The following is a 115,343-nucleotide window of genomic DNA, read 5'->3' on the forward strand; positions in this document are numbered from 1 at the left end:
TCGGTACGAGAATTGGTTACAGACCAACTTGCACCATCATCACCAACCCATGTGTAAGGATTATAAGAACTTGATGCAGTAGGAATATTAGTAAACGATTCAGTATCACAATTACTTGAAGCTGAAACTGTCGTAAAACTCCATGTAGTAGAACCGCTAAATCCAGCAAAGAAATTACCAGACAAATCTTGTACGGCAGTGGCGGGTATTTCTACATAATAAGCTGTACTAGCGGCCAAATCCGAAGCAGGATTGATCGTAAGCGTGGCAGAAGAAACCGTAACGGCAGCAGAGGTTACATCAATCGTTTGCACTACGCTATTATCCGAAACTTTTTTAATCAAAATATTGCCCGTGCCTTTGGCTATGCTTTCGCTGAATGTTACAGCCAAATCCGAATTAACCGCTACACTCGTTGCACCATTGGTTGGCGAAAAAGAACTTGCTGTCGGAGCAGTAGCATCGGCAGCAGCAGTCGTAAAGTTCCAAGCAGTAGCCCCACTAATGCCTGCATAAAAATTACCAGCCAAATCTTGTACCGCAGTAGCAGGTATTTCTACATAATAAGCTGTACCAGCCGTCAAGTCTGAAGGCGGATTAATTGTAAGTGTAGCTGACGAAATGGTTACTGCCGCAGACGTTACGTCTATGGTTTGTACTACGCTGTTATCCGAAACTTTTTTAATCAAAATATTGCCTGTGCCTTTGGCAATGTTTTCGCTAAAAGTTACTCCCAAGTTAGTGCTAATCGCTACATTGGTTGCATTATCAAGTGGCGAAAATGTACTGGCTGTTGGTGGCGTTACGTCGGAAGCTGCAACTGTAATTGAAAAATCATCAAGGTATAATTGGTTACTTCCTCCCGAACGTCCATCTATTACCCTAACACATATATTGCTAAATGAAGACAAATCTGCGGTAAATGTTTGATAACTAGTGGTAAATGAAGTAATTGGGTTTGCTCCTGTAGTAACATTAGCCGATGGCAAATTCGTCCAAGGACCTGCCTGAGAAGTACTTGTTTGAACCGTAAATTTAGGGCTTGTAGGAGCCGTACCACTTCTTCTCCAATAAAATGTCAAAACATCAGGGCTGGCAACAATTGGCGTAATAATAGCATCGTTAGCAGCATCAAATGTAGCACATTTAGAACCATTTCTTGGATTATTTGTACCGTGAGCAACAGAAACATAAGACCAGCCCGCAGGAGGAGGAGTCGCACCTTCAAAGCCTTCCGTTATCTGCCCAAACACTGGTGCACCACTCATCATAACCAATAATATCAGCATCAGACTCAGTCGCTGCACACTATTTGTTATACAATTAATGTATATTTTTCTCATAAAAATTCAAAAGATTAACACAAAAAAATTAGAAGATAATTGAAGAATACATAAGAAATCGAATAAAAAGAAGTATTTTCAATGCGGTAGGAGTGGTTGTGCAAAGTTACATACATTTTAAAGTATGTATGTTATGTGTGTGTTAAAAAAACAGGTAATCATTTAACATAATTACCCCTACTCTTTAAGCCATTGTTAGGCCTTCCAAATATAGAGATATTTTATTTTTAAAAAAAACAAAAAACACGCTAATTCTTTGTAAATATGAAATCAAAACAAAACATTCATACGATCAATGCAAAAAAATAAGGGATAATAGATGGTTTATCTAAAATCCCTTATATAATTAGGTATATCGTCTTTTTATTTTTTCTCGCGCTTAAACAAATAACGTGTAATAAAAATACCTGTACTTTTTTCTGCGCCATAAACCCCCGTCGAAACGTTTTCAAGCGTCCAGTTTTCGGCGTACATTCCTTCTATCATGTTGGTAATGGTTTTATCATTTTCTTTGATGTTTCCGAAATTGATACCTACCAAGCTAAAGAAGTTTTCGAGTTTAATCTCGTTAAGATTACCGTCTTTGTCGGTGGTAAGCAAACGCGAACGGCCCAAACCGCCTGGCACAACCGACTCAATGGCCGTTACCTGACGAAATTCATATTTGGCTTGTGCAAAAGCACCCGAAACACCAGCAAGCACAAAGGCCGCTACAAACAATAGTTTTTTCATAAGTGTATTTGTGAATAATTTATTAAAAAATAAAACAAAAACATACACACAACAATCGTACCAAAACATATTAAATACGGTTTGCTTTTTTTATGCGTATCTTTGCGCCCAATTTATAAAAATAATCTAAGAATTGGCCATGACCAACGAACAATTAAAAGATTTGAGGGAACGCGTTTCCGCCCTGAGGAGGTATCTTTGACTACGATAATAAAGTAGCCCTCATTGCCGAAAAAGAAGAAGGTACGACTGCCGCCGACTTCTGGGACGATCCCAAAGCCGCCGAAGCCGTCATGAAAGAAATAAAACTGCTCAAATCGTGGGCGACAGATTTTGAAAAAGCACAAACCGCGCTTTCGGATTTGGAAACACTCCACGAGTTTGCGGAAGCAGGCGAAATAGACGACAAAGAATTAGAAGCCGAATACCAAAAATCGCAAGGCGTAATTGAAGCGTTGGAGTTTAAGAAAATGCTCAACAGCGAAGAAGACCAACTCAGCGCGATTCTGGAAATAAACCCAGGCGCAGGCGGCACAGAAAGCCAAGATTGGGCCGATATGCTGTTGCGTATGTACATCATGTGGGGCGAAAAACACGGCTACGCCGTCCGCGAAATCAATTACCAAGCAGGCGAAGGCGCGGGCATCAAATCGGCTACCATCGAAATTGATGGCGATTTTGCTTACGGCTATCTCAAAGCCGAAATCGGCGTACATCGTTTGGTGCGTATTTCGCCGTTCGACTCCAACGCACGCCGCCACACTTCGTTTGCCTCTGTGTTCGCGTACCCAGTCGTGGACGATAACATTAATATCGAAGTCAATTTGGCCGACATCGAATGGGATACATTCCGTTCGGGCGGTGCAGGTGGCCAAAATGTAAACAAAGTAGAAACCGCCGTGCGCCTCAAACACAAACCTTCGGGCATTATCATTGAGTGTCAGCAAGAACGCTCGCAAATCATGAACAAGGACAAGGCGATTAAAATGCTTAAATCCAGACTCTATCAAATAGAAGTGGACAAACGCAACGAAGAACGCGCCCGCATCGAAGGTTCTAAAAAACGTATTGATTTTGGTTCGCAAATCCGCAATTATGTGATGCACCCTTACAAACTCGTGAAAGATGTGCGTACAGGCGTGGAGCGTTCGGACGTGCAAAACGTCATGGACGGCGACATCGACGAATACATCAAGGCCTTCTTGATGCAGCAAGACTAAAAGTTTCTTATTATCAATAATTTAATATTCAATTTTGGCGGCGCAATGGTTCGATTCGGGCATTATTTTCCCTACCTTTGCCGCTCCCAAAACAAGCAAGCTAAAGTTTTTTCTTTCTTTTTTCTATGATTTCAGTTTCAAATCTGTCGTTGCGCTACGGCAAACGTGTATTGTTCGAAGACGTAAATGCTAAATTCACCGCAGGCAACTGCTACGGCGTAATCGGTGCAAACGGCGCAGGCAAATCTACTTTTCTTAAAATTTTATCGGGCGATATAGACCCCACAACGGGCAGTGTAAGCATCACGCCAGGCGAGCGTTTGGCCGTGTTGAAACAAAACCACTTTGAGTTTGACGAATGCCCTGTGTTGCAAACCGTGTTGATGGGTCACAAAAAATTGTGGGCTATCATGCAAGAGCGCGACGCGATTTATGCCAAAGCAGATTTTTCGGAAGAAGACGGCGTACGCGCCTCTGAACTGGAAGGCCAGTTTGCAGACATGGAAGGCTGGAATGCTGAAAGCGACGCGGCCAACTTGCTTAGCGGCTTGGGCATTCATGAAGAATTGCATTACTCACTAATGAACGAACTTAGTGGTAACCAAAAAGTTAGGGTTCTTTTGGCTCAAGCACTTTTTGGTAACCCAGACATTTTGTTATTGGACGAACCGACCAACGACTTGGACGTGGAAACTATCATGTGGTTGGAAGATTTCTTGGCCGAATTTAAAAATACGGTAATTGTGGTTTCCCACGACCGTCACTTCTTGGACACGGTGTGTACGCACATCGCCGACATTGATTTTAGCAAATTACAAATCTATACAGGTAACTACTCGTTCTGGTACGAGTCGAGCCAGTTGGCCGCCAAACAGCGTTCTGACCAAAACAAAAAAGTAGAAGACAAACGCAAGGAATTGCAAGAGTTCGTGGAACGCTTCAGTGCCAACGCTTCTAAGTCACGCCAAGCAACCAGCCGTAAAAAATTGTTGGAAAAATTGGTAATCGACGACATCAAACCTTCTACGCGCAAGTACCCAGCCATTATGTTCAAACAAGAACGTGAAGCTGGTAATCAGATTCTTACCGTAGAAAATTTGAGCAAAAAAATAGAAGGCAAAACCCTTTTCAGTGGCGTAAATTTCAGCGTGGACAAAGGCGACAAAATCGCGATTGTTTCCAAAGACAGCTTGGCCATTACCACGTTTTTCAAAACGTTGATGGACGAAGAGAAAGCCGACACGGGCGAATACAAATGGGGTGTAACCATTACCAAAACGTATTTGCCAAACGACAACTCCGAGTATTTCAACGTGGATTTGAACTTGGTGGACTGGTTGCGTCAATATTCCGTAGAAAAAGACGAATCGTTTGTACGTGGTTTCTTGGGCAGAATGTTGTTTTCGGGTGAAGAATCGCTCAAAAAAGCGGGTGTACTTTCGGGTGGTGAAAAAGTGCGTTGTATGCTTTCGCGCATGATGTTGCAAAACGGCAATATGTTGCTACTCGACGAGCCAACCAACCACTTGGATTTGGAATCAATTACGGCTTTCAACAACGCCCTGAAAGATTACAAAGGTTCGTTGATTATGACTTCGCATGACCACGAGTTTGTACAAACCGTAGCCAACCGCATCATTGAGCTTACGCCAAACGGCATTCTGGACAAACGCATTACTTACGATGAGTTTTTGGCCAGCGACGACGTAAAAGCGCAACGCGAAACGATGTACAAATAATTGATTTACAATGAAATAGAAACGCCTATTTGCTGCGGTACAAACTGCAACAAATAGGCGTTTTTGTTATTTAAAACAACCCAAAAACTTATTGAATCACGCCTAATTCTTTGCCCACTTCCGTGAAGGCGGCGATGGCTTTATCCAAATGCTCCATTTCGTGGCCAGCCGAAATTTGCACGCGAATACGCGCTTTTCCTTGTGGCACGACAGGATAATAAAAACCAATCACGTAAATGCCTTTGCTCAAAAGTTTTTCGGCAAACTGCTGCGCAAGCGTCGCCTCATACAACATAATCGGAACGATTGGGTGTTGGCCTTCTTTGATGTCAAAGCCTGCTTCTGTCATTTTTTGGCGGAAATACAGCGTATTACGTTCCAGTTTGTCGCGCAAAGCCGTCGTTTCGGTAAGCATATCCAACACGGCCACTGATGCACCCGCAATCGACGGAGCTAAGGTATTAGAAAACAAATAAGGGCGTGAGCGTTGGCGCAACATATCAATAATTTCTTTGCGACCCGACGTAAAACCACCCGAAGCACCGCCCAAAGCCTTGCCCAAAGTTCCCGTAATAATATCGACTCTGTCCATGACGTTTTTGAGCTCATGCACACCTCTACCCGTTTTGCCCATAAAGCCCGAAGAGTGCGACTCGTCGGTCATTACCAAGGCGTTATACTTGTCGGCGAGGTCACAAATTTTGTCTAATTGCGCAATCGTGCCGTCCATACTAAACACGCCGTCGGTTACGATAATGCGATGGCGGCAACCTTTGGCTTTTTCGAGTTGGGCTTCCAAATCGGCCATATCGTTGTGTTTGTAACGCATACGTTGCGCCTTGCACAAACGCACGCCGTCGATGATAGACGCGTGATTTAATTCATCCGAAATAATGGCATCTTGTTCGTTGAAAAGTGGCTCAAATACACCGCCGTTCGCATCGAAAGCTGCCGCGTACAGAATGGTGTCTTCTGTTCTCAAAAAGGCCGAAATTTTTTGTTCTAATTCTTTGTGTACGTCTTGCGTTCCGCAAATAAAACGCACCGACGACATACCGTAGCCGTGCGAATCAATGGCTTTTTTGGCAGCCTCCACCACGCGCGGATGCGAGGAAAGTCCTAAATAATTGTTGGCGCAAAAGTTCAGCACATGGCCGCCCTCAACTGTATCAATTTCAGCACCTTGCGGCGTGATAATGGTACGTTCGCGTTTGTAAAGCCCTGCGGCTTTGATGTCTTCTAATTCTTTGATTAAAACAGGCTGTAAGGTAGCGTACATATTTTAAAATGACAGGATAAAAGTGAATAAAACAGTAATCTGAAAGTGCGCGAAGTTATAGAATTTTGGCCAAGAGATATTCAAAAAAATATCATCTCATCATTTGGCACAGTGCTTGCTTTTGTCGTATAGAAAAAAATGGTAGCTTGCTACGAAATTTTTCATTTCTAAGTACATTTTCTTTAGATAAATTACAAACTATTGTTTGATATGAGAAAAAATTTATTTCATGCCGTACTCTTACTCTTTGCTAGTGCAACCTTCGCTTTAGCTCAGAAGATAGACAAAAAAGCATTGCGAGAAGGTGACTATAGTTATAGCCAAGGTGACTATAAAACGGCTTCCGAATACTATGAGCAAATCCTGCCTGCCGCGGCCAGTAATGCCGAAATTCAGTACAGAGCTGGGGTTTGTTATTTGGAAATGGGCTACGAAAAAAAGGCCATTACACACTTGGAAAAAGCAGGCCAACTAAAGCCCGACGTACATCAAGACTATTTGTACATGATGGCTCGCGCCTACCAAATCGCGCACCGCTTCGACGATGCCAAAGCTAAATTTAATGCGTTTATCAAAAGCTCTCAAAACACCGAAGACATTGCCGCAGCCGAAGAACGCATACGCCAATGTGATGTAGGTAAAGAACTGGTAGATAGCCCAGTACGTGCCAAAATTGACAATATCGGGGGCGTAATCAATGGCAAATATTCGGAATACGCGCCAGTAATTGCCGCCGACGAATCGGTAATGATGTTTACTTCTACCCGCGAAGGCTCTACGGGTGGTTTGCTTGCACCAAACGGCGAATTTTACGAAGATATTTACGAAAGCCGTCACGTAAACGGCCAATGGCTTGCCCCTCGCAATATGGGCGAACCCATTAACACCCAATACCATGATGCCTGTATCGCGCTTGCCCCAAATGGCGACGAGCTTTTTATTTATAAAGACAAAGACCAAGATATTTTTGTATCTAAAAAACGCGGCGATGGTTGGAGTAAACCCAAAAACATGGGCAGCAACATCAATACAAAATATAGCGAATTATCTATCTCTATTACCGCCGACGAAAAAACCGTATATTTCAGTAGCAACCGACCTGGTGGCTATGGAGGTTTTGATATTTACATGAGTAAACTGGACAAAGACGGAGACTGGGGACCAGCCGTAAACTTAGGGCCACTCATTAACACAGGGCGCGATGAAGATGCCCCATTCATTTCTTCGGACGGGCAAGTTTTGTACTTCAGTTCGCGCGGCCACGAAACAATGGGCGGTTATGATATTTTCATTTCTTTCTTTGAAGAAAACAAATGGAGCGAACCTGTAAACATTGGCTACCCAATTAACACAGCACAAGACGATATTTACTTTGTACTTTCTGCCGACGGAAAACACGGCTACTACGCTTCGGGCAAAGAAGGCGGCAGAGGCGGCAAAGATATTTATATCATTACCATGCCTAAAGCTGTGGACGAAGAGGCTGTAACCACCAAAGCCACTGATGAGGCAACAGCCGATCAGCAAATGAAGGTTGAAAAACAAAAAACCGAAAATTTGGCCGCAGGCAAAACCAAAAGTGCTGTAACCATTTTGCAAGGAAAAGTATTTGACGAAATTACACTCAAGCCCGTCAAAGCCATGTTTACACTCGTAGATAATGCCACTGGCGAGGTACTTTCCGAACAAAATTCTGATTCGCTGACAGGTAGTTATTTGGTTACACTTCCTTCTGGCAAAAACTACGGGATTGCCGTTTCCAAAGACGATTATTTATTCCATTCCGAAAACTTTGATTTGCCACCAAGCGATGATTATCAAGAAATTAACAAAGATATTGGCTTGAAAAAAATTGCGGTTGGTTCTCGTATTATCCTCAAAAATATCTTTTTTGATACGGATAAAGCCACACTTCGCCCCGAATCCAACACGGAACTTGACCGCCTTTATGATTTGATGGTAGAAGTACCAACACTCAAAATTGAGATTTCGGGACATACGGATAACGTAGGCTCAGCAGCGCACAACCAAAAACTTTCCGAAAATAGAGCTAGTGCTGTAACGGATTATTTGCTTAAGAAAGGCATTGGCGGAGGCCGCATGACATTTCAGGGTTATGGTTTTACGCGACCTATCGCACCTAACGATACCCCCGAAAATCGTCAGTTGAACCGCCGTACAGAATTCGAGATCAAAGAAAATTAAGCATAATACCAACGAAAAACCTCTGTTGTGCAACTGCGTACATCAGAGGTTTTTCGTTACTGTAATGCAAAACACTTCTTTGGATATAAACACAATGAACGCTCTTGCATATTTTAAGAAAAACCTATGCTATTAAAGTCTTACAAACAATTTATTGTCAGTACATTTAGACAACACTATGGTCGCTATGCTTACAATCGTGCCGAGTTTAAACGTACTGTAGTTTCCATACAAGTCATTTTTGTTGCCATTTTAGCTTCTTTTGGTTTTTTCGTGATAGATAGCTGGTTTGGCCTTTGGAATCATGCTATCTTGGATTTAAGTATGATAGTTATGTTTTCGGCAAGCCTTAAACTTTTTAATACGGGACGTTATGGGCTGGGCAAATTCATGGTAGCCTCCTATGGAAGCATTATTGTCTTGGTAAATGGTTCTTCACAAGGTCGCGAAGCAGGCAATCATTTCCTCTTTTTTGCCATTATCAGCGGAATGTTTATGTTATTTTCCGTCCGAAAAGAACGCAACTACCTGCTAGCCAGCCTTTTTATAACACTTTTTTGCCTGTCTTTTTTAGAATTAACTGACTATCATTTTTCTGGTTTCATTCCTTTCAACAATCAATACACGACCACTAATTATTACTTTTCCTTATTGGTATCTCTGTTTATGATTGCAATGTTTAGTTACAGCTATGTCAGCACACACCAATCTGCCGAATACAAACTCGAAAAACTCAATGAACGCTTACGCACACAAAATCTAAAATTACACAAAACAAATATGGAGCTAGACAGCTTCGTGTACAAAGCATCACACGATTTGCGCTCTCCACTTACATCACTTTTGGGCTTAATTGAAGTGATGAAACTCGAACCTGATACGAGCAAACTAAGCGAATACATCGAGCTACAAACCAAAATGATAAAAAAACTGGATTCTTATATTCAGGACATACTCAATATTTCTAAGAACTCGCGCGTTCCTTTGGATATTTCGGCTATCAATTTTGAGGGAATGGTCAATGACACACTCAACCAACTCAAATACGCCCAACATTACGAACTGATCAACAAGCATATTTACGTAAAACAAGAAACCACTTTTTATTCGGACAACAAACGCCTTAGCATTGTATTTAACAACCTGATTTCTAACGCCATACGTTATTGCGATTTAAGCAAACAATTCCCTACACTCAACGTCAGTATAGAAGTAGATTTAAGAGAAGCCCGCATTGAAATATACGACAATGGAATCGGAATTGGTCGCGAACACATCAATAAACTTTTTGCCATGTTCTACCGCGCCACATCTGAGCGAACAGGCTCAGGATTAGGGCTTTATATCGTAAAAGAAACAGTCGAGAAATTAGGGGGGCGCATCAAATTAACTTCAGAATTAGGCAAGTGGACAAAATTTGAAATATTTTTACCCAATCAAGAGCAAAGCAAACGCGCTATTAGCAACTATTAAATAAACCTTCATGACACAACCTTTTTCTATCCAAAAGTGGCTATCCAACACTTGGTCTTTTACCCTCCAACTCAAAGACGCATGGGACGAAGACAATTGTTTTCGGCTGGCGGCGGCACTCTCCTATTACACCATTTTTTCATTAGCCCCCATGATCATCATTGTGATTAGTACGGCTGGTTATTTTTTTGGGAAAGAAGCCGTTGCGGGACAAATTTTTACACAAGCCAAAGACATCATCGGCGAAGAAGGCGCACTCGGCCTTCAAAATATGGTACAAAATGCTTACTTACAACACGATAGCTTTATCACTAAAGTAATTGGCGGTGGGACGCTTATTTTTTCGGCTACGGCCACCTTCACGGTACTGCAAGATTCCCTCAACACCATTTGGGACGTAAAAGCCAAACCTTCCAAAGGTTGGCTTAAGTTTTTGATAAACAGGGTTTTATCATTTGCTTTGGTAATGGCTATCGGATTTTTACTGCTTGTTTCGCTAGTCATTCATACGATACTAATTGCCTTGCAAAGTTTCATCGAACAAATATTAGATAGCTTTTCGGTGTACTTGATTAGTACGGCACAATTTGCCGTTTCGTTTGGTATTATTACGCTCATGTTCGCCATGATGTTCAAGTTCCTACCCGACGTGCGCCTGCGTTGGCGAAACGTATGGCGTGCCTCTATTCTGACAGCCGCGCTGTTCAGCGTAGGGCGTTATCTTATCAGTTTATATCTGGGAAACACCAACTTAGCTTCTACTTACGGGGCGGCGGCTTCGGTCGTGATTATTATTATGTGGGTGAATTATTCGGCACTTATTTTCTTTTTGGGGGCGGAATATATACACGTTTATATGTTGCGCCGTGGCGAAAATATTTGGCCATCCAAGCAAGCCGTACGCATTATCCGCACCGAAGAGCCGCATCAGCCGCACTGATATTCATAATAACAATACATTAAGCCTTATAGATTTTAGAATTTATAAGGCTTAATTATTTACCTCCTACCTACACGAATCCACGAACACAATGGCGCGTAAATCTTCATCGTAATTTTTGCGATAAACCGCCCACTGCTCGCAGTCCACGTGTCCTGCTAACATTTGCAAAAGCGTGCGGCGTTTGAGCCAATCTTCTTCTTTCATAATCAACTTTTTAGCCCTTTGAATGATTAGTTTTTGCGTTTCGGGCGGCATTTGGGCATAATTTGTTTGCGCCAATGTAATTGTTTCTGTATATAAATAATTACTGGCCAAATGTTTATCAAAATACGTTTGCAACAAATTCACCTCATGCAAATCCAGTAAGTATGCAAAAGCTTCTTTTTGTAGCGAGCCATTCGAGTGCAAATTCTTGATGGCTTTCTCACGCATTTGCTTGCGAACGGATTCGGCCACCACCATTTCTGGCACTTTGGCGCGGCGTTCAAAATAAGTACTGGCTTCAAAATGATTGTCTGGATCAAACCAGCGTCCCAAATAAATTTGGTCGGCTTGCGCGTACAAATCGGCAGCATTCAGCGCAAACAAAATGCCTTGGGCTTCTGATGCGCTTTCATTTTTACGCAAGCAGCGCAGCATTTGCGAGACGGCTAAAGCACGCCATTTCGGGGAATTAGCAGCCGCTTCGCGTATTCTTTCGCTGCTCAACGCCTCAAAAAAGGTGGTTTTGGTCGCCATATTTTCCACCAAATAAAAATCGTATTCCGAAGGGGCCGTATAGCTACTCAACGCATTGACAAACAAATCATTGGCATTCTGACCTTTGCCATCTGTAATGCGTTCATTTTTGCGAAGCAAATCCCACGCGATTTGGGTTGCCGCTGGGATTTTGGACAAATCAACCGTTTCGGCGCGGGTGCGGTCTTCGGGCTGCGCGGCCTGCGGATTGTAAGCATATTCCGACAAAAACGGGCTTCCTTTCGGCAACAAATGATACACCGCAACGGCCAAGCCGCTATCCGTTGAAACCAAGAAATGTTGCTGATTGTCAGAGGCTTTAAACGAAATTTTTTGTGCAATGGATTTTAAACTCGTATCCTCAACCATTGTCGAATACGAAACGGGCAGCCTGTATATTTCGAGCAATTCGGGGCGATTGGGGAGCTGCAAACTATACGCAAAATCCTGATAATGACCTTGCACCGTATGCGAACAGCGGCATTGCATACCGATTCGTCCATTCCATTTGGTATTCACGACCGTGTGGTTTACTTTCTGCACTTTGAGTGTGGCGGCTTGCTGGCCTACTTGCACAGGAAAAGCCTTGGCCGCAAGTACCTCTTGTCGCTCCGAGTTGCAACCGCGTTCGCAACCAAATACCACGAACGGCAACCAAAAGTAACGTTTTAGCAAACCCGAAAAAGTCATTTTTTGCATGTAATTTTCTTTATAAGAACAACAAAATCAAACACTTAGCAAGTCATATTTATTTTATCCAATTCGGATAAAAATCTTTTGCCGTGTCATAATCCAACACTGCCACCGAATCCACCCGAAACAAGGCTTTTACATCTGTTAGTTTCTTGGCAATTTCTTTGTAAAGTGGCAAAATATCTTTGTTTGGGGCAATATTGAGAATAAATATCAACTTGATTTGGCATTTTTCAAAATCAATGGGCTGCCGCAAACCAGCCATACAGGTTTGGGTATTACTCCGATTCTGGGCAAGCATGGCCAACGAATGCCAAGCATTTTTATAAAAATTCGTTTTAAGGTCTTCAATTACAGCCTCTACCGAAATATCTTTGGGCATAAATTTGGGGTTGCTGGGGTCATAAAAACGCTTCAATTCTACCAAAAACAAGGTATTACCTTCCACGTAACACAAATCCATTTCCGTAACCGAAAACGCCTTTACGGACTGGTACGCCTGCGCCTCTTCAAACCTAAAGTACTGGCCTTGCGGTAAAACAAAAGTCATTCCGCTTTCTATGATAGTATCCGTCATAAGCCTAATTCTACTTTCATATCTTCCCGAAACATGGCTTGCGCTTCCTGAATAATGCTGTTGTCGGGCAAACCGTTTTTGAGGTCATGTATCTGATAATCAACAAATTTCTTGCCTGCTTCCTTCTCGATAGAAATACAATTAACCGTGCGTTGTTCGCGCCGCGCAATAATGGCCAACTGGCTTATCATAAAATAACTATGCGTGGACAAAAACACCTGCACGCCCTCAATGTTACTAATCGTGTAAAGCATTTCGGCAAATTTGCGCTGCGCCTGCGGATGCAATGCCGTTTCGGGTTCGTCCAGAAACAGCACCGTATTGCGGCTAAGTTCTCGGTTGCGAATGAGCGTTGTCAGAATCCCAATTTTTTTGATGCCTTCGGCGGTAAGCGGCATCGAAAAGGTCGCATTTCCTTTTTTGAACAAAAACGGATTGCGCGTGTCCTGAAGGTTTTGGATAATTTCGCCCTCAAACAAATCTTCTAACATATTGCTCGTGTGCCTGAGCGCAACCACTACTTTTCCTTTTTGGGCGGGAATGCTCAACGAGTCAATAATGTCGGTGTAAGTGTCGTCAAAATCCAAAAAACGGTCGTCGCGACGCGAATCTTTGATGGCTTGCGCGGCTGTAAGTACCTCTTTGGCAGGCAAAAACAAAGCGTTAAATCCTTCTGGCATCGGGTAAATTTCGGAAGAACAATGTCCCAGCATTTCTTTGGCCGAAGCCGAAAAACCATAATGCAAATTGAAACGGTGTTCGCCTGCAAAAGCCATGTTCAGGTCTAAAGCATTTTCTTCGCTTTTGCTGACCAACTCGCCTAAGCCACTGCGACGCGGCATAAAAGTATTGTATAGTTTTTCGCTGATAATTTGCTTGAGATTCACTTCTTTAGCCGTCCGATTGGCACGCACCAACGCTTTGGTATTGGCGTACAGCAACTTAAGCAAACTGGTTTTGCCTGTATCGTTTTTGCCAATAATCACCGTAAGCGGGCTGGGTTGCGCGTACTCGAATCGCTGAAAACCCATAAAATTTTCTACCTTAATATTAACTATCATACAGCAATTGCTTGGTTATCTATGCCCAAAAATACGTTTTTATCAACAAATACTTTTGTTTTTATTACAATGAGCGTTTACTTAATTTCAGGAAGCGAAATAAACTAAAAATACGGTTTGCTATGTAATAATCCTATGCAATAAACCAGCGTTAGTTCGTTTCTTGCTTAATAAATTTATTTTTGGCATACTGCTTGTGCCTTCAAAACAAAGCAATAGTGTGCCACTTTTTTTTATAAATTATAAATACTGACAACCAGACAATTAGCAAAGTTTTGAAACCTTAGGCCCAAAAGCATCGTTAAGGGAAAAGTAATTATGACAGCCCAAACCGACAAAGTGGCAGTTTTGGCGATTCAGAACATTAGGCACGCTATTTTACAACACCCGAAATTCAAGATTATGAGCAAAAGAAATAAAAAAAATTGGTCGAATCTGATGTTAGCAGAAAACATGGACGAGAACAATGGCGTAGATATGATTCCTATTCTTTCAGCAGAAGACGAAGCCAATATCGAAAAAGAGAATTTCCCCGAAATGCTACCGATTTTGCCCGTTAAAAATACGGTATTATTTCCTGGTGTCGTAATTCCGATCACAGTAGGAAGACAAAAATCTATTAAACTTGTAAAAAAAGCCTACAAAGGAGATCGCGTCGTGGGTGTAGTGGCCCAACGCAACAACTCCGAAGAACCAACCATAGACGACCTTTATAAAGTCGGGACGGTAGCCAAAATTTTGAAAATGCTCACCCTCCCAGACGGCAATATTACGATTATCATTCAGGGCAAACGCAAATTTGAACTGGCCGAAATTACGCAGCAAGACCCCTATCTTACCGCGCAAATCAGCTTGCTCAACGACTCGTTTCCCGACCCCAAGAAAAAGGAAATCAAAGCCCTGATTCAGTCGCTGAAGGAAACGGCTACGCGTATCGTGCAGCTCAACCCAGACATTCCGAACGAAGCACTTTTCGCACTCGAAAACATCGAAAGTCCAGCGTTCTTGACGCACTTTTTGTCGTCGAACATCAACGCAGATGTATCTGAAAAACAAATACTTCTGGAAACTACTGACGGAGAAGAACGCGCCAATGCCCTACTTTCGGCACTCATGCGCGATGTACAATTATTGGAACTGAAAAACGAAATTCAGAGCAAAGTAAATTCAGAAATCGACCAGCAGCAACGCGAGTATTTTATCCGCCAACAAATCAAAATGTTGCAGGAAGAACTCGGCCAAGACAGTCCCGAACAAGAAGTTGAGAAACTACGCGCACGCGGATTTGACAAAAAATGGCCTGAAGCCGTTGCCAAAGTTTTTAATAAAGAACTCGACAAGTTAGGCCGTACCAACCCGATGGCTGCCGAATATCCCGTTGCCATCAACTACGTGGAATGGCTCGCCGATTTGCCTTGGAACGAATACAGCAAAGACAATTTCAATTTGCAACGCGCCAAAAAAATATTAGATGCCGACCATTTCGGTTTGGAAAAAGTGAAAGAACGCATCATCGAATATTTGGCTGTGTTGAAGTTGCGCAACAACATGAAAGCTCCGATTTTGTGTTTGTATGGCCCTCCTGGTGTTGGTAAAACTTCGTTGGGGCGTTCTATTGCCAAAGCCTTAGGCCGCCAATATGTGCGTATGTCGTTGGGCGGCGTGCGCGACGAGGCCGAAATTAGAGGTCACCGCCGCACGTATGTAGGCGCAATGCCAGGCAGAGTGGTGCAACATCTGAAAAAATCGGGCACCTCCAACCCCGTTTTTATTTTGGATGAAATAGACAAATTGGCTTCGGACTTTAGAGGCGACCCCGCGTCTGCGCTTTTGGAAGTGCTTGACCCAGAGCAAAATCATACGTTTGCCGACAACTATTTGGAAGTGGATTATGACCTCTCGAAAGTGATGTTCATTGCCACGTCCAACTCACTGGACACCATACACCCAGCCTTGCGCGACCGTATGGAAATAATCGAGGTGTCGGGCTATACGCTGGAAGAAAAAGTACAGATTGCCAAACGCCATTTGATTGCCAAACAAAAAGAAGAAAACGGCATCGACATCAAGGAATTGACCATTGACACGAAAGCCATTGCCAAGATTATCGACGGCTATACGCGCGAGTCGGGTGTTCGGAATCTGGACAGACTCATCGGCAAGGTAATGCGCAAAGTGGCGCGTGCGATTGCGATGGACGAACCATTTAACAAAACCCTCAAAACTGACGACATCGTCAAGTATTTGGGTGCGGAAGTTTTTGAAAAAGAAAGCTACAACGACAACAAAGTTGCGGGTGTGGTAACGGGTTTGGCTTGGACACAAGTCGGCGGCGAAATTCTTTTTATCGAATCGAGCTTGAACAAAGGACGCGGCAAACTGACGCTTTCGGGACAATTGGGCGACGTGATGAAAGAATCCGCGATAACGGCTCTCTCCTACCTGAAAGCGCATTGCGACAGCCTAAACATTGATTACAAGCTGTTTGATAGCTACGACGTGCATTTGCACATTCCTGCGGGAGCTGTGCCCAAAGATGGCCCGTCGGCTGGTATCACGATGTTTACGTCGTTGGCTTCGCTTTTCACGCAACGCAAAGTGCGCGGACAGTTGGCCATGACGGGCGAAATCACGTTGAGCGGACGCGTGTTGCCTGTGGGCGGTATCAAAGAAAAAGTGTTGGCCGCCAAACGCGCAGGCATCGCCGAAATCATTATGAGCAACAAAAACCGCAAAGATGTGGAGGAAATCGGCGACGATTACATCAAAGGCCTGAAGTTTCATTATGTGGAACGTGTGTCGGAGGTGTTGGACATCGCGCTTTTGCAAGAGAAAGTAAAAGATGCGATTGAGCTTGTAGCCGTTGCGACGGAAAAAGAAAAAAGCCACTAAGCACCTGGTTTTTAGATAAATAAAAATCCCCGTTATCGGCGTACAAAGCAGATGACGGGGATTTTTTTATTAGAGTAAAATTCCACCCAAACAAATTACAAACGCCTGATAGACAAAATACTTACTGCCAAAATAAACCCACCGATAAGGCAAAAGAAAAAGCCCAAGCCGCTATCGTGGCGCAACCAACCATCAAACAATTCACGAGGAGGCGGGCTGGACGTAGCCGACTCCTTTTGCCAATAAAATGGCTTAATCCAAAACGGAGCAGCATTCCAAACACTGAGCGTATCGCCAACTTTTGCACCTATGTTTTCGGAAAAAACAAGCGTATCGGTTGTATTGTCGAACGGCACAACCCAAAGCACCTGACGAGTGTAGTTTCGTATTTTTTCCGTGCCTGTCCTGACCACTTTTACTTCTGTTTTGCTCTGCACGGCATTCCAAAAGCTCGCCAAACCTTGCAAGCCTATTCCAAACAAAAATAAACCAAGTGCTGCCGTGAAAACAAAAATACCTTTGGTAGATCGACGCTTTCTTTTCATAGAATAAAAACCTTGTTTGGCTAAAAGTACGCAAGCTCTCGGACAATAAAAAAACGTGACCACCCTAATGAGTAGCCACGCTTTTTATTATTTGATACAAGAAAACTACATTTATTCTTTTACGAACTGCGTGCGTTGCACTGCATCTTTCGAAACCACTGTAGCCACATACATACCTGCTGGCAAATCGGCTACATTCAATGTATTTTCTCCTTGATTTACAGCGGTTTGTATCATTTGTTTACCTTCTACCGAATAAATATTCAACACACCTTTTTCGATAGCCGAAACCGTAATGTTGCGTTGGCTTGGGCTTGGATACAAAGCCAATGCCTTATAAGAAGGCATATTATTTTTAATGCCTACTACTCCAAAATTACCATAGATTTGAGAAACTTCAGCCGCAGTAATGGCACGATTATACACCAATACTTCATCTATATTTCCTCTGAAATAGTGATTATCAATGCCATTTCCGCCAATATATATTTTTCGGTTATTATAAACCAAATTGCCAGTAGATGCTAATGAGTTATCTAAAACCCCATTGATATACAGTTTTCCTCCACTTGTTTGGTCATAAACCGCAGCAATATGTACCCAAGTACCAGCCTGAATAGAAGTATTACTTGTCAGAACAACATCATTTACAGTGGTATTGCTAAAGATAAATTGAACTTTACCTGAAGGTAGTGCCCCAACCCAAAAAGAGTTATAAGGTGTATTTTCACCATGACGCACATTAAAGATGGTAGGATATGCGTTAGGACTTTCAGAGGCCATTACTTTTATCCAGCCCGCAGTCGACATAGAAGTATTAGGCGGCAAGTTATTAGCTGATGTCAAATATGAAGAAGCATTAAAATAGGCAGCAGAACTATCCACACCACTCACGCCAGCGGCAGGTGTAGCACCTGTATTATTAAAATGAAAACCATTGCCTGTGCTATCGCCCCAGTTTGAACCATAACCATAATCTGCCAGACTCAAATAAGTGGCAAGGTCTGTGGTAGGAATCGTAGGACGTATTGCCACTCTTCCATATTTTTTGCAACTATCAGCATTGGTAACAGTATATTTATAAATAGCACCTTTTTTTAGGCTCGTCAATTGTGCCAATTTCAATGTATCGCCAGCAGTTTGGGTGTGAAATACAGCATTTGAACCTTTCGAGAATTTGAATTTAACAGGTGTTGTCTGGCTGCTTAAAACTAAGGCTTCTTTTCCAGCAAAGCCTTTATTGGCTAATTTCACGGTAATAGGACATTCATTATAAAGTTTGGCTACTTCCACGGCTGTCAAAGCTCTGCTATATACAAAAAGCTCGTCCATTCTTCCAACAAAGGAGTTTCCGCCAGCACCAACAACATTACCCACTACAAATTCAGGATTACCAACATTATACTTCAAAGCTCCCGTACCGTCAGTTCTTATTCCTTCTGATGTACCATTCACATATATAGTAGCGGTGTGCGAAGCAGAGTCATAAGTAGCAGCCACATGATACCATGTATTAGCACTTAAAGCAGTAATACTAGTAAGTGTAACATTCACACCGCCTGTATTATTATAAGAAAAAACAACTTTCTGGTTACTTTTCTGAACTGCAAGCAAATAAGAATTATAAGGAGAAGAAGTAGCATTATACCTAACTCCTGCAACAGTATGATAAGTAGAAGCTGTATTGAAATTGGGTATATAAACCCATGTCGCTAAGGAAACAGACCCTTTACGAAAAGAGGCACTTGGACTAAACTGAGAATTTAGATAAGAGCTAGTGCCTCCACCCAAAGCAACTGCCGAATTAGCAGTACCATTACGGTCTGCAATAGGCGTTACCCAAGCAGTCGAAGATACTTCCAAGTTAGACCCTACAGTTGCCGCACCTAAATTATTAGGATTCTCAAATTTATAATAACCTGTTAATCCAGTAGTTGAATACGTTTGAGCCATCATAGACACCGATAACAAGAGCGCAGAAATAAGTAAACTTAGTTTTTTCATTGTACAAGAAGATTATGTTTATAGAATAATTTCCTGCAAATCTCTGCATACACAACTCGTTAATCTATAAAGCCTTGAGCAAAACATATTATCAGTTTACCAAACCCTCATTTGAATTTACAAACCCTAAAATACAATAAAACATACCTAATATATAACAAAAAAGCAATTCCACTTAAGCGCATAACTTAAATGGAATTGCTTAACCAAAATTTAATCAATCGAACTAATTACTCTTTTACAAATTGCGTGCGTTGCACTGCACCTTCCGAGACCACTGTAGCCACATACATACCTGCTGGCAAAGCAGCTACATTCAATGTATTTTCGCCTTCATTTACAGACGTTTGCAACATTTGTTTGCCTTCAGCGGAATAGATAGTCAAAGCACCTTTAGCAGTAGCAGAAACCGTAATGTTGCGTTGGCTTGGATTCGGATACAAAGTCAATGCTTTGAACAATGATTTTTCTGCTTTTACAGACGTAGGAACAGCATTATAAAGTGAGGCTACTTCGGCAGCCGACAAACCTACTTTATATATATACAAATCATCTATCGCAAACCCAATATAATTGCCACTAAAAGCACTACGTCCGATTCTAAGTGTTGTATTATTATTGGTATAAGTAGCAGAAGCAGAAGGTTGTGCAACGTTATCATAATACATTGTCGTAGTTCCTCCGTTATGTGTAACAACCACGTGATGCCAAAGTGTGTCATAATTCAATGCTTTACTTGTAACAGGTGTCGAACCTTTATAATTAGCAATTAAATTATTGTCTATTACAATAGAAAATGAATTTTCTGCATCAGAATAGCCAAACAATGTATGTGTTATAGGAGATTTTCTTTTGAACCAAAGAGAAATACTTCTATCGGCATTGCCTTGCGGCATACCAACCACAGACGAACCTGCCACAACATGTGCAGTAGTAGCTAAATAATGCGCATGATCAGCATTGCCTGCTCGGTCAGATACAGCCTTCGGCGTTGCTTCTAATGTACTGCCATTTATGCCTACCAATGAGCCATTATTAAATTTGAAATGTTCCACTAATGTACTTTCAACCGATGAATTAATGACAGCGGTAATTTCAGTAGCCGATAATGCTCTATTATAAGTGAATAGCTCATCGATACGGCCAGTATAGTTACAGTTGCCTACTGCATCAACTTTTCCTACTTCAAATAATTCTCTACTGTATTGCAAATTACCAGTTCCAGAAGTACCTGTGGCTTCTAATACACCATTGACGTATATTTTAGCGGTATGTGTACCAGCATCGTAAGTAGCTGCCAAATGATACCACGTGTTAGGGGAAAGAACAGTAGTCGATGTTACTGTATTATCCGCCGACCCTACATTAGAATAACTAAATATCGCCTTTTTACTACCTTTTGGTATCATCAAAGCATAAGCGTTGTACGGAGAAGCAAATTGCAGGTGTCGAACACCAGCCACGTAACTCCAATCAGACATTTGCGCGAAGTTTGGCACATAGACCCATGCGGCAACAGAAACAGAGCCAGTACGAAAAGACTCACTGGCCGAATACAAACGTGAATCCATTGACATGGATACAGCCTTATTGGCCGTACCAAAACGATTATTAGCGGGTGTAATATACGTGATAGAACTCATGGTCAGCTGAGCTCCAGCAGTGGCCACACCCAAGTTGCCCGTATCTTCAAACTTATAATAGCCCGTAAGACCATCAGTAGGATGCTGTGCCATAACCGAAAACGATAGGGACAATGCAGAAATGAGTAAATTTAATTTTTTCATACTTTGTTAATTTTAGTTAGCGTTAAATTTGTAACAATACAGAATCAAGAAAACATTATTTTGTCATATATTTTACTTGATTGTTTTTACATACAACTATAACAAAGGTGGTAAAGAATATTACTAACCAACATACAATCACACAAAACCCCATTTTCAATTAACAAAATAGTATTTTCAATTAACCAAACATATATTCAAAAGCTACCAAAACTATGTTTTTATACAACCAAATAGCATTTTGAATTAACCAAATGCCATTTTTACCTAATAAAAATAATCCTATTTAACGAAAGCCTATTTTCAATTAACAAAAAAGGGATTTGATTACTCAAACCCCTTTCAATAAATCCATAACAAAACGCATACTACGGTGTAGAAATACTCACAGGTATTACTTTTCCATTCTGGAATTGATGCCCAAATTCGGCGAACCAAGCCAAATATTCGGCTATTTTCTGGCTACTCATATCAGCCTCATAATCAGGAAAAGCCTTAGAAAGCATATCCGTCTGTACAGCTCCCAAACACAAGCAATTCACGGCAATATTTCGGGTTTTGAACTCTTCGGCCATACATTCGGACACGTTGGCCAAAGCCGCTTTACTGGCACTGTACGCCGCCAAGCCTGCAAACTTGCTACTCCCCTGAAACCCGCCCATACTGCCAATATTCACCACGTGCGAAGCCTGCGCATTTTGCCCCAGCAGCGGCAACAAAGTACGCACCATGCGCACAGCTCCCAACACATTTATTTCATAGAGCGAAAGCCAATCTTCGTCAGTGAGTTGCTCAAAAGGTTTGTTAATCAGGTTGCCCGCATTATTGATCAGTACATCTACACCCGCTTTTTGAGTAGCTTCGGAAAGTTGCTCAAAAAAAGTAGTATAATTCCCCGCACGCATATCGAAAACAAAAGTTTCGATGTTCGCATGTGCGGCTTGGGCTTTTAGTTGTTGGAGTTTGTCGGCACTGCGGGCTATCGCCCAAATGCGGTGGTTCGGGTTTTGACTAAGGCGCAAGGCCGTATCGAAGCCGATACCAGCACTTGCGCCTGTGATAACAATATTCATCAGCAAATCAGATTATTACTTATAAAGCTCAAGCAAACGCGCTACGATTCTTTCGGCGGTTTTGCCATCCCAAAGTTCAGGAATCGCGCCTTTTTTCCACTCGCCTTTATGAATGCGCGTAAACGCTGGCGCAATGGCCGACGGATTTGTTCCGATCAGCTCGTTGCTGCCCACGGTTACCGTTTCGGGGCGTTCGGTATTGTCGCGCAGCGTCAGGCACGGAATGCCCATATAGGTTGTTTCTTCCTGAATACCACCCGAATCCGTTACGACAGCGTAAGCATTTTTTACCAAATAAATAAATTGCAAATAGCCCAACGGCTCTACGGTTTTGAGTTGCGGATATTCTACACCCAATTGCGCCAAAGTTTTCATGGTGCGCGGATGCACAGGGAAAATTACCGAAAAACCTTGCGTTACGGCCATTATTTCATCCAAATAGGCTTTGAGTTTGGCGGGGTCGTCCACGTTGGCAGGGCGGTGAAGCGTGAGCACCACATATTTTTTCGCGGCCAAAGCAAGGCTATTCCACCATTCGGGCTGTTCGATTTTGGGCAAATTGGCAATGAGTGTATCGATCATTGTATTGCCTACAAAATGAATTTGTTGTGGTTTTGTGCCTGTTTTAAGCAAATTTTGGTTGGCATAAACCGTCGTGGTAAAGAAATGATCGGCCAGCGCGTCGGTAACGATGCGGTTAATTTCTTCGGGCATGGTCATGTCAAACGAACGAATGCCCGCTTCCACGTGTACCACTTGCGTATTGAGTTTTTTGGCCACAATGCTACAAGCCATTGTAGAAGTAACATCGCCTACCACCAACACCACGTCCGTAGGATGAGCGAGCATTTCTTCTTCAAAACGCACCATAATTTGACCCGTTTGTACGGCTTGGCTACCCGAACCCGCTTCCAAATTGGCGTGTGGGTGCGGAATGTTAAGCTGTTCAAAAAACGTATCGCTCAAGCGTTTGTCGTAGTGCTGACCCGTGTGAATGAGTCGGTAAGAAATGTCCGCGCCTTTGGCTTGTGCGGCATGTATGGCATGAATGATAGGAGCTATCTTCATGAAGTTGGGGCGTGCGCCACCGACGATGGTAAGTTTCATATTATAATCAAAAATATAGGAAGTTAGCCTTCCAATTCAACATAAAAATGTTTGATTTTGCCAGATTTAGGGCGGTCTATGGCTTGCTTACGGGCAAAAGTAGCCGTAAGGCCAGGCTCTAAGTACATGTCCATTTTTTCTTGGACTTGTCGTTTTTCGTCTTCGTTTAGCTCTCTTTCTGCCACGTATTCAAACAAGAAAAGATTATGTTTTTTCTGTCTAATAACAAATTCTTTCATAATACCACCTTGTTCGAGCAAACTCTTAGACACATAATAAAACGTAAGACCAGGTACGCGTCTGCCGCTTGGCAATAGTGCCACATCATTCACGCGCCCAGAAAGTTGTTGCAAAACAGGATATTTGCCTTTGCGTTGCGGAGCGATAATGCCCATATCTCCGATTTGGTAACGAACGAACGGCATCGCTTTATTAAAATAAGAAGACACAATTACTTTTCCTTCTTGGCCATCAGGAAGAGGAATGTTATTATTGTCCACTATCTCAAAATGCAGGGTTTCATTGGTGATGAGCCAATCTCCTTGTCGGTCTGTAAATGCAATAAAGTCAAGCTCAGAAGCCCCATATTCATTGACCATTGGCACGCCAAAGGCTTTTTCAATCACAGCTCGGTCTTCGGGTGTACAGGCTTCGGAAGTAACAATACTACACTTCAACGAAGGGCAGACCTGATTAAGCGGCTGCGGCTTTTGCAACACATATTTAGCAAAAATAGCCACAGAACTCGTATAACCATAAATGTATTTAAACGGAATACGCGTAAAACGTTGGTAAAATTCTTCTAACACTTCATCCGACAAATTAAAAACAGGGAAGCGCAAGCGATTAGCTAAAAAGTCTTTTATTTTTTCTTTGTAGTATCCCTGAAAAGTAAGCGGAATACCGTAAAAACGAGCTTGTTTATCACCTGGGTTAAGATCATGCCAACGATACCTTTCCATAATTAAAGCCCACGTCATGGCGTGTGCAAATTTATCTTTGGCAAAGAAAAAAGGATGCCCTGATGAGCCTGAAGTATTATTTACATAGCAATTCTTCAAAGAAAAACCATCACTAATCAATTGCTCCAGCGGCTTTTGCAAATGTGCTTTTGTCAAGATTGGCACTTGCTCCCAAGAGGCAGGCATACGCCCGCCTAACAAATCACGATAATGTTTGTTGTGCTGATAATGGTGTTTGATTATATCCCATTTTTGCTGTTCTTGCCAAGTCGCAAAATCAGCCTCGCTCATCTGCTGAATAGATTTTAGTTTAGCTTTAGCCTCTTCTATGGGAATTCCTTTTAGCTTTAATGTTAGTTCAAATAAATTCATAGCTGTCTTTAATAATTAGCGTAAAAAAAACGTTGAACTTTGTTTTTAAGCTGCGCAGGCCAATCTTTATACATACACGGTTTCTCTACTGCTACAAAAAATAAAGCAGAAACAAGGAATAATATAGGCAGAATAATTATAGCCTGAATTAACACATTAACCGACAACGAATATTGTGTTAAAAAGAAAAACTTTGTGTTGGATACCAAGCCTATAATTAGTGCATAATGAATTAAATAAATAGTGTAACACATCCCACCAATTGTGGCAATCCAAGGACGTGTAAATATATAATTAAACAATACACCTTTAAAAACTGCAACAAAGAAAACGACAATGGCCAACGAAAAAATTACAGGAGCAATTAAGCTATCATTCACATGATAAGATAGAAATAAAATAATCACCGCCATTATCCCTAAACCATCAGCCCAATATACTTTTGAACCTGTGAAAAATTGCCGATATTGTACAAATAACTCTGTAAATAAAAAGCCTGCAAAAAAAGCATAAAAATAAACAAATATCGACTTTCTAAGATGAAAAAATTCTATTTGTTCTTTAAAAACAAGAGGAAGCACTGCTCCTATAACAATGAGCAACAAAATTACAATCCTTCTTAATTGGCGATTTTTGATAGCAAATAGCGTAGCTAACAAAGGAGCTAAAATATAAAATTGAACTTCTACCTCTAAGCTCCAAGCAACAGGATTTACAATACTCCACTTATTATAAATAATGCTATGTACATAAAAAAGGCTAGCAATTAAGTTGGGAAATATTTGACCAAAAGTATAAAAACCTAATATAATTTGAGCAACAAAAAACAACCCTAATATCAGTATATAGGGCGGTTCTAATCTTGTAAGTCTGCGCAAAAAATAATCTTTTATATTGACTTTTTTAGTTTTTATCAAATAATGTTGGGCAAATGGTAATGATAAAATAAAACCACTGATAGCAAAAAAAACACTAACACCCAAACTTCCTTTATGAATAATACTGGAAAAAAAATCTGTTTCAATAATATTTTTAGAAGCTCGATGAACAGCGGTATTAAGATGATAAATAACTACAGTAATTATAGCAAAAAAGCGAAGTCCATCTATTTCAGGAATAAACGCCTTATTAGCTGTAACCCTTGCCAATTTTTCTAAGCAAAATTTATTGATTTGTTGTAGTTTATTCATAATCAATCTAGTTCTTTATATTTTTGGCCAATTCTTCCACACAATCAACAAATGGTTTGGCAAAAATCTCAAGTGTTTGTTTCGTCCTAACCGTTTCCAAGCCATTTTTGGCCATTTGTAAACGTAGTTCAGGAGAATCTATTAGTTTGACCAACGCAGCCGTGAGTTGTTGATGATTTTCAGGGTCGAATAAGAGTCCATCAGAACCATCTGTTACACTTTGTGGCGTACCACCTACACGTGTAGCCACTACAGGGCAACCGAAAGCTCTTGCCTCAACCAACACGCGGGGTGTACCCTCTACGCGCGAAGCCAACACCAAGGCATGCGAGTTTTTATATAAGTTAAATAATTTCTCCCCAAAAGGAACTGTACCTAAAAAAGCAATATCTGCCTCATATTTTTGTACAATGCCCTTATACTCTGGGTTCATTTCAAAAAACAAATCCTTAGTTACGCCCGCAAAAGACAAACGTACATCTTTGCCCATCGCTTTGAGGTCAGCAAATGACTGCATGAGCAAGTCTATTCCTTTTTCAAGGCTCGGACGCCCAACAAAAAGAATAGAAAATGGGTTGGCTTTCAATTGAATTTCTTCTGGGCTAATGAGTTGATATTCGTGAATACAAGAAGAAATCACTTGAATTGGGTTGTATTCTTTATACACCTCAACAAGTTCCCCCCCATTAGCAATCACACGAACATTTGGCCTTGCAAATAAACGACGATGTACCCAATCGATCACATTAGCAAAAGCAACTGAAACCATTTTTTTAGCCCCAATATACTTTACAGGATTTTCAGCTGCGACTAATACATTAGTACAAAGTTGATATACAACAGGTTTACGCAAAGTAAGTAAAGCAAAAAAGGATACGAATGAGAGTTGTACAATCAATATATCGTGTTCTTCCTGCATTTTTTGCAACTGCTTACGAATTTTAAATGTATTCCGCAAACCAGCAGCAAAGCTCAATGGTCCTTCTAATTTATAGAGCTTATTAGGTTTAAACTCCATAATATGTTGTACTTTTTTGTCTTTATCTTCATATATAGCAATCCCCATATCTGGATACGTTTTGAGTAATTCAGCAATCAATGAGCCATCGTATCCATTAAATAAAAATGTTTTGTCGTCTGGGAAAAAAGCCCAGCGGCTTGAAACAAATCCAACTCTAGGTTTCTTGTTGTGTGTTACTGTATTGCTCATTTATTCTTGTTTTGAAATGAAAAATCATATACGAATATAACAATCCTAAACAACCCATAAAATTAGGGTTGTACAAAATTTCGCGGGTAAAGAGTGCCCTTATAAAAAATAAAACTAATCCACCTTGAATCAAAAGTAAGGCATTTTTATAATTATAATATCCAATGGACGGAGACTTTACAATCCCCCTAGGTGGCTTACCCATGCTTACAAAAAAGAGTATAAAAAAGATAAAAGTTAATAACCCTCCTCCCCCTGCAACAGCACCATATATGTTATGTGGATCTATTTCAGGACCTGATACATCTAATCTGTGAGCTAATTCTTCCCTTAAGCCATCTAACCCTAAACCCAATATAGGATGCTCCAAACCAAGCTGCATGGATGTCAATATTAAAAGTTCTCTTTTATTGTCTGATTCATAACCATCAGTTGTTTTATTTAGCTTATGCTCTACAATATCAGCCGCAAAATTTATAACAGCTATGTAGCCTATGATCATTAAAACACCTCCTATTATAATTGTTTTAATAGATATCCCCATTCGGACAACGGCCACAGCAAAGACAACCATTGCTCCAACCCACCCAGAGCGATTCGCAGACAATACCAAACCTATCAATAAAATAAAAACAACACTCAAAAAAATTGCAACCTTAATTATATTACGCTCTTCGTAACTATGTAAAAGCAATATGATAGATAAATATAAACCAGGCAATGTATATAGTGATTGAGCATTTTTATTGCCCAGACCTTCCAAAGCATTAGTACCAGCTAAACGAGACCCGCCCCCTGCATCTACTTTTCCCAATGTCGTATAAGCAATATACACCGCACAAAGAATAAAACCGTAGCTTATGTATTCAAAATCTTTCTCGGAATGAACCACTTGCGTAAAAAAAAGGAGTGTAACCAACCCTCCGCCTACTTTAAAAGCTTCGGAAAAAGGGCTATCATTCTGTAGATTAGCTATTGAATAAAAAGCATAAAACAATACCATATACTTATAAGAACTATTAGATATATTAGTTACATTAATATTCTTAATAAGTATTAGCAATGGCATCACTAGCAGATATGGGTGAACATATAGTCCTGCTATATTAATTCTATAGGCAGATGACGTAGAGGCTATAAATAGCAAGCTCACTATAATTCCCCCCCAAGCCTGTTTAGATAATTTATCTTCAAGTTTGGGGAGGACTTTTTGAGATAACTGTTCTTCGGAGTGTAAAAATAGTGGGTCTTCCATGTTATACCTGTGCTTCCATTTTCTTAATAACCTTGGCAGGAACACCTGCAATTACACTATTTTCTTCTGAAAAAGGTTTTGTACAAACAGAACCAGCCCCCCCACCACACATCCATTTGGTATATTTGTTCCCATCAATAAAGAACTATTGCCGCCTATCCAGCAACCACTTCCTATATGAATATGCCCTCGCTCAAAGCCTGTAAAATAATCTTTTCCATCAAAAGTATGATTACCAGCAGCAACTAACACCATTGGCCCAAACAAAACTCTATCGCCTATTGTAATATTGCCACCCATTAATTGACATCCCATATTAATATGCACTCCATAGCCAACACTTATCCACTGAGGATTTTTTAGCAGTACATCATGCCCTACTCTAAAGTCTCCTTTACAATCTTTGAGAACCCAACTATAAAGCCATCCCCTGAATAAATTAACTTTTTCTGTTTCTGGCAAGAAAAACAAGATGGTTCGTACTGACCATGTATAAAAACGAATTATTATATTTTTCATAGTTAATATTATTTTTTATACTGCCCCCTTACTAAATTTGTAATAGCAATACCTACAGGCCCTAACAATAACAACAATACATAAACAATAAAATATTTGTTAAAGGCCACTTTCGAGGGATATGTTGCCAAACCCATAAAAAGTATCCGTAAAGACTTAAGCCAAAAGCCCTTCGATAACTCTCCAATCCCATGTTTAAAGATTGTATTTTTCACAAAGGCCTCTTGTACTTGTGTAGTAGTCAAACCTGATTTCTGAAGCATACGCGCATCTATTTCCATAGACGTGCGATATTCATCCACCATATACTTCAAATGCCCAGAGCTTGCTTGTTGTGCCGTCTGATTATTAGGATGTATCCGATAATCAAACAACTTAACATCAAGTAAATATACATATTCTACTTCAGCCAATAACTTTAAATGAAACCACTTATCTGGATTGATGATACGACTGCTACCATACCCCCCTACCCCTTCATAGGCTTCACGAGAGAAACATGTAGCTAAAAAATCAAGTGGGTTAGCAGAATATAAAATACAGCGTTTTAACATCTCATCTGCACTTATTTTATATATTTTATACCCCATTGCGGCCGTTAAAGATTGGTCTATATCTGACTCTTTCCAAAGATTAGCATTGCGCCCTCCGTGCGTAGTGGATGTGGTTGGCTTATCATCAGGATCTATAATTCCGATTCTTGACGAAAAAGCAACAGGCTTATTACCAATTAATTGTATAAATTTTTTATATTCTGCCAATGCGTTTGAACGCATCAAATCATCCGAAGAAAGCATAATGCAATAAGGCTCTTTTGCCAATGCACCTGCTCTGTCCAGATTGCCTGCAAAGCCTACATTACACGAGTTTATTACATAGCGTAAATTCTTGCCTTGTTTAATAAAATCTTCCACAATAGCCACAGAACTATCAGTGCTTTTATTATCAGCAATAACTATTTCAAAATCTTGTTCTGTTTGACTCAGCACACTTTGAATAGTACGCCCCAAGTATTTTTCGTAATTATAATTAGGAATACAAATCGAAAACATATCTTATTTGTGTGAATGTGAATGAAGTATTTGCTCGTAAAGTGCTTTTATTCTTTTGCCCAAAATAGGCATATCAAAATCCTGCTCCACCGTAACTCTGCCAGCATTACCAAGCTGCTGACGCAAGGCAGAATCCTCAGTCAATAATTTAATTTTATCGCAAATATATGCTATGTCATTTTCTGGGACAAGAAAACCATTATAACCGTCGCGTACCATTTGCAAAGCACCGCCCTCATTAAGCCCTATGACAGGAATAGCCGCGGCCATCGCCTCCACAAATACGCGCCCGAAAGATTCAAATCTGTTGGGGTGAACCATGATGTCTATTTCTGCCCAAAAAACTTCAGGTTTTGTGCCATGCCCCATAAACTTAAATTGTTCGTCCGACAAACCTAAACTTTTTTTCAGCGCATTTAATTCAAGCCAATAGGCATCTGTGGTCGGCGGAATTTTCCCATAAATTCTAAACTCTACATTCGATAAAGTCTTGAGTTTTCCTGCTATTTTGACAAATAACGTATGGTTTTTCCAGCGAGCATCCAGCGAAGCAACCATCCCAACTACTATTTTTTTATCAATAGAATTAGTATGCGTCTTCGGTTTAAACTTTTGTACATCTATGGCATTGGGGATCGTACAAATCTTATTCGTATCAGCCATAAAAGGGGCAATGCAATCATAAGTTACATTGGAGTTAGCAACAATCATAGCAGACTGTTTCTCAATGGTTTGTACCCATTTCTGATGATTTCCAAACTGATAATGCTTATCATCGCCGACCAACTCGCGAATATGCCAAATGTGCGGCAATCCCATTTTTTGAGCCAAAATAGCCCCTTCCGTATTGACAGCCGTAGAGGTATGCACTATATCAATTTTTTCGTCTCTAACAATTTGGGCTAATTGAGCCTGAAACTTATGACCGCGTAACGTGCCTAAGCTCAATTTCATTTCCAAAAGCGGACGCTTCCAAAGTACCGTTCTGATTTTGTCATTTGCTCTATACAATGGCAAAAAGATGACTTTACCACCCAACATTTTTTTTATTTCATCGCGGCGAGCTTGTGTGCCGTTTTTTTCACAGACCAAATATGAGTCGATTCCTTGTTTTTTGAGTTGCTCGATGAGCTCGAATGTCGAATAGGCAGAACCACCCGATACGGCATTTAATACGTGCAAGACTTTCATTTTATAAAATATTGGTTTGCAAATAGGCTTCAAATTGGGCTTTAGCCTCAGGCGTACCCATATCCCACATTTCGTCGGCTTGCGAAATGCCCACCAATCCGCCTTGCGCTATAATTTTCTGATAAACAGGAATGACATAGTATTCTCCGCGTGTCGTTTCTTGATTGGCTATCATTTCTTTGGCCAAACTCACCAGTTGAGAGCCGTCCGAGAAATAATACAAACCCGTACTGGCATGGTCTGAAATACGGACTTTTTCGGCCACTTCTACCACTTTACCTTTTTCGTCGGTTCGGGCAAAACTCCACTGGCTGCCCGCCAAATTGGCCACAGAAATAAGTCCCTTACAATCAGATACTTTGTCGGCAATATGACTCGCCATTTCAGATTTAATATAAGTGTCTGAGGCAGCAATTAGTACATCTTCCGAAGAGTTAAGATATGCTTCCGCAGCCAACACCGTACACAATTGGCCTTGTGTTACGTCTTCCAAAAATACAAATTTAGCTTTATCGCCGATGGCCTGCGTAATAAGAGATACTACATCATAACGCTCCTGATGCTCGAGCAGCACCACAAAAATTATTTCTGAATAATCGAATTTCTCTAAACTCTTAATAGCCCACAAAACCATTGGTTTGCCAGCCACTTCTATCAAGGGTTTGGGCGTTTGGTAGCCTCTATCAGCAAAACGCGAGCCTCTGCCCGCCATCGGGACAATAATTTTCATAAGATATGTCTGTAGATAAGAGAGATTATTTGTTTCGTAGTGGCGTATTCTTGCAAGAACACTTGATTATTTTTCTTTACGCAAATCTTCCAAAAGTTCGTCTGTTACTTCTGCCCACGAATGAAAGCGCAAAGCACGGTCATCTATGTACAACTCGGCATTGGGTTTTCCGAAGAAAATTTCATCATACGGAATATCGTGTTTGTCGAGCCATTCCAGCGTAATTTTACCTACGTTTTTCATTACCTTTCCTACGTTAGCCTCGCAAGTAGCCATATTACGTGCCGTACTGATAATCAAATAATGGCCTTGTGCTTTTAGCTCTTTCATGCGCTCTACGGCGTGCGGCAATGGCGGCAATTCTGCATATTTTTCGTGTTTTTGGCGAATGGGGCAAAGTGTGCCGTCGAGGTCAATTACAATTCTCATAGTATATTTATAAATCAAAAAAATAATTACAAAACCTGATTAAGCAACTGAATGCCAGTTAAATACATCAATTTCTGACGCATCGGTTTGCCCTGATGATATGGCACCATCGAAACGAAAAGCAATCCTTCTATAAACTTAATCTCATGCAAATCGTAGTTGTTGGCCACTACCTGCTCATCAAAAGCGGCGGCGGCATCGGCATAACTATCATTGGCATAAATGCTATACTCAAAGTCAGTGTCCGAAAGCTGCGCAAAACTAAAAATATCCGCAATGATATAGTCATATAGCCCACAAATACTATGACGCAATTTTGCTACGTCATAACGCGGGTCGCCATAAATACCAGCCTTACCAAAGCTACCACGCGGGTCGATAAGCCTTACAATATGATTATTTATATCATACAAAATATTTGACAAACAATAGTCGCCATGTAAAACTGTAGCCTGCGCATTAGCCGCCAACGCATTGGCTTTCTGTTCAATACGCTCACGCAGCAAGTTGAAATTTTGGAATGTTTGGCCATTAATAGTGAGCGTATCTGCTTCTAGCCATGTGCGCCATTCGGGTTCTTGCTCTCTGAGCATATCCATACGCTCCAGCGTTTTAGCCCAATACATATCGGCAATCTCTTCGGGCATTAACTCGCCCTTATAGCTACTGATAAGTTTGTGAACCTTAAACAAGTTTTGCAACGCAGTATTCCAAATTTGTCCATCCAGATTGCCGTACAAATACAACTCGGCCATATTAGGATAGCCATAATATTCTTGCGTAATAATCACCTCATTATCAGATGTTTCTTGCTCAATAATGCGAGGTGTAAGCAATTTAAGTTGTTCGGGAAGAAGTTTATACCAATTCAGTTCGTCGGCTAACTTCGCACTTTTTTGGCTGCGTTTGGTAACCGTAGAAAGTACAGGGTCTATTTGCAACGAGTTGAAAAAACGAGATTGCAACAGGCTGCGTTTGGCTTGCACGAAATGATCTATATGCCCAAAATCAAACCAACGTTGAGCAGGTTGTATCTTGATTTTTCGCTGCTTGTTATAAAAATCAAGCATAACACTTAGCTCTTTTGCCCCGCTGTTAATGGCCTCTCTGGTTGCTTTTTTGGCCAACGTAATATCTGTCAAATGATAATAACCCGTCAGAGCAGTCAGGCCAGCTTTATGTATTTTTTCTTTGCTTTTATCATAAAACTGCTGAATAAGTCCCTGTTTATCAGCTTCTACCAAACACCAATTGCGAGGCGTATCGTATTGCCCCACAAACACAAAGTCTGTATCAGAGCTGACGTTATCTTGAATAAGCGTATCGCCCAAGATAATATGCACGCCGCAGGGTTGGTTAATGGCATTCAGGCCATTGAGCAGAGAAGTAAGAATCGTGCCTGCTTCATTGACAAAAGCAAAATCAACTTGAATACGGCCTTGGTAAGCCCAAGACAAAAAATTATATAATTGATGGTTTTGGGTTTGCAATACCACCACCACTTGTAGTATATTTTTAGCTATCAAATCATCTAATATCCAGCCGATTACAGGCTTGCCATTGACAGGAATCATGGCATTGGACACGTTGGTTCCGATAGGCAGATTGGAATAATTAATATTTCCTCCGCAAAGAATAATAGCAGGAGAATTTGAATTCATATCTTAACTTTTAAAATCTAATGAAAACGCCCAGCCGCTTTATGCGCCTGAAACTCCTCAATATTTCTATATTTAATAATTTTAGCGGGATTGCCACCCACAATAGCAAAATCAGGTACATCTTTAGCAACCACAGAGCCAGCCGCCACGATAGCACCTTCGCCAATGGTGATACCAGGTATAATTGTAACATTATTACCTAACCACACAAAATCTTTGATAATAACAGGTTTGTCTATACGCTCGGGGCCGTAAGGAATAGCATTTGTGTTTTCGTAGTTATGATTGGTAGAAATAATCGTAAGATTAGAACCCGTATGAAAATAACTTCCGATGCGCACTTCCCCACTTCCGACTAATGTAACATTGGGGTTAAAATTTACATGATCACCCAAAGTAACATGCTTACCAAATCCTTTTATTTGACCATTGACTTTCAATCCTTTACCCACTTGCTTGCATACGCGTTGCAAATGATGAGCGTATATTTGATTATAATTAAACTTCTTTTTGATTCGTGGTAAAAATGTAAACTCCCAACGATACCAAATTTTTTGTATCAAACTAAGCGACATTTTTATTCTTCTTTTTTCTGTTTTTTAGAACATTCAGGGCTTGCCTCATGCGTGCCGACTCAGACTTATTGCGGAAAAAAACAATAGCGATACCCAACACAAAACCAATAGACAATAGTAATCGTAAACCAAATTTTGGCCATATACCCAAGTCAGAAGCCCAATAATTATTAGCAAAAATGACAGCAGCAGCCACTAACAAACAAGCCAAAACAGAGAGCCAATCATAAGCAACTTTAAAAATACTTTGGGCATAAAAATACACTAACACTGCCATCGTTAGCCAGCCGCACGAAGTAGCAATACCCGCACCTGCCGTTCCAAATTTATTGATAAATAGGGCGGCTGTTAGAAAAGTAACCATAAATCCCGAAAAACTAATAAACGGAAGTAATTTCATGGATTTTCCAAGCTCAATACCCGTACCCAGCATCCAATACAGTCCCGTACAAATAGGAATCAATGACAAATACACCAATAACGATGCTGCTTCATAAAATTTGGAGTTCACAGACCATACGAATACATAAGGCATCCATAAAGCCATCATCGTAAAGACAAACAAAATGGCAGCCAAATAATAGTTAAAAATTGACCCAAACGTAAATGCGGCTTTTTCACCCTCAGACTTATGCAAATGAAATTTGTAAGGGCCCCAAGATTGCTGCACGGCATTGGTTATCATCACCAAAGGCATCGTGAACTTCCATGCAATATTATACAAACCTGCTTGCTCAATACTAAGCATTGTTTTTACCATAAATTGCCCGTACATACTCATGCCAATGGCCTGTAAATGATGCGGTACTGCTGGCAAACCGAAACCTAGCATTCGCTTGAGTTCTGCCCATGAGAAATATCTAAAATTAGGGCGTGTTACTTGGCTAAACATATAGATAGCCGTCATTACATTGGCAATCAATAGGCCATAAAGCGAGCCATAAACCCCAAACTTGAACACGATTACTAACAAAATCGTAGTTCCCATGGATAGCATCAGGTTTACCAAAGAAATGGTTGCTACTTTTTTGGCTTTTCGCTCAATACGCAAAATAGCCAATGGCATGGCATCAATCGCACTAAAAAAAGCCGTAAAAACTGCAATAGACAAGTAACTCGTAGGAATGTCTTTATTTAAAAGAATAGCATTTATATGTGGTAAAAAAAGTAATGATAAGGCCAAGCCCATCAGAGCCAAGCTAATTACGGCAATATGTCCTGTGCTAATAATTTGTTTACGCTCCTCATCGGTTTCCGTATAGGTCATAAAACGAAAAACCGCCGAAGTCAGCCCCATATTAACTACTGGCGTAAATAACGAGGAATAAAGCGTAGTCATCGCCAAAATTCCGTAATCAGATGGCGATAAATACCCCGTATAAATAGGAACAAGAATAAAGTTGAGCAGCTGACTCAACACTTTACTCATGCCATAAATAGACGTATCTTTTCCTAACTCTTTTAATTTACTTAGTAATGACATCTATTTATTTTATTTTATACAAAAAAATACGATAACAACTATTATCAGACTCAAAAATATGTTCTAACTGTATTGCTAGATTATTAGCCGTATTTATCTTCACTGCCGATATCAAATACAAACAACCTGCCTCTTTCATTTTTTGATAATCCAAATCAAGATGCTGAATCTCTTTATTATTATTTTTGTAGTAATTTAAATCTATGCCCAATTCAGAGGAAAAGATATAACACCTACTACCAAATCCAATAAAATACTGTTTTATATCTTCATTTTTTGTTAATTCTTTGGCAATAACACTGCCAAACCAATGTTTATAAGACAAGGGATAATTGGACACATAACCATCCACAGTATAAAATGAATTATACTGTGTTACAGCAGGATGTAACCCTACACTTGCCACTTTATAAGAACTCAATGGTTTGTTTATATATTTTTTTATCCCATCGAAAAGTTCCTTGTCATAAAATTGAGCATACGTAGGAACAAAATTAACATTATTAATATCTTTTTTTGTAATGTTTTTGTATTGATAACTGGTTTTATAGAGATAAAAAAGTTGGAATATAAGCACGATTACAAATACCCACCCAACATACTTATAATTTAGATATGGCTTAATCGCAATTGCAACAAATATATAAGTGATTATTGGCAGAATAAAGAAAAGACGTTCCAATCTAAATGCTCTAAATACAACATATTTTTGATGTATTTCTACTATTGGATTATAGAGCCATAATGCAGAAAAAAAACTAATAAATAACATTGATGCTATCAATAAATAAGCGGTTTTATCTACTTTATATTTTTTCAAAACAAGAGATAAAAGAACGCTTATAAATGCTGTAACTAATATTATTTTAGAATTAATACTAGCATGAAAGTGGCCTGAAGAAAGCAATTTAAACCATTCTGGCAATAATTTAGGGTTGGTCGCTCCTGCAGTAATCAAATTGAATTCTACTCTATGAGGAACAAAATCAGACGGTAGTAATACCATCATAAATAATCGATAATCTACAACAACATAGAAAATACACAGTAGGCCAATAGCCAATAAATACTGTTTTTGTATTGATTTTCTTTGTAAAAAATCAATACAAAACAGTAGCCCTAATGCCAATAATATAAATATCCCAGCTAATACTAAAACAGAATAAAAAGGAAAAAATACAATAAAAAGATAGTCTTTATAAGAATAGTTTCCTTTTTTTATATTTAAAAAAGCTGACAACAAAAATGGCTGGCCTGCGACAGATAAACCCGCCGATGGCCAAAATGGTAATAAGGCAAAACAAGAACTCAATCCAAGTAGTATAATTAAATTTTGTAAATTACTAAAATCAACATCTTTCATTATATGTTTTTTTAGTAAAACAAACATTCCACAATAAGCTACTATACGGATTATGAACTGATTCAGTAATATTGCATAAAATGGAGAACAATACTCAAATAATAAGCTTATTATATTAAGCTCTGTGCCAAAAGATAAACGAGGAACCCCATTCATAATTTGTTGTACAGGGAAGAAATTAGAAGCAAAAAACAAGTCATTATCTGCCAGTGTTTTAAGCCAAATAACATTAGAATCCAGATTATCATGAATTAAAATATGTGCATTTTCTCCATAAATAATATATGGCAAAAAATAGACAACTAAAACCCCAAAAAGCACAAAGGACGCAAAATATATGCTATATTTATTTGATACCTTAATCATAATTCTAATTATAAAACTTTACAATTTCACTGATTACACGGGTTTGCTGCTCTTCCGAAAGCTCAAAATACAAAGGCAAACGAACCAATGTATCCGTATAAAAGTCAGATTCTGGCAACGCTCTTCCATCGTGTTTGTCTGCATAAAATGGGCTTGTATGCAATGATAAATAGTGAAAAACAGGATGTATATTTTCTTTTTTTAATGCGGCAATCAATGCTGTTCTTTCTGTCAAATCTTTCGTGATAATATAGAACATATGCGCATTATTAGTGGCAAAATCAGGCAAATAAGGCAGACGTAATTTACCTTGTTGCACCAGCGGAGATAAACCGTCCCAATAACGTTGCCAAATCTGGCGGCGTTGCGCCTGAATAGCGTCCATATTTTCTAATTGTGCATACAAAAACGCCGCAATAATATCAGAAGGTAAGAACGAAGAACCCACATCCACCCAACCATATTTATCTACCTCACCTCTAAAAAAGGAAGAACGGTTTGTTCCTTTTTCGCGGATAATTTCAGCACGTTTTACAAAACGTTCGTCATTGATCGCCAACATTCCGCCTTCACCCGAAATAATATTTTTGGTTTCGTGGAAAGAAAATGCCGCCAAATGGCCTATCGTACCCAAAGGCTTCTTCGTTCCGTCAGGCATTACATAGAAACTATCAATAGCCTGCGCTGCATCTTCAATCACATACAAATTATGTTTTTCGGCCAGTTCCATAATTTTACCCATATCGCAGGCAATCCCCGCATAATGCACGGGCACGATGGCTTTTGTTTTTGGCGTAATCAAGGCCTCAATTTTATCGGCATCAAGGTTAGGATTATCAGCATTACTATCCGCAAAAACTAGCTTTGCTCCACGCAACACAAACGCGTTAGCCGTTGAAACAAACGTATAGCTTGGCATAATCACTTCGTCATCTGGCTGTAAATCAATCAGAATAGCGGCCATTTCTAAGGCATCAGTACACGAAGTAGTGAGCAATACTTTCTTAAAGCCTAATTCTTTTTCGAAAAATTCATTACATTTTTTAGTAAAAACACCATCACCAGAGATTTTACCAGAAATAACGGCTTCTTTAATGTACTCAGTTTCTTTGCCCGTCATGTAGGGCTTATTAAATGGAATCATTTTGTATATTTTTATTGTGAATCAATTACTTATTTAATTTTTTGGCAGGAACTCCCACATACAAACCCGATTCGGTAAGAGGTTTTGTTACGACCGCACCGCCACCTGTCTGTATGTCATCGGCAAACGTTATGTTATCAATCACTACCGTCCCGACACCCACAAAGCAACGCTGACCAATACGCACAAATCCAGCCAACGTAACACCAGGGCCAAAAAATGAATGCTTGCCTACGTGCGTATCGTGTGCCACCCTGCAACCTACATTAAAAAACACATTTTGGCCAGTAGATGCGCCTCTGTCCATGGTACAACCTGGCAAAATAAAAGTGCCTGCCCCCAACAAACGTGGTTCGTCCACATAACTGCTGCTATGCACAAATACCCCGAATTTGATTTGCTCGCAGAGCTGCTCAAACATTGCTTGGCGTGCGGCAAAATGTTTGTAACCAATGGCCAAAAACATTTCATCAAAAACGCCTGATTGGTAATCTTCTACTGCCTGACTTACAGCCCCTTGAACCAAACCCAAACCTTTGATTTGGCCTGCGGTGGCATAATCATCATAAAATATCACCTCGCTTGCGGCCTTGTCGTGTAACAAATGATGCGCCATCAATTGCCCCAAATCTCCAGCCCCAACTATCGCTACTTTTTTCTGTGCCATAAAATACTACGGTTTCCAGTCCAAATTGGTCAGCTCTTTTGCAGAGAAAACAGGGCGATGCTTCGCCTCTTTATAAATTTTGCCAATATAAATACTGGCCAAACCCACAAAGAAAATTTGCAAACCAAAACCAATAATGAGCGTTATCATAATGGACGGCCAACCCAGTTGAAATTCAGTAACAAATACCCGCAAAAACACCAAAGCCAATGCCGCTATTATTCCAAATCCGACCAAGCCCAAACCAAATCGAACGGCCATTTTCAAAGGCAATTCCGAAAAATCAAAAATGGCATTGAAGGCCAAATTCATCTTCCTTTTGAAATTAAATTTGCTTACACCTGCAAAACGCTCTCGTTGCGAAATAACCAATGTGCCGCGTTTCATGCCCACGTGCATGAACATACCTTCAATAAAACGACTAGCCTCGTTATATTTCAAAAACTGGTCTGTAAATCGGCGATTAAAAATACGCATTACGGCCAAACCCTTTGGTAAGTTTAAGCCCGTAAATCGCTCTAATACGCCCCAAAAAATATTAGACATCAGCACGTTAGAGAATTTATCTTTTTTCTCTTCTCGAACGCCAAAAACCAAATCATAGCCTTTTTGTATTTCCTCAATAAAACGCGGAATTTCTACGGGCGGATCTTGCAAATCAGGATCCATCATCAACAAGTAATCACCAGAAGCATAAGTAAAGCCTGCGGTCAATGCGCCTTGTTTGCCATGATTATACGAAAGTTCCACCAATTTAAGTCTATCGTTCTGTGCTGCCGCTATCTTAATGAGCTCGACAGTACGGTCTTGGCTGCCATCATCTATAAAAACAATTTCATAGTTAATCGCATTTTGATGCAAAACCTCTGTTGTTTCCTTGATAAATTGCTCAATACAATCTTCTTCGTAGTACACAGCTACGATAATTGACAATTTTTGGCCTGCTGGAAGCATACTTTTATACAAAAAAATTATTTGTTAAAATAAATTCAAAAAACTATCTGTATTGCTTGAGCGAAAAACAAACACTCAAACATTTTATTAACAATACAAATCCTCAATAAAGACAAATTTATATTTGATCATTCAGAACTATCATCTGCATCGCAAAAATTATTCGCAAAGTCAAAAGACATTATTTGCTACTAATCCGCAAATAAAATCAATTTTAACACTTTAAAATAATATTTTACGAATTAAAAAAGTAAAAAACATACAACATTCTCATTTACAACTAATTAACGCCCCCAATATTTGGTTAAGTTATAACCAATAAGTTGGTCGGCACGCGCCCCGATAGGTCTGTAATACACCAAAATTTCGTAGCGGTTTTCGGTGGCGTTATAAGTTCCCTCCAAATACGTCTCGTCGGGGCGGCGACTTGAGCTATTTTTATCCACTACCACATATTCGTAGTTATAAAAGCCCTGCTTAAGCGGCACACGCACGCGGTAGGCCTGCTCCGTAGAATCATAGTTCATCATAAAATTTTTGTCCAGTTTCCAATCCGTTAGCAAACCATACACATAAACATTGCTCTCTTCCATCTGTGGAGCTTTGAGCATAAAATTCGTGTAAACGTAGTCGGCCTCCGTTGCGCCGCGTCGGGTTTCGTAATTTTCTATCACAAAACGACCATTTATGTCAATAAGCTGGGCGTACGCCTGTCTTCCTCGTGGCACGTCGGGCATGAGCCAAACTTCCGCTTCCGTGTTGTTAAACTTGGTTCGGGCTACATTTTGGCCATTAAAACGAATACTTCTCAAATCCACGCTTCTAAATTCGTTGCCGCCCTGAAAATTATTTTCAAGGTTGAAAAACGTATAGTCCAACAACGCATCTTCTTCACGCAAAAACATCGGTTTGAGATTGTAAATAGCATTGTCCCAACGGTTGTTTTGGCGCAACACCACCGAGACGGTTTGCGCAGGATTAATGAGCTGATAAGCTCCGTATTTTACCTGAAAATCAATTTGTTGGTTTTTGAAACGCTGCTCTACACCCGACGAAAAACCAATATTTGGCGTAACTGTTACCTTATTGTCATAGACAATGAAGCGGCGCGTCAGCACAAAATCTTCCTTGCTGCCGTTGCGGTACACCATCACAATATAGTTGCCCGAAACCTTCACTTTCGGCACCGTCAGCACATAATGTACATATGGTTTGCGCGTATTCTGCGATATTTCGTAACTGTCCATAACGTATTCGTTGTATTCGCTCACGATGTCGGCATCGTTGAGGGCCGAAACCGTCCAATCGGCGTTGCAATGCACCACTTTAAAATAATAATTGTAGTACTGGTCGCCCAACTCGTCAAACTCCAAACGCAACTTCATGGCCGCATCGCCCAAATAAACGACTGGCACATCCAGCACGTCGGTTAGGCCGTCCGAATACGGATAAAACAAGATTGTTTTAATATTTGGCTCGTAAATAAAATCTTCGGTACGGAATGTTTTGGTTGCTACATAATTGCCGCCACCCGCCGAACTTGGCTGTACAGGCACGCAGGCCGTAGCCATTCCCAACAAGCAAACAAGGCAAAGTAAAGTTTTTCTGACTGAAAGATAAAGCATTGAATATAAGTTTGTTATTTATAATTCGTAACGAATATTTTGTTCAGGTACGCCCAACGAAGTCAGGACTTTTTCCCAATAATATCGCATTACGTTATTTTGCGTTTGTTGGTTGGGTTGCGCAGGAAACAAAATTCTAAACTGCGTACTGGCCAACACTTTTTTATCAACTTTAAAAGTCTGCTCAATGTACTGCACATCAGCGGCAGCGAGTTGCTCGGCTTGCTGGCGGTCAGTTATTTTATTGAGATGAAAATCGCGGCGTTCTGTGCCTTTCATAGATTCCACCATATCGCTCACCCAAATCACATAACGCCCGTCGCGAGCTGGTGCGCCTGCCAAATAGCGCGAAGCCGCCTCCAAACTGCGCCACAAATCCGTTTGCAGGTTGGTTTGTTCGGTGTTGTGCTGGGCAAATGCAGCGTCTATTTTATCCAAAAAATCAGCTTTTTGTTTGCGCAAATTGCTTTCAAATTCTGCCTGATTGTCTTCGGCGGTTTGGCGGCCTACGCCTTCATTGTTCGGCAAAGGCACATTGAGTTTGTCGTTTACAAATGGCGCATCGCCTCCCGTATTGGCATTGACAGGCCAAGCGGCCAGCGCGTCGCCATTGTTTTGTAAGGAGTCGGCCAACCATTTGCGCAAAGCCTCGCGGTGCGTCTGAAAGGCTGTTTCGTCGGTGCTGCTCAGGGTTTTGTCAATGAAAACAAGAATATGCCTGTTGCGAACGTCGGCAGTTGGTTGCGTAAATGTTTGGCTCTGCGGGGTCGTGTGTTCTTTTTCAGCAGACGAACAAGCCGACATCGTCCAAGCCAAGCCAAGCCCACACAATACCAAAGCGTAATTTTTGGGAATAAAAATAGACACAGAAAGCATGATGATTTTTTAGTAAAAAAGAAATGAAAACTATTTCACTGGGGGCATGGGTGGTTTTGGAGGCAAATCGAAGGGTTGCGGGTCGCTTTCAAACTTGCCTTTGTGTGCGCCATCGCAAAAGGGCATTTGCGCCGAGAGGCCACAACGACACAAAGAAACGAAATCGCGGCCACCTAAGCCGAACGTATTGCCGTTTACGTCCACTATCTCAAAATCGCCTTCCACACGAAACGAACCGTTAGGCTTGACCGTAATTTTGGTTTTGCTCATAATTTTTTTGATTGAAAAACATTGGTTGCGAAGTTAAGAAAACTTTAGGCAAGCCAAAGCCAAAAAGCAAAAGTTTGTGAAGGCTGTAAAGTAAAAAAGCCGTCCAGATTTGAGTCTGAACGGCTTTTTGTGCCTTGGGCCGGAATCGAACCGGCACTTCCGAGGAAACACGATTTTGAGTCGTGCGCGTCTACCAGTTCCGCCACCAAGGCTTGCTTTCTGCTGAATTGGTGCGCAAATATGGCAGGCTGTTTTCAGAAATGCAAGTATTCTCCAAAAATTTTTTAAAAAAAATTTATTTTAATTGATTATCAGCCATTTGTTTTTTGAGTTGGCGTGCGGCAAATGCGTAGCCACCTTCGGCACTGTCTATAAAATGCACTTCGCGGCCTGTGTTCTCGTACATGAGACAAGTCATCAAAGCGCGATCAGAAGCATGAACCCCGTAATAAATTTGGCCTTGCTGATATACACTTTCCAGATAGGCCGCCAGCCGCTCCCGATTGGCACGCGTACACGACAATACCATTTTGAGTGTGCCATCGTATTTACGAAAATCAGAAGCAATCATGTTTGTTTTTTTTACGTCCAACACGCGGGCTTTGTGTTTGCGATACGTGATATTAAGCCGCAAGCGCAAAATCCATTTCAAATTAAAAGATTCTTGTTTGGCGATTTTCAAAAAGCGCGCATAGTCCTCGCCTCCTTTAGTTTGGCGCGAAAGTATCGTAGCTTCTTTCGTAAAATACGACTCATCGGCCAGCTTCATGTTTTCTTCCGAAAGCGGATGATAGTCTTGTTCCGTGCCGAGTATGTTTTGTATTCCCTCAAAAATATCTTTGAGCAACTGCTTGTCAGCTTCTTTTTTGAGCTTAATAATCAACGAAATGGTTTCGCCTTTGTGGCTTTTGATGTCCTGCCAACGGCACGTAAAACCCGAAAAATCGGCTTTTTGCTGCGGCACATAATCTTCTGGCACAGCGTACAAATGCCCTTCCGTGCGGCTTTTTAGCTTGCTTTCGGCATAATCCAAACCGCTACCGCTAATCATGGCCTGATTGTAGGGCTGCGACACCTTGAATTTGGCGATGTCGATGCGCTCGCCGACCGCGTAAATATCGGCCACACGCAAAAAACCAATCCGCAAATCCAATTTAAAATGCTCGCGGCACATCTGGCGCGTATCCACCAAAATATCTTTTACCTGCGGGGCGATTGCCTCAGGAATCAGAAATGTGATGCCATCGCCACCGAAAACAAACGGATAATCCAAATCTTTATACAGATTAGAAACAGCCATCGTGGCAATGCCTCCCGCAATATTTACGTCTTTGTAGCGGCCTTCCTCAATGGCTTTGGTAGAGCCCATCACGTCCGTAATGACCACATACCAATCAGGCGGCACGGGCACGTATGTACTATCGTCAAATATTTTCTCAAAGTCCGTTACAAGCGGCAAATCTCTGTAAAAATGGTAGTTGGGCATGATATAAAGCGTTAAATGCAGTCATCAAGGTAGGGAAAAAAGCAATTGCGCTACAAATTTTCTTCCCACAACCTGAAACAGTACAAAAAAATGCTCCCCAATCGCTTACATTCGCCATTGGGGAGCATTTTAATACAAAAACTCAATATTCGTTTATTTGGTATTGCTTTCGCCTAAAGCAAGCTTTAGCTCCTGATTTTTCTGTTTGCAGCGCTCTAGTTCTGAAACGTCTTTCGCAATAATAGCCACTGCAATAATTTGATTGTCAGTGTTGCGAATAGGGGTATATTTCGCCGTAAAATAAGCATCTATCTTGTCCATTTGCAAATGAGTTGTCTCAGAGAAAGTTTCGCCTGCTTTCAAGACACGATCATAAGTAGCTTTGTATGCTTCATGGTCTGCTGCTGGCAGCAATTCTAATACCGATTTACCTTCTTTTACCTCTAAGCCCTGATAAGCTTGCACCAACGCGTTATTAAATGTTTTGAGGTTATAGTTTTGATCAATAACCATAATCGAATCATTAGACGCATTGATCAACTCATGCAAGTAACTTTCTTTGTCTTGTAGGTCTTTAAACAAGCCCTCGATATTCTCTTGATTAGCCGAAAGCTCTTCCATACTCAGATGCAACTGTGCTTGTTGTTCCTCCAATGCCTTGTTTTGGGATTCAAATTGCGCGGCTATATTTTCAGCATTTTGTTTGGCAATCACCATCTCCGAAACATCTTTCGAGAATATAGAAACCGCCATGACTTCACCATTTTGGTCGTAAAGTGGGGTATATTGCACAAAATAATACGCATGGAAGCCATCTATTTGGAAAGATACGGTATCTGAGAATCGCTCGCCATCTTTGATACATCTATCATAAGTAGCTTTGTATTTGGTATGCTCAGTAGGCACTATCAAATCAAAAATACTCATTCCTTCTTTCACGTCTATTCCTACAAAAGCATTCTTTAGTGTATTATTGAAAGTCAATAGTTTATAGTTGGTGTCAATCACTGTAACAGAATCTGTAGAAGAGTTGATGAGTTCGTGCAAATAGCGTTCTTTGCTTTGTACGTCATTGAGCAGCCCCTCGATATTCTCTTGATTAGCCGAAAGCTCTTCCATACTCAGATGCAACTGTGCTTGTTGTTCCTCCAATGCTTTGTTTTGGGATTCAAATTGCGCGGCTATATTTTCAGCATTTTGTTTGGCAATCACCATCTCCGATATATCTTTGGCAAATACCGAAACAGCCATTATTTCGTTATTTTGATCATAAAGCGGCGTATATTGAGCAAAGAAATAAGCATTAATACCATCCATTTGATAATGTGTGGTTTCCGAAAACTTCTCTCCTTTTTTGAGACTACGATCGTAAGTAGCTTTGTAGTTAGTATGCTCGGCAGGCGGCAACAAATCAAAAATATTAGTGCCCTCTGTTACCTCTATTCCTGTATAAGAATTTCTCAAAGTATTATTGAAACTCAACAACTTGTATTCAGTATCAACCACCATAATCGAATCGCTAGACGAGTTAATCAACTCGTGCAAATAGCGTTCTTTGTTTTGTACTTCATTAAACAACCGTTGAATATTCTCTTGATTAGCGGCCAACTCCTCCATACTCTGGCGTAACTCCTCTTCCTGGGCCACAGATGTCTGCAAAAGTACATCTACTTCAGCCTCTTTTGCTTTTTGGGCAGTTACGTCAGTGGCAAAAAGCATGATTTTCTGTACATTATTATTTTCGTCAAAAACAGGGCTATAAACAGCATTGAACCAGACCATTTCGCCAAGAGCAGTTTTGTAAAGGTATACGCCCATAACAGACTTGCCAGCACGCATTGTAGCCCAATTCTGCTCGTAAGCCTCTGAATTTTTTCTTTCGGGTGGCACCATCGCAACGTGGTGCTTTCCAATAATTGCGGCAGGCGGGAATTTGAGTACTTTATTAAAGTTTTCGTTGGTAGAAATAAAATTACCTTCAACGGAAAGTTCGGCCACAATCATAGTCATACTGATACCCTCCAAAATACTATTAGATTCTGCCAGTATTTTTTCGATTTCTTTTCCTTTCCGCTGGACTTCTTCTTGCGTGGCCTGCATTTCCTCCATATTTTGGCGCAATTCCTCTTCCTGAGCACGCATTTCTTCTGCTTGCTCTTGGCTCTGTTTCAGCAGTTTAGTAGTACGAGTATTTACCTTTTCTGCAATAATCTCGGAAGCCATCACGTCTGCAAATTGCTTCAAGAAATCTTGCTGATAATCCTCTATCTTATTAAATGATGCAAGTTCAATCACCCCCTGTACTTTATCGTTATTGATGAGCGGGAATATAAATAAATGTTTTGGGGTAGCTTCGCCAAGCCCCGATGTGATTTTTATATAATTATCAGGGATTTGAGTCATGTAAATAATGTCTCTTTCGAGATATACTTGGCCTACTAATCCTTCTCCAATATTGAGGGTTTTTTGTACAAATTTTTTACGATTATAAGCCCAACATGCCACCAATTCCAATTGAGTATTATTAACTTGGTCCTCCACAATAAAAAATGAACCTTGATTGGCTTTTAAATAGCGTACTAAATAACTCAAAACCTCATTATACAAATCAGCAGAAGTGTCATAATTTTTTCTTAAAATTTTACCCAGTTCAGCCAAGCCTGAAGCCGTCCAATTTTGAATTCTTTCTACTTCTGAAGCCTTTTTCAAATTCACTTTCATGCCATACAAAGAAGATGCAATCTCTCCTTGATTTTGAAAAATAACGACTTCTTTATCAAAATTTCCGCTGCCCACTTCGTTGGTAAACTGTCTCAAATTCTCCAGTTCATCTACCAATATATGTAAAGAATTGGTCATTTGTGAGACCTCATTATTGGCTGCATCTATCTCTACTTTAGGGAGTTGACCAACCGCTATTTTTTCCAAAATGTCTTTTACCTTAATCACTGGTGCGGCGATCTGCTCGCCGATATAATGCGACAAACCAAACAAAATCAGGCCAGTAACAACAATTATTGACAAAATAATCAATATACCGTATTTGTTGATTTTAATTAAATCATTATTAGCTTGCTGACGGCGTGTTTCTATCTGAGAAAAAAGCGTAGATTGTTTATCTGCTAGTTTATCAAACAAAGGCTGAAAATCCCTAACAAGCTGATTTTTTATTACCAAATAAGAGCTATCTTCTTCATGTCTTAATTCGATAATTTTACTGCTATTATTCTGGCAATAAGTCAATAATTTATTGCTTGTTTCGATAAACTCTTGTGCCGATTTATGCAAATCTTCATCACTACCAGAAACTGATTCTATGGTTTTTTGTGCTTGAATAAGATCATTTACAGCCTTATTATAATGTGTTTGTGTTTGGATAATTTGGTCTTTTTCCTCTACAGGATCTAATATAAAAAAAGCAAATATATCACCCCTTAAAATATTATAATATGTTCGCACATTCGTTATACTCTCATTGATATTTGCATAATTTTCTAATTTTTTCTGGCGGCTTTCTTGTTCATGTTGCATTGCAAAAAAAACGAAAAAAGAGACGATAAGCCCGCTAATACCAAACAAGCCTTGAAGTGTTAGCTTTTGCTTGGTTTTCAAATTTTGTAAAATTTTAGCCATATACTGTTTTGCTGAAAATTGTTGAAAGATGGATTAGCAAAGATACATTTTTAGTATAATTTCACGATTACTTGTAATAAAATTTTATTACATGATTTGTGTTGTATTTTATACTCAATTATTACACTTTAATTTCAATAAACGATGTATGTTTTCATCTTTTTTAAAACAGAAAATATGCAAAAAATAACACAAAAAAAAATAAATACACTGATAATCAAAGAATCACAAAACAATAAATATGGTTATTCCATGTAAAAAGAAATATCATTTTAGGAAAAAATATCACTCATAAATAACACAAATTACACATTACTCTAATGCAAGAAACACTTCCCTTAACACAATACACCCAACTATAATCAGATTATCTTTTTCAAACATTTTGGCATATAATTAGTTTTACGATAAACTTATTATATACAATGAAATCACATAAATACATTTTTAGTTTATTCCATATTCTAGTAGTATTATTCAACACAAATGCTCAATCCATGGGCAAAATGGCGGGTTTTGTGCGCGATGCTCGCACACAAGAAGCACTTATTGGCGTTTCTATCAAATTAGACGGAACTAATATTGGTGCTGTAACCAACGAAAACGGCTATTATACGATTAATAATATTCCCACTCAGAGTTACAACATTACGGCTTCTTACATCGGCTACCAGTCTCTTACAAAATATGATGTGGTCGTTACGTCTGGAAATACGCTGAATCTGAACTTCGCCATCGAAGAAGCCAACACCGATTTGACGGAAGTCGAGATTAAAGCCAGTCCATTTCTCAAAAATTCTGAAACGCCCAACTCCATACAGTCGCTTTCGGCACAAGAAATACAGTCGTACCCTGGCGGAAACAACGACGTGGCCAAAGTGGTGCAATCGTTGCCTGGTGTTTCTGGGTCTGTTGGATTTCGTAATGATTTGATTATCAGAGGCGGTGCACCAAACGAAAATGTATATTATCTGGACGGCATCGAGATACCCAACATCAATCACTTTTCCACGCAAGGCAGCGCAGGCGGCCCCGTCGGGATGCTCAACGTGTCGTTTGTGGAGGACGTAACACTGACTACCAGCGGTTTTAATGCCCGTTACGACAATCCGCTTTCGGGCGTGCTGCAATTCAAGCAACGCACTGGCAATCAGGAACGTACACAAGGAAACGTGCGATTAGGCGCAAGCGAAGCCGCACTCACGCTCGAGGGTCCTTTGGGAAAAAATGGCCGCACTACATACATTGTTTCGGCGCGTCGGTCTTATCTACAGTTTTTGTTTAAAGCCATCGGGCTGCCGTTTTTGCCTGATTATTGGGATTATCAGTACAAAATCAGCCACAAACTCACGGCTAAAGACGAAATTAGTGTAGTGGGTTTGGGTTCTATTGATAATTTTGAATTTAATCCGCCCGAATATCGCGCCAATTTCACGGACGAAGAACGCAAAGATTATTTCGAGAATTTGGCCATTTTGGACAGAATCCCGCTCCTAACACAGCGCAGCAGCACGGGCGGGCTTACGTGGAAACACCTCCAAGAAGGCGGAAAAGGCTTTTTTACGCTGACGGCCAGCACGAATTTTCTGGACAATCGCGCCGAAAAATACGACAACAACGACCCGTCTCAGACGCTACGCCAAAAGCTCAAATCCACGGAGACCGAAAATAAATTGCGATTCGAACACACGCTTTTCCACGACAAATGGACTTTTAGTTACGGGGCAACGCTCCAACGCGCACACTACGCCAACGCCACCTATCTGCTGTTGCGCCGAGCCGCCACCGACGAAAACGGCAACCCAATAGCCGCCGATTTTATTGACTATAACAATACACTTACGTTTGCAAAATATGGCGTTTTCGGACAAGTTTCGCGCAACTTTTTAAGCGACAAACTCAAACTTTCGGCAGGGCTGCGCAGCGATGGCAACACCTATACAACCGACGGAAATAACCTTAGCAAAACCATCTCGCCACGTTTGGCGGCTTGTTACGCTTTAGCTAAAAATCTGAATATCAATACTTCCGTAGGCCGTTATTACAAATTAGCTCCTTATACCGTGCTTGGTTTTGAAGATAACACAGGCACGCGCGTAAACAAAAATGCGGGTTACATCAGCAGTAATCACGCGGTTTTGGGATTGGAATATCTGCCCACACCATCCACACGCATCACACTGGAAGGTTTCTACAAATATTATAATCGCTACCCCGTATCCGTGCACGATAGCGTTTCTTTGGCCAACTTGGGCGGCGATTTCGGGACACTCGGTAACGAGGCCACCGCACCTGTCGGCAAAATGCGCACTTACGGTTTTGAGTTTTTATTGCAACAAAAATTGACCAAAAACTTCTACGGCATTTTGGCCTACACCTATTATTTCAGTGAAGCCACCGCCTACGGAAACACTTACAAACCAACGGCTTGGGACAACCGACATTTGCTATCGTTTACGGGGGGTTACAAATTGCCGCGCAACTGGGAACTTGGTTTACGCTTCAGATTTTTGGGAAAAGCCCCCTACTCTCCCACCGACACCACCGCGTCTTTGGCGCAATATTCGGCCACAGGCCAAGCCGTTTTGGACTACAGTCGCGTGAACAGTCTGCGTGTGGCTTCGGCGTACCGCACTTTGGATATTCGGGTAGATAAAAAATGGAATTTCAAACGCTGGTCGCTGGATATTTACGCGGAAGTGCAGAATGTTTTGAATACAAAAAACTATTCTGACCCTTCGTTTACGCTCCAACGCAACCCCGACGGCACGATTCGCACCAAAAATGGGCAACCTTATTCGCCGAGCCAGCCATTCAATGCCTACGCGACTTTTATCGAAAACACGAGCGGTTCGCGCCTGCCAAGTATTGGTATGATTGTGCAGTTTTAAAGAAGAAAACATCATAATAAAGCAAAAAGCCACCTAATTGGTGGCTTTTGCTTTATTTCTTAAACTGTTCTGATTTGTGGGTGTAGTGCTTTTTATTATCAAAACCAACGTAGTTTATACCCTCACAGTATTTAATATTCCCATCTAAAACATTCGTTCCCCAAAAGCTTATAAATTCAAGAAGGGGCAACTCCTTTACAAAGGCAAGGCTTTTAATTTCGCCCGATTCAGACAATATTATTTTTTTCAGGGATTTCACTTTCCCTAAAGTTTCATAATCATTTATTTTCTTGCACTGCTCCACTTGTATTTCTTCAAGGCTGCCTGATAAGGCTTGCAATGCTGCTATAGCTTCCAATTTAGAAGCACTAAATATTTCAAGTTTCTTAAGATTGCTATAACGCTCAACACCATGCAGAGTGGTAGTGTCTGCTTTTATTAAACTTAAATGCTCCAAGATTTCAAGAGTTGGTATAGCTGATAAATCTTTGGTTTTAGACTTGTAATCACTAATTGTTAGTCTTTTTAACTTTACACAATTCTCTAACCCTTTTAACCTATCCGTAATACTACAATTGAGTGAAACAAGATTAGGAAAGCTGTTTAAATCAATGGTATCCTTTTTATTATCAAGAGCTCCTAATAAGGTTAGATTATGAAATTCTTCTAAACCTTTATAATTGATTTTCTCACTTGCAATTACTAACTCTTGAATCAAATTACTGACAGGTATTATTGATATTAAGTCACTTGCAACAAATCCAGTCAAGTGATCAAGCATTACTCTCTTAATGTTATTTTCTTTAATGTAATTTATTGAAAGTTCAGCTCTACTGCTGTCAAAAAGAAAACTATCTATGCCGTCAATACTCGGCATTAGTTTAAGCCCGTTATCTAATATTTTAATCATAATTTATTCCCCTAACAGTTTTTTACCTGGCGACCAGATTTTATTATAAAGCAATGAATTAGGGTCGTATCTTGTAGGACGTCCAATATTCTTCATCATATTATATTCATTAATAAATGCCTCCCTTGTACTTGATGCTGGATAAAATGTGCTTCTTTGAAGCTTGTCACCGTATGTAGTTTCAATACGTTTAATTGACAGCCTCATTCGAGGCTCTAATCCCTTTCCAACATAGAATTTTCCACTCTGGAACTCTAACAAATAGGATCCGCTTACTTGCTCTCCCCCCTCATCAGCAACCTCTAAAGCACCTTCGTGCAGTCCCTAAGATTTCATACGCATATTATGGAATTACAGTTATTCAAGCTAACATTATAAAATAATTACAACCAAATTTAATTTCAGAACATCATGATCGAGCTAATAAAAGGAGATATTACAAAAATAACCGTTGATGCTATTGTAAATGCAGCCAACACATCATTGCTTGGTGGCGGGGGCGTTGATGGTGCAATACACAAAGCTGGAGGAAAAGCGATACTTGAAGATTGTCAGAAAATCAGAAGTAAACAAGGTGGTTGCAAGGTAAGTGAAGCCGTCATTACTACGGCTGGCAAGCTCCCCGCAAAATTTGTAATTCATACCGTTGGGCCAGTTTGGAATAACGGCAACAATAACGAGGAAAATTTGTTGGCAGCAGCCTACCTTAACAGCCTTCGCCTTGCCTCGCAAAACGCCATTCATACAATCTCATTCCCTAATATTAGTACGGGTATTTACCGATTCCCTAAAGACAAAGCCGCACAAATCGCCGTCCAAGTCGTATCTGATTTCTTGGCTACCACAGACACCATTGAAAAAGTAATTTTCGTTTGCTTCGATGACGAAAACTATACGCTTTATGCCAAACTCTTAAACCAAAAAGATTTATACAACAAATAAATCACTGAATTACAGAATATTAACAAAAAAATATACCCTCTTTCACAAAAAAAATTAGCGCAATATTTTGATAAGAAAAAATAAGCATTGACCTTTGCATACCAAACGGTCGGTTTTTATGAGCGATTCCAGAGAATTAATCCTTAACACTGCTTTTCGGCTTTTCTTAGAGAAAAGTTACCACGAAGTAACAATGCAAGACATTGTGAAAGCGACGGGCTTGTCCAAAGGTGCATTTTACCATTACTTCAACAGCAAGGAAATGGTTTTTGAAGAAATTATTGAGTGGTTTTTCAAAGATATTTACCAAATCAGTTTTGCGGGCTTTTCCAAAAACTCACTTTGGGAATTTTGCGAAGATTACCTAAAAATGGTTGCCGAACGCGTTTACAAATACGCCAACACCGACGGAGTGATGCGAACCAACCAATATTCTTTGATTTTTGATGCGACCAAAATCTTTCCGCAGTTTCGCGACAAACAAAAACGAAGGCAAGAAATAGAGCTGCAACAATGGACGAGCGTCATTGCCAAAGCCCGCGAAAGTGGCGAAATCGCCTCGCCGCTCTCCGATGAACAAATCGCCAAACTATTTATTTATCAAAACTATGGCATCGGCGTATATCATGTGCTCCGAGCGCAGGTAGATGAACTGCTCAGCGAACGCCGCAACCAATTTAAAGCCATTTATGAGCTTCTAAAAAAATAACAAACGCCTTGATTGCGAGGTGATTTTTTTTACATTAAAACATACCAAACGGTCGGTATTAGATATTTTAAATTAAATTTTATGAAAAAAGAAGAAAGTGCAGGTAAAAAAAGTCCGATGCTTCTGTACGGCATCCTTGGAGTTGCAGCAGTGGCCACCGCAGGATTTTTTTATTGGAAACAAACAAGCGGTTTTGAAACCACCGACAACGCCCAACTGGACGGCAACATCATTACGGTAAAGTCTAATGTGTCGAGTTATGTGGACAAAATTTATTTCAAAGACAATCAATTAGTCAAAAAAGGAGATACGCTTATCACCCTGAATACCATTGAGTTGCAGGCAAAAGTAGAGCAAGCACGCGCCGCATTGGCCAACGCCAAAGCCAGCATTAAAGTAATTGGGAAAAAAGCCAGCGCAGGTTTTGACGATGCCCAAGCCTCTGAGCAGCTCGTAAAATCCAACCAACAAGCCGTAGAGGCGGCCACTTCTAATTTTAATTTGGCCAAAGAAGAACACGAACGCAACACGCAACTTTTTGCCATCAAAGGCATTACGCAACAAGATTTTACGGCTTCCAAAAATCAACTGGAAGTAGCCAAAAGCAGTTTGGAACAAGCCGTAAGTCGCATGAAATCTTCGCTTGCAACGGCTCACGGACGGACGGCCTCTGCCCAATCCGACGAAGCACAACTCGGCACGGCGGAAGCCTTGATTGAGCAAAGAAAAGCGGAATTAGTATTGGCCGAATACAATTTGTCGCACGCCTACGTGACGGCTCCGTGTTCGGGCATCGTGACCAAACGCGTAGTGCAACAAGGCAATTTGGTATCGGCTTCCCAAAATCTGTGCGCCATCGTGGACACGCAAGAGCTTTGGGTTACGGCCAATTTGAAAGAAAGCCAACTAAAATCCGTGCAAGTGGGACAACCTGTTGAAATAGAATTAGATGCGTACCCAAATATTCAGCTAAAAGGAACGGTGAGTTCGTTTGGCGGCGCGACAGGAGCTAAATTTTCGCTTCTCCCGCCCGACAACGCCTCTGGTAACTTCGTAAAAATCGTACAACGCGTTCCGTTGCGCATCGCCCTCGACAATTCCACAGCGGCCAATTTACCCAAAGGCGTATCCTTAATGCCTGGCCTGAGTGCTTTTGTAAAAATTAAAGTACAGTAAACATGGAAACATCAAAACAAATTGCTCCGCCTGTTTACCCGACAGGTCTCACGCGGGCAATTCTCGTGGGGACGGCCATCGTGTGTGCGCTGTTGGAGCTGATAGATACGACCGTCGTAAACGTATCGCTCAGCGAAATTAGCGGCAATATTGGCGCGAGTACTTCCGAAATCGCTTGGGTCGTAACCAGTTACAGCGTTGCGAACGTTATTATTATTCCGCTTTCGGCGATGCTTTCGGCACTGTTTGGGCGCAAACTTTACTTCACGGCATCGGTGGCCATCTTTACACTGGCTTCGCTGATGTGCGGTTTTTCTACGGATTTGTGGACATTGGTCTTTTGGCGATTTGTGCAAGGTATGGGCGGCGGCGGACTCCTTTCTACGTCCCAATCCATCATCTTTGGCGCATTTCCACCCGAAAAACAAGCCACAGGCACAGCCATTTTTGGTTTGGGTGTAATACTTGGGCCAACGTTTGGGCCTGTGATGGGCGGCCTCATTACCGACAATTTAAGTTGGCATTGGGTGTTTTTTATTAACCTTCCGATTGGCATTATCGCTGCTATTTTGGCATGGAAATTCGTGCCTGACTTGACGGGAGCCGAAAAACCCGAAAAAATGGACTGGTGGGGCATTCTGTTTCTGGTCATTGGTTTGGGCTGTTTGCAATATATTTTGGAAGAAGGCGCAATGCACGACTGGTTTGAAAGTGCCGAAATCACTGTGTTTGCCATCTTTTCGGCCTTAGGCATTATTGCTTTTGTGTGGCGGGAATTAATGATAGACTACCCAGCCGTTAATCTCAGGCTTTACAAAAGCTATAACCTCAAAATCGGCAACGTGCTGAACATGATAGTGGGCACAGCGATTACGGGTTCTGTATTCATTTTCCCACTGTTCGCCCAAACTTCGCTTGGCTGGACGGCCACCCAAACAGGTGCGTTTATGATACCGGGTTCGCTTATGACGGCGTTTTCGATGCCCGTCGTGGCGGGATTTCTCAAAAAAGGCGTAAGCCCCAAAGCATTGATGATTTTCGGAGCTTTGATGATGTCGGGCTTTTTGTTTTGGCTTTCATTTGCTTCGCCAGACGCCAACAGCGATTTCTTTTTCGTGCCGTTTCTGATGCGTGGCGTTGGGGCTGCGTTCATGATGTCACCAGTAATTGGCTTGTCGGTGGCAGGCCTTACGGGTCGGGATTTGGCGCAAGCCGCGGGTTTGTCCAATATGTTGCGGCAGTTGGGCGGTGCCGTGGGGATTGCTTTCATTAATATCTTCCTGAATAACAGCACGATGCAGGTACGAAGCATTTTGCGCACGAATATTTCAGAATTTAATGCCATGTCCACCGACCAAATGGCTGGCCTTACGCAAACGCTCAAAAGTATTGGCTATTCGGCAGATGAAGCCTACACGGGAGCTTTGCAACTCATGGCCAGTTCGGTAACCAAACAGCAAGCCATCGTAGCCTATTGTCAGGGATTTTTCACGTTGGGATTTGCGGTTTTGTTCTGCGTGCCGCTGATTTTATTACTCAAAACACCCAAAGGCGGCAGCATTCAGGCCGACAGTGGTCACTAATCAACAAAAAGACGAATCGTTATGAAAATATTTAATTCAATTACCTTCTTGCTGGTGCTGGCCGCCAGCATCGGGGCACACAGCCAAAACACACTCAGTCTGAGTATGCAAGAAGCTCAAAATTTGGGTTTGCAGAATAGATATGATGTAAAAGCCATGCGTTATGACCTTGAGCTGGCCGACAAAAAAATTCAGGAACAGAAAAATAATTTACTTCCAGACCTCAAAGCCACTGGAAACATTCATTACAGCCCCAAAATACAAGCCACTTTCATTCCGCCAGGGTTTGTGGGAATGACCGAAGGCCGATTGGTGGCTTTGGGCGCGAAAAGCACCAGTATATTTGCGCTCGAATTGCACCAGCCGCTTTATAATCCCAGCCTGAATACCAATATCCAATTGGCGCAGAGCAGCAAACTCATTGACGAGCAACAAGTTCATTTACAAGAAATTGAAATAAAAAAACAAATCAGCTATTCGTATCTGAACGTATTGTTGCGCCAATTGCAACACGATTTGGCCAAAGAAGAAGAACGCCGTTTTGAAACTTACGCCAAATTAGCCGAAGGCAAACACAAAAACGGGACATTGGTGGACAATGATTTTTTACGCGCCAAACTCGACTACGAAAACGCCCAACAACAAACCCAAATCAGTAAACAAAACTATGATTACAGTCTCCAAACGCTTCGTTATCAACTCAATGTAACGGACAGCACGACACTTGTACTAACGGACAAATTGGGCGTAGTGAGTGTTACGGACGTTGTGGCACCAGACTACGCAGCCGCCGACAAGCGCATCGAATACCAGATTTTGAGTTTGGAAGAAAAACATAACATTTTGCAAGGCAAAAAACAACGCCAAATGGTGTTGCCGACGCTCTCGTTTGTGGCCAATTATTCCGCCCAATACCTCAACGCCGAGTTTAATTATGATTACACAATGGGCAAATGGTGGTCTTCGTTCAGTGGCATTGGTTTGCAGTTGTCTGTGCCGCTTACGGGGCAGTTCACGAACCGCAACCATTTGCAGCAAATCAGTTTGGAGTCGCAGAAAATACGCGCCAAACAAGAACACCAAAAACAAACTACGATTCATGAAATAGAACAAGCCAGTTCGGAACTTGCCAATGCCGCCAAAAACTTCGGCAATGCACAAAAAAACTATGAGTTGGCCAAGCAAATATTTCAGAATCAACAACAACAGTTGCAACTGGGGTCGTTCAGCTACGAAAAAATCCTGAACACAGAAAGCACCGTTACCAACACCGAAGAAAATTACGTATTGGCCTGCTACAACTACTTAGTGGCTCGCCTCAACTACACGGTAGCCGTCGGGCAGTTGTAAGGAAGTTTTTAAACACAAACTCCCGCTTTCGGCTTACAATCGGCCAAAAGCGGGAGTTATTTTTTATTGAAAAATATTATTGTTTCTCATACACGGCCAACAAGTTGCGGCCATCTTTGGAGGCTTCCGACTGCGCCAAAAAGAATTTGAACACAAAAGCAGGTACAAGTTTTAACACACTGGCTTGCAATGGTTTACTTTTCTCCAAATGTTTTATATAAGCATTACGGAAACCCGAACGATATTGCGGCAATAGCACTTCTGTTTGTACAGATAACGTTTTTAGGCCAAAATGTGGCGCAATGGCGGCCAACGCCTTTTTGTCCCAAAGTCCCATGTGATGCGGCGGCAAATTCAGGGCGTGCAGGCGGTCGTAACGATACAAATACGGGTTGCTGTTAGGCACGGCGATAATCAATTTTCCGTTGGGTTTGAGGGCCGACACCGCCGCCGACATAAACGAATGTATATCGTCGATGTGCTCTAACACCTGAAAAAAGCAAACCACATCGTAAGTGTTTGGGTGCAGTTTGGCATAGTCTTGTATGCTTTGTTGGTAAACGGTCAGGCCTTTTTCTTTTGCCCACTTGATGGCATCGTCGCTAAAATCAAGGCCAACGGCATTCGTTACGCCTTTTTTGCGCAAACGCTCCTGAAAATTTCCGTTTCCACAACCCACTTCCAACACCGAATCGGTTGGCTTGATATGCTCAAGGGCTTGCGTATGTTCCCATTTTTCTACCATATAATAGCCGTGTTGCTTTTGCAATTGGTCGTACAATGACGAACGCCCAATCACAGAATATGGATAAAAAAAACGGTAGCCCGTAGCCGTGCATTTATACAAATTTACTTGTGTGAGTCCTGCAAAATATTCGGCAACATCAATGTTATCTTTGCGATAGGCCGCTATGATTTCGGCTGCTGTAAAGTTTTCGTCTAATTCTACTTCTGCCTTTTGCGTAACAGGCGACAAAGGTTTGCTCATTTCTTATATACTTGATAAAATCAATTCAAAATTTGGCTTAAAAACTTCAAAGATAGGGATAAATGCAAGTTAGCGCAACCAACCTTTTCTTTTAAACCAAACAAAAAGTCCTACACCTGTAGCCAACATTCCTAACAAAGCAATTGGGTAACCCCATTTGTGTTGCAGTTCGGGCATATAACTGAAATTCATGCCATAAACCCCCGCAATAAACGTAATGGGCATAAAAAATACCGAAAACAAGGTTAGCACGCGCATTACCTCGTTGGTGCGATGCGACTCCAAAGCCAAATGCAAGTTCATCAGTGAGTTAGCCATTTCTAATACCTGTTCCGTCCGAAACGAGAGCTTTTCTACCAGATGCACGGGTTCGTGCCGCTTGTCTTGGGGCGTAAGGTCGGGCAATTGCAAGGCGATTTCGTGCGTAAACGAAAGCAAACGCTTTATCAGATTCATGCGCCTTTTGATATAAAAAAGTCGCTGAATCATCAGGGAACTGGGCTTTTTGAGAATAATCATTTCCTCATAGTCTTCCAGTTGGTCTGAAGCCTGCTCAATGGGCAGTTCATAGCTCTGCACACAAAAATTAACGATGGCTTCTATCGTTTGGGCTACGGAGATATTCGCATTTTGGGCTGTTCGCTGAAAAAATTCATCCAACAGTTGTTGCGGCTTTCGGTGAATCGTAATCAAAAAATTTTCTCCATAAAAAATGGCGATTTTCTGCGTCATTTCCCGAATGGTATCAGCTTCGGCCTCCGCATCGGGCATATATTGGCGCAACATCACGTACGTTCCGCCACCTTCCATAACCTGAAAGCGCGGCAAATGCTCAGGATCCAAACACGCATTCACGTAATGACTCGGCAGGGCGTAAGTCTGTGCCAATTCCTCTAACTCTTGGGATGTAGGCAAGACAATATCCAACCACCGAAAAGCACCCGTTTTTATTGTATTTATCATGGATTAACCCAAATAAACGCCAACGCTTTCCGCCTCACTCAATTGCACAGAAATATGCTCCTGAATGGTGGTGGCCAGCGCATAGCCCACAAAGTCGGCACGAATCGGAAAAGTACGATGGCTGCGTTCTACCAACACGGCTACTTGCAATTTTTTGCAGCCTTTGGCCAAAAATGGTGCAAGGGCATAAGTAAGAGTTCGGCCACTGTTTAGTACGTCATCTACCAACACAACTGCTTGATTTTCAAAAGAAATACTAGAATTATCTAACAATACATTCGGTTGTGTGGCGGCTGTTTTGTCTAATTTTACTTGCAAAAGTTCCACCGTGAATGGTGCAATGGCACGCAATTGCTCCACTAACATTTGCGCCAAGCGGTAGCCTTCATCAAAAATTCCAGCAACAATAACATTGCTTTCTTCTAAGTTTTGTTCACAAATTTCGTAGGCCATACGCGTTACTTTCTGGGCGGTTTGGCGCGGGTTAAGCAATTGATTGGCAGCAGACATATTTTATATTATTTCAGGATAAAACAAAAACAAATTATTGATCTAACCACTGTTTGAAAAGCGGAGCTCTATCATTGCTAATGATCAGCTCGCGCGGTTCGGGTGGTTGCAAATGTACTTTGATGCGGCTGTTGCTGTAAGGCATAATGCTGCTAATACTATTTATTTTGACAATAAATTGCCGATTGGCTTTGAAAAAAAGGGCGGGGTCGAGCATCTCGCCGAGTTGGTCTAAGGTATAATCTACAGGAATTTTTTGCTTGTCCGTACAAACCATAAAAATCAGTTTGTCTTCGGCAAAAAAATACGCGATTTCTTCCACTGGCACAGACCAAATACGCTGGCCAAGTTTGACCAAAAACCTTGATTTATAAGCCTTTGTTGGGATTTGTTGTTGCCGAATAGCCTCCAACAACGTATTGACATCAAAACCCAAAGAAGGCGTATTTTTTTGTTGATACAGTTGCTCGTACTTATACAAACTGCGGGCGATGTCGTCGGCTTTGATGGGTTTTAGCAAATAATCTACGCTATTCACCTCAAAGGCTTTTACCGCAAATTCGTTGTAGGCCGTCGTAAAAATAATCGGTACGTCGATTTTGACTTTTTTGAAAAGCTCAAAACTCAAACCGTCCGAAAGGTGTATATCCAAAAAAATAAGGTCGGGGGCTGGGTTATTTTCCAACCACCGAACCGTACTTTTGATAGAATCCAGTTTATCCAATACCACAATGTTAGCATCGTGTCGCAAAATAAGCCATTCGAGTTTTTCGGCGGCTATTTCTTCGTCCTCTACGATAAGCACTTTTAGCATAGTGTATTGATTTTCAATTTATTAATTAACTCACTTGCGTTTGCCAATATTCATTAAAAACGGCAGCAATGGAACTATAACTATTCTGTAAAGCCACATTTACTTCGCCTTCATTCATCCAACGCAACTCCTCGATATCCTCTTCCGTTTGGGGCGAAATGTGCGAATCATCGGTGCATTCCATCAGATACCACGTTGTTTTTTTCAAAATACGGCGGCCTTCCGACACGTAAGTATGCCACGTAGTACAAACTTTCGATTCGGGAAAAACCTTAATTCCGCATTCCTCCTCCACTTCGCGCACCGCGCCTTCGAGTTTGGTCTCGTCTTTTTCGAGTTTGCCTTTAGGCAAATCCCATTTTTTGAGGCGATAAATCATCAAAAATCGGTCGCCTTTCATCACCAAACCGCCAGCCGCTTCAATGATTTTGAATTGTTTTTTGATAAAACGCTTCACCTCCTTGTACTCTTCGGCGATAAAGGTAATAGACTTTAATTTTTTGAGTTTTTTTACTTCCATCAAAGCCAACAACGAATCCATGTACGCGGGCGTTCCGTCCGTAATCAGCACATGACCAATGAGTTTGATACTTTTTAGCGGAATTTGACTGTTCACGACCATATCAAAATCCTCGTAGCTCAAAGGCATGTCTTCGTGCCTTACAATATTGATAAGCCTATCGTTGATAAACAACTTCATAAAATCAGGGGCTTGTAATTCCTAAATTAAAACTGTGCCAAATTAGTAAAAAAAGTTGGCTTCTAAATATTGCGGGCGGTTTAATGCTGCATCTTGGTTAACATGCGTTGTATGTGATTGCGGGCATTGAACATATTTTCGTAAACAGCCACGATTTTATGCTCACTATCAAGCAGATACGTAATGCGGCGCGTGAGTTTAATAATCGGCACAAGGGCTTTGTAGGCTTCGGCTACTTTGCCATCGGTGTCGGCCAATAACTCAAATGGCAATTGATGTGCTTTGCGAAAACGTGCGTGTGTAGCCACATCGTCGCGGCTGATGCCATAAACGGCCACGTCCAAACCTCTTAATTCGGCAAAATTGTCCCGAAATTCGCAGGCTTCCGCACTACAAACACGCGAAAAATCTTTGGGATAAAAATATAAAATACAAGGCTTTCCTTTGATGGCCGAAAGGCTAAAAATTTGCCCGTCAGAAGTAGGTAAACTAAAATCTGGAGCTTGCTCGTTGATAGATAAAGGCATTAGTAATTTGAATTAAACAAAAACATCAATTATCAGACAGTCAAACACTTACTGTTTTTTTATAAAAAAAAAATTTTACAAAACTACAAATATTCTATCAAAAAGCCACGCACAAATTTTGCATTGTTCTACTGTATTTTAAATAAAATAAAAACAAATATTTCTCGTTCATCAAATAAAATGAACTGTCAATTTTTGTCATTTTTAAATTAAATTTCCAAAAAAAAGTATATTTTTTTGTTTGAGAAATAAACATGACTATTTTTACAGCGCAGTTTTAAATTTATAACTCCTTATCTTAAATTCCAATGAAAAAATTAGCTAAAATCAGAGAAGAACTCGAGCAATTGATTCTTAAAGCAGAAACAACAGAACAAATGAAAGCATTGTTCCGTTTGACAAAAGAAATCGACAACGTGTTGGCTCTTTATCCTGCTGAAGAAGAAACAGAAGTTAAATCTCGCCGTGGCCGTAAGCCAAAAGCTGAGTAGTTTTTTACAAAAAAACAATTACAGAACGCTATGTATTATGAATAATACATAGCGTTTTTTTATGAACAATTATTTATTTTCGTATTTTATTTTTGATATTATTTATTTTGCTTTTGAGCTTTATTATTTTTTACTTACATAAAGTCTTTACTATTTTAAAATCACTTCCCAAAGCAATCTAATCAACTATCAATCAGTACAGTATAATTTCGTTCAGCTATGATAAATTTTATTCTAATCGGCTTATGTATAGCCATTGGTGCACTCTTCCGCCAGTCAGGAACATTGCCCAAAGACGCACACAAAGGCATTAATGCATGGATTATTTATGTGGCATTACCCGCAGTTTCTTTCAAATATTTGCCTTATATCCAGTGGAGTACCGAACTTGTTTTGCCAGTAATTTCACCCATAATTATTTGGGCTGGTGCATGGCTCTGGATCGAGCTTTATAGCCGCCGACAAACACTCGACAATGCTACCATTGGCGGGCTAAAACTTACCACAGGATTGAGCAATACATCCTTTGTTGGATTTCCGCTTATTATGGCATATTTTAGCGAGAAAGAACTCGGAATTGCGATTATTTGCGACCAAATGACCTTCTTTTTATTCTCTACAGTTGGGCTAATGACGGCTGTAAATTCCTCCGACAATCATACTTTTTCTTGGGGAATAATTACCCGAAAATTACTGCGTTTTCCGCCATTTTTGGGTTGTATTGCGGCCTTAATTTTACCTTTATGGATAGATATTTCACTAGCTGCACCGCTGTTCGACAAACTGGCGGCAACCGTCGCGCCATTGGCTTTATTTTCGATCGGATTACAACTAAAACTCAAAGGCTGGCAATTGCAAATCAAACATATTTCCGTAGCACTATGTTACAAATTATTGATAGCACCATTGCTTGTATTTGGGATTGTATTGGCCTTCGGTTTGCACGGACGCATCGTACAAATTAGCGTGTTTGAAGCCGCCATGCCTACCCTGCTTTCGGCCAGCATTATGGCCGCCGACTACGAACTAAATCCTGATTTGGTCAATCTCATTATTGGCATTAGTATTTTGGCCAGTTTGCTCACTACGGGCGGTTGGTGGTTTGTACTGCAAATGATTCAATAACAGTAAAATTCAATCTATTTCAACAAAAAACGGCTACCATCTTCAAGAAAGAGGCAGCCGTTCGCACTTATGTGTGTAGTTAGGGTTATTTGGGTGTAATCGTAATAATGGTGGTACGTGTACTAGAAGCACCGCCACAAGCCGAAAGCGGCAAAAGAAGCGTAGCAGCACAATTAAATACATTTACTTTGTTCTCAGGAATGGTTTTGTTGCTGCTATCTTGGTACGAATCCCACTTCAGATTCGAGAATGTAGCCACCAATTGCAAGCCAATACTTCTTTCGGAATCTGTCCAGTACAATGCGCCCTCAAACGTGCCGCCATCTCCTTTATATTTTTTCTTGTCGCGGCGCAACCACTCGTTCATGAGGCTGAAACGCAAAAGCAATTTACCATCTTCTTTACCCGACGGATTAAGCAGCAAATGCGCCCCCACGCCACGTTGATTCCATGTTTTAGCCCCTTCAAACGAGGAAACATAAGGCGAAGGCATTTCCAAATCTGGAATCGTAATGTAATTGTATTGGCCGCCGACCATAATGCCCAAACGTTTCCCTAAATATCCGCCAAAAGCAAGCTTTGTATTAAAAACATTGCCTATTTTGTCGCTCTTCTTTACAGGCAAACCAAAATTCATATCCCAAAAAGCATGTCCACCAGCTGCCATTAAATTGAATGTAGCAACGTTATATTTGCGTTTTTGTTCGTAAGCACCTCCGCCTGTGGTAGAATTATAACCAGCCGCTCCTACTGTGGCCGAACCAAACGTATAACCCAAGCCGCCTGCCACGCCTTTCCATTGTCCGAATGCTTGTTGCCAACCGCCAACCGCCAACAACAAGGCCAACATGAGTACATTTTTTTTCATAAACTATCTTATATAATGTTTGCTTAAAAATTATTGGCCAAATTAGTTTTTGCTTTGGTTTTGAAAAAATATTTTACCAAAAACTATTTGATTATTCCAAAAAATCAGACAATTGTAGTATGAAAATGCCGAATGATATGACATCGCTTTTCGGATACTAAAAATGTTTACCTTTGTGGCCTTTATTTTTGATTTTGAATAAAAACTTATGAGCATGACCCAAACGACAGAAGAAGACTTCAATGAATTTTCGGACGAAGAAAATGGCCTTTTTGAACATTACAGAATAGAAGTGGACAAAGGGCAGTCGCTCATGCGTATAGATAAGTTCTTGATAGACAGAATACCCAATGCTTCGCGCAACAAAATCCAACTGGCCATCGACAATGGTTTTGTGTTGGTGAATACCCAAAAAATCAAAGCCAGTTATAAAGTAAAACCGCGCGATATTATCAGCATTTCGCTACCACAGCCGCCGCGAGATACTACCATTTTGCCCGAAAATATTCCGCTTAACATTGTGTTTGAAGACGATGATTTACTTATCGTGAACAAACCTGCGGGCATGGTCGTGCACCCAGCCCACGCCAATTATACGGGTACGTTGGTCAATGCCTTAGTGTATCATTTTCAGCAACTGCCGACCAGCCAAAACGGCGAAGGCCGTCCGGGTTTGGTGCATCGCATCGATAAAGACACGTCGGGGCTGCTTGTGATTGCTAAATCGGAGCTGGCGATGGTGCATTTGGCCAAGCAATTTTATGACCACAGCATTGAGCGCACCTACATCGCCCTGATTTGGGGCGAACCCGAACAAGACGCAGGCACTATCAACGTGCATTTGGGGCGCAGCTTCAAAGACCGCCGCGTCGTAGATGCTTTTCCTGATGGAAGTATTGGCCGCCACGCCATTACGCATTATCAGGTACTCAAGCGTTTGCGTTATGTTTCGGTGGTTAAATGCAACTTGGAAACGGGACGTACACATCAGATTCGCGCCCACTTCAAATACATTGGGCATCCGCTTTTTGGCGACACGACGTATGGCGGTGACCGCGTGTTAAAAGGCACACAATTCTCTAAGTATAAGACTTTTGTAGAAAATTGTTTTCAGATGTTGCCGCGCCAAGCCCTGCACGCCAAGTCGTTGGGGTTTGTGCATCCGCGCACGGGCGAGTTCATGCAATTTGATTCGGAGTTGCCGCAAGACCTGAGTGCTGTCATTCAGAAATGGGAACATTACATCGACTACAACGACTAATGGAGGCGGCAGATATTCGATTTATGCAAATGGCCATGCAGCAGGCACGCGAGGCCGAGACCTTGGGCGAAATCCCGATTGGGGCGGTAATCGTGTGCCAAAGTCTGGTGATTGCCAAAGCCCACAACCAAACCGAAATGCTCCACGACGTAACGGCGCACGCCGAAATGTTGGCCCTCACGGCAGCCGCTAATTTTTTGGGTTCTAAATACCTGAAAGATTGCGATTTGTACGTTACCGTAGAGCCTTGCCCGATGTGTGCGGGGGCATTGTATTGGGCGCAATTGCGGAAAGTGGTCTATGCTGCTCCAGACCACAAACGCGGCTTTTCGGTGCTAAATAAAGCCTTGATGCATCCCAAAACCCAAGTAATTGGGGGCGTAATGGAGCAAGAAGCGAAAATGCTAATGACTGATTTTTTTAGAAAAAAGCGAAAAAACTAAATGAATATAGTACAATATTCGATTGTAATATTTTCAAAAAAAGTCTTAAAAGGTAATTAAAACTTACCACAATATTTAGTAATTGATAGGTTCATTGCTTATATTTGCTAATGCTTCAGTTTTTAAAATTTTCAAAAACTCAAAATTAATAATACTTATAATCGCACATAACCAATTTTTTTTATAGTATTTACCTATTTACTTTAGATTTTTAGAATATAACCCGCTTCAAACACTTTCTTTCCTTTATTACTTTTATTCAAAATGATGTACAACAAAATTTAAAAATCAGGAAATGGCAGATTTTAATGGGAAATTGACACGTATAGGCGTTTTTTACGATGGAAATTATTTTTCGCACGTAAGTAACTATTACAATTATGAACACAGCCGTAAATCAAGACTTAGCATATCAGGGATTCATGAATTTGTAAGAAATCAAGTATCAAAAAAAGAAGGTGTAGAATTTGATTTGTGTAAAGTAGTAGACGCGCATTATTTTAGAGGCCGCCTCACATCTTACGAAGCCGAAGAGCAGAATAAATTATTAGCAGAAAGAATTTTTGATGATATTTTGATGAATGAGGGCGTTGTAACACACTATTTGCCCCTTAGATCCAGAGACGGAAAGCGAGAAGAAAAAGGAATTGATGTTTGGTTGGCTTTAGAAGTATTTGAATTAGCAATTTACAAAAACTTTAATGTAGTAGTGCTCATTGCTTCGGACGGAGATTATGTGCCGTTGGCTCGCAAACTCAATACGCTGGGTATCAGGGTAATGGTACTTGGTTGGGACTTTGAATATACAGACAGCCGCACAGGCCGCCCGAAAAAAACAACTACATCTTTGGAACTTTTGCAGGAAGTGAGCTACCCGATAGCCATGCAAGAAATCATTGATACGAAGCTCAACAAATACGACCCAATCGTAGATAAACTTTTTGTACAAAAGGAACAATTCCAGCCTCGCCATAACACACCTTACGGCAACCCGCCTTCTGCGGAGCGTCCAGAATTTATACCGCCTTTTGAGCCTGCCATTCATACCGATGCAGGTACGGTAATTAGCACCATCAACAACCTTAAAAATGGCTTTGGTTTTATCAATTACGAACCAAAAAATTTATTCTTTCACTGGAGTAAAGTAATCAATGGCGATTTTGCGGACTTGCGCGAAGGCCAAAAAGTAGAATTTACGATTGTAATGGGAGACAAAGGTGATGAGATCGCGACAGACGTAAGCCCGATTTACGAATAAAAACAATATTGTATTACAAAACGGCGCGGCCATGTTTTTATATAAAAACATGGCCGCGCCTGCATTCTACCTGTTTGTAATAATCCAATTTTAAAATCTATACGAAAAACGCACTAACACTTCGCGTGGATTGTTGGGCATGGCCGTATGTCCGCCTGCGTTGTAATAGTTGCAAATCAATGGGTTAGACGCATTTAATAAATTATAGCCGCTCAAAACTACCGATAAGTTAGGAATCAAGAAATCCACGTAACGCACCGAAAAATTAAGCAAAGCCGTTGGTTTGTACTCTTTCAATTCACCCAACCCCGACAAGTCAGCTGGTGCATAACCATAGCGTTTGCCCAACCAATTCAAGCTTGGCGCAAGGCTCATTTTTTTCGTAACATTCCAACCCAACACCAAATTAACTTTGTGTTGTGCCGCTCCCAAAATTGCCCCGTCGTGGCCTTCCACCGAATAAATACCGATTTGAGTTTTATTGGCTTTGGTGTAATAGGCATAATTGGCCGTTAGGAATAAACCATCTTTTTTGTAACGATATTCTGCCTCTATGCCTTGGCTGCCTGTTTTGGGCAAGTTTTTATATACTTCCACATCGTCCACGCTCGAATACACAATCACTTTACGTGTTTCTATGTCGTATAAACTCATGGTTATCAAAGAGTTTTCGTCCAATTGATAACCTGCTTCCAATTCAATTACGGTAGATTTTTCGGGTTTGATTCCTGCATTTTCGCTGTAATTGATATTTTCGACACTTGGCGCACGGAATGAGTTGCCATATAATAACTTAAAATGCCATTTGTCATAACGCTTCGTAATGCCCACACGTGGCGCAAAAGCAGCTCCCGCGTGGCTGTGGTGGTCGTAACGTGCACCAACAGTAATATTTGCCCAGCGATATTTAAACAAACTTTGTGCAAAAACAGCAATGTTATTGTACGATAATTTGTCTTTACCGTTATAAAACATATCAGTTACTGAGTCGGTTTTGGCTATGTCTTGAAAGTATTCAGCTCCCGCAATTAGGTTTATTTTTTTCGTAAAATCATAACTCATCGTGCTGTTGAGCTTGTAACGTGCCACGCTGCGTTGATAAACTTCGTATTCGGTACTGTCGTCTGAAGCCACCTTGAGGCTGCTGGCACGTAGTTCCCAAGGTCGTTGAAATTTATAATTCAACTTGGTGGTAAGCTGCAAGTTGGGGCTAATATTGGCCTGATGCTTGGCTTCTACAATCAATGTTTTGTAATTGTTGTCGTAGGCTTGCGGACGTACCTCATCAAAGCCATCACGGATTTGGGTGTTGTATTGCTCCAAAAATGTACTGACAGACAGGTTTTTATAGGTAAAAAGCAGATTGGCAGCCATCGTCTGAAAAGTTTGGTTGTCGCGCAAATCATAACTATTTCCATAAAAATCACGGTATTTGCCTTCTCCTTGTTGCGCACGTCCCAGCCACGCTCCAGCCGCAAAACGTACGTTTTCATTGCCTACACCTGCCGTTACACTGGCCGTTTGGCGCATATAACCTTCTTTGCCCATGCCATTGGCGGCTGTTACTCGAAATCCATTGCGGTCAGCATTTTTGGTAATAATATTAATCACGCCATATTCGGCAAAACCGCCATAAATAGCCGAACCTGGCCCGCGAATCACCTCAATACGACGAATTTGTTCTACGGGAATGCGATTAGCTATCTGAATAGAAGCGTACATATTTTCATTCAATTCCATTCCGTCGAGCATCAGCAAAATTTTCCCTTCGGTCGAAACATTCCCGCGCAAAACAATAGAATACGCGCCTTGCACGTCTGTTCCAAACTCCAAACCTGGTACCAGACGCAGCACGTCCACCAAATCGCGTGCGCCCGAAATCTGAATTTCATCATTACTAATGACACTCACAATACTGGGCGATTTGCGCAAAGGCAACGGACGTTTGGAAGCGGCTTGCACCGACTCGTTTACATCTTTTTCCAGCTCACTAGAAATCCCCGAAGATTTAAGATTGAGTAGTTGTTGTAGCGAAACAGAATCCGCAGAAATAAGACTGTCTTTACTCGTTTGTGCCATGAGTATTTGGCTGTAAGCAAAGAAATGTATAAGAAGTAAAAATTTTCTTTTCATAAAAAACAAATGATAGTCAATTGTTTAGGAAGGATTGACTATCATTTTTAGATAATATTAAACAATGTGTTCTATACTTTTATATTACGACGGCAAAAGCGGTTAGCTCCGAAGATACGCGCAAGCCATGCTGTGTAATGGCCGATTTATTTAGCTCAAATTTTGTTTTAAAGTCGTCGTCGTCGTCAATAAAAAAGTTGATGTGCGAACCTTTTTTGGCCAAGCCCATTTTTTCGGATACTAATAATATAGGCTTTTGATCAATAATACCTTTAAGCTCAGCAATTTTACTACTCTCCCCCGACGGCACAAATACAATATGACAATCTAAGGCTTCATAATTACTTTTTAAAGCGATCACTTTGACAGATTGTCCCTTAGAGGTTTTTCTATTTACGACAGCTTTTTTAAATTCGGAGATAGCAGCAGGCGAATTACCCACCACGCCAATCACAAATTCTTCGCGGCTGGCCTCATTGGCTGGCCATTGTATATATTGAGCAAAATTATAGATAAATAACGATGCTATTTTGTAATCCACCTTTTGCGCTTGCGCCTTACCCGAAGCAAGCAAAATAATCACCAATAATAAAGTCGAAATAAGTGGTATTTTTTTCATTATGATATAGTTGAAATTTACTAATGTGTATGATAATACAACTCTAAAAAACAAAAATCGTTAGTGTTTATGCCCAAAACAAACAAAAAGCAACTTTTTTTATTCGATAAAAACAATAAAAACTACATAATAGCACAAAGATAAACGAATCTATTCTTAAAAAATAATTTTTAACTACAAAACATACATATAAAAGTAAATATCCCAAAAAAGAATCTCTTCCCTTATTCCCTACGCATAATTTAGCTCAATTTTATTGTTTTAAGAAAAGAAACCGCGACCTTTGAATCAGTAAGAATCTACTAACATACACCCAATTTAATCCATGATTACAACACAAACTCCCAACGCAGAAGCCATACAAGCTCTTTGCGATGAATTGGAGAAAAAACGAAAAAAAACACAGCTTGGCGGCGGCCTCAAAAAAATTGAAGCCCATAAAGCCAAAGGAAAACTCACGGCTCGCGAACGCATAGAATATTTACTTGATGAAGGAACGCCACGCGTAGAAATTGGTACGTTTGTGGCCGAAGGAATGTACCAAGAAGAAGGCGGCTGCCCGTCGGGTGGCGTAGTAGTGATGATTGGCTATGTACGTGATAGACAATGTATTGTAGTGGCCAACGACGCTACTGTAAAAGCGGGGGCTTGGTTTCCTATTACGGCCAAAAAGAACCTAAGAGCACAGGAAATCGCCATGGAAAACCGCCTACCAATCATTTATTTGGTGGATAGCGCAGGCGTTTATTTGCCGATGCAGGCCGAAGTTTTCCCCGATAAAGAACATTTTGGGCGTATTTTCCGCAACAATGCCATGATGTCTTCGCAAGGCATCATTCAGATAGCCGCGATTATGGGTAGCTGTGTGGCGGGTGGCGCGTATTTGCCCATCATGTCCGACGAAGCTCTGATTGTGGAAGGCACTGGCTCGGTATTTTTGGCGGGTTCGTATTTGGTCAAATCGGCCATTGGCGAAGACGTGGACAACGAAACGCTTGGCGGCGCAAGTACGCATTGCGAAATTTCGGGCGTAACCGACAACAAATATCCCAACGATGAGGCTTGTTTGGATGCGATTAAAAATCTCATGGACAAAATCGGTGCGCCAGACCGCGCAGGTTTTGACCGCGCCGCGCCACAATTGCCCAAAGAAAATCCCGAAGAAATTTTTGATATTCTACCCGCCGACCGCACCAAGCCTTACGACATGGGCGAAGTAATCAAACGTTTGGTAGATAATTCGGAATTTGAGGAATACAAAGCACTTTACGGTAAGTCTATTCTGTGCGGTTATGCGCGTATAGATGGCTGGGCTGTGGGTATTGTGGCCAATCAGCGCAAAATCGTCAAGTCCAAAAAAGGCGAAATGCAAATGGGCGGCGTGATTTATTCGGACGCAGCCGACAAAGCCGCGCGTTTTATTATGAACTGTAACCAAAAGAAAATTCCGTTGGTGTTCCTACAAGACGTAACGGGTTTTATGGTGGGCAGCCGTTCAGAACACGGAGGCATTATCAAAGACGGTGCGAAAATGGTAAACGCCATGGCCAATTCTGTTGTACCGAAGTTTACAATTATCATCGGAAACTCCTATGGAGCAGGTAATTACGCCATGTGTGGCAAAGCCTACGACCCGCGTCTTATTTTCTCGTGGCCAACCTCACAACTGGCCGTAATGAGTGGCGCGGCAGCGGCCAAAACCCTTTTGCAAATACAAGTAGCTACGCTCAAAGCCAAAGGCGAAACCATTACGCCCGAAGCAGAACAAAAGCTACTGGCCGACGTAACGCAAACTTACAACGAACAACTTTCGCCTTACTACGCGGCTTCGCGCCTGTGGGTGGACGATGTGATTAACCCGTTAGAAACCCGAAACGCTATTTCCTTGGGCATCGGGGCAGCCAATAACGCGCCTATCGAACGTCGCTATAACGTGGGTGTAATCCAAACATAGTTTTTTCTTTTTCATCAATACAAGCAGGCTTAAGCAATGAGGCCTGCTTTTTTTATATTTGCTTGATACAACTAAACACGCCCCATGAAAGAATCTTTTAAAAAAGAAATAGCCTTTGAAAGAGTCCTGTTTTTTAGTGATGCCATCGTGGCCATTGCCATTACGCTGCTGGCTCTGAACCTCAAATTAGAAATTCCGTCGGGGCAACATCTGAGTTTTGCGGATTTGCTGCGGCCTTGGAAAACGATTTTGGCTTTTGTGCTGTCGTTTATCAACATCGCGAATTTCTGGAAAACGCACCACGATTTTTTTATTTACATCAATCGCCTCGACCGCGTGTTGGTTTTGCTCAATATTGCGTGGCTGTTTCTGATAGTGGTGTTGCCGTTTAGTACGACGGTGGTCAGTTCGTATTTTGGCGACAGCCCCGCCATTTTTTTGTACAGCCTTAATGTACTACTAATCACCATTTTACAAAATCTCATTTGGGATTATGCCGCGCTGCGCAAGAATTTTCTTAGCCCCGACATTGCACCCGAACAGCAACGCCGCTACGCGCTTATGTGCAATCTGGACATGGCCAACGGCGCGATTGCAGTCGTTTTGTCGTTCTTCCACCCTACTCTTGCGTTTGTGTTGCTGTTCACCAAAGTGCCACTTTTTTTGATTGGTGCGCTGTATATTCTCCAAGAGCGGCGCAAAGAAATCTACCGCGATGGCAGACCCAGAAGCCGACCACCGTTTTAATTTTTCAGAAAATACAATAGTTTTGTCCGAATAAACCCACTTCTATTTGTTCATTTCTCGATTATAGTTGCTGGGATAAATTGCCTTTTTAGTTTATATTTAAACCCACACAAAATGGAAACCTCTACCAAAACAGATTTGAGTTCGCTCAACGACCAACAGCGCGAAGCCGTAGTAAGTGAAGCAAAAAGACTGTTAGTTTTGGCGGGTGCTGGCTCAGGAAAAACAAAAACACTTTTACAGAAATTAATTTATCTTATCGAAGAAAAAGGCGTAAATCCTGCGCATATCTTAGCGATTACTTTTACTAAAAATGCTGCCAATGAAATGATAGACCGTCTTATTATTTCGGCAGACACAACAGGAGAATATGAGCAAAAACTTTTTGATAAAAAGCTAAGCCAAACAGAAAAAAATAGAGAAAGATATTTTCAGCAAAAGAAATACAAATGGATTGATAATCTTACAATCCGAACGTTTCACAGCTTTTGTTATACGGTATTGCGGAGCTATGGCGTAAATGAATTTGACAACAAATTCAAGGTTTTGGGCGCAGAACAGCAAGCCGAAGACGAAGAAATTTCTACGCACGTAGCACCCGAAAATACATTTGATATTTTCCATAAATTATTAATTAATCAGTGCGAAGATGTAACGTATTTATTGAAGCTAAAACGCTATATTTTGGATTATGTAGTAGATAAAATTCATCTACGAAAAGAAGAAAATAAATTGCCTGTTAAAGACGGTAAATTTTTTACGACACTGGACGGCACAAAAGTACGTTCTAAGTCAGAACAATATATTGCCGATTGGCTTTACAGACACAGCATCAAATACGAATACGAGCCAGAATTAAACGTCAAAGATTTTTATTTCCGACCCGATTTTTATATTCCTGATGCCAATATTTATTTGGAACACATCAGCGACAAAAGTTTTTCGATGAAAAATAAAGAAGAGCAATTCAACAAAGGGAATTTGCTCTTGGTGAAAACGTATGAAAGCATGACGAAAGACTCGGCCTTGTTCAATCATACGCTCGAAAAAATCATAAAAAACAGGTTACCAGCCAATTATCACCGAAAAGTTTCGCTTTCGTTCCGCGAAGAGTTCAACAGTTATCATGACGATGTGAAAGACTTTGTGTTGCAAACCATGCGCATCACGGACATGATAAAAGTGGATAATTTAAGCTTTGAAGGCATTTTGCAAAAAGCACAAGCAGACCCACACGAACGAGTACGCAATTTTTATGAATTAGCCATTCCGATAGCCTTGCAATACAATAATTATTGCGTGGACAAATCGTATTTAGATTTTAATGACCTGATTGGCCGTTCTACGTCTTTATTTAAAAATCACGCGGATATTGCGCAAGTATATAAGCAGCGATACCAATATATTTTGGTAGATGAATTTCAGGACGTAAATAACATACAAGTAGAATTAATCAAGCTACTTTTAACCGAAAATACGCAGCTTTTTTGTGTGGGCGACGACTGGCAAAGTATTTATGGATTTCGAGGTTCTAACGTGAGTTATATTCTCGAATTTGAGAAACATTTTACTAATTCTCAATTAATAAAATTAAACTTAAATTACAGAAGCACTCAAAACATCGTTGGGGCGAGTAATGAAGTAATAAAGCACAATAAATTTAAAGTAAATAAAGATATTATTGCTTCCAAAAAATCCGAACATAAAATCGTGATTTATGCAGGAAATAACGAAGAAGATAATATTCATTTTTGCGCCAAAAAAGTAAAAGAATTGCTGGCTGACGGTTATTTGCACGACGATATTTTATTTCTGTACAGAAGAAGTAAAATGTTTACGCCTTATTTGAATTATTTCAAGCAACAAGGCATCAAAGTTTCGGGTAAAACGATTCATGGGGCGAAGGGTTTGGAGGCAAAAATCGTGTTTATTCTTGGCCTGACGGAAGGTTACGGCGGTTTTCCTGATATTTGGCTGGAAGACCGTATTTTTCAGGTGATCAAAAAGGCCAACCACGATTTGTTGATGGAGGAAGAGCGCAGGCTTTTTTATGTAGCCATCACCAGAGCCAAAGACAAACTTTTTTTGATTACGGAAAAAGGCAACGAATCGAGTTTTTTGAAAGAAATCCCCGAAAACTTCACGGTTCGGACCTCGCTACCCGCCAAGTCGGTGGTGGACAAGGTGGTTCTTTGCCAAAAATGTTATAGCCAACTGGAAAAACTCTGGATTGTGTGTCCGTATTGCGGGCAAACGGTCGGGGCTTAATGAACTGAAAACCAAAATCCGCCATGCTTCCCATCATTTCCAAGTGCGATGAATGCCGTAGCGAATTTTTCGCGCAGGTCTCGCCCCTACCACAACTTTGTCCCGAATGTGCCAGTGTGTTGTATGGCTACGCCAATTGCCAACACGTGTTTGAAAATGGCCGTTGTAAACATTGTTATTGGAACGGAAAATCAAGTGCGTATGTCCAAAAACTAAAAAATCAGCAGTCTTAAAAGATAGTTTTTCGACGGCGTGAAAATTTTTTTGAAAAAAATAAGTTGTTAGTGTCCCCATCTGGCGCGTTCAAACGTCTTTAGCACACAAAACCATAAACTTTATTTCAAATGAAAGAATTTGCGTTAATTTTCAGGAACAGTGCTAATCCAGAAGCCAAGCCTTCGGCTCAACAAATGCAACAGCTCATGACCGACTGGATGAACTGGATGGGAAGCGTTGCAGCCCAAAACAAGTTGGCCGACGAAGGCAACCGACTTTCGATGTCTGAAGCCAAAACCGTGCGCCCCGACAACGTGATAACCGATGGCCCTTACACCGAAATCAAAGAATTTATCAACGGCTACATCATCGTCCGAACCGCCGACATAAACGAGGCCGTCCTAATCGCACAACAATGCCCGATTCTGGGAATTGGCGGAAACGTGGAAGTGAGAGCAATCGTAACGCCCAATGACAACAGCTAACAATTTGTTGCCCCATTTGTTCAGAACAGAATACACCAAAATGACGGCGGTACTATGTCGTCATTTTGGTTTGAAACATATTGAAATTGCCGAAGACATCGCCAGCGAAACTTTCCTGAAAGCCTTTGAGTGTTGGCCGACAAGTGGAATCCCCGACAACCCTACCTCGTGGCTGTACCGCGTTGCAAAAAACAAAACACTGGATTATTTGCGCCGAAATACCCTTTTTGAAAAAGAAATTCGTCCGCAATGGCAAGCAGGCCAAACCACGATTAGCCCAGAAATCAATCTCGAATTTTCACCCAAAACCATTGCAGACAGCCAATTAGCAATGATTTTTGCGGTTTGCCAGCCACACAACTCGCCCGAAGCACAGGTTTGTTTGGCCTTGCAAATTCTGTGCGGTTTTAGTGTAGAAGAAATTGCGTCCGCTTTTTTGGCCAAAGCCGAAACCATCAAAAAACGACTTTATCGCGCCCGAAACAATCTCCGAAATCAAGCGTTTGAGTTGGAAACTTTATCGGAAAAAGAGATTCTGGAACGGCTAAATACAGTGTTACAAACCTTGTATCTGTTTTTTAATGAAGGTTATTTTTCGCAAACCAACCAGCAGCAAACACGACAAGACCTTTGTGCGGAAGCTGTGCGGCTCATGCTCATTTTGGTAGAAAATCCGCTCACCAACACGCCCGAAACCAATGCTTTGCTTTCGCTGATGTGCTATCAGAGTAGCCGCTTGGCCGCTCGTACCGACGAGGCGGGGCAGGCCATTTTGTTTGAGCAACAAGACCAAACGCTTTGGGATAAAACCCTGATAGACAAAGGAAATTATTATTTGGTAAAAGCTTTTTCGCAACTTCAGCCGCCGCCCAGCCGCTACCATTTGCAAGCCAGTATTGCGTATTGGCACGCTGCACCGCCCTGCCCTGACAAATGGCCATACATTTTACAGCTTTACGACCAACTCACTCAAATAGAAAGTTCTTCTATTATGGTATTAAGTCGGCTTTTTGCGGTGAGTAAAGTGCATGGCGCAGCACAGGCCATTGCCGAAACGCAGGTGTTGGCGTGGCACGAAAATGTAAATTATGAAGCTTTATTGGGTTATTTGTACGGGCAAACAGATGCGTCCGAAACAGCCATTGCACATTATCAAAAAGCCATAACATTGAGCCAGTCCAGCGGCGAAAAGCAGATGTTTGCCAAGCATATTGCGGCGTTGCGGAAAGGATAGCAGAGTGTTTTAGTTTCGTATGATCGGTGTGTAAAATAAGTTGTTGGGTTTTAAGTAAATAAAACCAGCCTTAAAATCAATGATGGTATTAAAACGTTTCAAAATATTATTTCCAATATTTTCATTATGTTCATCGCCCTCTACTTCTTGTTCCTGAATGGCTAACGGAACTTGATACATTTCATAATCGCCTAATTTTAATTTTGGCAAAATCACTTTATTGTTTTTAATGGCTTTTCCCGTACTACCAACCGAGATACTTGTACCAATATTTTTCATCGCGTCGTTGAGGGCATTGTCTCTGGCAAATTTTTGGCCAATAATCAATTCTCCATTAGAACCGCTATCAAAATCAAACCAGCCTTCCACTTCTTTTTTATTGACAACAAGTTTACATTTTATATACGGAACCCCACCGATTAACTGATATGGTAGCTTTGTATATTCGGCAGATAAGTTTGGTAAAAATTGATGAACTACTAAAATATGTTTTTCATAATCAATTTCAATGATTTTATTTTCGAATGCAACCCAACCCATCACAGCATCAAAAGTAGGTTTTTGATAATTGATGGATAAAAGCGGGACATTTTCCCATTTTAAATTACTGATTTCAATTACATTTTTAGCACTTTTGTCCACTGTCGCGATACCGTCAGTTCCGCCATTTTCCTCACTTCCATCTATTGTAAGGTTTACTTTTTTGTTAATAATTGAAGAAGTTATCACACAAATTCCTGCGCCTGTATCAAATAAAAAATCGACGGTATCCGAATTATTAATTTTACCTTTTAAATGAATCCAATTGTCTTTGCCAAGCGTAAAAGGAATCGTATCTGTTTGTGTGTTAGCCTTTTTTAATCTTGTATAGAAAAGTTTAGGTTCTAATGAAGGCTTCGCTTTGCTATAAGTACTTATTTGTGTGTATGCTTTGTCTTTTCCATTCAACAAAATAATAAAGTCATATTTTTTATTGGGCTTTACAGTAAAAGAAATGCTATCAATGTCCGAGCGAAACACAATTGTTTGGGTTCCTCTGAATGGATTTGCAACAAAAACATCCAATTTTACTTCAGGAGAAATTTCCCAAACGTCCTTGTATTCAGAATTTCCTTCTTGAATACTGATTGAAGTTTTGTTTGTCTTGAGGGTTGGTAGCGTTTTTTGAGCATTCACCAACTGTGAAGTTAGGATGATTAGTAAAAATGTACGAATTATTAATTTCATGTTTTGATTTTGATTAATTTAGTTATAGAACTGGATTGATAATACGATGAAGCAGCCAACCCACAGAACAGCTCCAAAGTTAAATTAAACAGTTAGACATCACTTAAGGCCAAGCATTGCCAAAAATGAAGCAGCCCAAATTAAACGAATAACTTGGGCTGCTTTGTTTATTAGAAATCTATTCAAAAGAGCCTATTTTTTAGGCAACTTCCATTTGTCTTTGAGTTTTTCAAGCTCTTTTTTCGCTTTTTCTTCCGCTTCTTTTTTCAGGCGGTCGGCTTCCTCTTTGGCTTTGGCTTCTGCGTCGGCTTTAGCTTTGTCCAACTCGGCTTTGGCCTTGTCTTCGGCAGCTTTGCGAAGGCTGTCCGCAGTGGCTTGCGCCTTGGCTTTGGCATCGTTGAGACTGGCTTGTACATTGGCTTTTACGTCGCTTTTCAGGCTGCTGCTTCCATCCGAACCACCGCCCAACAACGAAATTTTAGGGTCGTTTTGATTGCCTGTGGCTTTGAGGTTCAACTTCACATTGCCCGAACCGTCGGCGGCTTTGCCTGTAAGCAACGAAGTTGCATTGTTCAGCGCAACACCCGCCGCACCTGCTGGCACAGTCATTTTGATATTGTAGTCTATCGTGCCATCAAAACCCTGACTTCCGCCGATGTTAATTTTCTGACCTCCCGCCGAAACGTCAAACGGTTGGAAGAACACGCGGCCATTCTGAATCTCGGCTTTAAGAAGCAAATCTTTAAGATTTACAGCACCCGAATTGCTACCGCTTAGTTTCGTAACTTTCTGTATGCCAGACAACAACTTCATTTCTTTGAGCGAAGCCTCCGCGATATTGAGCAAACCTGCGCCATTCATGGTTGGGTAAACAGGCATCATGTCTTTGCCCAACTCTCCATTGATTTTAAATTTGGTAGAAAGTTTACCCGTCATATTTTCGGCTACAGGAGCTAACATTTTTACGGTATTGAAAGTTTGGTAAGCCTTCGGAATTTCAAGGTTTTTGATGTCCAAATCAAAGTCAAATTTCGGGTGCGTCAGGTCGCGTGAGTCGTAAAGGCCATTCATGCCAAACGCGCCACCCAACAAATTGAACGTACCTTTGTCCAGACGTACCGTTCCGTCGCGCACGATGATGTTGCCTTTCAGGTCTGTAATGTCCATGTTGTCGTATAGCACTTCACCAAGTTGCGAAGCCAACACGAAATCAATGTTTTTCGGAATTTCGACCACCGTCATAGGTTCTTCCGCGGTGGTTTTTGTGGCGACTTCTTCTTTAGTGAGCCATTCGTTGGTATCAAATTTCTTAGAAGAAAAATTCAATGCGCCTGTTAGCTTTTCATTATTAAAAATAAATGCCAAATAGTTACTCAAGTAGCCGTTAGCCGAAACGTCGCTTTTACCCAAAAATCCTTCAAACTTAGATACTTGCGCGCGCACTGGGTCAAAACTCATGGCCGCTCCCGTGATTTTCACGCCTTGCGGAACGTCTTTGCTCACAAACGAAAAATTGCTGGCTGTCAGCGTTCCCGACGTAGGCAATTTGGCGTAACGCTTGGCCGTAACATCCGACATACGTCCGCGTGTGGCAATGTCGGCTTTTATTTTTCCTGCCAAAGTCATGCCTTCAAGCGGATAAATTTTTGTGATTTTGGTCAAATCTACACCGCCTTTTACTTTTACATCGTACTGATAATCAACTAAATTTTCTACAAAAGCCACCATCGAAAACGGCTCGCCTTCCAGTTCCATTCCGAAAGTCGGTACTTGGATTTTAGTGGCTTCCATTTGGCCGTTCGGGTTTTCTACGCTTGCCATAAAATTGATTTTTTCGATTGGCGCAGGAAAATCTTTAGACTTCACAAAGCCATCTATCATGTTCATGTTGGCCGTCACCGCAGGCAACAAATGTAAACTGTCGTTGTACGTGCCTTTGGCTTTTACGTTTAGCCCAAACAACCCTTTGAGTGTCAGGCCGTCCACTGGGAACACGTTCGTAATTTCGGCCAAATTCAGTTTGGCACTCACGTCCGCGTCCAATAGCATATTCGTAAGGCCTTTGAGCGTCAGGCGGGCATCAACGGGGTTTTTACCCAAATCCAAATGGAATTTGCTAATGTTCACTTCCGTCTCGTCGATGATGCCTTTCGAATTTTTCACGGCCATATCCAACGCAATATTGGTAACGGCTGTCGGTAATTTCGGATACTGGAACATTCCTTTGTCGATTTTCAAATTCAGGCCGAAAGCAGGCATTTGCTTTTCGTTGTAAAGGCCTTTGGCGTAGCCGTCAAAAGCCAACGTGCCATCCGTTTTGATGTCCGCAAAATCGGCCATATAGACTCCTGGTACCAGCGAAAGAATGCTTTTAAATTTGGTTTCGAGGGTTTTAAATTTGATGTCGGTTTCGATACCAGCCGCAGGCATGGCCACGTAGCCATCAAAACCAAAAGCAAATTCGTTGAGCTTAAAGTTATTTTCTTTGAACGTGTATTTGGCATTTGGCAAGTCCATGTTCAAGGTCATGTCGGCTTCTAATTTTTTATTACTCAAGTAATTAACTTTATCAAAAGTAACCGAAAGCGAGTTGATGACCGTTTGCATATTCAGGTCAAAAATATCTTGCGTAAAATCACCTTTGCCCGTATGATTCAGGCCGAGTACTTCTGCCTTGAGTGGTATCGTCAAATCCGTGTAACAAATGTTACCGTCTTTGATAGACCATTTATCAATCCCGATATTGAAAGACGAGGGTTCGGACTTGGCCGTGTCTGTGGGCGTAGCCGACGGTTTGGAAATGTCCCAGTTGGCTTTGCCATTGGCCAGCACAATCACGCGGATTTTTGGTTCAATCAACGAAATTTCTTTTACCTTAATTTTGTCGCCACCAATCACGCTCATAATGTCCACAACGGCATTAAAAGACTTCACGGCGGCCAGCGTGTCGTGCGCAAACGTGTCTTGCCCCACTACACCAAAATTGCCCATGCTTACCGTCAGGTTCGGGAAGCTGCTAAAAATACTTAAACCAAAATCGTTGGCATTGTAATATACTTTTGCGTTTACGGCGTTGGCTATCTCGCTGTCTATCTTGGCTTTAATGGAATCTTTAAAGAACAAAGGAATAGACGCTAAAGCGGCAAATAGTAGCACAATTACACCCAAAACGACATACAAAACTTTTTTCATGGGCTTGATAATTATAAGTAAAAAGTTGAAGGTAAAGAATTAGAATAAAACCATAGCTTAAACCGCAAATTACGCGATTGAGGCAGAAAGATTATAATTTTTTTTCAATAGAACGTTAAAATATAATTGATTTGCATACACACCGACAATATTTTGAAAAATAGGAAGCCAAATGAATATATCGCCTTCGGCAAAATTTAGCTAACTTTGCAGCCTATTTTTAGTTAAGCTATTGATTTTCAATAAAAATATTTTCCGAAAATGCCAATTTCGACCATAGAAAAACCGCTGCCCGTTTCCATAACAGAGCGAGCCGCCTCCGAAATAAAACAAATCATGGCCAACAAAAACATTCCTGCCGAATACGCATTACGCGTAGGCATACGCGGCGGCGGCTGTTCGGGTTTGTCGTATTTGTTGGGATTTGACAAAGCCAAAGAAACCGACGACGCTTACACACACCCCGACGGATTCGGCATTTTGATAGAAAAAAAACACGCCATGTACGTGCTCGGAATGCAAATAGATTTTGAAGATGGTGTCAATGCACGCGGCTTTATTTTCTCAAACCCCGACGTGCCACAGTCTTAATTTTTTCACACAAAAAACTGATTTTCAAATTTTTAGATAAATGAATATACAACTTTTGCGCATTGCCGCCTTTGCGGGGCTTTTTAGTGGATTTGGCTGCGCCACATATTTTCTTTTGGTTTTCGGCAATGTACTTACCAGTCCATTGGCGCGCTACATGGACATTTGGATTCCTGCTTTGGCCATGATTTTTTCGATGTGGTATGTGCGTGGCGGTCGCCGCGACGGGCATTTGCACTTTTGGGAAGCCTTGATGATGGGCAATGTTACGCAATTGGTAACGGCTTTGCTTTCGGCCAGCATTTTGTATGTGGTACTTAATTACGTGAGCGACAAAGCACTTTTGGGCTACATCGAAAGTTCTAAAATATTTATTATCAATTCAAAAGCCAATACGATTCAACAATTTGGGCAAAAAGCCTACGACGAGCAATTGGCCACCATCGGCCAAACCACCGCCAGCGGAATATTTATAGATGAGTTTTTCAAAAAAATAACTTATATGTTTTTGCTCGTTCCTTTGCTTTCGCTGATTTTGCGCCACAAAGCACCAGCGCAGCCCGAAACGAAAATTGATTTAACAAAAGCAGAGTAGTAATTTACCCTTCCCATTTTTGAACTAATGCCTAACGCTTTAGAGCCATATTGTATTGATATTGAAAGTTTTGGAGAAAAAGAACGTGGTTTTTTGTCGGCCATGAGCGGCGAAGAAATTCCGTTTGTGCCGCAGCGTATTTTCTGGATTTATGGCACGCCTGCCCCTTGCGAGCGAGGGTTACACGCGCACCAAAAATCTGTAATTTTTATAGTGGCCATGCACGGCAAAGCCGAAATAATTTGCGAGTCAGCCAGTGGCCAAACCTTTTCTTTTTTGTTAGAAAATCCGCAAAAAGCCGTGATTATTCCGCCGCTTCATTGGCACAAAATCCAGATTGAGCAGCCCGAAACTGTCCTTTTTTGTATGGCTTCTGAGCCTTACAACGAAGCAGCTTACATTCGTGATTACGAAACTTTTAGAGGCTTAGGCGCGTAAAAAATAACCCGTTTCGATATTTGACAAATTATCTCTACTTTTGCATGAGTAGAATTGTAAATTTTTATTTAAAAAATTAGGAATCAAGCATTTATCGCTTTACATAGCTGCAATGAAGAATATTAGAAATTTTTGCATCATCGCACACATTGACCACGGCAAAAGTACTTTAGCCGACCGCCTTTTGGAGTTTACCCAGACAGTGGACAAACGCCAAATGCAAGCGCAATTGCTCGATGATATGGATTTGGAACGCGAGCGCGGCATTACCATCAAAAGCCACGCCATTCAGATGACTTACCCGTACAAAGGGGAAACTTACGTTTTTAACCTTATTGATACGCCTGGCCACGTGGACTTTTCGTACGAAGTGTCCCGTTCCATTGCGGCTTGTGAAGGTGCTTTGCTTATCGTAGATGCCGCTCAAGGCATTGAAGCTCAGACTATTTCAAACTTGTATTTGGCTTTGGGCAACAACTTGGAAATTATCCCAGTACTCAACAAAATAGATTTACCTGGCGCGATGCCCGAAGAAGTAAAAGACGAAATCGTGGACTTACTCGGCTGCAAACGCGAAGAAATTATACACGCCAGCGGTAAAGAAGGCATCGGTATTCAGGACATTCTCAATGCCGTAGTAGAACGCATTCCGCCACCAAAAGGCGACCCAGAAGCACCACTTCAAGCCCTCATTTTCGACTCTGTTTTTAACTCTTACAGAGGCATTGAGGTTTATTTTAGGGTGTATAACGGCACTATCAACAAAGGCGATAAAGTAAAATTTATGGCCACAGGTCGCCAATACGAAGCCGACGAAGTAGGGATTTTGAAGCTCAACCAAGAGCCGCAATTATCTATCGGCGCGGGCAATGTGGGTTACTTGATTTCGGGTATCAAAGATGCCAAAGAAGTAAAAGTAGGTGACACGATTACACATCTTTTGAATCCTTGTTCGGAAGCGATTCAGGGTTTTGCGGACGTGAAGCCAATGGTTTTTGCGGGTATTTATCCAGTGGAAACCAGCGAGTTTGAAGATTTGCGCACGGCGATGGAAAAACTCCAACTCAACGACGCGTCGTTGGTGTGGGAGCCTGAAACTTCGGCGGCGTTGGGCTTTGGTTTCCGTTGCGGATTCTTGGGTATGTTGCACATGGAAATTGTGCAGGAGCGTTTGGAACGCGAATTTGATATGACCGTGATTACAACTGTTCCGTCGGTGGCATTTCTTTGCCATACCACAGCAGGCGAAACGCTCAACATCAGCGCACCTTCCGAAATGCCTGAACCTAACCACATTGACTACATCGAAGAGCCATTCATTAAGGCCCAGATTATTTCTAAGTCGGATTATGTAGGCTCAATCATGTCGTTGTGTATCGACAAGCGTGGCATTATCAAAAACCAAAACTACCTAACTTCTGAGCGCGTAGAACTTACGTTTGATTTGCCGCTTTCGGAAATCGTTTTTGATTTCTTCGATAAACTAAAAACCATTTCGCGCGGTTACGCTTCGCTTGATTATGAACTAATTGGCTTCCGTGAATCGCACATGGTGAAGTTGGATATTATGCTTAACGGCGAAAAAGTAGATGCACTTTCGGCCATAGTTCACCGCGATAAGGCCTACGAATGGGGCAAACGCCTTTGCGAAAAACTTAAAGAACTTTTACCACGCCAACAATTTGAAATTGCGGTACAAGCAGCCATCGGGCAAAAAATCATTGCTCGCGAAACCGTGAAAGCCTTGCGCAAAGATGTTTTGGCCAAATGTTATGGCGGTGATATTTCGCGTAAGCGTAAATTGCTCGAAAAACAGAAAAAAGGTAAAAAACGTATGCGCCAAGTGGGTAACGTAGAAATCCCGCAGGAAGCATTTATGGCCGTGCTGAAACTCGACCAATAATTTTTATTACATAACTGAAAGACAGAAGTTTGAAAGCGCACATCGTTTTCGCTTCTGTCTTTTTATTGAAAACTAAAACCTATTTTTTAAAAGGCTAATTAAACAATAATGCAGTTATCCATTATCATACCTATTTACAACGAGGAAGCGAATATCGTTACGCTGCATCGCAGGCTTGACGCATTGGTCAAGACCATGAAACTCTCTGAATACGAATTTATTTTTATAAATGACGGCAGTCGCGACCGTTCCATTCAGTTGGTGAAAGGATTGGCAGAAACAGACAAAGCCATCAAATACATAGATTTTAGCCGCAATTTTGGTCATCAAATCGCCGTAACGGCAGGCCTCGACCACGCCAAAGGTAACCGCATCGCCATTATTGATGCCGATTTACAAGACCCACCAGAATTGATTATTGAGATGTTCGCCAAAATGGACGAAGGTTTTGAGGTGGTGTACGCCAAACGCCGTCGTAGGTCAGGCGAAAGTTTCATGAAGTTGCTCACAGCCAAAGTATTTTATAGACTTTTGGCACGCATTACGTCCGTAGAAATCCCTGTGGATACTGGCGATTTTAGGGTAATTGACCGCAAAGTTTTGGAGATTTTGAAAAAAATGCCCGAACAAAATAAATATTTGCGTGGCCAAATTGCATGGATTGGTTTCCGCCAAACATACGTTGAATACGACCGCTCCGAACGTGCAGGTGGCCAAACGGGTTATACTTATTCCAAAATGATTCGCTTTGCGTTGGACGGCATTACCTCTTTTTCAGACTTTCCGCTCAAAATGGCCACTATGGCAGGGTTTACGGTGTCTGGCTTTGCCTTTTTGTTATTGCTGTACGTACTTTACACAAGGCTTATCAGTGGCGACTACGTGGAAGGTTGGGCATCTACTATTATTAGTGTGCTATTCTTAGGCGGTATTCAGCTTATTTCGTTGGGGATTATTGGCGAATATTTGAGCCGCTTGGGCGCAAATATCCGTAATCGTCCGTTGTATATCGTCAATGAAACGAATACAGATAAGTAACTATGAGCCTTAATTTTATGTTAATATAATTAAAAAATTGTAATTATCTAAAAACTCTTGCTTACTTTTGTGTACTTGATGTTATATATGGTGTTGTCTATACCGAACTCATTATAATTTGCTATTAACATGAAAATTCTACAAAACTTAGGGCTAATCGGTTTACTCAGTGCAGCAACAGTGGTCTTTATTCCACAACAAGGCTTTGCGCAAACCCCTACGGCAGAGTCGCCAGCCGCACCACAAGAAGAACTTTTTAAGGTAATTTCTATACGTGGCATGGTGTCCGTGATTAAGCCATCAGGCAAATTCATATTGGCTTCAGGCAAAAAACTTTACAATGACGAAAGCATTGAAGTAACACCCAATAGCTACATAAGTCTTATGCACTTGTCGGGGCGCGTGCTAGAGCTTCGCACGCCAGGCAAACAATCAGTGAGTGATTTGGCAGGGCGATTTGCAAAAGTAAGTAGCTCTGTAAGTGAACGTTATGCCAACTTTGTTTTTGGGGAAAGCCTCAAAGAGAAAGACAAGGACATGAAGAAAAATCACCAGCAATATATGGCCGTAACGGGAGCTGTAACTCGTTCCACTTCGCGTGCCAACAGCGCAGCCACAGCCCTACAACGTGAGTTGGCCAACACGATTCTGTTGCCTGCTTCTTCGGATGTGTTTGTCGCACAAAATACTTTCCGTTGGCGCAAATTGCCGTCGGCCAAAAGCTATGTAGTTACGATTAGTGATATGTTCGACCAAACCGTATTCCAGAAAGAAACTTCGGACACGGCTTTGATGGTTGATTTTGGAAAATTAGCCCTGAAAAATGCGAAAATGTGCTTGCTCGGCATCAGTGCTAAGAGCGCGACCGAAGAAGTACAAGCTGCTAAGATTGGTTTGAGATTTGTGCAAGGCGAAAATTTCAATAAAATTCAGAAAGAAGTAACGCAACTCAAAGCCGAAAACGATGGGACTATCATCGGCAAAGTGATATTTGGTGCTTATTACGAAGAACACCATCTCTACATTGATGCCATGAACTCGTATGCGGAAGCTGCCGCAGCCGAACCCGAAAACACCGATTTCCAAACCGCTTACAACAAGTTTTTGGTCAGAATCGGAATGTTAGAAGAATAATTCGCTTGTTTCTTTTTAATAATAAAAAAAAGCTACATCGTTTATTGGCGGTGTAGCTTTTTTTATGTCAATTATTCTGACTCTTCTGGAGCTTCTCCGTAAATCACCTCATTTTCAAGGAAATGCGGATAAATGGAAATGTGTTTGCGACGTACCATCGCCGTCAGGATTTTACGCAACTCGTCGATATTCTGGCGTTTTTGGGCAGAAATAAACACTGTAAACGTATCGTCTTGGTTCATGTACGTGGCCTTTAGGCGCGTGATAATCTCTTCGGGTGTAGGTCGTTCGTTTTCAATAGCTTTGGCCGTGTGTTCGGGGTTATTGAACAAATCAATTTTATTGAAAACATAAAGCGTCGGTTTGTCGGCGGCTTTTATATCACCCAAAATTTTGTTTACTACCTCCAGATGCTCCTCAAAAGCAGGATGCGAAATGTCTATCACGTGCATGAGTACATCGGCTTCGCGCACCTCGTCGAGCGTGGATTTGAAACTTTCTATCAAGTGCGTAGGCAGCTTGCGAATGAACCCAACCGTATCGGTAAGCAAAAACGGAATGTTGTTATAAACCACTTTGCGAACCGTAGAATCCACTGTCGCGAAAAGTTTGTTTTCCGCAAAAACTTCCGCCTTAGAAAGTTCATTGAGCAGCGTGGATTTGCCTACGTTCGTATAACCCACAATCGCCACACGTACCAGACGGTCGCGACCTTGACGGCGCGTAACGCTTTGTTTATCAATTTCTTTTAATTTTTCTTTCAGAAACGCGATGCGGTCTTTTACGATACGGCGGTCAGTTTCCAATTCCTTTTCACCCGGCCCACCGCGTGTTCCCACGCCACCTTTTTGTTTGCTCAAGTGCGTCCACAGGCGCGTAAGTCGTGGGTACAAATATTGATACTGCGCCAATTCTACTTGTACTTTGGACTGGGCAGTTTGCGCGCGCATCGAAAAAATGTGAATGATGAGCAAACTGCGGTCAAGAATCTTGACTTTCAGTTCATTTTCCAAGTTGCGCACCTGCGAGGGCGAAAGGTCGTCGTCAAAAATAACCGTGTCGGCTTCGTGTGCTTTTACAAAAGCCTCAATTTCTTCGAGTTTGCCTTTTCCCACAAAAGTACGATTGTCGGGGCGTTCGAGTTTTTGGGTAAAACGGCCAATGGTTTCCACGCCTGCCGTCGTAGCCAAAAACGCCAATTCCTCCAAATATTCGTGTGCTTGTTCGGCGGTTTGTTTTTGTGTAACCACTGCTACCAAAACAGCTTTTTCAGTTTTGGCGGCGGTGGAATGTGATTTTTTTTCTATCATTTAGAAAATATTTTTCAGTTAAAGAAACCTGATAGGCTTTAAATAAAACTAACCTATCAGGTTTGTAAAATCAAATTATAACGTGGCTTCTTGTCTGAAACTCGACAGAATCCAGCCGCCACCCACTACGTCGTTGCCTTCATAAAACACAGCGGCTTGGCCTGGTGCAATGGCATTAACTCCTTCATGGAAAAGCACTTGCATACGGTCGCCGACTTGCGTAATGGCTGCCGATGTGCCGTCGTCGTTGTAACGGACTTTCGTAACGGTTTCCAGCGTGCGGCCTGTCAGGTCGGCGTATTTCATCATATTGAGTTTGCCAGCCCACATACCATCGCGCGCGAGTTTGTCTATTGTTCCCAAAACCACTTGGTTGCTGTCTTTGCGGATTTCGGTTACGAACACAGGATAACCCAATGTGATGCCCAAGCCTTTGCGTTGGCCGATGGTATAGAACGGATAACCTTCGTGTTTGCCTACTACCGTGCCGTCTTCCAACACAAATTCACCGCCATTGACACGCTCTTGCAAATCAGGCACGCGGCGTTTGAGGAAACCTCTATAATCGTTGTCGGGCACAAAGCAAATTTCGTAAGATTCGGACTTGTTCACCAAATCCATAAAACCACGTTCGGCGGCCATTTCGCGGATTTGTGTTTTGCGCAAATTGCCCAGTGGCAACATAGTGCGGCTCAAACTTTGTTGCGAAACGCCCCAAAGTGCATACGACTGGTCTTTGTTTTCGTCAATGCCTTTGGAAATAAAATAACGGTCGTTTTCGTGGCGCAAGTTGGCGTAATGGCCAGTGGCAATCCATTCGCAGTCGAGCTTGTCGGCGCGGCGCAAAAGCGAGTCCCATTTGATGTGCGTGTTGCACAATACACATGGGTTCGGCGTGCGGCCTTCCAAGTATTCGCCCGTAAAATGGTTAATCACATAGTCGCCAAACTCTTCGCGAATGTCGAGAATGTAATGTGGAAAACCCAAATTCACGGCAACGGTTCGCGCGTCGTTGATGGAGTCGAGACTGCAACAGCCTGTTTCCTTTTTGCTACCGCCAGCAGAGGCATAGTCCCATGTTTTCATGGTCATACCAATTACTTCGTAACCTTGTTCGTGAAGCATTACAGCAGCCACAGAGCTATCTATTCCACCGCTCATGGCCACTAATACTCTTCCATGTTTACTCATTTGTTCATTGGATTATGAACCTTCAAGACTTTGATTCAAAGTCAAATCCTTGTTGGATTCTGTTTTGGAAAAAATTAAAATGTAAGGGCAAATATACGGAAGCATTTAGGAATTAGCCTTATGCCCACAGCCGTGCCCCTATGCTCGGCGTAAGAGAACACCAAAACTGGCACAAAAGTTAAAGATTGTATTAAAATTTAACACCATCAATTTTGGTTGTATTTTGCAGAATTTACAAAAAAATAAAGATTAAAATTTTATTTGGTCAAAATTTAGTATTTATTAGTGGCTTATTGAAAATAACAAAAGCAAAATTTATATTTGTAAGAATTGTAAAGAATTTAGGCACTCTTTACGCGCTCTTGTTTTAGTTTGGATTTTTGTATGAAAATAATTTGTATGTATGGCCAAAGTTAAGCACCGTTCCCGAAAAGATGGGCAACCATCGGTAAAAAAAGGGATTTCGTATTATATGCAGATAAACAATAGAACCATTCAGGGCAAATTGACAATGGGCTGTCTGTCTATGTCCGTTTTGGCTTTTATTATGCTTGTTACGAATAATTGGCTGTGGAGCAATTCCATTGGTGTAAACGAACCGTTAATGGCCAGTATTCCGCCTGCACACCAGTATTTAGGACGTATTTCGGATGGCGCAGCGCGTGCGGCCAGCATGATGCAAACTTTTGCCCTGACCAGCGATATTTCCTATCAGAACAAAAGCATAGAAATCATTAAACAGCAAATAAAACCTTCGGCAGACTCTTTGGCTGCGCTTTCGGCCAAATGGGAAAGCGACAAAGTAGCCAGTCAATTAGAAAATTACCAACGCTCTCTTAACGTTTTTATTGGGATTTTGCAGACGACCAACACCGACCAAACAGCCAAAGTAAAACAAGTAGCCTCTCATCTGGATATTTTAGCAGAACAAGCCTCCCAACTGCGGCAACAATTGGTACAATACCAACAATCAGCATTTAAGAGTATTGAAAAACAAAAAAACAATCTGGTAGTAACCATTATCATCATGTTTTTGATTGCTTTTGTTTTCGCGCTTTTCATTGGTATTTATATTGTAGAAACAGTGATTGCTCGCATTCGCTTTCTCAAATACGAACTTCGCAATCTAGCTTTAGGCAATTTACCCGACGAAATACCGCCAGCCAGAGACGAATTAAACAGTCTTATTTATGAATTTAACATACTGACTACCAATCTAAAAGAAATAAAACATTTTGCGGAAGAAGTAGGAAAAGGCAATTTTCAATCGGACATCAAGGTATTTAACAACGAAGGCGATCTGGGTTCGTCGTTGGCACAAATGCGTGAGAGTTTGAGCCAAGTGGCGCAGGCCGACCAAGTTCGTAACTGGTCAAACGAAGGATACGCCCTTTTTGCCGAAATCTTGCGTAACAATTCTGACAATATCGAAACCCTCTGCAATGAAGTAACCCGCCGACTCGTTAATTACCTGAATGTGGTGCAAGGCTCTATGTTTGTGTTAGGTGAAAACAACTACGGCGAACAGGTACTTGAGCTTCAAGCCTATTACGCTTACGATAAAAAGAAATTTATTGATAAAACCATAGGAATCGGACAAGGCCTTGTGGGACAGGCATTTCTGGAAGGCGAAGTGGTGTACATGACCAAAGTGCCGAACGATTATGTGCAAGTAACTTCTGGTTTGGGCGAAGCCAACCCAAGTAGTATTGTGCTTATACCCATCAAGCTCAACGATCAAATAAACGGCGTGATAGAACTTGCTTCATTCAAAAAATTTGAGCCATATCAAATAGAGTTTTTGAAGAAGGTAATGGAAAGCATTGCCGCTACACTTACCTCTGTGAAAACTGCCGAACATACCCAAAAACTCCTTCGTGAGTCGCAGGAACTGGCCGAACAAATGCGTATGCAAGAAGAGGAAATGCGCCAACAAATGGAAGAGTTGCAGGCTACACAAGAAGAAATGGAACGCCGCAGATTATATTAAATATCGCTTTAGTCTTGTTTGTTGTTTAGGTATTTTATTTACATTTGAGTAGTCTTACTAAAAAAACATACACAAAAAACACTGTTGCTATGCTTCAAAAAAATATGGCACAGTTTTGGTAGTGTTTTAACTGAACCAACTGAAATTTAACAATGAAAATTTTAATCGGATTATTGCTTAGTTTATTGGTATCGTTTGGGGCAATGGCCCAAGACGAAGTGGTGGAAAGTGCCCGTACAGCCATCAAAAGCGGTGGAGCAAAAGAACTTAGCCGAATCCTTAACGATGGTGCAGAAGTGGGCATAGACGGCCAAAAAGCCAATTACAGCCGCACGCAAGTAGAATTTGTTCTCAAAGATTTCTTCAAAAAATACCCACCTGTTGATTTTGCTTATATTCATCAAGGCGCATCAAAAGAAGGTTTAAAATACGCCATCGGCAAATACACTTCCGACAAAGGCTCGTTTAGGGTGTATTTTGTTATAAAGCAAATCAAAGGGCACTATGTCATTGATACGCTCGATTTTAGCAAAGAATAATTGAAATCTATTTTATAAATCCTACACACAAAAAACTCCCGCCTAAGTCTTAGTCGGGAGTTTTTTTGTGTATCGTTATTTTTTTATTCTATCAAAAATCGCGGCCAAACGCCCCGTCAGTGCCTTGCGGCTGTACGGGCTACCCGTTACGCTGTCAGGAAATTTTCGGGTGATGCGTCCGCCCGAAAGCCACGCTTCAAACGTCTGTAACAAAGCCGCTTTCAACGCTAGCGTATCGTTATAATCTATCACCGCCAAACGTTTCTGTTCGGTCAGAATCTGGCTTACGTTGGCTTGTGGGTCGCCTACGGTCAGAATCGACGTGCCCGAAGCCAAATACTCAAACGTTTTGCCCGCAATTACGCCTTTGCTGCCGTCGTTCGGTATCACGAACAAAAGCATCGCCGCTTCAAACATCTTTCGGGTAGCTTCGTGGTGCGGCACTGGCGCGTTATTTTCCACCCACTCGCGCAAACCCGCATCGTAGAGTTTTTGCAAAATCACGGCATCGGTTACACCCGTAAAACTCAATCGGAAATAGCGGGCAAAATCGGCGTTTTCGCGCGTAAGTTCGGCGATAGCCTGCCAAAGTCCTGGGCTGTCGTAAAACGGGAAAAAGTTGCCTACGTGCGCCAAGCGGAAATAATCGGCAGGCGCAAGCGCACCCGTATAAATATCATCTTCATCAAAGCCATTAAAAATAACTTGGATTTCGCGTGCGCGGTTTTCAAATTCTTGCCCCGTGCCCCACGAGGTAACCGTAACCACATCTGCCGCCTTCAAAACACTGTCTTCTAAGGCTTTATCGCGGCGTTTGGTGCTTTCCGTGCGTGGTAATTCTTTGTTATAAAAAATATTCGTCCAAGGGTCGCGCAGGTCGGCAACCCACGGCAAGCCCGACATTTTTTTGATGTCCAGCCCCGCCAAATGCACACTATGCGGCGGCCCAGTGGTGGCCATCACACAGATTTCGGGATTTTCGGCAATGGCTTGTTTGGCGGCTTCTACGGCGTATTTGCGCCAACCGCGCCGCGCATCAGGAATAAACAGATTGGCACGGATATAATTGGCTACTTTCTGAAAAATGGTTTTGGGGTCTTTGATGCCCACCGTCCCGACAGGAATCGGCGCATCTTTTTTCTTTCCTTGCAGGCGATTGTACAACTCAAACGGCTCAAAAGTGTCTGTTTTATAGACTTTTACGCCTTCAGGCACATCGCGCAAAAGTGTATCGTCATAGTACGGAGCAGTGCCATGTTTGGGCGTAATGACCACAGGTTCCCAGCCATACACACGCAAATATTTGACAAATTTCAACCAACGTTGCACGCCCGAACCGCCACTTGGTGGCCAGTAATACGCCAAAATCAAAACTTTTTTAGTTGCCTGTTGTGTCGGAGATGATGTCGCCATGATGATGCAAGAAAGAATTATTTTTTAGCAATATATTTTCAAAATAAAAACCTAACAATCAGCTATTCAAGCCTGATGCTCAGTGTGTTCTTTTTGGCCAGCTACAAAACAATGTCTGCAACGCGCCTCATAAATTTGCGTTTCGCCCAACAAGAATTTTTCTTTGGATTCTACCAAACGATACGAATACGAAGCCACACCGCCGCACTGCACACAAATCGCGTGTACTTTCGTAACAAACTCAGCCACAGCCATAAGCGCAGGCATTTGCCCGAAAGGTTTGCCCATAAAGTCCATGTCCAAGCCTGCCACAATCACCCGAACGCCATTGTTGGCCAGCGTAACGCACACGTCCAGCAATTCTTCCCCAAAAAATTGCGCTTCGTCGATGCCGACCACTTGGCAATTGCCTATTTTTTCCAAAATATCGGTAGCATTGGCCACAGGCGTAGAAGAAATAAAATTGTCGTTGTGCGAAACGATATTTTCGACATGGTAACGCGTATCCAACGCAGGTTTGAAGATTTCTACTCTCTGTTTGGCGATGGCGGCGCGGTTAAGCCGACGTATCAACTCCTCAGTTTTTCCCGAAAACATCGAGCCGCAAACTACTTCAATCCAGCCATTTGCGCCCGTGCGAGGCGTACCAAAATGCGGTTCTATAAACATGAAATTCTTGGTTGGTTAAATCAATTGAGGGGGCAATATTAACGAACCCTTCGCGGAAAAACGAAGGGTTAGCAGCAAATTTTGAAGACTTTTAACCAAACTTATAGCGCAACTGCACCACCAAATCCGTGTCCTTGTTGCCTTGTTTTTGTTCCAGACCCGAACCCACCGTATTTACGTCGCGGTAGTGCGTGCGGGCAATGCGCAACCACATTTCTAAGCGGCGCGTAATGCCGTAATTGGCTAACAGATAAGCTCTTGTGCCTCGTCCGTAATAGGCAGGAATCGCAAAAGCGTACAATACGTTTTTCTCGTAAGCGTATTGGCGGTTGTTGTAGTCGTCTGTTTGGAAAATAGCCATGCGTACACTCACGTCGAGGCGCGAAGTTGGCTTTACTGTAATGTCCTGAATAATGGCGTAGCCCTGCGTGCGCGGACGGCCTTCTTGCTCCCAGTCGCTCCATTGTACTCTGGTCTTGAAACTAATGTATTCAGGAGCTTTGTAATCCAAATTAATGGCATAATTGCGGCGTGTAGTCGGCACTAAATAATCGATGCGCGTGTCGTTGCTGGTCAGGTTGCGGCCTTTGGTTTCGCTGCGGAACTGCCCAAAAATCGTGATGCTGCGCGATGGCTGATACGTGAGGCGCGCCAAATATTCGTTGCCTTCGGCTGGCGCGTCGGCCTGATACGAAAGCCAAGGGAATTTGAAACGGTCGTAATACACGGCCAATGTCCATTTTTTGATTGGGCGCAATTTCAAGCCCCAATAAACGCCTTGTTCGTTGGTGTTGGCCGTAGCCTCGCCGAAAGCGTTGGAATAAAGCGCGTGATAATCGCGGGAATAGTTGCGATACACCATCGACATTTCGGCTTTGGGCGAAAGACTTGACATAAAGCCAGTTACAACACCTTTGCCGCCACTTTCCGAAATGGCCGCTTCTCCAAAAAAGTTAAAATTTTGCCAGTTGTACGAACCCGCCACGCTGGCATTGCTATTCTGTTTGCCCGAAAAAGCAAATTGATTGTAGGACGTGGCATCGCGCTGCAAAGGCACGCTATAACGCATACCCGTCGCCAAAACGCCCAGTTCCAAATTGCGGTCTTTGCTGCGATAAATGGCATTTGCGCCTGCGATGTCTTCGGTAGTGGTATGTTTTTTGGCTAATTCGCTTGCCGTACGATGAAAACCCGTAATATTTACGCTACTGATATAATTTTCTACGTTGTCGTTGTCGATGGTATCGGTGGCCGTTTGGACGCTTCCATCTACTTTTTTATGGGAAAGAAAAGCCGTTACATCTACGCGGCCAATGTTGTAAGTAGCGGCCGCACCTCTGAAAAATGTCCCTTCCAGCACCGAAGTAAACGGCTTGATACCCAAGTTACTACGGCGCACCGTCCCGACAGTTTCCGCGCCTTTGCCGACGGCAAAACCTGCCGAAAGCACAAGCCCTTGTCCGAATTGTACTTGGTAGTCGCCTATCGCAATTTTTTTCCAACGACCTTTATTTTCCAAAAAAAGATGCGCCGACATAAAGTCAAAACCGTATTGTTTTTTGTCGGGATTCCAAGTGAACTGCTCGCCTGCGTCTTTTTCCATCGTAAAACCCAAACTAAAATCTTTCGGGTGATTGATGCGATAACGCGCAAACCATTTATTTTGGCCGCCCAAATAACGCTGATTCGGTTGGCCTTGCGAATTGCTGTCGGCGGGCGTGTAGCCTTTTTGGTTTTCCAAAGAACGTGAATATCTGACAATCAGTGTGTTATTTTTTTCGGTTCGGATACGCTGCCAAAGCGGACGACCGTCGGAAGCAAAACCATCATCACGCACATAGGTAAACGGCATGAGGTTATAAATCGTGTTCATGTCCATTTCTGGCACAACCTGCAACTCATACACAGACAAAAAACTGCCGTATTTGGCGCGATACGTGAGTATGCCGTTGATTTGCGCCTCCGAAAGCACGTAGAGCGAGGCCAAGTCTTCGCGGTCGGCGGTGTTGAGGTTCAGGGGATTGGTATAAAGCAACAACAATGATTCGTACATATCCTCGTAGTTGGCCGATGCGTCTTGCAACTGAAATAGGTTTTCGACAAAACGGTCAAGTTCTATTTCTTGGCGCGGATATTCTTGCCCAAACACCTGATTTTGAAGCGATAAGCCCAATGCCAACAAACCGATAAAACTGTATTTTTTTATCATAAATCAGCGGAAGGATTTGAAGGTTTGGCAGATGTTTTACGCGACAAAAATTTGTAGCTCAACGAAAAAGCGTGCGACCAACCCAATTTGGTGTGCGTGGTGGCGGCATAGTCAAAGTCAAAAAGGCTTTGTTTTACGCCTATTCCAAAAAAGTTAGAAAAATTGTTGGTGTTGATGCCCGTGCGCAAATACACTTTCTTCACGATTTCGTATTCTACACCCGCTTTTACACGTGCTTTGTAGTCGATGTCTTTTTCTGTTTCGATGTTGAGCATCAACGTTTTAGTTGGCCTGTACGACAAACCTGCCTTCATCACGGTTGGGAGGCGTTCGTTCTGATAATCAGCGATTTTGGCTTGCGTAACATTGAAAATATGTGCGCCAATGAGCAATTCGGGCGTAATTTCGGCCACACCGCCAAACTGAATTCCGAACACGCCTTTGCTGCCGATTTCGGACACGGAAGTTTGCAAATAATCCACCTGAATCCCTAAGGAAACGCCCGCGATTTGATGGCCGTATCCGATTCCTGCGCGGCTTTGACTCAACAAATCGTCCCCGAAACGCTGCACATTGACGGCAATCACGCCGTTTTTGTTTTCGCGAAGCGGCGCGGCAAAGCCTGCAGCCACAGTCGTAAATGATTTGTTATTAAATTTATTTCCCACAAAAACACCTACTTCTTTTTGCTTTACGCCAGCCAAACCGCCAATGTTATTGAACATAGACCAAGAATCGCGCAGCGTAACCGAAGCGTTGCCCATGCCGATAGCGCGTGCGCCAATCGGAGCGTTGTCGTGGCCAGCCTGTGCCGAAGTGTGCAGCAGCACACCCAAACCCAATAGTTGTAGAAATTTTTTCACCAATCCGTGTAGTTTTGAAATCAAAGCATTCAGGCAAATGTAATAATTTTCGGCTTACACACGCCATGCCGCCTTTTTCTTATTCTTTGGAAAACAATTGCATAATATACAATATCATTTCTGGCCACAATAGGCATTTACGCTACTGAAATACAGTTATTTAATCAAAAAAAGCACAAGATTTAACTCGTATGAGAGTCGAACCTTGTGCTTTGGCGTTGCGCCAAACCTCATTGGTTTTGAAAAACGCTTAGGTTTGAAATATTTTTAATGACTGACTACAAACTTTTGGGTGGCAATATTGTCCCCGTCCGAATATTGGAGCAAATACAAACCATTCGGGAACTGGCGTGTATCAATAAAATCGCCTACAAAAAAAGGATTTTCATAGACAATTTCCCCCATGATGTTAGTAATCTGCACGTTGGCTTGTGATTTGTTGCTTTTGCTATTGATTCGTAACTGGTTGGCTACGGGATTGGGGAATACAGAAATGAGGTGATTGTTTTGGCGAGGCGATACTGCGGAAAGACGATCATAAATAATTATGTTATCAATTAACCAGCCGTCATGTGGCGTAGTTCCATTGTCTGTAATGTAAGTGAACCTGAACAAGATGCTATCGGTATTAAGAGAGATGGGCATATTGCTACTCATATCCCATGCCGTTAAATTCATTTCAAAAGTGTTCCAGTCCTCTGTACTACCTTTTAACGATGGTTTATTATAAAGCCAATAAATAGAATAAGTAGTGTCTTCTGCGAGTACATCTACCCAATGCGCACCGCCATCAGGGGATACTTCTATTTTTCCATAGTCCGTAGAATCTCCATCTAATTTATAATCAAAAAGCAAATCATATCCATATGGCCCACCATGATTTCGGGCATGACCAAAGTAAAAAGTAGAAGTATCATTGGCGGGGACTGGGTTAAGGGAATCTGTAACCAATCCTCTTTCATGCCAATCTTCTGTAAAAATGGTTTTATTCGGTTTCCCAATTTGCCATATACAATTGGGGTTGCTGATAGTATCTCGGTGTATTTGTAACATAAATGAATAATCAAAATCATTATAAAATACCCCTTGAGCGAAAGTATCGCTGATAAACAAGCTAAAAGCAAGGAAGAATAAGAGTTTTTTCATGGTTTGAATAGTTAAATGTTTAGAAATTAATAATAAGTTTTTTGCGGTTTATGAGTGTGCCGTCTGGACGCTGCCACTCTGCGGCATAAACACCAGTTGCCAGACCTGCCACAGAAACCAAAATATGATTTTCGGAGAAAACTACTCGTTTTTGCTCACGGCCTACTATATCTCGTAAGACGAAAACCCCTCCAGCGTACGGAACACTTACATTTACTACTGATGCGGCAGGATTAGGCCATAGATTTATAGGCGGAGCTTTTGCTATTATATCTTTTGTACCAACCAACCAACTACTATCCGTCTCTGGCAAATACGGCAAGCCAATTCCGCCCACTTTCATAAAATATAAATCAAATGCTGCTGGATTCGGGCTATCTATATAACCCGCAAAAACCGCATCGCCATCCCCTGTGAAGGCGATAGAAGATATTGTCTTCGTTTGCGGGTATGCTCCCCCAGTAAAATTCGTTGACCACAATACACTACCATTCTGTTTGTATTTCGTTAAAGTAGTATTATATACATTATTCACCATCATTCCCGCTCCTAAGACAATCGAAGTATCACTGGTAATGTATGCAGGAAAACAATTACCCACTTGTTCGGGTTGCTGCCATACCAAATTATAATTACTATCATATAAGCCTACATAACGCCTTACTGGATTTGTCCAAACAGAACCCCCTATCACCAAATACTTCTGATTCGGAAGTTGCTGAACATACGCATTGTATATCTTCGCATACGTCGGGCGAGTGTAAAAAATATGCTGCCGTATCACATTACCACTCGTATCCAACTCCATGCCCCATATCGAACTATTCACACTACCTGATACCCAATAATGACCATTCGCCATACCCTCCACATAATAGCCCTCTGTGTAATAGCCCAAATTAAATGACTTGGCCCATACCAAATCTCCATTGCCCCTATAACGACCCACATACGCATCCCATGCCATGTTAGGGGTGCTGCTAAACGTCGTCTGACCCACCACTAACAAATCTCCATTGCTCATACTCTTCCCCCTACAATTGGAAACAACATTCCCATTATTGCCCACCATATACGTGTGTGTATAATGTGCTAACACCACCCCATTGCTATCCAGCTTCAACAAATGCTGCTGGTAATCAAATGCACGTTCCTGTGCTACTATCCAATAATGAAGACCATCTCTATCCTGCGTAATCGAGGCTGCTTCGGAGGTAATTATATTCAAATTCTTGACCCATGCCGTATCCCCATTCGACAACAATTTCCCTACATACAAGCCTCGATAACCACAATCTATGCCGAATTTGCACAATGAACCTGTAAACAGATAATTTGAGGATTGAGGCATCGGAACTATCGCATCAGCGTAGTCCATATAATAAATATTATATTTCTTCTCCCACAATACCGATTGAGAATACAATACCTGATGTAACAGAATGCTTAATAATATCAGTAATAGTTTTTTCATGTGAGATACTTATTAAAAACGGCTCTTAGCCCAACGACAAAAAAGTTGTTGGTTAACAGAAAGTAGTAACTTAGGAAGCTACATACGAACAAGCCATCTCACGGATAGCCAAGAGAATTATTGTTCATATTAAAGTGAGATAAGGTTGATTAAAAATGAATGTACACACGCTCACTTGATTCTTAGCAAACCAAACGAGGAAAATAAAAGGCCGTTGAAAGATGTTTTAGAAGGCAATCGTACTATATACAGCAAATATACAAAACGCGAACAAAATAACAACACTCAGATATAGCCTTTTTTTTAATCGAGCAGCCGATAGAATACTGTATTGCATATTGCATAACTTTGCGGGGCAGCGGCAGCATTACAGGGCAGTTTTTAGCAAACAAAATGACACAACAAACAACTGATTATCATTGGCTTATTGGCGGAAACTTGAGCGACAGGCTCGACTATTTGGCGCGTGCACGTGCGCTGATGGCCGAGCAAATCGGGCAAATTCTCCAGACTTCGGGCATTTACCAAACACAGGCTTGGGGCTACACCGACCAACCCGACTTTCTGAACCAAGCCATTATCACGCGGTCGGCTTTGCCGCCACAGCAAGCCATGCAAGCGGCCTTGCACATTGAGCAGCAACTTGGCCGCGAGCGTCATCAGCGTTGGCACGAACGCACCATCGACATCGACTTGATTTATGCCCAAGATTTTTGTTTGGAAACCCCAAACCTCACCTTGCCGCACCCACGCGCCCACGAACGCCGCTTTGTGTTAGTGCCTTTGGCCGAAATTAGTCCCGATTTTATACACCCGATTTGGCACAAATCCCAAGCCGAACTGTTGCAACTGTGCGCCGACACGTCTGCCGTAGAAACATTTAAATTGTTGATTTAAAATATTTTATCTTGAAAAAAATAATCCTGACCGTAACCACCGACATCAGCTACGACCAACGTATGCAACGCATTTGTGCCACGCTACACGCGGCAGGCTATGAGGTTTGGTTGGTGGGGCGGCTCAAAAAAACATCGTCTCCTCTACCCGATTTTCCGTACCACACGCGGCGGCTCAAATGCTTTTGGGAGAAGGGCAAATTTTTTTATATCGAATACAATATCAGGCTGTTTTTTTGGCTTTTGGGGCAAAAATTTGAGGCTGTTTGCGGCATAGACCTCGATACCATCGCGCCTGCCGTGCTGGTGGGCAAGCTCAAAGGCAAAAAAACGCTGTTTGATGCGCACGAATATTTCACGCAAGTACCCGAACTCATAGGCCGCCCGCGCACCCAACGCCTTTGGGAATGGATAGAAAAACGCTTCGTGCCGCGTGTAGATGCTGCCTACACGGTGAGCGAATCTTTAGCCAAAATATTTGAAAATCAATTACATATCCCTTTCGGTTTGGTGCGTAACATTGGCACGCCTTTAGCCGTAGAGCCTGCACCCACACCCGACAAATCGTATTTGATTTATATTGGGGCGGTCAATGCTGGGCGCGGCTTGGAACAACTCATTGAAGCCATGCAACAAATTGATTATGAGCTGTATGTATGCGGCGATGGCGACATTTTGGAAGCCCTAAAAGCCCAAGCCGTAGCGCAAGGCGTGGCGCACAAAGTGAAGTTTTGGGGATATGTGAAGCCGCAGGATTTACACCAACTCACGACCAAAGCCCGCATCGGTTATTTGCTTTTGGATAATAAAAGCCAGAGTTATTATTATTCGTTGGCCAACAAATTTTTTGATTACATACACGCAGGCATTCCGCAGATTACCAGCAATTTTCCTGAATATCAGCTTATTAACCAACGTTACAAAGTAGCTGAGTTGGTGGAATTGCGTGTGACCGACATCGTGGCCAGTACCCAAAAGCTACTGCAAGACGAAAATTATTACCAAAAAATGGCTGAAAATGCCCGATTGGCGCAAAAAGAACTTTGTTGGGAAAACGAGCAAAAAACTTTGTTGGGAATTTGGGAAAAAGTGTTGGGAAAAAGCTAAAAACTTGTTCGTGATTTAGTGCGTTTTATAGTATATTTACTGCTGTTGTTTCCCTTTTAACCAAGTTGTTTTTATACTATGTTCTTTCATTACTTACTAATCACGACCTTGAGTATGATAGGGCTACTTTGGTTGCTCCTAAAGCTTTCGCGTAGAGGAAAGTTGCCACCAGACGGCGGCGACGATGGCGGCGGAGGTTTTGGCGACGACAATTTGCCGATTATAGACCTTCCCCCAGGTGCAGGACTCGACGAATGGCTTACCGACCGCATTCCCGAAACGCCAACGAGCACTATTAAACAAAAAATTTTAGAAAAAAACTGATAATCAGCGAATTAATTCATTCCTGAATGGCTGTACTTTTTGCGTTTTTTGAGCAAACCATTTTTGTCCATCCCCGTACTGCTGGTTTTGAGTTTGCCCACGCCGTCCCCGCGTTTGGTACTGATTTGCATATCTCCACCATTGTCGGGGCAAGGATACGATTTGTTGGAGCAGGAGGCAGCCAAACCGATTATCAGAAAAGAAAGCAACAAGTGTGTATATTTTTTCATCAAAAAAACATTTTAAGCAGAACAAACAACTAACTGATTACCAACGTGCTGGCAGCTCGTCTTCGTCGTCTTCGTTCACGACCATATCAATTGGCAACTGAAGCATCATGCGAAAATCCGCGCCCACTTGTTCCATATCTTCGTCGTCTTGGTCATGAAACCATTTCACCTCCACGCGGTGGCCTTTGCCGTGCATGGTCTCCAATCGCTTCATTATTTCGAGAATATACTCCGTTGAGCTAGAATTAAAGTACGATAATTTAAACAAAAAAACGGTATTAGGAGCTGGCATCTGTACGTATTCATCCAACCACTGCAACAGAGGCATATACAAATCGTGTGCGTTTTCGGGAATGGACTTGCCGAAAAGTTCCAATACACCTGTTTGTTGGTCAAAATTTACTTTGGGAGATTTGGCGGAAGGCTCTATGATAAGCGTTTGCATATAATAAATATGTGTTTCTTTGATAAGTTAAAGGCTCTATGGAGTAGGTTGTAAAACGGCAGCAAATTACTTAATTTTATCCAAAAATTATTCGGCTATTTTTATCTGCATGCAAAAGAAATAATAGTCATCAGCTACGGGGCGCAGACTATATTCTATTTTTCTGCCCGACCGTCGCGCAATGTCAATCATACCAATGCCTGCCCCTGCCGTTTCAGGCGTTTTTTCCTTGTGCGTGAGTATATGTCTATAATTTTCGCTGAGTTCTTCTTTGCTCATGGCATTGATTCTATCCAAACGAAGTTTGAGGGCTTGTGCTTTATTTGCCGTCAGATGGTTGCCTGTAATGATCAGGTAACCGTCTGGCTCATGCGTTATCATCAGCAAAGACGAATCGTCGGGGCAGTTGGTGTCCCCCATAGGATTGCGGCCATGATGAAATATATTTTGTAACGATTCAATGAGGATATTCAAGACTTTCTTTCGGATAGTCGGTGCCGTTTGCAGTTCGCTAAATTTGGCCTCAGCGAATTGCAAAAGCGAAGTGATGAGGTCGCCGTTTATTCGACCACGATACGATAGCATCACATTATTATCGCTCAATAAATCATAATGTTTGTGAACATCTAACATCAATGTACTGAAGATGGGTATAATACAAGTTTAAAGTTGTTTGTAGGTTAGGCGTATAGGATACGTGTACAAAGGTACAACAATAATTGGATTTATAAAAGTTCCGATGTAATAACTTTATACAAACGACTTAATAACAAAAAGAAATCGTCTTTTTTTTGTTTTATTTTTATGAAAAAAAATGAGTTTTATCCTACAAAAATTAGCTATACGCAAAAAAATAGTTGCTCTGACAACAAATTTAATTTGCATCAAAACAACTATTTTAAGTAAAACTTAATAAAATTATTGGTTCAAAACCAAGCGTTGGGTTACTGTGCGGCCTGCCACAGTGAGGCGGCAGAAGTATGTACCCGTCGGCATGGCAGCGGCTTCATTCCAAATCAAAGTTTGCAAACCTTCCGACTGCACGCCATCAAACAAAGTCGTTACTTTTTGTCCCAAAGCATTGTAAATCTCGGCGCGAACAGCTTGGCGGCTATTGAGCGCGTAAGCAATGTTCACTTGCCCTTCGGCGGGATTCGGATACACGACTACGCCTTTAGCCGACTGTGCTACCTCATCGGCAATGCCCGTAATTGCCGCGGTTTTTTGCATTTTTTTGGTAGAATAAATATGGTATTCGGCAGGTTGGTAAGTAGCCGAATAGCCCGAATTTACCGTGATGCTATCGCCCGAAAAGAAGTCGTACCATTTGCCCGTAACTGGGAAGCTTGGCGATACTTGCTTGGCCGTCACATCAAAATTACCGATTACCAACACATTATTTCCGTTAGTGCCTTGCAAAGTAATTTGTTTTACGGCTACGTTGTTACCAACATTAAGCGTATAGTTAGAAGTCTCAAAAGCAGGCTCTTGCACACGCAATCGGTTCACATAACCATACACATCGTAGAGTTTTTTGCGGTTAGCATTTTGCAAATAACTCCACAAAATCGGCTTGGCATCTGTGCGGCAGTTTTCCGAAATCGTACCATTACCGCAACGGTTAATTGATTGGTCGTAACCCAATTCCCCAAATTGCCAAATCATTTTTGGGCCGGGAACAGAAAGGAAAAATACGGCAGCCAATTCCTGACGCGAAAGTGCCACATTAAGCGTTTTTACGTCATGGTTTGCGTTAGTAGAATTACCGTACAAGATATTTTTGTACATCAAACGCTCTTCGTCGTGGCTTTCCATGTAGCCAAAAACATTTGGTTGCTGCCAACCGCGCGATTTGTACGAAAGCCAATCAAATCCCGAATTGGCCAACCAACCCATCGTAGATTCATTGAAATTGTAGTTAGCATTGCCCCAAAGCATCATGCCATAATTCGCCAAAACGGTTTCTTCGCTATTGTTAGCAAAATGCTCCATAATCACGTAAGCATTCGGGGAGGCAATTTGAATTGTATCATAAATAGCTTTCAGGATGTTGATACGGGATTGGTCATAATTGCCCCATGCCCCCATATCAGACGTATAGTTTTGCGTAAAACCTTTCGACAAATCGAAACGGAAACCATCTACTTTGTACTCTGACAACCAATATTTTAACACATCAGCCACATATTTTTTAGTATCGGTACTTTCGTGGTTAAAATCGTAACCCACATTCAAAGGGTGTTTGGCATCAGGGTTAAACCAAGGGCTGTTGGTTGCGGGTTTGTTTTGGCTGGCATCCCAGTACATTTGCACCATTGGGCTCATCCCGAAAGCATGATTCAGCACCATGTCCAACACCACCGCAATACCACGTTTATGGCATTCGTCTATGAGCATTTGCAAATCTTTTTTGGTGCCATAGGCTTTGTCGGGAGCCATGTGGAACATTGGGTTATAACCCCAACTATCGTTGCCTTCAAACTCCATCACGGGCATTAGCTCAATGGTATTGATGCCCAATTTTTGCAAATACGGCAGCGAATCCATCACGGTTTTGTAACGGCGGCTGGCCACAAAGTCGCGGATATGCAGCTCATACGCCACAATATCCGTTTTGGCAGGGCGCGTAAAATTGTTGCTTGTCCAAGTGTAAGGCGTTTGGGCAGTTTGTAAAATACTAACTACGCCTGTCGTCTTGCCCACGGGGTAGGCTTTGAGGGCTGGATAAGTCGTGGAAGTAATGTATTGGTCGTTGTACGGATCAAGAATTTTCTCGCTGTACGCGTCGGCCACTTTGAGCTGATTGTCTATCAAATATTGGTAGGCGTATTCTTGTCCCGCATTTAAGTTGTTGATTTGTAACCAATAGCGTTTTCCGTCGGGCGTTACGTTCATGTAATAGGCCGTATCTATTTGCCAGTTATTAAATTCGCCCAACACATACACAAAACTTTTGAGCGGAGCATAAAGGCTCAGAATCGCGGAGTTATTGCTCAAATACGTTACACCGTTGGGCTTTGCACCTGCTGGCAAAGCGGCTATCGTTGCGGGTTTGTGTACCACACACGTAAACGAATCGGCTACGCTGGTTGTGCCATTTGTTCCGATGAGTTTTACCTTTTTTACTGCCGAGCCTGTCGCCGTTGGCAACGAATAATTTATTACAGAATCAACCGTTTGCGCCACTTGTGCACCGTTTACAAGTAACGAAAGTGTTGTGCCTGCCTTTTTAGAAGCAACGCCTTTTACAGACACCACATCGCCACTGTTTACAAGCATTGAGCCGCCATTGTTGAGAGGCATGGACAAAGCCGCCCCAAACTGGCCAGCCTGATAAATCGGCATAAAAATATCGCCGTTTTGGTCAGTTTTGCCCGTAGCCGAACCACTGGCATTGCGAAATACAAAAGCTAAGCGGTAAACAGTTTGGTTGGTAATACCATAATAATTTTTGATGTGGAATTTGATGCGATGCTTGTTGTTTCCGATGGGTGTCATCAGGACGCTATCAGCCGCTACACCCCACGTACCTTGTACCAAAGACCAACCCGTCGCGTTGGGGCCGCCAGTTACTACACCCGTATGCACATACACAGGCGAAGTGTTTACAAGTCCCTGATTGCCTTTGGTTGCGTCAAAAGTTACGGTGAGCGAATCGTTGATAGTCGGGAAAAGTGGCGACCACGTAATCACTTGCGCCGAAGCGGGCGCAGCCATCAGCCCAGCGAGTGCAAGGCCTAAGCATTTAAGCTTGTTAATAATTTTCATTTTTAATTTGGTTTGTTGTTTGACAGTGATTTTATATTGCGCCAAAACTACAAACTTGATAGCAAGAATGCTAATTTGGACAAAATAGTGATTTTTCTATCAAAATCAGACCACATTCAAACAAAAACGTCGTGACACTTCTCCATAAAGCACCACGACGTTTAGTTGAAAATACTAATCAAAATCTCTACTACTTCACTACCGACACTTTCCGCACGCCAAGCGGCGCACCGTCAGCATACACTTGCAACACATACATTCCTGCCGCCAATGGCGCAGTGTTCAGGCGCAACATATTGCCTGTGAGGGACATTTCTTGTTCTATCAATACTTTGCCTGTCCCGACTTCGCTCATGCGTACCACCGCCGACTTACAAGCTGAAGGCAAACCGTAGTTTACACTTACGCTATTGCTCGCTGGGTTCGGGTAAACCTCTCCCACAAACACGCCTTTCTGTACAGGCTTGTTGCCTACGATGCCTTGCGGCGTAACAATCGCTGTGAGCGTATCCTTGCAGCCCCAAAAGTTCGTAATCACCAGCGTAACACGAAGGCCGTTAGGGTGCGCCGAAGGGCTAATCTGCATATTGATGGCCGTGTCGATACTTACCGTACTGCCGCCAATCAGCCATTGGCAATCTACGCTATCCTGCATGGCCATGCCCGAATTGGAAGTGTTATAGAGCTGCAAAGTATCCCCCACCCAAGAACCTGTAAAGTTGGCTTGCAAACTATCCGAACAATAATCGGAAGGCTGCAAGAAATCCGCTACACCTGTGTATTTGGCCATGTAATAGTCGCCTGGCTGAGCAAATACATAAGGTAAACGTGGCGCAGCTCCTACTACCATCAAATCATTATTCTCGGTTACTATCAAATCGTTTATTTTGTAAGCTAATTTATAGGTGGCACTTAAAGCAGAATCAGATAAATATTTACGCCAAAGTTCTTGGCCTGTAATCAAATTTACTTTCGCCATAAAAGGATAAGTTACAGCTATATTCGTAGGTTCTCGGGTACTGCCCATCATAATCACAGACGTATCCCGCGCTTCAATGGCACGTAAATAGTCAGAGCCTACCACCGCATTACTATCCAAGCGAGACCATAGTATATTAAAATTTGCATCCGTGCGCGCTATATACGGCAAATAATGGCTACTTGTACTGGAGGTATCTATCCCTCCATGAAAAATAAAACCGCCATCACGCAATGGCCATGTACGAACAGCCTTTAAATCAGCAAGGAGCACGGGTGCTTTTTGCTGCATAATTACCCCACTGGGGACATCTATAAACATCATACGAGTATTTTCGTAATAACCGTCCCAGTAACTGATACACACACGGTTGTTGGGGTACAGGCCAGACGAGATTAAGGTCTGATTCGTCGGCATTGTGTAGATTTGCTGCCATACCAAATTGCCCGAACCATCTATGCGCATGGCCATCATATCAACGTCTTGGCAATTACTAAGCACTAACTGAACATGGCCTACCAGCACAAACCCTCCATCTGACATAGGATGTACGGCACTGCCAAACAAATAGTTACAGCCCTTCATAAATTCGCGGTGCTCCAAGATTTGACCCAAGCTATCTACTAAAAATACACCCAAACCCCGATTATTCGCCGATGATGCTCCATGTTCAAAAACAACGATTGCCCAAAAATTACCATTAGGGGCTGGAGCTATGCCCCAACCTTCTGATTCCTGATAATAATTTACAAAATTTTGGTGCCAAAGCGTATCCCCGTTACTGTCTTTAAAGGCTAATATTTCTGTAGTACGAGTATAGGTATTGGTAGTTGGGTTAAGACAATAGGCATAGTCTGAAACGCCTACCCAAAAACGTTTGTTCGGGCTTAATGTGGCCGTACGAATAACTTGAGAGCTTGGCAAAGGGTAGGTATTTTCCCAGACCAATGTGCCTTGCCCATAGCTAAATACATAGCCACAGAGCAGTAAGAAAAGAAGGATTAGTTTTTTCATGAGATGGTGAAGATTAAAACAAAACAACCCCACCTAAATCCTCCCCGAAGGGAGGACTTCAAGTACCACTCCCCAGTGAGGAGGTCGGGTGGGGTTGAGTCGTTGGTTTTGAATGAAATTATTTAATCACCGCTAATTTACGGCTTTGGACTACTTTGCCGTCCAGCAATAGCACATACGGATAAATACCTGAGGCCAAACGGCTTAGGTTTACGGTTACGTTGCCTTCGGTTTCTTGCAAAGTTTGGGTAAAGACCGCCTTGCCCGAAACGGGTGCATAGACTACGATTTGGGCTTTGCCTACTGCCTCTTCGGGTAGTGTGTAGCCTATTTGCGTTTCGTGGGTAGCAGGGTTAGGGGCATTGTTCCCCAAAGTAGCCTGTACTGATGGTGCCGCTTGGCGATTTAGAATACCAGCTGCTGTGCGACAGGTTTCATTAATGCCATCTATTTCACACGATAGAAAAGAAATAGACAAGCTATTGCTTACATCCTTTACATTCTCATTTTTATATCTTCTGTACTCAATATTCGAAGCTAAAGAGCTATTGATAAAGGTAAAGTTCGTGGGCAAAACAAGATTACTATGAGACCTCAGGTTACGCACCTCATTGCCGTTAGGGGTGTTGCCCGTAGCATCGCAACCGCCTAAGATGGAATTAAAGCCATCAAAATTTACAGCCATATTCCCTTGCAAACGGATACCTGTGCGGGCAAGGCTGGTCGTACTTACAAAGTCGTTGCAGCGAATACCCAAACTCACATTGCTGGCATCTGTGCGGTTGATATGAATACCTGTGAGGTTGTTGGTAAAGACCACATTGTTAATGGTATAAGAACCTTTTGTACCTTCTAAAAGGATGCCTGTTTTTAGCCCAACAAATTCAGACTCAACGGCATTTATATCGCCATTAAAACCATAATAACCAATATGTTGGCTGTCTGTTTCGGTCATATTTACACCACTCAAATCACTTTGCCCGTGTTCGGAAATCATCCCAAAACATTGCCCTGCGGCGGGGATTTTAAAAGGCAGTTGCCGACTGCCAAAGCTACTGTTTTTCATTTCTTTTAGGTTAAAATCACTTTGAATAACATTTAATTCGCCGTTTCTGACATAAATACTAGACACTTCGCAGTTACCAAAAACGCAATGTTTGATGTTTATTTTGTGTTTTTCTGTTACAAACATACTGACTACGGCCTTATCAAACAAATTATTTTCAAATTGTTTAGATAATAAATACAATTCTTGACCGTCGGTGTTTTTCAGGTGCATTTGACTAATAAAATGCTCGTCAAGGCTCACCGAATCCAAAGGCATTTTCATGGCCGAAGGGCGGCTACTAAAGTTGTTGTGGCGGAGTGTGTCGTGGCGGCCAGCGAGTTGCAAACTCACATAATTGTTTCGGAAAGTTGAGTTTTCGACTTTCAAGCAGCTTTCAGTAAGTTGTACAATTCCGTGGTAACTGTCGGAAATGCGGCAGCCGTTTAGCTGCAAAACACTGCTGCTATCGGCCACATACAAGCCGCCCCACATCCCCGAATCGGCGGCAGTAAGCATACAATTTTGCAGTATTACATTTGCTCCGCAAAGTTGTATGTTCGTGCCATAGGCCGTGCCACCAGCCTTGTGTATATTTTTATTATACTGTAAATCAGCTATTTGATTGCGTCGAAAGTTGCTTTTGAGCAAAAAACGCACATTTTGTAAACGAATATTTCCACTCAAAGTAATGTCGGCGGCCACGTAATAAGTGCGCGTGGAGCTGTGTGGTAAACTGTCCGTGTAAATTAGCCTGTCAAAGCCAAGCACTGTTGCATTTTGGGGTGTTTGGGCACGAGAAATGATGGCCACGAGGCCGAAGAGTAGTAGCAAGCACAGTTTGCGCATCGGTTAAGGATTAATAATAAATTATTACAAAACAACCCATCATTTATTATTAATCCAAAATATTTTTAAATATATTAAATACGCGTAGTGCATTATCAGACTATATTAATTTTGAGCTTGTTGATATTGCGTTTGAAAAGAAATTTGTTGAGATATAGAATGGTAGTAAGGGCAGTAATTTTGGCTAAAATTCTGGTTTTAAACCCCTGAAAAGTTTTTACATAATTTCTTCTAATCATAAATTGGTCACCCAATTGAGCAAACAAAGTTTCAATTCTTCTTCGAGCTTTTTTAAATAATGCAAACCAAGATTTATAGTCTTTTTGATTCCTTCTTTGAGGCGTTTCTAATCGGATATTAGCTTGCTTTAGTAGTTCCATTTTCTTGGATTGGGAAAGATAGCCTTTGTCGGCAAGTAGCAGATAATTGTGATTTTATATCTTGCAAATAATGAATATCATGCACACTGGCAGGAGCTAAATCAAAGCATTGAAATACGCCTTGTATAGAACAAACAGCATGAAGTTTATAACCGTAATAAGAGAGGCGATGGCTGGCACAATATCCATGGTCAGGCTGGGCGTAAGGTGTTTCTTTACAGATTTTACTGGCAGCACTACGAGCCATTTTACAGACTTCCAAAGGCATACTATCTACCACAAAATAGGACTCAAATGCTTGGAGTTGTTGGACTAATTTTAGCCTGATTTGCTCAATAAAAAAGAATAGTTTTCGCTTTCGTCGATTGTAAACACTGCGTTCAATTTTAGTGGCTATTTCCCAATTTTGTATTTCTCTAAATAACTGGTATTCAGAATCTAAAGATTTAAACTCTGCTAAAATAATCAGACTAATCAGCTCAATATCAGAGAGTTTAGGTTTTCTGGGTTTAAAGTATAAATTATCAGATGTTGAAATTTTACGCAATTCATTAAGAATTATTTCATAAATCCCTCAAGGTTGCCCATAATTGTATTTGATTCGTAGTCAATACAATATACTTACTATGAGTAAAATGGGCAACTTTTTTCATAATGCACTACGGGTTTTACCTATTAAATGAAAGGATTATTACTTTGATTTCCCCCCAGCAAAAAGACGTGTTGCCAGCGATGACAACACGTCTTTTTGTTACATTATGTTTGTTTTACTGAAACTTATTGCGCGGCTTTCAATTCTTTCCCCGCGATGTCCTCCCAACGGTAAAACTGAAAGGTTTTGTTGTCGGACATGGCCACGAATAACCCATGTTTGAAAACGCTATTGAGCGGCGTGCTGCACACGTCCGAACCGTCGCTTTCGGAGGTAGAAACTTTCACGATTTTAAGTAAATCATGTTGATGCGGATTAGTTTTGCTGCCCTCTCTGGGGAAAACATGAAACTGGTTTGCCTGTTGGTCTGACAACAAAATATAGCCCGTAGAATCGTTGAGGGCATAAATTGAAATGCCTTCATGGTCATTTTTAACGCCAGAAGTAGCAAATACGGCCAATTCCTGATTGCCTTTGTCGGGGTCGGCGTAGTATTTGCGCACGCCAAAAGTTTCGTCGGAATAATAGATGTAACCCAGTGCATCGTCGGCGGCGATAGCCTCAATTTCTTTCTTTTGGCTATACTTACCAAACTTACGAACAAGTGTTGCTTTGACTGCGCCTTTGCCGTCGTCTTGCAACAAATATTGCCACAAATAGCCGTCGGCAGGGCCCGTTTTTCGGCCAACAATCGCAAAAATAGCCTTGTCTTTAGGGCGTTTGTACAACGTAATGCCCATGAGGTCGCGGAATTCCGCGCCTTGCTCTCCGACAAACATATCCAGACCGCCATTATCCACAGCACGCATATCGGGCAGGCTATACACGCGAATTTTGTGTGTGATGCGTTCGGTTACGACTGCAATATCGGTTGGTTTGCCATTGAGCATGAGGCCATATTCAATGTCCACGTTATTGGGGCGTTTGAGGCCGCGCACGACTTTGTTTTCAATTATTTTTCCTTGCAAATCAAACACATACAACGCGCCGTCTTCGTCTTTGTCAGTTCCCAACACAAGACTTTCGGCAGGGTTGTTGGGGTTAATCCAGATGGCAGGATCGTCGGAATCGTGTTTTACAGTTTGGGAAGAAAACACAGGGGCAACCGCTGCATTAGAGGTTACTGAATCTTTTTTGGGTGTTTGGGTAGCTTGTTGGGTTTGGTTGTCCATGCTTCCGCAAGCGGCCATTGCCCAAGCCAATAAAGCGATTCCCGTCTTTTTGGTTATTTTCATTCTTTATACTTGCTTAAAAGTAGCTTGGTTCAGGTGAAACCAAGCTACCCATTGAACGATTATTAGGTTAGGTAATTATTGCAAATTGCCTGAGTTGTCGGCTTGGTATGCGCCAGCGTCTTTGCCAGGGTTTGAAACAGTTGGTTTGAAAATACCGTTCACATTCAAATTCGCTACGGAATTGACTGGGCTAAAGCCTGTGTAACCTTTATTCAAGGCCTTAGAAGTAGCGTTTAGCTTCAAATCGTCGGTGCTACGGAAAAAGTTAGTGCGTTTGGCTTCATCAGAAGGAGCAGCCGTTGTACCAGCCGCCAAATTCAAGGTAAAAGATTTGAAAGAAGGATCGTTTTCACCCACACCACCTTTAACGTCAGTGGCCTGATTGCGCGTTACACTACCCGTCGTTGCGGCGTTAAATTCGGCCACAAGGTCGGAAGTTGCGCCGTAATAATACTGATAACCGTATTTGATATTGGTCGTGTCAGGATATTCTGGGGAACGAAGTCTTAAACCAAAATGGCAATTGACAATCATATTGTTGTAAATATTGCCTTTGGCCAAGGTTTCATAGTTGATAGAACCACCGCGTCCTTGTTTGGTTTGGCGGTATCCTGTGTTCAGAATCGTATTGTTGTAAGTGTTAATGTTGGTTTGGTGCGTTGTGCCAGACACGGAAGCCGCTTTCACGCCGTTGGTAGCTCCACCCACAAAAAGGTTGAAAGCCACGTCGCCAGTACTTCCGTCTTTCATGTTAATAGCCTCGCCACCCGATTTACCAGTTTTAGCAAATTTGCTTCGCATAATGCTCAACTTAACATTTTGGGTACGGATACAATCGTCCACCGAACCATAGAAATACGAATCTTCTACCACCAAAGTTGCATTGGTTTTACTTGCCAAATAAGAAATGCCGTATTTAGGGTCACCTGCCGAATAACCTGTTGGCGGATTTGCTCCCCAAGGGCCTCCTATATACGATACTTTAGCCCATTTGAAAACCGCAAGATTGGCCGCGTCGCAGTTGAAACCACCCCAATAACCCTTAAATGCGGGGTCTGTGGCAGGGTCTTGCAAGGTCGTTTGGTCACCTTTAAGATTATCGTTAATGGTAAATTCTACGGGAGCATCTTGCGTACCTACCACCAACAAAGAACCTTTGATAAAGAAAGTAGGGTTGTTGGTAGCTTGTCCGAAAGTACTCGTGCTGCTCTGGTTGCCGATAACGATGATTTTAACACCTTTTTGGATGTAAAGCGTATCGCCTTCGTTTACGGTTACGTCGCCTGTCATGTAGTAAGGAGCAGTACGCGAAGGAATCGTACCTTTGATGCTCGAACCTGCCTTGAGTGTATCGCCTGTGAATTTAGAACCGACGATTACTTCCGCAACGGAAACTTCAGTGCTGTCTTTGTCGCAGCTAAACATGGCAATAGCCATTAGGCAAGAGCTTGCCAAGTAAAAGATTTTTTTCATAAAAATTAACCAATAAAGAGTTTATAAAGTATTAAAAGAAATTAAGAATGAGCTTTATAGTTTGTAGCGCAGGCCAAGCAAGTAATATGCCCCGTACTTGTTTTGAATTACGTTAATGCGGCTGTTGCTGTCCTGATAAGGGTAATGATAGTCTGTGGCGGCGGTGTAAGGATAGGCCGCACGAATATCCACTTGATAGGGCGAGTTGAGAATGTTTTGGATTTTGGTGTACACCGTGAATTTTTTAAAAATTCGTTTTTCAACAGACAAATCCAATGTCGATTGGTCGCGCTGCCAATAGTCCAGCCCCACGAACTGATCCACTTGTATAATGCGTTTGCCCGTAAAAACCCAAGCCAATTGTACATCAATGCCTTGTTTGACATCTTTATAAAAAACAGACACATTGGCCACGTGCTTGGATTGCCCTTGCAA

At 41.8% G+C, this 115,343-nt stretch carries 95 protein-coding genes, 1 tRNA gene and 1 pseudogene (2 of these 97 cut by a window edge); 34 read left to right on the plus strand and 63 right to left on the minus strand.

All coding sequences use genetic code 11. The annotated features are described in order from the left end of the window. A protein-coding gene (locus BM090_RS04900) for an Ig-like domain-containing protein (protein ID WP_221405339.1) crosses the window boundary here: on the minus strand, positions 1-1,289 show its beginning. It extends 7,084 nt beyond the left edge of the window; the window shows 1,289 of its 8,373 coding nt (coding positions 1-1,289); it begins with the start codon at positions 1,287-1,289; the stop codon falls past the left edge of the window. Positions 1,290-1,706: 417 nt separating this feature from the next. After that, positions 1,707-2,075 carry a hypothetical protein gene (locus BM090_RS04905; protein WP_091508442.1) on the minus strand — a complete coding sequence of 123 codons (369 nt, stop codon included), beginning with the start codon at positions 2,073-2,075 and terminating at the stop codon, positions 1,707-1,709. Between the two features lie 139 nt (positions 2,076-2,214). Between BM090_RS04905 and prfB the strand changes: the two genes are divergently transcribed. Both prfB and BM090_RS04915 read left to right on the plus strand, forming a co-directional pair. Continuing rightward, positions 2,215-3,295 (plus strand): peptide chain release factor 2 gene (gene prfB, locus BM090_RS04910; RefSeq protein ID WP_143083871.1). Its coding sequence is split into 2 segments (ribosomal slippage): positions 2,215-2,274 and positions 2,276-3,295, totalling 1,080 coding nucleotides; the frame shifts between segments, so codons are not numbered across the junction. A gap of 125 nt (positions 3,296-3,420) precedes the next feature. After that, entirely contained in the window at positions 3,421-5,034 is a 1,614-nt protein-coding gene (locus BM090_RS04915) for an ABC-F family ATP-binding cassette domain-containing protein (protein ID WP_091508445.1), read from the plus strand. A gap of 88 nt (positions 5,035-5,122) precedes the next feature. On the opposite strand, the gene kbl is transcribed toward BM090_RS04915, so the two are convergent. Next, positions 5,123-6,313, minus strand: a complete 1,191-nt coding sequence (gene kbl / locus BM090_RS04920; protein ID WP_091508448.1) for a glycine C-acetyltransferase — start codon at positions 6,311-6,313, stop codon at positions 5,123-5,125. A gap of 210 nt (positions 6,314-6,523) precedes the next feature. Here kbl and BM090_RS04925 point away from each other — a divergent pair, with 210 nt between their 5' ends. From BM090_RS04925 to BM090_RS04935, 3 genes are all read left to right on the plus strand, one after another. Further along, positions 6,524-8,518 (plus strand): OmpA family protein, encoded by a 1,995-nt coding sequence (locus BM090_RS04925; protein WP_091508451.1) that lies wholly within the window; start codon positions 6,524-6,526, stop codon positions 8,516-8,518. Positions 8,519-8,644: 126 nt separating this feature from the next. Further along, positions 8,645-9,991, plus strand: coding sequence for a sensor histidine kinase (locus BM090_RS04930; protein WP_091508453.1), 1,347 nt, complete (start codon positions 8,645-8,647; stop codon positions 9,989-9,991). 10 nt (positions 9,992-10,001) lie between these two features. Further along, positions 10,002-10,931 carry a YihY/virulence factor BrkB family protein gene (locus BM090_RS04935; protein WP_091508456.1) on the plus strand — a complete coding sequence of 310 codons (930 nt, stop codon included), beginning with the start codon at positions 10,002-10,004 and terminating at the stop codon, positions 10,929-10,931. Positions 10,932-10,997: 66 nt separating this feature from the next. On the opposite strand, the gene BM090_RS04940 is transcribed toward BM090_RS04935, so the two are convergent. From BM090_RS04940 to BM090_RS04950, 3 genes are read right to left on the minus strand one after another with little or no spacing between them, the layout of a single operon-like run. Further along, positions 10,998-12,371 (minus strand): hypothetical protein, encoded by a 1,374-nt coding sequence (locus BM090_RS04940; RefSeq protein WP_091508460.1) that lies wholly within the window; start codon positions 12,369-12,371, stop codon positions 10,998-11,000. Positions 12,372-12,420: 49 nt separating this feature from the next. Continuing rightward, positions 12,421-12,942, minus strand: a complete 522-nt coding sequence (locus tag BM090_RS04945) for a hypothetical protein (RefSeq protein ID WP_091508465.1) — start codon at positions 12,940-12,942, stop codon at positions 12,421-12,423. Further along, positions 12,939-14,003: an AAA family ATPase gene (locus tag BM090_RS04950; RefSeq protein WP_091508468.1), complete on the minus strand. Its 1,065-nt coding sequence runs from the start codon at positions 14,001-14,003 to the stop codon at positions 12,939-12,941. The genes BM090_RS04945 and BM090_RS04950 overlap by 4 nt, the downstream gene beginning before the upstream one ends. Positions 14,004-14,405: 402 nt before the next feature. On the opposite strand from BM090_RS04950, the gene lon reads away from it, so the two are divergent. Beyond that, positions 14,406-16,895, plus strand: a complete 2,490-nt coding sequence (lon, locus tag BM090_RS04955; RefSeq protein WP_245756689.1) for an endopeptidase La — start codon at positions 14,406-14,408, stop codon at positions 16,893-16,895. Between the two features lie 95 nt (positions 16,896-16,990). Here lon and BM090_RS04960 read toward each other — a convergent pair whose 3' ends face one another. The 27 genes from BM090_RS04960 to BM090_RS05090 form a co-directional block, all read right to left on the minus strand. Beyond that, the gene (locus BM090_RS04960; RefSeq protein WP_091508470.1) at positions 16,991-17,440 is read right to left on the minus strand and encodes a hypothetical protein; all 450 of its coding nucleotides are present in this window, start codon (positions 17,438-17,440) and stop codon (positions 16,991-16,993) included. A gap of 111 nt (positions 17,441-17,551) precedes the next feature. After that, positions 17,552-19,444 (minus strand): LamG-like jellyroll fold domain-containing protein, encoded by a 1,893-nt coding sequence (locus BM090_RS04965; protein ID WP_091508473.1) that lies wholly within the window; start codon positions 19,442-19,444, stop codon positions 17,552-17,554. A 230-nt stretch (positions 19,445-19,674) separates the two neighbouring features. Next, on the minus strand, positions 19,675-21,231 hold the full coding sequence (locus BM090_RS04970) for a LamG-like jellyroll fold domain-containing protein (RefSeq protein ID WP_091508476.1): 1,557 nt from the start codon (positions 21,229-21,231) through the stop codon (positions 19,675-19,677). Between the two features lie 368 nt (positions 21,232-21,599). Then, on the minus strand, positions 21,600-22,304 hold the full coding sequence (locus tag BM090_RS04975; protein ID WP_091508477.1) for an SDR family NAD(P)-dependent oxidoreductase: 705 nt from the start codon (positions 22,302-22,304) through the stop codon (positions 21,600-21,602). Between the two features lie 15 nt (positions 22,305-22,319). Next, positions 22,320-23,411 (minus strand): non-hydrolyzing UDP-N-acetylglucosamine 2-epimerase, encoded by a 1,092-nt coding sequence (gene wecB / locus BM090_RS04980; RefSeq protein WP_091508480.1) that lies wholly within the window; start codon positions 23,409-23,411, stop codon positions 22,320-22,322. Positions 23,412-23,434: 23 nt separating this feature from the next. Beyond that, positions 23,435-24,745, minus strand: coding sequence for a phenylacetate--CoA ligase family protein (locus BM090_RS04985; RefSeq protein ID WP_091508482.1), 1,311 nt, complete (start codon positions 24,743-24,745; stop codon positions 23,435-23,437). An 8-nt stretch (positions 24,746-24,753) separates the two neighbouring features. After that, the gene (locus BM090_RS04990) at positions 24,754-25,935 is read right to left on the minus strand and encodes an acyltransferase family protein (protein WP_143083872.1); all 1,182 of its coding nucleotides are present in this window, start codon (positions 25,933-25,935) and stop codon (positions 24,754-24,756) included. A gap of 7 nt (positions 25,936-25,942) precedes the next feature. After that, on the minus strand, positions 25,943-27,145 hold the full coding sequence (locus tag BM090_RS04995; protein ID WP_091508488.1) for a glycosyltransferase family 4 protein: 1,203 nt from the start codon (positions 27,143-27,145) through the stop codon (positions 25,943-25,945). After that, entirely contained in the window at positions 27,111-28,400 is a 1,290-nt protein-coding gene (locus BM090_RS05000; protein WP_143083873.1) for an O-antigen ligase family protein, read from the minus strand. Before BM090_RS05000 ends, BM090_RS04995 begins: the two co-directional genes overlap by 35 nt. Positions 28,401-28,451: 51 nt before the next feature. Further along, the gene (locus BM090_RS05005) at positions 28,452-28,919 is read right to left on the minus strand and encodes an acyltransferase (protein ID WP_091508492.1); all 468 of its coding nucleotides are present in this window, start codon (positions 28,917-28,919) and stop codon (positions 28,452-28,454) included. Positions 28,920-28,927: 8 nt separating this feature from the next. Then, complete coding sequence (locus tag BM090_RS05010; protein ID WP_091508494.1) at positions 28,928-29,971, minus strand: glycosyltransferase family 2 protein; 1,044 nt, start codon at positions 29,969-29,971, stop codon at positions 28,928-28,930. A 3-nt stretch (positions 29,972-29,974) separates the two neighbouring features. Beyond that, positions 29,975-31,162, minus strand: coding sequence for a glycosyltransferase family 4 protein (locus tag BM090_RS05015; RefSeq protein WP_091508497.1), 1,188 nt, complete (start codon positions 31,160-31,162; stop codon positions 29,975-29,977). 1 nt (position 31,163) lies between these two features. Further along, on the minus strand, positions 31,164-31,892 hold the full coding sequence (locus BM090_RS05020) for a glycosyltransferase family 2 protein (protein WP_091508500.1): 729 nt from the start codon (positions 31,890-31,892) through the stop codon (positions 31,164-31,166). 66 nt (positions 31,893-31,958) lie between these two features. Then, positions 31,959-32,321 carry an HAD hydrolase family protein gene (locus tag BM090_RS05025; protein ID WP_091508504.1) on the minus strand — a complete coding sequence of 121 codons (363 nt, stop codon included), beginning with the start codon at positions 32,319-32,321 and terminating at the stop codon, positions 31,959-31,961. Between the two features lie 26 nt (positions 32,322-32,347). Beyond that, entirely contained in the window at positions 32,348-33,982 is a 1,635-nt protein-coding gene (locus tag BM090_RS05030; protein WP_091508508.1) for a sugar phosphate nucleotidyltransferase, read from the minus strand. Positions 33,983-33,999: 17 nt separating this feature from the next. Then, on the minus strand, positions 34,000-34,545 hold the full coding sequence (locus tag BM090_RS18870) for an acyltransferase (protein WP_317040727.1): 546 nt from the start codon (positions 34,543-34,545) through the stop codon (positions 34,000-34,002). Position 34,546: 1 nt separating this feature from the next. Continuing rightward, positions 34,547-36,040: a lipopolysaccharide biosynthesis protein gene (locus tag BM090_RS05040; protein ID WP_091508514.1), complete on the minus strand. Its 1,494-nt coding sequence runs from the start codon at positions 36,038-36,040 to the stop codon at positions 34,547-34,549. 4 nt (positions 36,041-36,044) lie between these two features. Beyond that, positions 36,045-37,769, minus strand: a complete 1,725-nt coding sequence (locus BM090_RS05045; protein ID WP_091508517.1) for a DUF6044 family protein — start codon at positions 37,767-37,769, stop codon at positions 36,045-36,047. 4 nt (positions 37,770-37,773) lie between these two features. Further along, positions 37,774-38,913 (minus strand): dTDP-4-amino-4,6-dideoxygalactose transaminase, encoded by a 1,140-nt coding sequence (gene rffA / locus BM090_RS05050; RefSeq protein ID WP_091508520.1) that lies wholly within the window; start codon positions 38,911-38,913, stop codon positions 37,774-37,776. A gap of 25 nt (positions 38,914-38,938) precedes the next feature. Continuing rightward, entirely contained in the window at positions 38,939-39,580 is a 642-nt protein-coding gene (locus tag BM090_RS05055) for an acetyltransferase (RefSeq protein WP_091508524.1), read from the minus strand. Between the two features lie 6 nt (positions 39,581-39,586). Further along, a complete protein-coding gene (locus tag BM090_RS05060; RefSeq protein ID WP_091508528.1) occupies positions 39,587-40,534 on the minus strand; it encodes a glycosyltransferase family 2 protein in 948 nt (315 codons plus the stop codon). A gap of 284 nt (positions 40,535-40,818) precedes the next feature. Then, on the minus strand, positions 40,819-42,159 hold the full coding sequence (locus BM090_RS05065) for a type IX secretion system plug protein (RefSeq protein ID WP_091508532.1): 1,341 nt from the start codon (positions 42,157-42,159) through the stop codon (positions 40,819-40,821). A gap of 18 nt (positions 42,160-42,177) precedes the next feature. After that, the gene (locus BM090_RS05070) at positions 42,178-43,035 is read right to left on the minus strand and encodes a hypothetical protein (RefSeq protein ID WP_091508535.1); all 858 of its coding nucleotides are present in this window, start codon (positions 43,033-43,035) and stop codon (positions 42,178-42,180) included. A gap of 30 nt (positions 43,036-43,065) precedes the next feature. After that, positions 43,066-43,305: a CDGSH iron-sulfur domain-containing protein gene (locus BM090_RS05075; RefSeq protein WP_091508539.1), complete on the minus strand. Its 240-nt coding sequence runs from the start codon at positions 43,303-43,305 to the stop codon at positions 43,066-43,068. A gap of 130 nt (positions 43,306-43,435) precedes the next feature. After that, a tRNA-Leu gene (locus BM090_RS05080) sits at positions 43,436-43,517 on the minus strand. Positions 43,518-43,600: 83 nt separating this feature from the next. Then, positions 43,601-44,791 carry a DUF3095 domain-containing protein gene (locus BM090_RS05085; protein WP_091508541.1) on the minus strand — a complete coding sequence of 397 codons (1,191 nt, stop codon included), beginning with the start codon at positions 44,789-44,791 and terminating at the stop codon, positions 43,601-43,603. 153 nt (positions 44,792-44,944) lie between these two features. Then, complete coding sequence (locus tag BM090_RS05090; RefSeq protein ID WP_091508545.1) at positions 44,945-48,424, minus strand: PAS domain-containing protein; 3,480 nt, start codon at positions 48,422-48,424, stop codon at positions 44,945-44,947. Between the two features lie 497 nt (positions 48,425-48,921). Between BM090_RS05090 and BM090_RS05095 the strand changes: the two genes are divergently transcribed. Beyond that, the gene (locus BM090_RS05095; RefSeq protein WP_221405340.1) at positions 48,922-51,315 is read left to right on the plus strand and encodes a TonB-dependent receptor; all 2,394 of its coding nucleotides are present in this window, start codon (positions 48,922-48,924) and stop codon (positions 51,313-51,315) included. 52 nt (positions 51,316-51,367) lie between these two features. On the opposite strand, the gene BM090_RS05100 is transcribed toward BM090_RS05095, so the two are convergent. Beyond that, the gene (locus BM090_RS05100) at positions 51,368-52,225 is read right to left on the minus strand and encodes a leucine-rich repeat domain-containing protein (RefSeq protein WP_091508553.1); all 858 of its coding nucleotides are present in this window, start codon (positions 52,223-52,225) and stop codon (positions 51,368-51,370) included. 411 nt (positions 52,226-52,636) lie between these two features. On the opposite strand from BM090_RS05100, the gene BM090_RS05105 reads away from it, so the two are divergent. The 5 genes from BM090_RS05105 (at position 52,637) to BM090_RS05125 (ending at position 57,985) form a co-directional block, all read left to right on the plus strand. Further along, positions 52,637-53,167, plus strand: a complete 531-nt coding sequence (locus BM090_RS05105; RefSeq protein ID WP_091508556.1) for an O-acetyl-ADP-ribose deacetylase — start codon at positions 52,637-52,639, stop codon at positions 53,165-53,167. Positions 53,168-53,285: 118 nt separating this feature from the next. Further along, positions 53,286-53,876: a TetR/AcrR family transcriptional regulator gene (locus BM090_RS05110; RefSeq protein ID WP_091508559.1), complete on the plus strand. Its 591-nt coding sequence runs from the start codon at positions 53,286-53,288 to the stop codon at positions 53,874-53,876. An 81-nt stretch (positions 53,877-53,957) separates the two neighbouring features. Continuing rightward, the gene (locus BM090_RS05115) at positions 53,958-55,052 is read left to right on the plus strand and encodes an HlyD family secretion protein (RefSeq protein ID WP_091508563.1); all 1,095 of its coding nucleotides are present in this window, start codon (positions 53,958-53,960) and stop codon (positions 55,050-55,052) included. Positions 55,053-55,054: 2 nt separating this feature from the next. Further along, entirely contained in the window at positions 55,055-56,635 is a 1,581-nt protein-coding gene (locus tag BM090_RS05120; protein ID WP_091508567.1) for a DHA2 family efflux MFS transporter permease subunit, read from the plus strand. Between the two features lie 21 nt (positions 56,636-56,656). Further along, positions 56,657-57,985, plus strand: coding sequence for a TolC family protein (locus tag BM090_RS05125; RefSeq protein WP_091508570.1), 1,329 nt, complete (start codon positions 56,657-56,659; stop codon positions 57,983-57,985). 76 nt (positions 57,986-58,061) lie between these two features. Here BM090_RS05125 and BM090_RS05130 read toward each other — a convergent pair whose 3' ends face one another. The 6 genes from BM090_RS05130 to BM090_RS05155 form a co-directional block, all read right to left on the minus strand. Continuing rightward, positions 58,062-58,973 carry a class I SAM-dependent methyltransferase gene (locus BM090_RS05130; RefSeq protein ID WP_091508573.1) on the minus strand — a complete coding sequence of 304 codons (912 nt, stop codon included), beginning with the start codon at positions 58,971-58,973 and terminating at the stop codon, positions 58,062-58,064. 69 nt (positions 58,974-59,042) lie between these two features. After that, complete coding sequence (locus BM090_RS05135) at positions 59,043-59,936, minus strand: CorA family divalent cation transporter (protein WP_091508577.1); 894 nt, start codon at positions 59,934-59,936, stop codon at positions 59,043-59,045. A 3-nt stretch (positions 59,937-59,939) separates the two neighbouring features. Continuing rightward, positions 59,940-60,446: a phosphoribosyltransferase family protein gene (locus BM090_RS05140; RefSeq protein WP_091508581.1), complete on the minus strand. Its 507-nt coding sequence runs from the start codon at positions 60,444-60,446 to the stop codon at positions 59,940-59,942. A 34-nt stretch (positions 60,447-60,480) separates the two neighbouring features. Beyond that, complete coding sequence (locus BM090_RS05145) at positions 60,481-61,260, minus strand: LytR/AlgR family response regulator transcription factor (RefSeq protein ID WP_091508585.1); 780 nt, start codon at positions 61,258-61,260, stop codon at positions 60,481-60,483. 25 nt (positions 61,261-61,285) lie between these two features. Further along, positions 61,286-61,960: an NUDIX hydrolase gene (locus BM090_RS05150; RefSeq protein WP_091508588.1), complete on the minus strand. Its 675-nt coding sequence runs from the start codon at positions 61,958-61,960 to the stop codon at positions 61,286-61,288. An 80-nt stretch (positions 61,961-62,040) separates the two neighbouring features. After that, positions 62,041-62,487, minus strand: a complete 447-nt coding sequence (locus BM090_RS05155) for a peroxiredoxin (protein ID WP_091508591.1) — start codon at positions 62,485-62,487, stop codon at positions 62,041-62,043. Between the two features lie 308 nt (positions 62,488-62,795). On the opposite strand from BM090_RS05155, the gene BM090_RS05160 reads away from it, so the two are divergent. Together BM090_RS05160 and BM090_RS05165 are read left to right on the plus strand one after the other, a co-directional pair. Beyond that, positions 62,796-62,978 (plus strand): hypothetical protein, encoded by a 183-nt coding sequence (locus BM090_RS05160; protein ID WP_091508595.1) that lies wholly within the window; start codon positions 62,796-62,798, stop codon positions 62,976-62,978. 219 nt (positions 62,979-63,197) lie between these two features. Next, positions 63,198-64,103, plus strand: a complete 906-nt coding sequence (locus BM090_RS05165; protein WP_091508598.1) for an AEC family transporter — start codon at positions 63,198-63,200, stop codon at positions 64,101-64,103. Between the two features lie 85 nt (positions 64,104-64,188). On the opposite strand, the gene BM090_RS05170 is transcribed toward BM090_RS05165, so the two are convergent. Further along, complete coding sequence (locus BM090_RS05170; protein ID WP_091508600.1) at positions 64,189-64,971, minus strand: hypothetical protein; 783 nt, start codon at positions 64,969-64,971, stop codon at positions 64,189-64,191. A gap of 208 nt (positions 64,972-65,179) precedes the next feature. Here BM090_RS05170 and BM090_RS05175 point away from each other — a divergent pair, with 208 nt between their 5' ends. The 3 genes from BM090_RS05175 to BM090_RS05185 all read left to right on the plus strand — a co-directional run bounded on the left by BM090_RS05175 (position 65,180) and on the right by BM090_RS05185 (position 67,933). Continuing rightward, the gene (locus BM090_RS05175; protein ID WP_221405341.1) at positions 65,180-66,232 is read left to right on the plus strand and encodes an RluA family pseudouridine synthase; all 1,053 of its coding nucleotides are present in this window, start codon (positions 65,180-65,182) and stop codon (positions 66,230-66,232) included. Beyond that, positions 66,202-66,675: a nucleoside deaminase gene (locus tag BM090_RS05180; RefSeq protein WP_245756680.1), complete on the plus strand. Its 474-nt coding sequence runs from the start codon at positions 66,202-66,204 to the stop codon at positions 66,673-66,675. The genes BM090_RS05175 and BM090_RS05180 overlap by 31 nt, the downstream gene beginning before the upstream one ends. Before the next feature lie 295 nt (positions 66,676-66,970). Beyond that, on the plus strand, positions 66,971-67,933 hold the full coding sequence (locus BM090_RS05185; RefSeq protein WP_091508609.1) for an NYN domain-containing protein: 963 nt from the start codon (positions 66,971-66,973) through the stop codon (positions 67,931-67,933). Between the two features lie 90 nt (positions 67,934-68,023). Here the strand turns inward: BM090_RS05185 and BM090_RS05190 are convergent, their stop codons facing one another. Both BM090_RS05190 and BM090_RS05195 read right to left on the minus strand, forming a co-directional pair. Further along, entirely contained in the window at positions 68,024-70,066 is a 2,043-nt protein-coding gene (locus BM090_RS05190) for a TonB-dependent receptor plug domain-containing protein (RefSeq protein WP_091508612.1), read from the minus strand. Positions 70,067-70,145: 79 nt separating this feature from the next. Next, the gene (locus tag BM090_RS05195; RefSeq protein ID WP_091508615.1) at positions 70,146-70,685 is read right to left on the minus strand and encodes a YfiR family protein; all 540 of its coding nucleotides are present in this window, start codon (positions 70,683-70,685) and stop codon (positions 70,146-70,148) included. Between the two features lie 325 nt (positions 70,686-71,010). Between BM090_RS05195 and BM090_RS05200 the strand changes: the two genes are divergently transcribed. The 6 genes from BM090_RS05200 to BM090_RS05225 all read left to right on the plus strand — a co-directional run bounded on the left by BM090_RS05200 (position 71,011) and on the right by BM090_RS05225 (position 77,589). Further along, positions 71,011-72,639, plus strand: coding sequence for an acyl-CoA carboxylase subunit beta (locus BM090_RS05200; RefSeq protein ID WP_091508619.1), 1,629 nt, complete (start codon positions 71,011-71,013; stop codon positions 72,637-72,639). A gap of 84 nt (positions 72,640-72,723) precedes the next feature. Then, complete coding sequence (locus BM090_RS05205) at positions 72,724-73,386, plus strand: TMEM175 family protein (protein WP_091508621.1); 663 nt, start codon at positions 72,724-72,726, stop codon at positions 73,384-73,386. Positions 73,387-73,500: 114 nt separating this feature from the next. Next, positions 73,501-75,654, plus strand: a complete 2,154-nt coding sequence (locus BM090_RS05210) for an ATP-dependent helicase (RefSeq protein ID WP_091508625.1) — start codon at positions 73,501-73,503, stop codon at positions 75,652-75,654. Between the two features lie 23 nt (positions 75,655-75,677). After that, positions 75,678-75,887 (plus strand): hypothetical protein, encoded by a 210-nt coding sequence (locus tag BM090_RS05215; protein ID WP_091508628.1) that lies wholly within the window; start codon positions 75,678-75,680, stop codon positions 75,885-75,887. Positions 75,888-75,998: 111 nt separating this feature from the next. Beyond that, positions 75,999-76,355: a YciI family protein gene (locus tag BM090_RS05220; protein ID WP_091508632.1), complete on the plus strand. Its 357-nt coding sequence runs from the start codon at positions 75,999-76,001 to the stop codon at positions 76,353-76,355. After that, on the plus strand, positions 76,342-77,589 hold the full coding sequence (locus tag BM090_RS05225; RefSeq protein WP_221405342.1) for an RNA polymerase sigma factor: 1,248 nt from the start codon (positions 76,342-76,344) through the stop codon (positions 77,587-77,589). The genes BM090_RS05220 and BM090_RS05225 overlap by 14 nt, the downstream gene beginning before the upstream one ends. Positions 77,590-77,598: 9 nt before the next feature. On the opposite strand, the gene BM090_RS05230 is transcribed toward BM090_RS05225, so the two are convergent. Continuing rightward, entirely contained in the window at positions 77,599-78,816 is a 1,218-nt protein-coding gene (locus tag BM090_RS05230) for a retropepsin-like aspartic protease (RefSeq protein ID WP_091508636.1), read from the minus strand. A gap of 192 nt (positions 78,817-79,008) precedes the next feature. Continuing rightward, entirely contained in the window at positions 79,009-82,008 is a 3,000-nt protein-coding gene (locus tag BM090_RS05235) for an AsmA family protein (RefSeq protein WP_091508637.1), read from the minus strand. 261 nt (positions 82,009-82,269) lie between these two features. On the opposite strand from BM090_RS05235, the gene BM090_RS05240 reads away from it, so the two are divergent. The 6 genes from BM090_RS05240 (at position 82,270) to BM090_RS05265 (ending at position 87,707) form a co-directional block, all read left to right on the plus strand. After that, positions 82,270-82,599: a HesB/IscA family protein gene (locus BM090_RS05240; RefSeq protein ID WP_091508639.1), complete on the plus strand. Its 330-nt coding sequence runs from the start codon at positions 82,270-82,272 to the stop codon at positions 82,597-82,599. Positions 82,600-82,639: 40 nt separating this feature from the next. Continuing rightward, a complete protein-coding gene (locus tag BM090_RS05245; RefSeq protein WP_091508640.1) occupies positions 82,640-83,194 on the plus strand; it encodes a DUF4199 domain-containing protein in 555 nt (184 codons plus the stop codon). Positions 83,195-83,221: 27 nt separating this feature from the next. Continuing rightward, complete coding sequence (locus BM090_RS05250) at positions 83,222-83,632, plus strand: sugar 3,4-ketoisomerase (RefSeq protein ID WP_091508642.1); 411 nt, start codon at positions 83,222-83,224, stop codon at positions 83,630-83,632. A 112-nt stretch (positions 83,633-83,744) separates the two neighbouring features. Beyond that, a complete protein-coding gene (gene lepA, locus BM090_RS05255) occupies positions 83,745-85,535 on the plus strand; it encodes a translation elongation factor 4 (RefSeq protein WP_091508645.1) in 1,791 nt (596 codons plus the stop codon). 108 nt (positions 85,536-85,643) lie between these two features. Further along, positions 85,644-86,573 (plus strand): glycosyltransferase family 2 protein, encoded by a 930-nt coding sequence (locus tag BM090_RS05260; protein ID WP_091508647.1) that lies wholly within the window; start codon positions 85,644-85,646, stop codon positions 86,571-86,573. A gap of 129 nt (positions 86,574-86,702) precedes the next feature. After that, complete coding sequence (locus BM090_RS05265; protein WP_091508650.1) at positions 86,703-87,707, plus strand: hypothetical protein; 1,005 nt, start codon at positions 86,703-86,705, stop codon at positions 87,705-87,707. Between the two features lie 71 nt (positions 87,708-87,778). Here the strand turns inward: BM090_RS05265 and hflX are convergent, their stop codons facing one another. Continuing rightward, complete coding sequence (gene hflX, locus BM090_RS05270) at positions 87,779-89,017, minus strand: GTPase HflX (protein WP_091508654.1); 1,239 nt, start codon at positions 89,015-89,017, stop codon at positions 87,779-87,781. Positions 89,018-89,092: 75 nt separating this feature from the next. Further along, positions 89,093-90,208, minus strand: a complete 1,116-nt coding sequence (gene mnmA / locus BM090_RS05275; protein WP_091508657.1) for a tRNA 2-thiouridine(34) synthase MnmA — start codon at positions 90,206-90,208, stop codon at positions 89,093-89,095. Between the two features lie 403 nt (positions 90,209-90,611). On the opposite strand from mnmA, the gene BM090_RS05280 reads away from it, so the two are divergent. Continuing rightward, positions 90,612-92,198, plus strand: a complete 1,587-nt coding sequence (locus tag BM090_RS05280) for a GAF domain-containing protein (RefSeq protein ID WP_091508660.1) — start codon at positions 90,612-90,614, stop codon at positions 92,196-92,198. A 152-nt stretch (positions 92,199-92,350) separates the two neighbouring features. Continuing rightward, a complete protein-coding gene (locus tag BM090_RS05285) occupies positions 92,351-92,737 on the plus strand; it encodes a DUF4783 domain-containing protein (RefSeq protein ID WP_091508663.1) in 387 nt (128 codons plus the stop codon). 75 nt (positions 92,738-92,812) lie between these two features. Here the strand turns inward: BM090_RS05285 and BM090_RS05290 are convergent, their stop codons facing one another. From BM090_RS05290 to BM090_RS05315, 6 genes are all read right to left on the minus strand, one after another. After that, positions 92,813-94,150, minus strand: coding sequence for a glycosyltransferase family protein (locus tag BM090_RS05290; protein WP_091508667.1), 1,338 nt, complete (start codon positions 94,148-94,150; stop codon positions 92,813-92,815). Positions 94,151-94,216: 66 nt separating this feature from the next. Continuing rightward, positions 94,217-94,819, minus strand: coding sequence for a thymidine kinase (locus BM090_RS05295; RefSeq protein WP_091508670.1), 603 nt, complete (start codon positions 94,817-94,819; stop codon positions 94,217-94,219). 91 nt (positions 94,820-94,910) lie between these two features. Then, positions 94,911-97,028, minus strand: coding sequence for a ComEA family DNA-binding protein (locus tag BM090_RS05300; RefSeq protein WP_091508673.1), 2,118 nt, complete (start codon positions 97,026-97,028; stop codon positions 94,911-94,913). Next, a complete protein-coding gene (locus BM090_RS05305; protein ID WP_143083874.1) occupies positions 97,025-97,891 on the minus strand; it encodes a PorV/PorQ family protein in 867 nt (288 codons plus the stop codon). Before BM090_RS05305 ends, BM090_RS05300 begins: the two co-directional genes overlap by 4 nt. Positions 97,892-98,158: 267 nt before the next feature. Further along, entirely contained in the window at positions 98,159-99,037 is an 879-nt protein-coding gene (locus tag BM090_RS05310; RefSeq protein WP_091508678.1) for a T9SS type A sorting domain-containing protein, read from the minus strand. 19 nt (positions 99,038-99,056) lie between these two features. Next, complete coding sequence (locus BM090_RS05315; RefSeq protein ID WP_091508681.1) at positions 99,057-100,511, minus strand: hypothetical protein; 1,455 nt, start codon at positions 100,509-100,511, stop codon at positions 99,057-99,059. 393 nt (positions 100,512-100,904) lie between these two features. Here BM090_RS05315 and folK point away from each other — a divergent pair, with 393 nt between their 5' ends. From folK to BM090_RS05330, 3 genes are all read left to right on the plus strand, one after another. Then, positions 100,905-101,408, plus strand: coding sequence for a 2-amino-4-hydroxy-6-hydroxymethyldihydropteridine diphosphokinase (folK, locus tag BM090_RS05320; protein WP_091508684.1), 504 nt, complete (start codon positions 100,905-100,907; stop codon positions 101,406-101,408). A gap of 11 nt (positions 101,409-101,419) precedes the next feature. Further along, positions 101,420-102,514 (plus strand): glycosyltransferase, encoded by a 1,095-nt coding sequence (locus tag BM090_RS05325; protein WP_091508687.1) that lies wholly within the window; start codon positions 101,420-101,422, stop codon positions 102,512-102,514. Between the two features lie 78 nt (positions 102,515-102,592). After that, the gene (locus BM090_RS05330; RefSeq protein WP_143083875.1) at positions 102,593-102,838 is read left to right on the plus strand and encodes a hypothetical protein; all 246 of its coding nucleotides are present in this window, start codon (positions 102,593-102,595) and stop codon (positions 102,836-102,838) included. Between the two features lie 11 nt (positions 102,839-102,849). Here BM090_RS05330 and BM090_RS05335 read toward each other — a convergent pair whose 3' ends face one another. From BM090_RS05335 to BM090_RS05380, 10 genes and pseudogenes are all read right to left on the minus strand, one after another. After that, a complete protein-coding gene (locus BM090_RS05335) occupies positions 102,850-103,068 on the minus strand; it encodes a hypothetical protein (RefSeq protein WP_091508695.1) in 219 nt (72 codons plus the stop codon). 37 nt (positions 103,069-103,105) lie between these two features. Further along, entirely contained in the window at positions 103,106-103,513 is a 408-nt protein-coding gene (locus BM090_RS05340; protein ID WP_091508698.1) for a DUF1987 domain-containing protein, read from the minus strand. A gap of 87 nt (positions 103,514-103,600) precedes the next feature. After that, positions 103,601-104,146 carry a SiaB family protein kinase gene (locus BM090_RS05345; protein ID WP_091508702.1) on the minus strand — a complete coding sequence of 182 codons (546 nt, stop codon included), beginning with the start codon at positions 104,144-104,146 and terminating at the stop codon, positions 103,601-103,603. Positions 104,147-104,431: 285 nt separating this feature from the next. Further along, positions 104,432-107,281 carry a DUF4961 domain-containing protein gene (locus tag BM090_RS05350; RefSeq protein ID WP_143083876.1) on the minus strand — a complete coding sequence of 950 codons (2,850 nt, stop codon included), beginning with the start codon at positions 107,279-107,281 and terminating at the stop codon, positions 104,432-104,434. A gap of 190 nt (positions 107,282-107,471) precedes the next feature. Continuing rightward, positions 107,472-109,274, minus strand: a complete 1,803-nt coding sequence (locus BM090_RS05355; RefSeq protein WP_091508710.1) for a T9SS type A sorting domain-containing protein — start codon at positions 109,272-109,274, stop codon at positions 107,472-107,474. Between the two features lie 118 nt (positions 109,275-109,392). Further along, positions 109,393-111,168 (minus strand): T9SS type A sorting domain-containing protein, encoded by a 1,776-nt coding sequence (locus tag BM090_RS05360; protein ID WP_091508713.1) that lies wholly within the window; start codon positions 111,166-111,168, stop codon positions 109,393-109,395. A gap of 95 nt (positions 111,169-111,263) precedes the next feature. Beyond that, positions 111,264-112,136, minus strand: a pseudogene (locus BM090_RS05365) (IS982 family transposase). 189 nt (positions 112,137-112,325) lie between these two features. Beyond that, the gene (locus BM090_RS05370; RefSeq protein WP_091508715.1) at positions 112,326-113,435 is read right to left on the minus strand and encodes a phytase; all 1,110 of its coding nucleotides are present in this window, start codon (positions 113,433-113,435) and stop codon (positions 112,326-112,328) included. A 75-nt stretch (positions 113,436-113,510) separates the two neighbouring features. Next, complete coding sequence (locus BM090_RS05375; RefSeq protein ID WP_091508718.1) at positions 113,511-114,908, minus strand: hypothetical protein; 1,398 nt, start codon at positions 114,906-114,908, stop codon at positions 113,511-113,513. Positions 114,909-114,962: 54 nt separating this feature from the next. Further along, on the minus strand, positions 114,963-115,343 hold the end of the coding sequence (locus BM090_RS05380; protein WP_143083877.1) for a TonB-dependent receptor. 2,388 nt of this gene lie beyond the right edge of the window; only the last 381 of its 2,769 coding nucleotides appear in the window; the start codon falls outside the window, past its right edge; its stop codon occupies positions 114,963-114,965.

The organism is Flexibacter flexilis DSM 6793 (genome assembly GCF_900112255.1).
In the GTDB taxonomy this organism is placed as follows: domain Bacteria; phylum Bacteroidota; class Bacteroidia; order Cytophagales; family Flexibacteraceae; genus Flexibacter; species Flexibacter flexilis.

What these genes read in the sequence shown, in the direction of transcription:
- BM090_RS05030 (WP_091508508.1), bottom strand. Translation starts at nt 33,982, where the DNA reads ATGAATTCAAATTCTCCTGCTATTATTCTTTGCGGAGGAAATATTAAT.
- BM090_RS05185 (WP_091508609.1), top strand. Translation starts at nt 66,971, where the DNA reads ATGGCAGATTTTAATGGGAAATTGACACGTATAGGCGTTTTTTACGAT.
- BM090_RS05345 (WP_091508702.1), bottom strand. Translation starts at nt 104,146, where the DNA reads ATGTTAGATGTTCACAAACATTATGATTTATTGAGCGATAATAATGTG.
- BM090_RS05095 (WP_221405340.1), top strand. Translation starts at nt 48,922, where the DNA reads ATGGGCAAAATGGCGGGTTTTGTGCGCGATGCTCGCACACAAGAAGCA.
- rffA (WP_091508520.1), bottom strand. Translation starts at nt 38,913, where the DNA reads ATGATTCCATTTAATAAGCCCTACATGACGGGCAAAGAAACTGAGTAC.
- BM090_RS05060 (WP_091508528.1), bottom strand. Translation starts at nt 40,534, where the DNA reads ATGCTTCCAGCAGGCCAAAAATTGTCAATTATCGTAGCTGTGTACTAC.
- BM090_RS05350 (WP_143083876.1), bottom strand. Translation starts at nt 107,281, where the DNA reads ATGAAAATTATTAACAAGCTTAAATGCTTAGGCCTTGCACTCGCTGGG.
- BM090_RS04975 (WP_091508477.1), bottom strand. Translation starts at nt 22,304, where the DNA reads ATGAATATTGTTATCACAGGCGCAAGTGCTGGTATCGGCTTCGATACG.
- BM090_RS05070 (WP_091508535.1), bottom strand. Translation starts at nt 43,035, where the DNA reads ATGCTTTCTGTGTCTATTTTTATTCCCAAAAATTACGCTTTGGTATTG.
- lepA (WP_091508645.1), top strand. Translation starts at nt 83,745, where the DNA reads ATGAAGAATATTAGAAATTTTTGCATCATCGCACACATTGACCACGGC.
- BM090_RS05150 (WP_091508588.1), bottom strand. Translation starts at nt 61,960, where the DNA reads ATGAAGTTGTTTATCAACGATAGGCTTATCAATATTGTAAGGCACGAA.
- BM090_RS05200 (WP_091508619.1), top strand. Translation starts at nt 71,011, where the DNA reads ATGATTACAACACAAACTCCCAACGCAGAAGCCATACAAGCTCTTTGC.
- BM090_RS05045 (WP_091508517.1), bottom strand. Translation starts at nt 37,769, where the DNA reads ATGATTAAGGTATCAAATAAATATAGCATATATTTTGCGTCCTTTGTG.
- BM090_RS05205 (WP_091508621.1), top strand. Translation starts at nt 72,724, where the DNA reads ATGAAAGAATCTTTTAAAAAAGAAATAGCCTTTGAAAGAGTCCTGTTT.
- lon (WP_245756689.1), top strand. Translation starts at nt 14,406, where the DNA reads ATGAGCAAAAGAAATAAAAAAAATTGGTCGAATCTGATGTTAGCAGAA.
- BM090_RS05340 (WP_091508698.1), bottom strand. Translation starts at nt 103,513, where the DNA reads ATGCAAACGCTTATCATAGAGCCTTCCGCCAAATCTCCCAAAGTAAAT.
- BM090_RS05115 (WP_091508563.1), top strand. Translation starts at nt 53,958, where the DNA reads ATGAAAAAAGAAGAAAGTGCAGGTAAAAAAAGTCCGATGCTTCTGTAC.
- wecB (WP_091508480.1), bottom strand. Translation starts at nt 23,411, where the DNA reads ATGAAACTTACCATCGTCGGTGGCGCACGCCCCAACTTCATGAAGATA.
- BM090_RS04970 (WP_091508476.1), bottom strand. Translation starts at nt 21,231, where the DNA reads ATGAAAAAATTAAATTTACTCATTTCTGCATTGTCCCTATCGTTTTCG.
- BM090_RS05310 (WP_091508678.1), bottom strand. Translation starts at nt 99,037, where the DNA reads ATGAAAAAACTCTTATTCTTCCTTGCTTTTAGCTTGTTTATCAGCGAT.
- BM090_RS05160 (WP_091508595.1), top strand. Translation starts at nt 62,796, where the DNA reads ATGAAAAAATTAGCTAAAATCAGAGAAGAACTCGAGCAATTGATTCTT.
- BM090_RS05375 (WP_091508718.1), bottom strand. Translation starts at nt 114,908, where the DNA reads ATGAAAAAAATCTTTTACTTGGCAAGCTCTTGCCTAATGGCTATTGCC.
- BM090_RS04965 (WP_091508473.1), bottom strand. Translation starts at nt 19,444, where the DNA reads ATGAAAAAACTAAGTTTACTTATTTCTGCGCTCTTGTTATCGGTGTCT.
- BM090_RS05175 (WP_221405341.1), top strand. Translation starts at nt 65,180, where the DNA reads ATGAGCATGACCCAAACGACAGAAGAAGACTTCAATGAATTTTCGGAC.
- BM090_RS04990 (WP_143083872.1), bottom strand. Translation starts at nt 25,935, where the DNA reads ATGAATAAACTACAACAAATCAATAAATTTTGCTTAGAAAAATTGGCA.
- BM090_RS05285 (WP_091508663.1), top strand. Translation starts at nt 92,351, where the DNA reads ATGAAAATTTTAATCGGATTATTGCTTAGTTTATTGGTATCGTTTGGG.
- BM090_RS05180 (WP_245756680.1), top strand. Translation starts at nt 66,202, where the DNA reads ATGGGAACATTACATCGACTACAACGACTAATGGAGGCGGCAGATATT.
- BM090_RS04915 (WP_091508445.1), top strand. Translation starts at nt 3,421, where the DNA reads ATGATTTCAGTTTCAAATCTGTCGTTGCGCTACGGCAAACGTGTATTG.
- BM090_RS05120 (WP_091508567.1), top strand. Translation starts at nt 55,055, where the DNA reads ATGGAAACATCAAAACAAATTGCTCCGCCTGTTTACCCGACAGGTCTC.
- mnmA (WP_091508657.1), bottom strand. Translation starts at nt 90,208, where the DNA reads ATGAGTAAACATGGAAGAGTATTAGTGGCCATGAGCGGTGGAATAGAT.
- BM090_RS05265 (WP_091508650.1), top strand. Translation starts at nt 86,703, where the DNA reads ATGAAAATTCTACAAAACTTAGGGCTAATCGGTTTACTCAGTGCAGCA.
- BM090_RS05190 (WP_091508612.1), bottom strand. Translation starts at nt 70,066, where the DNA reads ATGAAAAGAAAATTTTTACTTCTTATACATTTCTTTGCTTACAGCCAA.
- BM090_RS05330 (WP_143083875.1), top strand. Translation starts at nt 102,593, where the DNA reads ATGTTCTTTCATTACTTACTAATCACGACCTTGAGTATGATAGGGCTA.
- BM090_RS05335 (WP_091508695.1), bottom strand. Translation starts at nt 103,068, where the DNA reads ATGAAAAAATATACACACTTGTTGCTTTCTTTTCTGATAATCGGTTTG.
- BM090_RS04935 (WP_091508456.1), top strand. Translation starts at nt 10,002, where the DNA reads ATGACACAACCTTTTTCTATCCAAAAGTGGCTATCCAACACTTGGTCT.
- BM090_RS05250 (WP_091508642.1), top strand. Translation starts at nt 83,222, where the DNA reads ATGCCTAACGCTTTAGAGCCATATTGTATTGATATTGAAAGTTTTGGA.
- BM090_RS05055 (WP_091508524.1), bottom strand. Translation starts at nt 39,580, where the DNA reads ATGGCACAGAAAAAAGTAGCGATAGTTGGGGCTGGAGATTTGGGGCAA.
- BM090_RS05145 (WP_091508585.1), bottom strand. Translation starts at nt 61,260, where the DNA reads ATGCTAAAAGTGCTTATCGTAGAGGACGAAGAAATAGCCGCCGAAAAA.
- BM090_RS05280 (WP_091508660.1), top strand. Translation starts at nt 90,612, where the DNA reads ATGGCCAAAGTTAAGCACCGTTCCCGAAAAGATGGGCAACCATCGGTA.
- BM090_RS05165 (WP_091508598.1), top strand. Translation starts at nt 63,198, where the DNA reads ATGATAAATTTTATTCTAATCGGCTTATGTATAGCCATTGGTGCACTC.
- BM090_RS05015 (WP_091508497.1), bottom strand. Translation starts at nt 31,162, where the DNA reads ATGAAAGTCTTGCACGTATTAAATGCCGTATCGGGTGGTTCTGCCTAT.
- BM090_RS05130 (WP_091508573.1), bottom strand. Translation starts at nt 58,973, where the DNA reads ATGAGCAAACCTTTGTCGCCTGTTACGCAAAAGGCAGAAGTAGAATTA.
- hflX (WP_091508654.1), bottom strand. Translation starts at nt 89,017, where the DNA reads ATGATAGAAAAAAAATCACATTCCACCGCCGCCAAAACTGAAAAAGCT.
- BM090_RS04985 (WP_091508482.1), bottom strand. Translation starts at nt 24,745, where the DNA reads ATGAATTTATTTGAACTAACATTAAAGCTAAAAGGAATTCCCATAGAA.
- BM090_RS05125 (WP_091508570.1), top strand. Translation starts at nt 56,657, where the DNA reads ATGAAAATATTTAATTCAATTACCTTCTTGCTGGTGCTGGCCGCCAGC.
- BM090_RS05260 (WP_091508647.1), top strand. Translation starts at nt 85,644, where the DNA reads ATGCAGTTATCCATTATCATACCTATTTACAACGAGGAAGCGAATATC.
- BM090_RS05295 (WP_091508670.1), bottom strand. Translation starts at nt 94,819, where the DNA reads ATGTTTATAGAACCGCATTTTGGTACGCCTCGCACGGGCGCAAATGGC.
- BM090_RS05245 (WP_091508640.1), top strand. Translation starts at nt 82,640, where the DNA reads ATGAATATACAACTTTTGCGCATTGCCGCCTTTGCGGGGCTTTTTAGT.
- BM090_RS05020 (WP_091508500.1), bottom strand. Translation starts at nt 31,892, where the DNA reads ATGAAAATTATTGTCCCGATGGCGGGCAGAGGCTCGCGTTTTGCTGAT.
- BM090_RS05240 (WP_091508639.1), top strand. Translation starts at nt 82,270, where the DNA reads ATGCCAATTTCGACCATAGAAAAACCGCTGCCCGTTTCCATAACAGAG.
- BM090_RS05315 (WP_091508681.1), bottom strand. Translation starts at nt 100,511, where the DNA reads ATGAAAAAACTATTACTGATATTATTAAGCATTCTGTTACATCAGGTA.
- BM090_RS05170 (WP_091508600.1), bottom strand. Translation starts at nt 64,971, where the DNA reads ATGAAAAAAAATGTACTCATGTTGGCCTTGTTGTTGGCGGTTGGCGGT.
- BM090_RS05010 (WP_091508494.1), bottom strand. Translation starts at nt 29,971, where the DNA reads ATGTTTTCGATTTGTATTCCTAATTATAATTACGAAAAATACTTGGGG.
- BM090_RS04930 (WP_091508453.1), top strand. Translation starts at nt 8,645, where the DNA reads ATGCTATTAAAGTCTTACAAACAATTTATTGTCAGTACATTTAGACAA.
- BM090_RS04940 (WP_091508460.1), bottom strand. Translation starts at nt 12,371, where the DNA reads ATGCAAAAAATGACTTTTTCGGGTTTGCTAAAACGTTACTTTTGGTTG.
- BM090_RS04950 (WP_091508468.1), bottom strand. Translation starts at nt 14,003, where the DNA reads ATGATAGTTAATATTAAGGTAGAAAATTTTATGGGTTTTCAGCGATTC.
- BM090_RS05235 (WP_091508637.1), bottom strand. Translation starts at nt 82,008, where the DNA reads ATGAAAAAAGTTTTGTATGTCGTTTTGGGTGTAATTGTGCTACTATTT.
- BM090_RS05355 (WP_091508710.1), bottom strand. Translation starts at nt 109,274, where the DNA reads ATGAAAAAACTAATCCTTCTTTTCTTACTGCTCTGTGGCTATGTATTT.
- BM090_RS05085 (WP_091508541.1), bottom strand. Translation starts at nt 44,791, where the DNA reads ATGCCCAACTACCATTTTTACAGAGATTTGCCGCTTGTAACGGACTTT.
- BM090_RS05065 (WP_091508532.1), bottom strand. Translation starts at nt 42,159, where the DNA reads ATGCTTTATCTTTCAGTCAGAAAAACTTTACTTTGCCTTGTTTGCTTG.
- BM090_RS05000 (WP_143083873.1), bottom strand. Translation starts at nt 28,400, where the DNA reads ATGGAAGACCCACTATTTTTACACTCCGAAGAACAGTTATCTCAAAAA.
- BM090_RS05225 (WP_221405342.1), top strand. Translation starts at nt 76,342, where the DNA reads ATGACAACAGCTAACAATTTGTTGCCCCATTTGTTCAGAACAGAATAC.
- BM090_RS04960 (WP_091508470.1), bottom strand. Translation starts at nt 17,440, where the DNA reads ATGAAAAGAAAGCGTCGATCTACCAAAGGTATTTTTGTTTTCACGGCA.
- BM090_RS05040 (WP_091508514.1), bottom strand. Translation starts at nt 36,040, where the DNA reads ATGTCATTACTAAGTAAATTAAAAGAGTTAGGAAAAGATACGTCTATT.
- BM090_RS05135 (WP_091508577.1), bottom strand. Translation starts at nt 59,936, where the DNA reads ATGATAAATACAATAAAAACGGGTGCTTTTCGGTGGTTGGATATTGTC.
- BM090_RS05025 (WP_091508504.1), bottom strand. Translation starts at nt 32,321, where the DNA reads ATGAGAATTGTAATTGACCTCGACGGCACACTTTGCCCCATTCGCCAA.
- BM090_RS05230 (WP_091508636.1), bottom strand. Translation starts at nt 78,816, where the DNA reads ATGAAATTAATAATTCGTACATTTTTACTAATCATCCTAACTTCACAG.
- BM090_RS05290 (WP_091508667.1), bottom strand. Translation starts at nt 94,150, where the DNA reads ATGGCGACATCATCTCCGACACAACAGGCAACTAAAAAAGTTTTGATT.
- BM090_RS05090 (WP_091508545.1), bottom strand. Translation starts at nt 48,424, where the DNA reads ATGGCTAAAATTTTACAAAATTTGAAAACCAAGCAAAAGCTAACACTT.
- BM090_RS04905 (WP_091508442.1), bottom strand. Translation starts at nt 2,075, where the DNA reads ATGAAAAAACTATTGTTTGTAGCGGCCTTTGTGCTTGCTGGTGTTTCG.
- BM090_RS04925 (WP_091508451.1), top strand. Translation starts at nt 6,524, where the DNA reads ATGAGAAAAAATTTATTTCATGCCGTACTCTTACTCTTTGCTAGTGCA.
- BM090_RS05110 (WP_091508559.1), top strand. Translation starts at nt 53,286, where the DNA reads ATGAGCGATTCCAGAGAATTAATCCTTAACACTGCTTTTCGGCTTTTC.
- BM090_RS05300 (WP_091508673.1), bottom strand. Translation starts at nt 97,028, where the DNA reads ATGATAAAAAAATACAGTTTTATCGGTTTGTTGGCATTGGGCTTATCG.
- BM090_RS05360 (WP_091508713.1), bottom strand. Translation starts at nt 111,168, where the DNA reads ATGCGCAAACTGTGCTTGCTACTACTCTTCGGCCTCGTGGCCATCATT.
- folK (WP_091508684.1), top strand. Translation starts at nt 100,905, where the DNA reads ATGACACAACAAACAACTGATTATCATTGGCTTATTGGCGGAAACTTG.
- BM090_RS04945 (WP_091508465.1), bottom strand. Translation starts at nt 12,942, where the DNA reads ATGACGGATACTATCATAGAAAGCGGAATGACTTTTGTTTTACCGCAA.
- BM090_RS05195 (WP_091508615.1), bottom strand. Translation starts at nt 70,685, where the DNA reads ATGAAAAAAATACCACTTATTTCGACTTTATTATTGGTGATTATTTTG.
- BM090_RS05220 (WP_091508632.1), top strand. Translation starts at nt 75,999, where the DNA reads ATGAAAGAATTTGCGTTAATTTTCAGGAACAGTGCTAATCCAGAAGCC.
- kbl (WP_091508448.1), bottom strand. Translation starts at nt 6,313, where the DNA reads ATGTACGCTACCTTACAGCCTGTTTTAATCAAAGAATTAGAAGACATC.
- BM090_RS05140 (WP_091508581.1), bottom strand. Translation starts at nt 60,446, where the DNA reads ATGTCTGCTGCCAATCAATTGCTTAACCCGCGCCAAACCGCCCAGAAA.
- BM090_RS05370 (WP_091508715.1), bottom strand. Translation starts at nt 113,435, where the DNA reads ATGAAAATAACCAAAAAGACGGGAATCGCTTTATTGGCTTGGGCAATG.
- BM090_RS05005 (WP_091508492.1), bottom strand. Translation starts at nt 28,919, where the DNA reads ATGAAAAATATAATAATTCGTTTTTATACATGGTCAGTACGAACCATC.
- BM090_RS05105 (WP_091508556.1), top strand. Translation starts at nt 52,637, where the DNA reads ATGATCGAGCTAATAAAAGGAGATATTACAAAAATAACCGTTGATGCT.
- BM090_RS05215 (WP_091508628.1), top strand. Translation starts at nt 75,678, where the DNA reads ATGCTTCCCATCATTTCCAAGTGCGATGAATGCCGTAGCGAATTTTTC.
- BM090_RS05210 (WP_091508625.1), top strand. Translation starts at nt 73,501, where the DNA reads ATGGAAACCTCTACCAAAACAGATTTGAGTTCGCTCAACGACCAACAG.
- BM090_RS05100 (WP_091508553.1), bottom strand. Translation starts at nt 52,225, where the DNA reads ATGATTAAAATATTAGATAACGGGCTTAAACTAATGCCGAGTATTGAC.
- BM090_RS04995 (WP_091508488.1), bottom strand. Translation starts at nt 27,145, where the DNA reads ATGAGCAATACAGTAACACACAACAAGAAACCTAGAGTTGGATTTGTT.
- BM090_RS05155 (WP_091508591.1), bottom strand. Translation starts at nt 62,487, where the DNA reads ATGCCTTTATCTATCAACGAGCAAGCTCCAGATTTTAGTTTACCTACT.
- BM090_RS05075 (WP_091508539.1), bottom strand. Translation starts at nt 43,305, where the DNA reads ATGAGCAAAACCAAAATTACGGTCAAGCCTAACGGTTCGTTTCGTGTG.